General features: G+C 32.3%; 102 protein-coding genes (1 of these 102 running past the window's edge). 86 read left to right on the forward strand and 16 right to left on the reverse strand.

Going from position 1 to position 115,343, the window contains the following annotated elements; genetic code table 11:
- The first annotated feature begins 357 nt into the window (after nt 1-357).
- The 17 genes from CN601_RS24000 (at nt 358) to CN601_RS24080 (ending at nt 18,069) form a co-directional block, all read left to right on the forward strand.
- Nucleotides 358-906 (forward strand): helix-turn-helix domain-containing protein, encoded by a 549-nt coding sequence (locus CN601_RS24000; protein WP_098172552.1) that lies wholly within the window; start codon nt 358-360, stop codon nt 904-906.
- 69 nt (nt 907-975) lie between these two features.
- A complete protein-coding gene (locus tag CN601_RS24005) occupies nt 976-3,018 on the forward strand; it encodes a hydantoinase/oxoprolinase family protein (RefSeq protein WP_098172553.1) in 2,043 nt (680 codons plus the stop codon).
- Nucleotides 3,019-3,021: 3 nt separating this feature from the next.
- The gene (locus CN601_RS24010; protein ID WP_098172554.1) at nt 3,022-4,767 is read left to right on the forward strand and encodes a hydantoinase B/oxoprolinase family protein; all 1,746 of its coding nucleotides are present in this window, start codon (nt 3,022-3,024) and stop codon (nt 4,765-4,767) included.
- 12 nt (nt 4,768-4,779) lie between these two features.
- The gene (locus tag CN601_RS24015; RefSeq protein WP_098118210.1) at nt 4,780-5,115 is read left to right on the forward strand and encodes a cupin domain-containing protein; all 336 of its coding nucleotides are present in this window, start codon (nt 4,780-4,782) and stop codon (nt 5,113-5,115) included.
- 287 nt (nt 5,116-5,402) lie between these two features.
- A complete protein-coding gene (locus CN601_RS24020) occupies nt 5,403-5,663 on the forward strand; it encodes a metal-sensitive transcriptional regulator (protein ID WP_098118211.1) in 261 nt (86 codons plus the stop codon).
- Nucleotides 5,664-5,721: 58 nt separating this feature from the next.
- On the forward strand, nt 5,722-6,081 hold the full coding sequence (locus CN601_RS24025; protein ID WP_098172555.1) for a rhodanese-like domain-containing protein: 360 nt from the start codon (nt 5,722-5,724) through the stop codon (nt 6,079-6,081).
- Between the two features lie 16 nt (nt 6,082-6,097).
- The gene (locus CN601_RS24030) at nt 6,098-6,394 is read left to right on the forward strand and encodes a rhodanese-like domain-containing protein (protein ID WP_098172556.1); all 297 of its coding nucleotides are present in this window, start codon (nt 6,098-6,100) and stop codon (nt 6,392-6,394) included.
- A 261-nt stretch (nt 6,395-6,655) separates the two neighbouring features.
- Nucleotides 6,656-7,606 carry a heme-dependent oxidative N-demethylase family protein gene (locus CN601_RS24035; RefSeq protein WP_098172557.1) on the forward strand — a complete coding sequence of 317 codons (951 nt, stop codon included), beginning with the start codon at nt 6,656-6,658 and terminating at the stop codon, nt 7,604-7,606.
- Nucleotides 7,607-7,612: 6 nt separating this feature from the next.
- A complete protein-coding gene (locus tag CN601_RS24040; RefSeq protein ID WP_098172558.1) occupies nt 7,613-8,101 on the forward strand; it encodes a hypothetical protein in 489 nt (162 codons plus the stop codon).
- A 6-nt stretch (nt 8,102-8,107) separates the two neighbouring features.
- Complete coding sequence (locus tag CN601_RS24045) at nt 8,108-9,076, forward strand: PDR/VanB family oxidoreductase (RefSeq protein WP_257131805.1); 969 nt, start codon at nt 8,108-8,110, stop codon at nt 9,074-9,076.
- A gap of 277 nt (nt 9,077-9,353) precedes the next feature.
- A complete protein-coding gene (locus CN601_RS24050; RefSeq protein ID WP_098172560.1) occupies nt 9,354-11,456 on the forward strand; it encodes a methylmalonyl-CoA mutase family protein in 2,103 nt (700 codons plus the stop codon).
- Entirely contained in the window at nt 11,453-13,618 is a 2,166-nt protein-coding gene (gene scpA / locus CN601_RS24055; RefSeq protein ID WP_098172561.1) for a methylmalonyl-CoA mutase, read from the forward strand. The genes CN601_RS24050 and scpA overlap by 4 nt, the downstream gene beginning before the upstream one ends.
- Nucleotides 13,619-14,638: a methylmalonyl Co-A mutase-associated GTPase MeaB gene (gene meaB / locus CN601_RS24060; RefSeq protein ID WP_098172562.1), complete on the forward strand. Its 1,020-nt coding sequence runs from the start codon at nt 13,619-13,621 to the stop codon at nt 14,636-14,638.
- Nucleotides 14,638-15,078: a methylmalonyl-CoA epimerase gene (mce, locus tag CN601_RS24065; RefSeq protein ID WP_098118221.1), complete on the forward strand. Its 441-nt coding sequence runs from the start codon at nt 14,638-14,640 to the stop codon at nt 15,076-15,078. Before meaB ends, mce begins: the two co-directional genes overlap by 1 nt.
- Nucleotides 15,079-15,082: 4 nt before the next feature.
- Complete coding sequence (locus CN601_RS24070) at nt 15,083-16,633, forward strand: acyl-CoA carboxylase subunit beta (RefSeq protein WP_098172563.1); 1,551 nt, start codon at nt 15,083-15,085, stop codon at nt 16,631-16,633.
- A 214-nt stretch (nt 16,634-16,847) separates the two neighbouring features.
- Entirely contained in the window at nt 16,848-17,594 is a 747-nt protein-coding gene (locus CN601_RS24075; RefSeq protein ID WP_257131806.1) for an MBL fold metallo-hydrolase, read from the forward strand.
- Nucleotides 17,595-17,640: 46 nt separating this feature from the next.
- Nucleotides 17,641-18,069 (forward strand): protein-tyrosine phosphatase family protein, encoded by a 429-nt coding sequence (locus tag CN601_RS24080; protein WP_098172565.1) that lies wholly within the window; start codon nt 17,641-17,643, stop codon nt 18,067-18,069.
- A 50-nt stretch (nt 18,070-18,119) separates the two neighbouring features.
- Here the strand turns inward: CN601_RS24080 and CN601_RS24085 are convergent, their stop codons facing one another.
- Nucleotides 18,120-19,016: a LysR family transcriptional regulator gene (locus CN601_RS24085; RefSeq protein WP_098172566.1), complete on the reverse strand. Its 897-nt coding sequence runs from the start codon at nt 19,014-19,016 to the stop codon at nt 18,120-18,122.
- Between the two features lie 250 nt (nt 19,017-19,266).
- On the opposite strand from CN601_RS24085, the gene CN601_RS24090 reads away from it, so the two are divergent.
- On the forward strand, nt 19,267-19,944 hold the full coding sequence (locus CN601_RS24090; protein ID WP_098172567.1) for a response regulator transcription factor: 678 nt from the start codon (nt 19,267-19,269) through the stop codon (nt 19,942-19,944).
- A gap of 84 nt (nt 19,945-20,028) precedes the next feature.
- Here CN601_RS24090 and CN601_RS24095 read toward each other — a convergent pair whose 3' ends face one another.
- Nucleotides 20,029-20,724, reverse strand: a complete 696-nt coding sequence (locus CN601_RS24095) for a response regulator transcription factor (protein ID WP_098172568.1) — start codon at nt 20,722-20,724, stop codon at nt 20,029-20,031.
- Nucleotides 20,725-20,869: 145 nt separating this feature from the next.
- Here CN601_RS24095 and CN601_RS24100 point away from each other — a divergent pair, with 145 nt between their 5' ends.
- From CN601_RS24100 to CN601_RS24145, 9 genes are all read left to right on the forward strand, one after another.
- A complete protein-coding gene (locus tag CN601_RS24100; RefSeq protein WP_257131807.1) occupies nt 20,870-21,820 on the forward strand; it encodes an alpha/beta hydrolase in 951 nt (316 codons plus the stop codon).
- A gap of 48 nt (nt 21,821-21,868) precedes the next feature.
- Entirely contained in the window at nt 21,869-23,491 is a 1,623-nt protein-coding gene (locus tag CN601_RS24105; RefSeq protein ID WP_098172569.1) for a flavin-containing monooxygenase, read from the forward strand.
- Between the two features lie 935 nt (nt 23,492-24,426).
- A complete protein-coding gene (locus CN601_RS24115) occupies nt 24,427-25,665 on the forward strand; it encodes an MFS transporter (protein ID WP_218923275.1) in 1,239 nt (412 codons plus the stop codon).
- Nucleotides 25,666-25,684: 19 nt separating this feature from the next.
- Nucleotides 25,685-26,074, forward strand: a complete 390-nt coding sequence (locus CN601_RS24120; RefSeq protein ID WP_098172571.1) for an iron chaperone — start codon at nt 25,685-25,687, stop codon at nt 26,072-26,074.
- 247 nt (nt 26,075-26,321) lie between these two features.
- Entirely contained in the window at nt 26,322-28,721 is a 2,400-nt protein-coding gene (nirB, locus tag CN601_RS24125) for a nitrite reductase large subunit NirB (RefSeq protein ID WP_098172572.1), read from the forward strand.
- Nucleotides 28,722-28,746: 25 nt separating this feature from the next.
- Nucleotides 28,747-29,064 (forward strand): nitrite reductase small subunit NirD, encoded by a 318-nt coding sequence (gene nirD / locus CN601_RS24130; RefSeq protein ID WP_098118230.1) that lies wholly within the window; start codon nt 28,747-28,749, stop codon nt 29,062-29,064.
- Between the two features lie 3 nt (nt 29,065-29,067).
- Nucleotides 29,068-30,492 carry a uroporphyrinogen-III C-methyltransferase gene (cobA, locus tag CN601_RS24135; protein ID WP_098172573.1) on the forward strand — a complete coding sequence of 475 codons (1,425 nt, stop codon included), beginning with the start codon at nt 29,068-29,070 and terminating at the stop codon, nt 30,490-30,492.
- 4 nt (nt 30,493-30,496) lie between these two features.
- Complete coding sequence (locus CN601_RS24140; RefSeq protein WP_098172574.1) at nt 30,497-31,225, forward strand: sirohydrochlorin chelatase; 729 nt, start codon at nt 30,497-30,499, stop codon at nt 31,223-31,225.
- The gene (locus CN601_RS24145; protein WP_373605004.1) at nt 31,222-32,046 is read left to right on the forward strand and encodes a formate/nitrite transporter family protein; all 825 of its coding nucleotides are present in this window, start codon (nt 31,222-31,224) and stop codon (nt 32,044-32,046) included. Before CN601_RS24140 ends, CN601_RS24145 begins: the two co-directional genes overlap by 4 nt.
- A 176-nt stretch (nt 32,047-32,222) precedes the next feature.
- Here the strand turns inward: CN601_RS24145 and CN601_RS24150 are convergent, their stop codons facing one another.
- The 3 genes from CN601_RS24150 to CN601_RS27295 are packed head-to-tail and all read right to left on the reverse strand — an operon-like array spanning nt 32,223 to nt 34,500.
- Entirely contained in the window at nt 32,223-33,878 is a 1,656-nt protein-coding gene (locus CN601_RS24150; RefSeq protein WP_098172648.1) for a b(o/a)3-type cytochrome-c oxidase subunit 1, read from the reverse strand.
- Between the two features lie 8 nt (nt 33,879-33,886).
- Nucleotides 33,887-34,357 (reverse strand): cytochrome c oxidase subunit II, encoded by a 471-nt coding sequence (locus tag CN601_RS24155; protein ID WP_098172576.1) that lies wholly within the window; start codon nt 34,355-34,357, stop codon nt 33,887-33,889.
- 14 nt (nt 34,358-34,371) lie between these two features.
- On the reverse strand, nt 34,372-34,500 hold the full coding sequence (locus tag CN601_RS27295) for a cytochrome c oxidase subunit 2A (RefSeq protein WP_257131808.1): 129 nt from the start codon (nt 34,498-34,500) through the stop codon (nt 34,372-34,374).
- Nucleotides 34,501-35,078: 578 nt separating this feature from the next.
- On the opposite strand from CN601_RS27295, the gene CN601_RS24160 reads away from it, so the two are divergent.
- Nucleotides 35,079-35,405: a hypothetical protein gene (locus CN601_RS24160; RefSeq protein ID WP_098118235.1), complete on the forward strand. Its 327-nt coding sequence runs from the start codon at nt 35,079-35,081 to the stop codon at nt 35,403-35,405.
- A 136-nt stretch (nt 35,406-35,541) separates the two neighbouring features.
- Here CN601_RS24160 and CN601_RS24165 read toward each other — a convergent pair whose 3' ends face one another.
- Nucleotides 35,542-35,778, reverse strand: a complete 237-nt coding sequence (locus CN601_RS24165) for a hypothetical protein (RefSeq protein WP_098118236.1) — start codon at nt 35,776-35,778, stop codon at nt 35,542-35,544.
- Nucleotides 35,779-36,141: 363 nt separating this feature from the next.
- Between CN601_RS24165 and CN601_RS24170 the strand changes: the two genes are divergently transcribed.
- The gene (locus CN601_RS24170) at nt 36,142-36,825 is read left to right on the forward strand and encodes a Dph6-related ATP pyrophosphatase (protein WP_098172577.1); all 684 of its coding nucleotides are present in this window, start codon (nt 36,142-36,144) and stop codon (nt 36,823-36,825) included.
- 28 nt (nt 36,826-36,853) lie between these two features.
- Here CN601_RS24170 and CN601_RS24175 read toward each other — a convergent pair whose 3' ends face one another.
- The gene (locus CN601_RS24175; RefSeq protein WP_098172578.1) at nt 36,854-37,426 is read right to left on the reverse strand and encodes a hypothetical protein; all 573 of its coding nucleotides are present in this window, start codon (nt 37,424-37,426) and stop codon (nt 36,854-36,856) included.
- A gap of 230 nt (nt 37,427-37,656) precedes the next feature.
- Here CN601_RS24175 and CN601_RS24180 point away from each other — a divergent pair, with 230 nt between their 5' ends.
- The 12 genes from CN601_RS24180 (at nt 37,657) to CN601_RS24235 (ending at nt 54,356) form a co-directional block, all read left to right on the forward strand.
- Nucleotides 37,657-39,615, forward strand: coding sequence for a cation:proton antiporter (locus CN601_RS24180; protein ID WP_098172579.1), 1,959 nt, complete (start codon nt 37,657-37,659; stop codon nt 39,613-39,615).
- 218 nt (nt 39,616-39,833) lie between these two features.
- On the forward strand, nt 39,834-40,499 hold the full coding sequence (locus CN601_RS24185) for a FadR/GntR family transcriptional regulator (protein ID WP_098118240.1): 666 nt from the start codon (nt 39,834-39,836) through the stop codon (nt 40,497-40,499).
- A gap of 57 nt (nt 40,500-40,556) precedes the next feature.
- Nucleotides 40,557-41,735 (forward strand): MFS transporter, encoded by a 1,179-nt coding sequence (locus CN601_RS24190; protein ID WP_373605005.1) that lies wholly within the window; start codon nt 40,557-40,559, stop codon nt 41,733-41,735.
- A 636-nt stretch (nt 41,736-42,371) separates the two neighbouring features.
- The gene (locus CN601_RS24195; RefSeq protein WP_098172581.1) at nt 42,372-46,547 is read left to right on the forward strand and encodes a S8 family serine peptidase; all 4,176 of its coding nucleotides are present in this window, start codon (nt 42,372-42,374) and stop codon (nt 46,545-46,547) included.
- 239 nt (nt 46,548-46,786) lie between these two features.
- A complete protein-coding gene (locus CN601_RS24200) occupies nt 46,787-47,260 on the forward strand; it encodes an arsenate reductase/protein-tyrosine-phosphatase family protein (protein ID WP_098172582.1) in 474 nt (157 codons plus the stop codon).
- Nucleotides 47,261-47,530: 270 nt separating this feature from the next.
- Nucleotides 47,531-48,649, forward strand: a complete 1,119-nt coding sequence (locus CN601_RS24205; protein ID WP_098172583.1) for an RtcB family protein — start codon at nt 47,531-47,533, stop codon at nt 48,647-48,649.
- A gap of 246 nt (nt 48,650-48,895) precedes the next feature.
- Nucleotides 48,896-49,639: a YqjF family protein gene (locus tag CN601_RS24210; RefSeq protein WP_257131809.1), complete on the forward strand. Its 744-nt coding sequence runs from the start codon at nt 48,896-48,898 to the stop codon at nt 49,637-49,639.
- 318 nt (nt 49,640-49,957) lie between these two features.
- Nucleotides 49,958-50,368 (forward strand): hypothetical protein, encoded by a 411-nt coding sequence (locus CN601_RS24215; protein ID WP_098118246.1) that lies wholly within the window; start codon nt 49,958-49,960, stop codon nt 50,366-50,368.
- 193 nt (nt 50,369-50,561) lie between these two features.
- A complete protein-coding gene (locus tag CN601_RS24220; protein WP_098118247.1) occupies nt 50,562-51,347 on the forward strand; it encodes a DeoR/GlpR family DNA-binding transcription regulator in 786 nt (261 codons plus the stop codon).
- On the forward strand, nt 51,334-52,374 hold the full coding sequence (locus CN601_RS24225; RefSeq protein ID WP_098172584.1) for an oxidoreductase: 1,041 nt from the start codon (nt 51,334-51,336) through the stop codon (nt 52,372-52,374). The genes CN601_RS24220 and CN601_RS24225 overlap by 14 nt, the downstream gene beginning before the upstream one ends.
- Nucleotides 52,375-52,385: 11 nt before the next feature.
- Complete coding sequence (locus tag CN601_RS24230; RefSeq protein ID WP_098118249.1) at nt 52,386-52,868, forward strand: heme-degrading domain-containing protein; 483 nt, start codon at nt 52,386-52,388, stop codon at nt 52,866-52,868.
- A gap of 639 nt (nt 52,869-53,507) precedes the next feature.
- Nucleotides 53,508-54,356, forward strand: coding sequence for a COG4705 family protein (locus tag CN601_RS24235; protein ID WP_098172585.1), 849 nt, complete (start codon nt 53,508-53,510; stop codon nt 54,354-54,356).
- A 111-nt stretch (nt 54,357-54,467) separates the two neighbouring features.
- Here the strand turns inward: CN601_RS24235 and CN601_RS24240 are convergent, their stop codons facing one another.
- The 4 genes from CN601_RS24240 to CN601_RS24255 all read right to left on the reverse strand — a co-directional run bounded on the left by CN601_RS24240 (nt 54,468) and on the right by CN601_RS24255 (nt 59,128).
- A complete protein-coding gene (locus CN601_RS24240) occupies nt 54,468-55,313 on the reverse strand; it encodes a polysaccharide deacetylase family protein (RefSeq protein WP_098172586.1) in 846 nt (281 codons plus the stop codon).
- Nucleotides 55,306-56,676: a glycosyltransferase family 2 protein gene (locus CN601_RS24245; protein WP_098172587.1), complete on the reverse strand. Its 1,371-nt coding sequence runs from the start codon at nt 56,674-56,676 to the stop codon at nt 55,306-55,308. The genes CN601_RS24240 and CN601_RS24245 overlap by 8 nt, the downstream gene beginning before the upstream one ends.
- A 1,018-nt stretch (nt 56,677-57,694) precedes the next feature.
- Entirely contained in the window at nt 57,695-58,873 is a 1,179-nt protein-coding gene (locus CN601_RS24250) for a NupC/NupG family nucleoside CNT transporter (protein WP_098118253.1), read from the reverse strand.
- Between the two features lie 99 nt (nt 58,874-58,972).
- Nucleotides 58,973-59,128 carry a XapX domain-containing protein gene (locus CN601_RS24255; protein ID WP_098118254.1) on the reverse strand — a complete coding sequence of 52 codons (156 nt, stop codon included), beginning with the start codon at nt 59,126-59,128 and terminating at the stop codon, nt 58,973-58,975.
- A 281-nt stretch (nt 59,129-59,409) separates the two neighbouring features.
- Here CN601_RS24255 and CN601_RS24260 point away from each other — a divergent pair, with 281 nt between their 5' ends.
- From CN601_RS24260 to CN601_RS24315, 12 genes are all read left to right on the forward strand, one after another.
- Complete coding sequence (locus CN601_RS24260) at nt 59,410-60,033, forward strand: serine/threonine-protein kinase (RefSeq protein ID WP_098172588.1); 624 nt, start codon at nt 59,410-59,412, stop codon at nt 60,031-60,033.
- A gap of 227 nt (nt 60,034-60,260) precedes the next feature.
- Nucleotides 60,261-60,782 carry a DUF4362 domain-containing protein gene (locus CN601_RS24265; RefSeq protein WP_098172589.1) on the forward strand — a complete coding sequence of 174 codons (522 nt, stop codon included), beginning with the start codon at nt 60,261-60,263 and terminating at the stop codon, nt 60,780-60,782.
- A gap of 311 nt (nt 60,783-61,093) precedes the next feature.
- Nucleotides 61,094-61,828, forward strand: coding sequence for a hypothetical protein (locus CN601_RS24270; protein ID WP_098172590.1), 735 nt, complete (start codon nt 61,094-61,096; stop codon nt 61,826-61,828).
- A gap of 302 nt (nt 61,829-62,130) precedes the next feature.
- The gene (locus CN601_RS24275; protein WP_098172591.1) at nt 62,131-63,171 is read left to right on the forward strand and encodes an XdhC family protein; all 1,041 of its coding nucleotides are present in this window, start codon (nt 62,131-62,133) and stop codon (nt 63,169-63,171) included.
- Complete coding sequence (locus CN601_RS24280; RefSeq protein ID WP_098172592.1) at nt 63,164-63,808, forward strand: NTP transferase domain-containing protein; 645 nt, start codon at nt 63,164-63,166, stop codon at nt 63,806-63,808. The genes CN601_RS24275 and CN601_RS24280 overlap by 8 nt, the downstream gene beginning before the upstream one ends.
- Nucleotides 63,805-64,689, forward strand: a complete 885-nt coding sequence (locus tag CN601_RS24285) for an FAD binding domain-containing protein (RefSeq protein ID WP_098172593.1) — start codon at nt 63,805-63,807, stop codon at nt 64,687-64,689. Before CN601_RS24280 ends, CN601_RS24285 begins: the two co-directional genes overlap by 4 nt.
- 11 nt (nt 64,690-64,700) lie before the next feature.
- Entirely contained in the window at nt 64,701-66,974 is a 2,274-nt protein-coding gene (gene pucD / locus CN601_RS24290; protein WP_257131810.1) for a xanthine dehydrogenase subunit D, read from the forward strand.
- Nucleotides 66,975-66,978: 4 nt separating this feature from the next.
- Nucleotides 66,979-67,491: a (2Fe-2S)-binding protein gene (locus CN601_RS24295; RefSeq protein WP_098172594.1), complete on the forward strand. Its 513-nt coding sequence runs from the start codon at nt 66,979-66,981 to the stop codon at nt 67,489-67,491.
- Between the two features lie 93 nt (nt 67,492-67,584).
- Nucleotides 67,585-67,776, forward strand: a complete 192-nt coding sequence (locus tag CN601_RS24300; protein ID WP_098118262.1) for a hypothetical protein — start codon at nt 67,585-67,587, stop codon at nt 67,774-67,776.
- Nucleotides 67,777-68,431: 655 nt separating this feature from the next.
- Nucleotides 68,432-69,349, forward strand: coding sequence for an alpha/beta hydrolase (locus CN601_RS24305; RefSeq protein WP_179865678.1), 918 nt, complete (start codon nt 68,432-68,434; stop codon nt 69,347-69,349).
- 181 nt (nt 69,350-69,530) lie between these two features.
- Nucleotides 69,531-72,050: a transglycosylase domain-containing protein gene (locus CN601_RS24310; RefSeq protein WP_098172595.1), complete on the forward strand. Its 2,520-nt coding sequence runs from the start codon at nt 69,531-69,533 to the stop codon at nt 72,048-72,050.
- Nucleotides 72,051-72,136: 86 nt separating this feature from the next.
- Nucleotides 72,137-72,622 (forward strand): hypothetical protein, encoded by a 486-nt coding sequence (locus CN601_RS24315; RefSeq protein WP_098118265.1) that lies wholly within the window; start codon nt 72,137-72,139, stop codon nt 72,620-72,622.
- Between the two features lie 19 nt (nt 72,623-72,641).
- Here the strand turns inward: CN601_RS24315 and CN601_RS24320 are convergent, their stop codons facing one another.
- Nucleotides 72,642-74,939: a hypothetical protein gene (locus CN601_RS24320; RefSeq protein WP_098172596.1), complete on the reverse strand. Its 2,298-nt coding sequence runs from the start codon at nt 74,937-74,939 to the stop codon at nt 72,642-72,644.
- A 262-nt stretch (nt 74,940-75,201) separates the two neighbouring features.
- Between CN601_RS24320 and CN601_RS24325 the strand changes: the two genes are divergently transcribed.
- From CN601_RS24325 to CN601_RS24385, 13 genes are all read left to right on the forward strand, one after another.
- Complete coding sequence (locus CN601_RS24325; RefSeq protein ID WP_098172597.1) at nt 75,202-75,663, forward strand: hypothetical protein; 462 nt, start codon at nt 75,202-75,204, stop codon at nt 75,661-75,663.
- Between the two features lie 336 nt (nt 75,664-75,999).
- Complete coding sequence (locus tag CN601_RS24330; RefSeq protein ID WP_098172598.1) at nt 76,000-77,280, forward strand: GGDEF domain-containing response regulator; 1,281 nt, start codon at nt 76,000-76,002, stop codon at nt 77,278-77,280.
- A complete protein-coding gene (locus CN601_RS24335; protein ID WP_098172599.1) occupies nt 77,277-78,350 on the forward strand; it encodes a HEAT repeat domain-containing protein in 1,074 nt (357 codons plus the stop codon). Before CN601_RS24330 ends, CN601_RS24335 begins: the two co-directional genes overlap by 4 nt.
- Nucleotides 78,343-79,764, forward strand: coding sequence for a glycosyltransferase family 2 protein (locus tag CN601_RS24340; RefSeq protein WP_098172600.1), 1,422 nt, complete (start codon nt 78,343-78,345; stop codon nt 79,762-79,764). Before CN601_RS24335 ends, CN601_RS24340 begins: the two co-directional genes overlap by 8 nt.
- Nucleotides 79,765-80,069: 305 nt before the next feature.
- Entirely contained in the window at nt 80,070-80,465 is a 396-nt protein-coding gene (gene spxA / locus CN601_RS24345; protein ID WP_098118271.1) for a transcriptional regulator SpxA, read from the forward strand.
- A 108-nt stretch (nt 80,466-80,573) separates the two neighbouring features.
- Nucleotides 80,574-80,987: an RrF2 family transcriptional regulator gene (locus CN601_RS24350; RefSeq protein WP_098118272.1), complete on the forward strand. Its 414-nt coding sequence runs from the start codon at nt 80,574-80,576 to the stop codon at nt 80,985-80,987.
- A 130-nt stretch (nt 80,988-81,117) separates the two neighbouring features.
- Nucleotides 81,118-81,453: an IDEAL domain-containing protein gene (locus tag CN601_RS24355; protein ID WP_098118273.1), complete on the forward strand. Its 336-nt coding sequence runs from the start codon at nt 81,118-81,120 to the stop codon at nt 81,451-81,453.
- A gap of 396 nt (nt 81,454-81,849) precedes the next feature.
- Nucleotides 81,850-82,584, forward strand: a complete 735-nt coding sequence (locus CN601_RS24360; RefSeq protein WP_098172601.1) for a hypothetical protein — start codon at nt 81,850-81,852, stop codon at nt 82,582-82,584.
- Between the two features lie 17 nt (nt 82,585-82,601).
- Nucleotides 82,602-84,281, forward strand: a complete 1,680-nt coding sequence (locus tag CN601_RS24365; protein WP_098172602.1) for a vWA domain-containing protein — start codon at nt 82,602-82,604, stop codon at nt 84,279-84,281.
- Between the two features lie 18 nt (nt 84,282-84,299).
- Nucleotides 84,300-85,448, forward strand: a complete 1,149-nt coding sequence (locus CN601_RS24370; protein ID WP_098172603.1) for a toxic anion resistance protein — start codon at nt 84,300-84,302, stop codon at nt 85,446-85,448.
- Between the two features lie 114 nt (nt 85,449-85,562).
- Nucleotides 85,563-87,929: a xanthine dehydrogenase family protein molybdopterin-binding subunit gene (locus tag CN601_RS24375; RefSeq protein ID WP_098172604.1), complete on the forward strand. Its 2,367-nt coding sequence runs from the start codon at nt 85,563-85,565 to the stop codon at nt 87,927-87,929.
- A complete protein-coding gene (locus tag CN601_RS24380) occupies nt 87,929-88,768 on the forward strand; it encodes an FAD binding domain-containing protein (protein WP_098172605.1) in 840 nt (279 codons plus the stop codon). Before CN601_RS24375 ends, CN601_RS24380 begins: the two co-directional genes overlap by 1 nt.
- Nucleotides 88,765-89,241, forward strand: coding sequence for a (2Fe-2S)-binding protein (locus CN601_RS24385; RefSeq protein ID WP_098118279.1), 477 nt, complete (start codon nt 88,765-88,767; stop codon nt 89,239-89,241). The genes CN601_RS24380 and CN601_RS24385 overlap by 4 nt, the downstream gene beginning before the upstream one ends.
- Nucleotides 89,242-89,410: 169 nt before the next feature.
- Here CN601_RS24385 and CN601_RS24390 read toward each other — a convergent pair whose 3' ends face one another.
- Nucleotides 89,411-89,641 (reverse strand): hypothetical protein, encoded by a 231-nt coding sequence (locus CN601_RS24390; protein WP_098118280.1) that lies wholly within the window; start codon nt 89,639-89,641, stop codon nt 89,411-89,413.
- Between the two features lie 191 nt (nt 89,642-89,832).
- On the reverse strand, nt 89,833-90,729 hold the full coding sequence (locus tag CN601_RS24395; protein ID WP_098172606.1) for an AraC family transcriptional regulator: 897 nt from the start codon (nt 90,727-90,729) through the stop codon (nt 89,833-89,835).
- A 226-nt stretch (nt 90,730-90,955) separates the two neighbouring features.
- On the opposite strand from CN601_RS24395, the gene CN601_RS24400 reads away from it, so the two are divergent.
- The 3 genes from CN601_RS24400 (at nt 90,956) to CN601_RS24410 (ending at nt 94,220) form a co-directional block, all read left to right on the forward strand.
- Nucleotides 90,956-91,825, forward strand: coding sequence for a Cof-type HAD-IIB family hydrolase (locus tag CN601_RS24400; RefSeq protein WP_098172607.1), 870 nt, complete (start codon nt 90,956-90,958; stop codon nt 91,823-91,825).
- 140 nt (nt 91,826-91,965) lie between these two features.
- Complete coding sequence (locus tag CN601_RS24405; RefSeq protein ID WP_098118283.1) at nt 91,966-93,186, forward strand: sugar efflux transporter; 1,221 nt, start codon at nt 91,966-91,968, stop codon at nt 93,184-93,186.
- 833 nt (nt 93,187-94,019) lie between these two features.
- A complete protein-coding gene (locus CN601_RS24410; protein ID WP_088044491.1) occupies nt 94,020-94,220 on the forward strand; it encodes a cold-shock protein in 201 nt (66 codons plus the stop codon).
- A gap of 237 nt (nt 94,221-94,457) precedes the next feature.
- Here CN601_RS24410 and CN601_RS24415 read toward each other — a convergent pair whose 3' ends face one another.
- Nucleotides 94,458-94,670, reverse strand: a complete 213-nt coding sequence (locus CN601_RS24415; RefSeq protein WP_098118288.1) for a hypothetical protein — start codon at nt 94,668-94,670, stop codon at nt 94,458-94,460.
- Between the two features lie 196 nt (nt 94,671-94,866).
- Here CN601_RS24415 and CN601_RS24420 point away from each other — a divergent pair, with 196 nt between their 5' ends.
- The 5 genes from CN601_RS24420 (at nt 94,867) to CN601_RS24440 (ending at nt 99,048) form a co-directional block, all read left to right on the forward strand.
- On the forward strand, nt 94,867-95,559 hold the full coding sequence (locus tag CN601_RS24420) for a response regulator transcription factor (protein WP_098118289.1): 693 nt from the start codon (nt 94,867-94,869) through the stop codon (nt 95,557-95,559).
- 146 nt (nt 95,560-95,705) lie between these two features.
- Nucleotides 95,706-96,629 (forward strand): ATP-binding cassette domain-containing protein, encoded by a 924-nt coding sequence (locus tag CN601_RS24425; protein WP_098118290.1) that lies wholly within the window; start codon nt 95,706-95,708, stop codon nt 96,627-96,629.
- Nucleotides 96,622-97,368, forward strand: a complete 747-nt coding sequence (locus CN601_RS24430; protein ID WP_098172608.1) for an ABC transporter permease — start codon at nt 96,622-96,624, stop codon at nt 97,366-97,368. Before CN601_RS24425 ends, CN601_RS24430 begins: the two co-directional genes overlap by 8 nt.
- A gap of 18 nt (nt 97,369-97,386) precedes the next feature.
- Nucleotides 97,387-98,289, forward strand: coding sequence for a sensor histidine kinase (locus tag CN601_RS24435; protein ID WP_306659843.1), 903 nt, complete (start codon nt 97,387-97,389; stop codon nt 98,287-98,289).
- Between the two features lie 243 nt (nt 98,290-98,532).
- Nucleotides 98,533-99,048, forward strand: coding sequence for a GNAT family N-acetyltransferase (locus CN601_RS24440; protein ID WP_098172609.1), 516 nt, complete (start codon nt 98,533-98,535; stop codon nt 99,046-99,048).
- A 95-nt stretch (nt 99,049-99,143) separates the two neighbouring features.
- Here CN601_RS24440 and CN601_RS24445 read toward each other — a convergent pair whose 3' ends face one another.
- Entirely contained in the window at nt 99,144-100,544 is a 1,401-nt protein-coding gene (locus tag CN601_RS24445) for an aminotransferase-like domain-containing protein (RefSeq protein WP_098172610.1), read from the reverse strand.
- 181 nt (nt 100,545-100,725) lie between these two features.
- On the opposite strand from CN601_RS24445, the gene azlC reads away from it, so the two are divergent.
- The 12 genes from azlC to CN601_RS24505 all read left to right on the forward strand — a co-directional run.
- Complete coding sequence (azlC, locus tag CN601_RS24450; RefSeq protein ID WP_257131811.1) at nt 100,726-101,481, forward strand: azaleucine resistance protein AzlC; 756 nt, start codon at nt 100,726-100,728, stop codon at nt 101,479-101,481.
- Nucleotides 101,478-101,810 carry a branched-chain amino acid transporter permease gene (locus tag CN601_RS24455; RefSeq protein ID WP_098118295.1) on the forward strand — a complete coding sequence of 111 codons (333 nt, stop codon included), beginning with the start codon at nt 101,478-101,480 and terminating at the stop codon, nt 101,808-101,810. Before azlC ends, CN601_RS24455 begins: the two co-directional genes overlap by 4 nt.
- 18 nt (nt 101,811-101,828) lie before the next feature.
- Nucleotides 101,829-103,586, forward strand: a complete 1,758-nt coding sequence (locus CN601_RS24460) for an adenine deaminase C-terminal domain-containing protein (protein WP_098172612.1) — start codon at nt 101,829-101,831, stop codon at nt 103,584-103,586.
- Nucleotides 103,587-103,903: 317 nt separating this feature from the next.
- Nucleotides 103,904-105,343: a spore germination protein gene (locus tag CN601_RS24465; protein WP_098172613.1), complete on the forward strand. Its 1,440-nt coding sequence runs from the start codon at nt 103,904-103,906 to the stop codon at nt 105,341-105,343.
- 42 nt (nt 105,344-105,385) lie between these two features.
- Complete coding sequence (locus CN601_RS24470) at nt 105,386-106,483, forward strand: GerAB/ArcD/ProY family transporter (protein WP_098172614.1); 1,098 nt, start codon at nt 105,386-105,388, stop codon at nt 106,481-106,483.
- Nucleotides 106,480-107,598, forward strand: a complete 1,119-nt coding sequence (locus tag CN601_RS24475) for a Ger(x)C family spore germination protein (protein WP_098172615.1) — start codon at nt 106,480-106,482, stop codon at nt 107,596-107,598. The genes CN601_RS24470 and CN601_RS24475 overlap by 4 nt, the downstream gene beginning before the upstream one ends.
- A gap of 335 nt (nt 107,599-107,933) precedes the next feature.
- Complete coding sequence (locus CN601_RS24480; protein WP_098172616.1) at nt 107,934-110,039, forward strand: HelD family protein; 2,106 nt, start codon at nt 107,934-107,936, stop codon at nt 110,037-110,039.
- 722 nt (nt 110,040-110,761) lie between these two features.
- The gene (locus CN601_RS24485; RefSeq protein WP_257131812.1) at nt 110,762-111,559 is read left to right on the forward strand and encodes an ABC transporter ATP-binding protein; all 798 of its coding nucleotides are present in this window, start codon (nt 110,762-110,764) and stop codon (nt 111,557-111,559) included.
- A gap of 3 nt (nt 111,560-111,562) precedes the next feature.
- The gene (locus tag CN601_RS24490) at nt 111,563-113,197 is read left to right on the forward strand and encodes a hypothetical protein (protein ID WP_098172617.1); all 1,635 of its coding nucleotides are present in this window, start codon (nt 111,563-111,565) and stop codon (nt 113,195-113,197) included.
- 202 nt (nt 113,198-113,399) lie between these two features.
- A complete protein-coding gene (locus tag CN601_RS24495) occupies nt 113,400-114,422 on the forward strand; it encodes an NADH:flavin oxidoreductase/NADH oxidase (RefSeq protein ID WP_098172618.1) in 1,023 nt (340 codons plus the stop codon).
- Nucleotides 114,423-114,615: 193 nt separating this feature from the next.
- On the forward strand, nt 114,616-115,089 hold the full coding sequence (locus CN601_RS24500) for a MarR family transcriptional regulator (protein WP_098172619.1): 474 nt from the start codon (nt 114,616-114,618) through the stop codon (nt 115,087-115,089).
- A gap of 156 nt (nt 115,090-115,245) precedes the next feature.
- Nucleotides 115,246-115,343, forward strand: partial view of an MFS transporter gene (locus CN601_RS24505; RefSeq protein WP_098172620.1) — the beginning only. 1,138 nt of this gene lie beyond the right edge of the window; the window shows 98 of its 1,236 coding nt (coding positions 1-98); its start codon is at nt 115,246-115,248; the stop codon falls past the right edge of the window.

The following is a 115,343-nucleotide window of genomic DNA, read 5'->3' on the forward strand; positions in this document are numbered from 1 at the left end:
TTTCTTGACCGAAGTCCAAAATCCATCGTTTTATGAGCAAAAGTCCCCCATTTATGCACAAATCCAACTGCTTTAACCGTCTCTTTTAAAAGATATAGATGAAGCAGACGAACTGTTCAGTAGCCCTTTCTGGTTTAGTCTGTTACAAAGTCTATCAGCCGCAGAGCAAACCATCCATTATCACGGGTGGCTAGTTTTCTTACTAAACACCTTCTCACTATCCTCGAATTTTCAACATCAAAATTTTCATATTACTAAATTTTTTTTAGTACTACAAAAAAACAGGTAGACAATTTTAGTTATACTGTATTATATTTTATATAAGTAAAAAATTCAGAATATTAAACGAGGTCCAATATGGAAAACATATATGAAAAAATACGTTTACTTCGAATTCAACAAGATCTTACATTAAAGGAGCTAAGTGATAAAACTAGTTTGTCGGTTAGCTTTTTATCACAAGTAGAGCGGGGAAATAGTTCTTTAGCAATCACTTCCTTACAAAAAATTGCAGAAGGTCTTGGAGTTTCGATCTCTTATTTTTTTCAGGAGTCAATTGAAACTAAATATTATACTCCTGCTAAAGATCGAAAATCGTTTCAAATTGAACGCTCTAATGCAGTATATGCAAGGCTAGGTGGTGAATTTGAGGGGAGAGCACTCGAGCCAATCTATATTACTTTGGCACCATACCAAAAACAAGAAGTTGCATTCAATCACCCTGGAGAAGAGTTCTATTATGTATTAGCAGGGGAGGTCGTAATGAATGTTGATGAACAGGAGTACCACATGAAGGCTGGAGATTCAATCCATTTCCCTTCAACTGTCGATCATGCTTGGTACAACCCAACAAATGAATCAGTTCATATTATTAGTGTTCTTACACCTTCAATATTTAAAAATTAATGGTTTGTCGCTAATTGCGACAAATCATTTATTATAAAAATTACATCATTTTAGTAGGAGGTTTTTAGCGTGAGAGTAGCAACTGATATAGGAGGAACTTTTACCGATTTAGTTTTTTTAGACGAGAATGGTCGAATTGGCGTCGCGAAAAGTGATACGACTCCACCTAATTTTGAGCAAGGTGTTATCGATGTTATGACTAAAAGTGGAATACAAGGTGATGCAATTCAAGCATTTATTCACGGTACTACAGTGATTATTAATGCATTAACTGAACGAAAAGGTGTTAAAACAGGTTTAATCACAACAAAGGGTTTTAGAGATGTTATTGAAATAGCACGTGGGAATCGACCAGATTTATTTAATGTACGATATCAAAAACCAACTCCATTTGTCCCACGACATTTAAGATTTGAAGTAAGTGAACGATTAAATTATAAAGGTGATATATTACAAGGCATTAATTTAGATGAAGTTAAAGTCGCGGTAGAGCAACTGAAAAAAGAAGGCGTTGATGCGATCGCTGTTTCATTCCTCCATGCATATGCTAATCCAATTCATGAAAAAGCAGTTACTGAAATGATTCAACAATTATGGCCAGAAGTATATGTAACAGCTTCTAGTGATATTACAAAAGAATGGCGTGAATACGAGCGAACAAATACAGCGGTATTAAATTCATACGTTAAACCGATTGCGGTATCATACATAGATCGATTAGAGAAAAAATTACAAGATGTAGGAGTTTCGGGCAATAAATACATCATGCAATCGAATTCTGGAACGACAACTTTTAATCAATCGAAAGAATCACCAATTAATATGGTTGAGTCAGGCCCGGTAGCAGGAATATTTGGAGCAGCGATTCTAGGTAAATTACTAGGTGAGGAAAATATAATTGCTTTTGATATAGGTGGAACGACAGCTAAATGCTCTTTAATTAATAAGGGTGAGGTAAAGGTAACTACTGATTATCGAATTGAGCGAGATGAACGAAACGCTGGATATCCAATTAAAGTTCCTGTCGTTGACATAGTAGAAATTGGTAATGGTGGAGGATCAATTGCTTGGATCGACGGTGCGGGCTCTTTAAAAGTCGGGCCACAGTCAGCTGGGGCACTTCCAGGTCCAGTGGCTTATGGACAAGGAGGCGAAGATCCAACTACAACCGATGCAAATTTAGTGACTGGTAGACTTTCTCCAAAAAATTTCAAGAACCCAGTAGATTTAGAATCAGTTCGGGGAGCAATTCAAAATAAAATATCGGAACATTTCGAAATATCCGTTGAAGATGCAGCACTTGGTATTATTCGTATTGCTAACTCTAATATGTTAAATGCATTAAAGCTAATTTCAGTTCGAAAAGGGTATGATCCAAGAGAATTTTCACTTGTAGCCTTTGGTGGTGGTGGTCCGATGCATGCCATGTCCCTTGCAAAAGAGCTAGGAGTGCGTAAAGTAATCATTCCAATTGCTTCTTCAGTATTTTCGGCTTGGGGTATGCTAATGACGGATTTACGCCAAGACTATATTCAAACTTATATTCGAAGAGTTAATACGATTGATTTTAATGAGATAAATTCAGAATGGGCAAAAATTGAAGAAAATGCGATTGAACAATATAAGGTTCAAGATATTTCTGAAAAAGATGTTGTATTCATACGTTATGCTGATATGAGATATCTTGGCCAAGAGCATACAGTAAAAGTTCCAATTCCAAATGGACTATTAAATTCAGAAACTATGAAAGTTATTGTTGAGCGTTTTCACCAAATACATGAACAACAATTTACTTTTAAATTAGAAGGGGCACCTACTGAAATTGTAAATCTACATTTAACGGCATTAGGAAACGTTCAAAAACCTAATATAGCAAAATTAAAAAATATTGGAGATAACGCAGAAAGCTCAATTAAAGAGGTTAGAAATGTGCTATTTGAAGACTATGGATGGATCAAGACAAATATTTACGAGCGAGATTTATTAAATGCTGATAGCAAGATAGATGGCCCAGCTATTGTAGAAGAACAAACATCTTCTACGGTACTCTATCCAAATCAATCATTAACAGTAGATCCTTATGGAAATTTAATTATTGAGACTGGGGTGTAATAAATGAATAGTCATCAAGTACAGGAAAAGGTAGATCAGTTTACTTTAGAAATTGTAAAAGATTCTTTAATTGCAATTGGAGAAGAAATGTTTCATACACTTGCACGTACTTCTATGAGCCCTATCATTTATGAGGTTTTAGATTTCGCAAGTGGACTTACTGATGATAAAGGACAGCTGCTTACTCAAGGAAATGGCGTAACTGGATTCATCGGGATGCTGACCTTTATGGTTAAGCAAACTTTAAAGAAATTTGGTCAAAAAGGTGATTTAAAGCCTGGAGACATCATTATTATTAATGACCCTTATGGTGGCGGTGGTTCGCATCTTTCTGATGTTGGGCTTGTAATGCCAATCTTTTACGAAGGTGAAATTGTTGCATTTTCTGCAAATAAAGCACACTGGACTGAAGTAGGTGGAAAAGATCCAGGCTCTTGGACAACCGATTCTACTGAAATTTTTCAAGAAGGTTTACAGTTTCCATGCGTCAAACTATTCGACGAAGGTAAGATCAACCAACCACTTGTAGAAATTATTGCAGCAAATGTTCGTTTCCCGGATTTATCTTTAGGAGATATGTGGGCACAAGTAGCGGCCTTGAAAACTGGCGAAAGACGTTTTGTGGAATTGTGTAGCAAATATAGTAAGTATATTGTAAAAGAAACAATTGAACATTTACTTCATCATGGAGAACAAATTTCCCGTAAAGAGCTATCAAAGTTACCAAAAGGGGTTTTTGAAGCTGTAGATTATATCGACGATGATGGAATTGGGAATGATCCATTTAAAGTACAAGTAAAAGTTACGATTACTGATGAGGAATTTGTTTGTGACTTTTCTGGAAGCCACCCACAAGTACTCGGACCAGTCAATTGCTCATATACAGCCCTAGTTTCAGCAGTTAGAGCAATATTTTTAGCAGCAACTAATCCTTCTCAGGATGTAAATGATGGTGTATTTAGACCACTAAAAGTGATTGCCGAGGCACGATCTATCTTTTCAGCAGAAAGACCAGCTGCAGTTTCCACCTATTGGGAAACTATGCTCTATGGTTCTGACTTAGTTTGGAAAGCTTTAGCGCCAATCTTACCTGATCGATTAACAGCTGGGCATTTGCTATCAGTTTGTGGAGTTGTATTATCTGGAATACATCAAGATACAAATGAATCATTCTTAATTGTAGAACCATCAGTAGGAGGATGGGGTGCAGGAGACGGAATAGACGGTGCTGTAGGCCAATTTTGTATTGGTGATGGTGAGACTTATAATGTACCAGTTGAAGTAGCTGAAGCTCGTTATGGCATTATGGTAGAAGAATATAGTCTACATACAGACGGAGCTGGTGCTGGTGAATATCGTGGTGGCTCTGGAACTGTTAGATCTTATACTGCAATGACCGATGGACAGACTGTAACTGCAACTTTTGGTAGGAACAAGTACTTACCATGGGGGATTAACGAAGGAAAAGATGGTTCTCGCAACGAATTTGAAATTGTTAAGGCAAATGGTGAAGTACGTGGTCCTTATGGCAAATTTGCTCGTTTTCCACTCCAAAAAGGTGACACTGTACGTTTAATAACTGCTACAGGTGGTGGATTTGGTAATCCATTAGATCGTCCGATTGAAAAAGTAATAACTGACGTTAAAAATGGTTATATCAGCTTAGAACAAGCAAGTGAAATTTATGGTGTGAAATTAAATCCTGATACTTTACATGTTGAGAATATAGTAAATGGAAGATTAAATTGAGGTGAGAGACTAATGTTACTCGTTAATACAGACAAATTGACTACAGATAATGTGCCGTTTGTATCTTTAAAAACAATTTTTAATGAAAACAGTATTGAAGGAGGAAAAACACAGTTTGGTACTGTTTTAGTTCCACCAAAAGCTAGAATTCCAATTAGCGGATTCGGTTCTCATAATCAAGATGAATATTCAATTGTTATTAAGGGGTCGATCTACACAGAATCTGCAGGTGAAAGTTTTCATCTAACAGCTGGTGACGCTACCTTAATTCCAGCAGGGGAAGAACATTGGGCGATCAATGATAGTGATGAAGATTGTGAGATTGTTTGGGTATTAGTTGAGAGATGAGAATAAAACACACATAATTTAAGTCATTACTCTTTATCTAACAGATTATTTTTCCTGACTTTATGATCGTCAAAGACAAGGATTCTAAAAATAGATCAAAATAATTTAACAATTTAAATGTTTAGTTTACTAATGAACGACAGCCACTTTCTTTAAAAATAGAGAGTGGCTATTGTTTTTCTATTCAACCAAGTAAATTCAATATAGATTAGTTGACTTCATACCCATCAGGGTATATAGTTCATTTTAACTATTATAAAGTTGTTCCATAGAAAGGGTGTATTTTAATGTCTTATGATGATCAAATAAAAAATAGAGTGAGAAGAATTGAAGGCCAACTTAGAGGCATTTTAAAAATGATGGATGAAGATAAAGGATGTAAGGAAGTTATCACTCAGTTATCTGCAGTAAGAGCGGCTATGGATCGCACAATTGGAGTAATTGTTAGTACTAATCTTATAGAGTGTGTCAGACTAGCTGATGAAAATGGCGAGGATGCAGAAGAAATTGTAAAAGAAGCTGTTAGTTTATTAGTTAAGAGTAGATAAAGTAAAAATCACTTTTAGGATGCACATTTCAAGAACATAATGTGAAAGTAGGAAATAAATGGATATATTAAATGGTATAATCATTGTGTTAATAGCTTATTTTCTAATGCAAACTTTTCTACCTGTCAAGGGAGTAAAGCAAATATCAACAGATGAGTTAAAAAATGAATTGAAAAATAAAGAGAAACAATTCATAGATGTTAGAACTTCTGGAGAATTTAAGGGAAGAAATATTAAAGAATTTAAAAATATCCCACTACATATTTTAAAGAATAATGTTAATGACTTATCTAAAGAGCAAGAAACAATTATTATTTGTCAAAGTGGCGTAAGAAGTAAAAAAGCTTGTAAAGTTCTTAAAAAGATGGGTTATACGAATATTACGAATGTTAAAGGCGGAATGGGTGCCTGGTCTTAGAAAAGGAGAAAATAACATGAAAGAAATCACTGCAGAGAAGTTAGAAAGCTTATTAAAGGAAGAGAAAGACGTTAATATTATTGATGTTCGTGAAGTAGATGAAGTAGCCAATGGAATGATCCCTGGTGCAACTCATATTCCACTTGGTTTAATTGAATTCCGTATGTCAGAATTAGATAAAAATAATGAATATATTGTTGTATGTCACGCAGGTGGTAGAAGTAGTCGAGCAGTACAATTTCTAGAAAGTCATGGATTTAATGTTGTGAATATGACTGGTGGAATGCTAGCTTGGACAGGAGAAATTGAGTAATTTCAATATGTCTCGCCCTTTGATCCATAAAACTATGTTTAAAAATTGCTTATAAATAATGATAAGCAATTTTTTTTATGTAATTTTCGTAAATTAACGATTAAATTTTATGATCAAAAAGACTTTCTATTGACATAAAAAACAGAATATTCTTATAATTAACTAAATATAATGATTCTCTAACTTCAAAGTAAATAAAGTCGCTTTTTCTTTTCCAAGTTGAAAATTATTGACCTATTTCTATTTTAAAGGATGTTTTAGATGAATCAAAACAGTATATTAAACCATTTTCCATATCCATTTAAAGAAGATTCTTATCGTTACTCCAATAATTCTATTCTATTAAAACCACCAGCAAGCATCGAAATTACTCCTAATTATGAGAACGAAATAAACTTAAAAAGGAGACTTTTAAAAACAGTGCCCACCCATTGTTACCAAGCATTACCTACTAGTATAGAAGGTCAATGGGAAATAGTAGAATTAGTTATTGATCATTTAACAAAGTATTATCCTACACATTTTGAAGTTTATAAGAAAAATGCAAATTGGACGCTATATAATAAGTTGCTAAATGAAGAACAACAATTTATTTTTGGTGATTTATCCTCAACTTTTGGTGAACCATTAAATATGATTGGCAAACATATTCAAGAGGATTTAATTTATATGAGTCAACGTGACGACGATTTATTTCTAGATGCTGGCCATCTTTGTTTTCCTTCAAATTGGTCACTTGCATTTAAATTAGGAATGAAATTTAAAGAGATTCACCAACCAATCCCAATGTTTAATGAAAACTCATTAGATGACAGAATACTGCGCTTCTTAAAAAATATTGAACAAGGAACACCTTGGAGCCGGAAAAATTGGTCTTTAATGGCAGGAAATCGACTGGACACTTCCTTAGAAACTTTCGATCTATGGGGGAAGGACAGAAAAAATGTTACTAGTGAAAATGCTGGGAAATTTGTTCATTTACGTGTTGAAGTTCAAAAGCTATTTAGGTTATCAGTTAGTAATGGACTTCTTTTTACCATACATACTCACATAATATCATTAGAGCAATTTTCTTTAAATAAAGTATGGCTTAAACAGTTTTATACAATATTAAGTGAATTACCAGATTTCATTTTAGATTATAAAGGAATATCTTTATATAAAACAGAAGTACTAACATACTTAAAAAATAAACTTGATGAAGTAGGGTAGGATGAGATGAATAATTTAATAGTTGAAAAAGCTAGTTTTATAGATGGTAAAAGAAAATATTTAATCTGTTCAAATCATCGGGGAATGGAGCTAATTCAACCGATATTTGAAAAACTGCTTGAGAAAAACTATTCATTCGATTTTGTATTTATTGGATTTGATACAAGTCCTAATCAATATAAAACGAATATAAAGACTTGGTTGGAAAATCAGAAGATGGGCAGCTATTTATATATCGCACTAAGTAAGGAAGAACTTAAAAATGTTAGACCAATCATTGAAGATGTTGGCTTTTTTGAAGATGAAGTCCAATATGTGGGCTATGGAGAGATGAATTCGAAGGTCTTTTGTTGTCGTTGTCATAGTTTAACAGAATTAGTTAATCTACAATTTGGTTGTGAAATTAAATGCCAAAACTGTCAGTTGTTACTTTCGGTCTCTAATCACTATTCAACGTTGTATGATGCATACTTAGGAAATATAGCTAAATTATAGATGGGGGTGTATGTATTGAATGAGAATACGATACTAGTACGTGTTTGCAAAATAAAGCAAATAACACAACAGGTTAAAGAATATAGTTTTGTTCCAGTTGATCAATTTAATCTCCCTGCTTTTAGTGGTGGTTCTCATATTAATACATATGTTAATGCAGGAAATGAAATGATTTGCAGACCTTATTCAATAATTGAGCATTCGCTTTTTGATAACACTTATAAAATTGCTATTCATCTAAGTACGGAGTCAAAAGGAGGATCGGAATATTGGCATATACACGTTGAAGAAGGTGATCAACTACAAATAAGCTACCCAAAAAATCACTTTCCATTAAGTAAAAGAGCTAAGCATCATGTGTTTTATGCAGCAGGGATTGGGATCACTCCATTTATTTCGATGATGAAGGATTTAAAAAGTCAAAATAAATCGTTTGAGCTTCATTATACTTCATCAACAAATAAAGGCTGTGCATATTATGATTTCTTAATAGAAGAATATGGGGATAAAACATCATTTTATTTTACAAAAGAGATTAATCCTAAAAGACTTAATGTCGAAACGCTTTTAGATCATTCTATTGGTACACATGTCTATTTTTGTGGCCCTAATCGTTTTATCTCGCAATTTAATGAAGCTGCTTATGCATTTGGCTACCCTAAGTCAAGTGTACATATGGAGATTTTTACGCCTCGATTAGTTCCTGACACAAAAGCATTTGAGGTAAAGCTATCGAATGGAACGACCAAACAAGTTCCAATTGATAAAACTCTATTAGATGTTTTGCTTGATGAAGGAATAAACATACCATATTCTTGCAGAGTTGGTAGGTGTGGCTCTTGTGAAGTGAATGTCATTGATGGACAAGTTGATCACCAAGATTTTTTATTAGATGACGAACAAAGAAAAAGTAATAAGATGATTTTAACTTGTGTATCAAGAGCAAAGTCACATCAAATAGTCCTTGAACTATAAATTTAATGCGATTTTAAAACGAATAAAACAGCTATTTTACATGGTAAAATAGCTGTTTTATTTTTAGCCATCGACCCTAAAAATAAAATTCTAAATATAGTTAATTATAAAATCATTTAAAAAATGCATAATTTTCATAATTTTAGAGGATTTTCTAAATAGTTTGTCGAATTTTTAATTATTCTTTGCATTTCTATTCTTAATGAAAAGAATAATCGACTTTATAATCTAATTATTTTGATTAAATGAAGAGATCAAGAAAGGAGTGGCTTTAAACATGTCAGAAAATACAAAAACTTCGAACCATAACTTGGAAGAAAATTTATTTACTGAATTTCCAAAGCCAACTGCACAAGAGTGGAGAGATGTTGTAGAAAAATCCTTAAAAGGAGCCACTATTGAGGAAAAGCTTGTTACAAAAACATATGAAGAAATCGCTCTGAAACCAATGTATGGTGATGAGGATCTCGCTAACTATCCTTATTTAAAATCACAACCGGGAGAATTTCCATATGTTAGAGGGACAAACGAGCAAGGGTATTTGGATCAAGCATGGGAAATTTGTCAGGAGATAGATTGTGCTTCAGCAGAGGAATTTAACCGAGTTGCAAGACATGATTTAGACAAAGGACAAACGATGTTAAAAATCCGACTAAATGATTCAGTAGAAACTAATAATGGAAATCCGAAAAAAGGGTTAATCTTAAAATCAGTTTCTGATTTTAGAACAGCCTTCCAAAATATTAATTTAGAGGAAGTTCCTTTATATATAGAAACAGTTAATGGCGGCCAAGCATTTTTTGGTACGTTTATCGCATACTTACAACAACAAAATTACGATTTAACGAAAATTAAAGGCTGTCTTGGAATGGATCCTTTAAGTAATTTAGTAAAAGATGGGACCCTTCCATATAAAATTGAAAATGCTTACAAAATGATGGGCGAGATAACAAAATGGTCAGTTAAAAACACACCAAATCTAAGAAATATTTTAGTTCAATCTCATCCATACCACGATGCTGGCGGAAATGCAGTGCATGAATTAGCATTTGCTATATCGTCTGGCCTAGAGTATTTACGTGAAATGGATCAACAAAAAGTTTCGCTTGATGATGCTGCTTCAAAAATGCTTTTCTCATTTTCAATTGGATCAAACTTCTTTATGGAAATCGCTAAATTGAGAGCGGCTAGAATGATATGGGCAAGAATTATAAAAGAACTAGGTGGAAATGACGCTTCACAAAAAATGAAAATTCATTCTCGAACTTCTGCTTGGACGAAAACAATATATGATCCTTATGTGAATATACTCCGTGGAACTGTTGAAGCATTTGCTGGAGTGATTGGTGGAACAGATACTCTTCATATCTCGCCGTTTGATGAATCAATTAAACCTTCAGAAGAGTTTTCAAGACGAATTGCCAGAAATACACATTTAATACTTGATAAAGAATCAAATTTATCAAAAGTGACAGATCCAGCTGGTGGTTCATGGTATATCGAATCACTTACTTATACTTTAGCCGAGAAAGTATGGGAACTTTTCCAACTGATTGAAGAAAAAGGCGGAATGCTTAAAGCAATCCAATTTGGTTTACCTCAGGACTTAGTTAGTAAAGTAGCTAATGAAAAAATAAACAATATAAAAACTAGAAAAGATAAGTTTATAGGAACAAATATTTTTCCAAATTTGAATGAAATTCCTTTAGAAACTAAAGGTGCAAAAAATTCGAATGAAGTGAACTTAGAAACTAGTAAAAATGAAAGTTTAGAATTTTTAACTGAAGTAATTTCATTAAATGGTAGTTCAGTAGAGGATACAATTGATGCGGCAAATAATGGTGCAGCAATCGTGAATATATTACATGCAATGAATTTAGAAAAATCGGATGGCCTAATTGTTAACCCGTTAACAATCCATCGAGGGGCTCAATCTTATGAGGAATTACGTCAAAATTCTCAAAAGTTTAAGGATACTAATGGTGAATTCCCAACAGTTTTTGTAGCAAATTTTGGTCCAGTTGCAGCTTATAAACCACGAACAGATTTTGTTACTGATTTCTTTGAAGTTGGTGGATTTAAGGTTTTACAAAATAAAGGGTTTACTTCTATTGATGAAATAGTCGATGCATTTAAAAATTCAGAATCTACTATTGTAGTAGTTTGCTCAACCGATGATCAATATTCAGAGAACGTACCGACTATATGTAAGCAGATTAAAGGACAAAATCCAAATACAAAAATACTATTAGCTGGAAAACCATCAATAGAGGAAATGGATTTATTTAAACAATATGGAATTGATGATTTCATCAATATGACTGTTAATAATTTTGAAACATTAGTAAATCTGCAACAGAATGGAGGGTTTATGAAATGAACAAACTAACAGACTTTACAAAAATACCATTTAAAACAGCATTTTCAGAACCAAATATAACTCCTCCTAAATCGTTGGAAATTCATAATGAAGATTGGAAAACGTTAGAACAAATTGATGTAAAGCCTTTATATGATTCAAATGATCTAAATAATATGGAACATTTAGGCTATGTATCTGGTATTGCTCCATTTTTAAGAGGGCCTTATCCAGCGATGTATATAAACAAACCTTGGACAATTCGTCAATATGCTGGCTTTTCTACTGCAGAAGAGAGTAATGCATTTTATCGAAGAAATTTAGCTGCTGGTCAAAAAGGATTATCAATTGCCTTTGATTTAGCTACGCACCGTGGTTATGATTCAGATCACCCGCGAGTAGAAGGTGACGTAGGAAAAGCAGGAGTTGCAATCGATTCGATCTTAGATATGAAAATTTTATTTGATGGAATTCCTTTGGATAAAATGTCAGTTTCAATGACGATGAACGGTGCTGTACTTCCAGTTTTAGCATTTTATATTGTTGCTGCTGAAGAACAAGGTGTACATCAGTCTCAACTTACAGGAACAATTCAAAATGATATTTTGAAAGAATATATGGTTCGTAACACATATATTTATCCACCAGAAGCATCGATGCGTATTATTGCTGATATTTTTTCTTATACTTCAGAACATATGCCTAAGTTTAACAGCATCAGTATATCTGGTTACCATATGCAAGAGGCAGGAGCAACTGCTGATATCGAACTTGGATATACGCTAGCAAATGGATTGGAATATGTACGAACAGGATTAAAAGCGGGAATTGATATTGATTCATTCGCTCCTCGATTATCGTTTTTCTGGGGCATTGGAATGAATTACTTTATGGAAATTGCCAAAATGCGAGCAGGTCGTTTACTTTGGGCAAAATTAATTAAATCATTTAATCCAAAGAAAGAAAAATCGATGGCCTTAAGGACACATTCACAAACTTCTGGATGGAGCTTAACGGAGCAAGATCCATTTAATAATGTAACTCGTACTTGTATTGAAGCGATGGCGGCTGTATTAGGACATACACAATCACTTCATACGAACGCATTAGATGAAGCGATTGCGTTACCTACAGATTTCTCTGCACGAATCGCGCGTAATACGCAGCTATATTTACAAGAGGAAACTGGAATATGTAATGTAGTAGACCCTTGGGGTGGTTCATATTACGTTGAATCATTAACAAATGAATTAGTACGTAAAGCATGGGCGCATATTCAAGAGGTTGAATCATTAGGTGGAATGGCAAAAGCAATTGAGACTGGTTTACCAAAGATGAGAATTGAAGAAGCTGCTGCAAGACGCCAAGCTCACATTGATTCAGGGAAAGAAACGATTATTGGTGTAAATAAATATCGCCTTGAAAAAGAGGATCCATTAGATGTTTTAGAAGTTGATAATACTGCCGTTCGCGAAGCGCAGATTATGCGTTTACGTGAACTACGTGCTTCAAGAGATGAAGTAAAAGTTCAAGCAGCATTAGCCGCAATTACGGAAGCTGCTGAGTCGGGAGAAGGTAATTTGTTAGCGCTTGCAGTTGAAGCAGCTAGAGCTCGTGCAACATTAGGTGAAATTTCGGATGCTTATGAAAACGTAGTAGGTCGTCATAAAGCAGTCATTCGTTCAATCATGGGCGTATATAGTGCTGAATATGGCGAAAAAGACGAAATCGAAGTTGTACGCAAGATGGCGGATGATTTTGAAGAAACAGAAGGTCGTCGTCCAAGAATTATGATTGCAAAATTAGGGCAAGATGGGCATGATCGTGGTGCGAAAGTAATCGCAACTGCATTTGCCGATTTAGGCTTTGATGTGGATATCGGACCATTATTCCAAACACCTGCAGAAACAGCACTTCAAGCAGTTGAAAATGATGTTCATGTTATTGGAATGAGCTCATTAGCAGGCGGTCATAAAACATTGCTGCCACAATTAATGGAAGAGTTGAGAAAGTTAGGTCGTGAGGATATTGTTCTAGTTGCTGGAGGTGTAATACCAGCCGGTGATTATGAATTTTTATTAAATAACGGAGCTGCAGCAATATTTGGACCTGGTACTGTTATCCCAGTAGCGGCACAAAAAGTAATCCAAGAAATCAATCGTCGACTTGAGGATTCAATTTAAATGGATTATGAAAATAAACGAAAGAAAAAGCTTTCAGAAGACGACTATGTAAATGGCGTACTTGAGGGGAATCGCACGATTTTAGCCCAAACAATTACGCTGATTGAAAGTAATTCGTCAACACATGTGATTACCGCCCAAAATGTGTTGACTAGATTGCTACCTCACTCAGGTCGCTCCATCCGGATTGGAATTACTGGGGTTCCAGGAGCCGGTAAAAGTAGTTTAATAGAAAGCTTCGGAACATATTTGTGTGAACTAGGACATAAAGTTGCTGTTTTAACAATTGATCCAAGTAGCACAATTACTAAAGGTAGTATTTTAGGAGATAAAACTAGAATGGATTCACTTTCAAAGAATCCAAACGCATTTATTAGACCATCTGCTTCAGGAGGATCCCTTGGTGGAATCGCACGTAAAACGAGGGAATCAATGTTAGTCTGTGAGGCAGCTGGCTACGATGTAATCTTGATTGAAACCGTAGGTGTTGGACAAAGTGAAGTACAAGTTCGTTCGATGGTCGATTTTTTCCTTTTAGTAATGCTAACTGGTGCAGGTGATGAGCTGCAAGGTATAAAAAAAGGAATTATGGAGCTTGCAGATTCGATCGTGATCAACAAAGCTGATGGCCAAAACATAATTAAGGCCAAAGCTGCGAGAGCTGAATTTAATCGAATCTTACATTTGTTACAACCTTCAACGCCAGGATGGATTAGTAAAGCATATACAGTTTCCGCGTTGCTCGGTGAAGGCATTGCTGAGATTTGGACTGAAATTAAGTTGTTTAAAGAGATGACGTCTGAATCAGGCTACTTTTCTGAGCGCCGTCAAAGACAAATGATTGATTGGATGTACAACATGGTTTTTGAACAATTGAAACATAGCTTTATAAATCACGAAGGTGTTAATCAAAATTTAAAAACGATCGAAAGTTCAATTATAAATGGGGAGTTAACTGCGACGTTAGCTGCGAAATATTTATTATCAATTTTTGAAGGCAATAGAAAGGAGTTATTGTAATGATCGAGACAAAGCCTAAAAAAATAAATCATATCGGCATTGCTGTTAGAGATTTAGAGACTTCTATTCAATTATATACGAATATACTCGGCTTAAAACTGATTGGAATCGAAACGGTTGAAAGTGAAAAAGTGCGTGTAGCATTTATCGAAATTGGAGAAGTGAAAATTGAACTTTTAGAAGCTACGAGCAATGAAAGTCCGATTGCCAAGTTTATCGAGAAAAAGGGCGAAGGAATTCACCATATCGCTTTAGAAACAGAAGATTGTGAGAAACAATTAGAAATCATCAAGGAACAAGGAATTAAACTGATTAACGAAATTCCAAAAGAAGGTGCACATGGGAGTCTAGTTGCGTTCCTTCATCCTAATTCAACAAATAAAGTTTTAATTGAGCTATGCCAACCATCATCAAGTGTTACTAGAAAGGAAGTTGAATAAAGTTATGACTACTGCATATGAGAAAATTAATGAACTAATGGATCGTAAAAGAACGATTGAACTTGGCGGTGGAGATGACCGAATAGATTCGCAGCATAATAGAGGAAAATTAACTGCAAGAGAGCGTATCAACCTTCTTTTAGATGAAGATACATTTGTTGAATTAAATCCTTTTATCAAACATCGAGCAACAAATTTTGGAATGGATAAAATGGAAAGTCCCGGTGAAGGTGTTGTTACTGGGTACGGTAAAGTGCACGGCCGTTTAATTTATGTTTTTGCACAAGACTTTACTGTTTTTGGTGGCGCACTTGGTGAAATGCACGCTATTAAAATAGCAAAAGTCATGGACTTAGCAGCAAAAGTTGGTGCTCCAATCATTGGCCTAAATGATTCAGGTGGTGCAAGAATACAAGAAGGTGTTGTTTCATTAGACGGTTACGGTCATGTTTTTTATCGCAATTCGATCTATTCTGGTGTGATTCCGCAAATTTCAGTTATTATGGGACCATGTGCAGGCGGTGCTGTCTATTCACCTGCTATTACTGATTTTGTGTTTATGGTTGAAAAAACGAGCCAAATGTTTATTACTGGACCAAAAGTAATTGAGACAATAACTGGTGAAAAAATCTCATCTGAAAATTTAGGTGGGGCAAAAGTTCACTCTTCGATTAGCGGTGTGGCACATTTCACTGAAGAAAATGAACCAGAAATTTTAGAGCAGGTTCGTAGACTAATAAGCTTTTTACCTCAAAATAATAATGAAAAACCAGAAGGTGTACCTTTCTTTGAAAAAGATGATTGGCGTGAAGACTTAATTGATCTAGTACCAATTGAATCAACAAAAGTTTATGATGTAAGAAAAGTGATCGAACAAATACTTGATAGTGGCGATTTTATGGAGGCACAACCAAACTTTGCTAAAAATATCGTCATCGGTTTTGGTCGTATTGATGGAAATACAGTAGGAATAATTGCAAATCAGCCAAAAGTTATGGCAGGTGGCCTTGATATTAATTCTTCTGATAAACTATCAAGATTTATCCGATTCTGTGATTCTTTCAATATTCCATTAATCACATTTGAGGATGTTACTGGTTTCTTCCCAGGGGTAAATCAAGAGCATGGGGGAATTATCCGCCACGGTGCTAAAATTTTATATGCTTATTCAGAAGCTACTGTACCAAAAATAACTGTAATCCTGCGAAAAGCGTACGGAGGTGCGTATGTAGCGATGAATTCCAAAGCGATTGGCGCAGATGTTGTCTACGCTTGGCCAAATGCAGAAATCGCAGTTATGGGACCAGAGGGAGCAGCCAATATTATTTTTGCAAAAGAAATCAATCAGAGCATCGATCCAGTTGCAACACGAGCTGAAAAAATTTCAGAATATAGAGAAATGTTTGCGAACCCTTATGTTGCCGCTTCTCACGGGATGGTTGATGATGTCATCGATCCAAGAGAAACACGTAAAGTATTAAAACAGTCATTAGAAATGTTAAGAACAAAAAATGAGACAAGACCAAATAAAAAACATGGAAATATTCCTCTTTAAGAGCAACATAAAGGAAATTTCTTTTTGAAAACGCGACTAGATATATTGAAATTTAGTATGTCTAGTTTTTTGTATTATTGCTAAAAATTTCATGTTCATTTATTATTGACAAATAAAAATTTTTATGTTATAATTAATTTTTTTGCTGTTGACTTGATTCCTGTTTGTCGTTACGATATACATTGAAATGATTAATTGTACAGGAGTGATTTTTTTGATCGGTAAAAATAATATCCAAATGTTAAGTATTACAATGAATACGAATGGAATGATCAATACGATTCATCCAACTTTAATTTGGAATGAAGAAGATGTTGTATTAATTGATACAGGTTATCCCGGGCAATTGAATGAATTTCGAAATTGTTTTGAACAAGTAGGAGTTCCTTTTGAAAAACTTAACAAAATCCTTATTACCCATCAAGATATCGATCATATTGGGAGTCTTTCTTCTATTGTAGAAGAGTCTACTAATCAGATTGAAGTTTTTGCAAGTGAAATTGAAAAACCTTATATACAAGGTGATAAATTGCTAATTAAAATTACACCTGAATCGATTGAAAGAGCTATAGCTTCACTACCAGCCGAAGCATCAGACGAATTTAAAAATGCATTCAAAAACAGACTCCAGAGCCCACCAAAAGGAAAGGTTAATCATGTGTTAATACCTGGAACTGAATTACCAATTTGTGGCGGAATTACTGTAATTGATACAGCTGGTCATACACCAGGACATATAAGTTTTTATCATAAAGAATCAAAAACTTTAATTGCTGGGGATGCTTTAATGATTGAAAATGGTCAACTGAATCCTTCAAATCCACAATATACATTTGATATTGATCAATCAATTAAATCAGTTGAAGCATTAGTAGATTTGGATATTGAAAAAATTATTTGTTATCACGGAGGATTATTTGAAGGGAATATAAAGGAAAGATTAGGTGAAATTATTAAATAAATTTTTCCGCATTATTCTTATATACATTGTTTATGGAGGAAATAAAATGAGCAATAAAAATTACCAAGAACTAATAAAAGATCGAATTTATTTCGGTGGTGCTGATGATGTAAAAGAAATGATGGACCATGAAAATGCAGATATAGTTTTTGATCTGCGAGTAAAAAATTATGAAGCTGACACTGAAATTAATCGAGTACATAGTCCGATTGTAGATGATTCGGAAGAACAAGCAAATACACTTAAAACGGCAATTGAAAACGTAGTTGAAGCATATAACAGTGATCAAAAAGTATATTTCCATTGTGGTGGGGGAAATACTCGTGCAGGTATCGTGGCCATTGGTACTTTACTTGCCTTAAACAAAGCTGAAACAATTGATGAAGCAGAAGAAATGGCTCTCAAAATTCGTCCAACAATTAAATCGAATCCAAATATGAAGGAAGCTTTAAAAAAAATCTATCCTAAAGCTTAAATAAAAAAACGCTAATTTTACAATTTTAGATTGTATAATTAGCGTTTTTTTTATGAACTACCTTCCAAGTGATTCTTTACACAATTAATAAAGTCACTTTTAGTAAATGTATTTTCTTTTGTGCTAGGAAATACTACCCAAAAATCTTGGGAAATAAAATCTGTTTCTATAATTGGAATTACTTTTAATTCTCCACTTAAAACTTCGGGGAAATTTTTTAAAGTTGTATTATGCACATAAGTAAAAACTCTTCCTTCTTTAATGATTTCGATAAGAGTCATTGTACGATTCGACTTTAAAACAATTTCATTTTTAAATTTTTTGGCTAATTGAAGAAAGCCTTTATTGGAAAAATTATACATAACAACCTTATGATTAATTAAATCATTCGCTGTTACATGATCTAATTTATACAAAGGTGAACCTTTCCCTACAACAATGCAAACATTCCCTTTACTTAAAAATTCAAAATTTAAATTATGTTCTTTCTCTAACTCTGCTTTTGTAGCTACTACTAGCGCTAGGTCATAATCTTCTTTCGTCAAATTGTTAATGATTTGATTTGTCCCTTGTTCAATTAATTCAATCGTAACATTAGCGTTTATGTTAGAGTACTTTTTCAAGACATCATGAATTGTATAAGTAAAAGTAGGTGCAACTGCGATTTTGATATGCTTACCTCTCGTTTCCTTAAAATCTGAAAGCTGTTCTTTTAAATCTTTTAAATTATTTAAAATTTCAAGTGATCTAGATAAAACTAACTCTCCTTGAAGGGTTAAGGTAATTCCGCCTCTAGATCGATTAAAAATATTAATTTCTAATTCTCTTTCAAGTTGGGTAATGGCTTGACTAACCCCAGAAGTAGAAATATGCAGTTTTTTCGCAGCCTTTGAAATCGACTTTTCTTTAGCAATACTTACAACATATTCTAGTTGTTCAAAGTTCATTTTTACCCCCCCATAAAAAAATACTACTTTTGCGAGTAGTTCCTATTAATATATATTACTATATTCTATTAAATTCGTTTGTTAAGTATTGCTTAAATATAGGTTAACATATGTTAAATGTATTTTCTAAGAAAATCATGTAAAATGATAATAATATAATAATAATTCCTTTTAATTTTATAGGATTAATTAGGATTAATCAATTGGATATAGGTAATTGGATATAATTAGCGTTAAAGGTGGTAATAAAATGTTTACTTATAATGAAATCAATCACCAAGAAAATAAAACATTTATTTTTGTTGAAAATACACTTTTCGTTTCTGGGATTTGTACCATATTAGAGCATCATAAATTAAATGTAAGAAAAATAGATTTCCATCATATCAATACAGGGGAATTATATGAAACTTATTTTATTTGTCATGTAAAAAATGAAGAAATGGTAAATAAATCGCAATTATTAAAGTTGCGTGATAAGAAAATCAAGATCATCATCATAAAAAATAATATAGATTACAGAGAAATTGTGGACTTGATGAGTATCGGAGTTAATGGAATATGCTTAACAGATATAGATGAACAATACTTAATTCAAATAGTTAAACAAGTTCAAAACGGTCAATTCTTTCTAGATTCACGATTAACAAATAAAATTGTACAAGAAAACAATCGACTGATCGAGAGCGGTAGAAAAAGAAAAGAATTAGACTATAAAGCAATGAATAACCTTTTAACGAAAAGAGAAATTGAAATATTAGATTTACTAGGTAAAGGTTATTCGAACGTACAAATCGGTGATGAATTGTATATCTCAAGTAAAACTGTAAAAAATCACGTTTCAAATATAATCCATAAATTACAAGTTTCAGATCGATTAAACGCAGTCATTTTTGCGATAAAAAATAATTGGATTTCCCTTGATTAATATGGATGAAAAAATACAACTAATCTTTAATCTTTATGAGGTGAAAGGATTATTGTATTTTTTTATGGATTTAAAGCGCTTTCATTAAGAGATAACCCCTTTACGGACTAATTCTCCAACTGCGTGAGAGCGATTATTAGCTCCTAGCTTTTTGATCGCGGATTTTACATATTGTTTTACTGTAAGCTCGCTAATATTCATTGAATCTGCCATTTCTTTCGTACTTTCCCCCCAAGCAATTCTCTTCATTACTTCTAATTCTCTTTTACTTAATTCAATTGAATGGTGAGCTCCAGTTGTATTTTCTAAAAATTTACCAATTAACTTACCATAATATGTAAAAGACGATAATAATTTTTCATCCATTTTTAATTCATTTTTAAATTCTGTTGAACAAATATAGCCAACAACTACTGTCCCAAAGCAAATAGGCACTGCAATCATGGAACTGACACTAGAAGGGAAGATATATTTACTACTTGTTTGTTTTAAGTATTCAATACCAGAACAAAATTTTGCTTTTCTCTCACAAATTGCTGAGTAAATAATTGGTAGTGAACGAATATCATCTCTAATTTCACGAATATGAGATAATCCATCCGTAGTAATTAATATGATACCTTCTCCTAAAAATCCAAAAGGAGAATATCTAAATAAATATGCATTTTCTACCGGAAAAAGATTCATATACAGATCAAGAATGTTGTACAAATGTTCTTCATGACTTGTACTAACTTCAATTTTTCTAATTTGTTCTTGTATGGTATAGTCAGAAACCACTTTATCATCTCCTTTTTAGGGATATTATATATGCAAAATTAGGAATATTCTAATTATACTAAAAATTATATCCTTTAGATAGGCTTTTTGAGATATAGGATCTCGTAAAGTAAAACAAAATTCGAATATGAAAGGGAGATGTATAGTGGCTAATTTAGATCCAAAAGCAAGAGCATATGTGGAGATGTTTAATCAAATGCCAGCGATTCACAAAATGGAACCAAATGCAGTAAGAGAAATGTTTGCAAGTGTACCACCTGTAGAAGTTGAACTAGCTCCGTTAGCGAAAGTTGAAGATCTAAAAGTTCCAGTTGGACAAGATGACCAAATTAAGATTAGAGTATACACTCCAGAGGGGGAAGGCCCATTTCCAGTATTTGTCTATTACCATGGGGGCGGTTGGGTAATAGGTGATTTAGAAACATCAGATGCAAGTTGCAGAATGCTAGCTAATCGTACGAATAGAATAGTTGTTTCTGTTGATTATCGACTTGCTCCAGAATACAAATTTCCGATTCCAGTTGAAGATTCCTATACAGCATTAAATTGGGTGAGTGAGCATGCTAATGAATTTAATGGAAACGCTTCCAATTTAGTTGTTGGTGGAGATAGTGCAGGAGGAAATCTTGCTGCAGTTGTATCGCAAATTTCAAAAGATCAAAACGGACCTAATATTTTAGGACAAGTACTTGTATATCCTGTTACGGCTTTAACTTATGATACTAAATCGTATTTTGATTTCCAAGAAGGGTATGGACTAGATCGCGATTTAATGATCTGGTTTGGAAACCATTATATCAACTCTGAAGATGACGCTAGAAATAAATACGTTTCTCCACTTTCATCTGAAGATTTAAGTAACCTACCTTCTGCGCTTATTATTACTGCGGAAAATGATGTACTCCGAGATGAAGGAAATAAATATGGTCAGCGTTTAAGAGATGCAGGTGTAAATGTAGAGATGTATTGTGAGGAAGGACTTGTTCACGGATATTTTACAAATATGGCGGTGTTTCCTGAGCGAATAGAAGAGTCGATCAATCGAATTGAGGAGTTTTTAAATAAATTGAATCAAACGGTTTTAAATAAAGGATAAGATTGATTCCATTCTAAAAAATATTTATTTAAACAAGGAGGATTTGAAATGAAAGCTAACATTCAACATTATGACGCAATTGTTATTGGTGCAGGCTTTTCGGGGTTATACATGCTCCACCGCTTAAGAGAGGATGGACTCACGGCTCGTGTATTTGAAGCTGGTGAGGGCGTTGGCGGGACATGGTTTTGGAATCGTTATCCAGGAGCAAGATGTGATTCAGAAAGCATTTACTATAATTATACATTTTCTGAAGAATTATATAAAGAATGGACATGGACTTCTAGGTATCCTGAGCAACCTGAAATTTTAAGCTATTTGAATTTTGTAGCCGATAAATTTAATTTGCGTAAAGATATTCAATTTAATACAAGAGTTCAATCTGCACACTATGATCCTGAAAATAATATATGGAATATTAAACTTGAAAACAACACGAACGTAACAGCAAAATACTTTATTACAGGTGTTGGATGTTTATCAGCAGCAAATGTACCTGACTTCAAAGGAATCGAATCATTCAAAGGAGAATGGTATCATACAGGTCACTGGCCAAGAGATAAAGAAGTGGATTTAAAAGGTAAACGCGTTGGAATCATTGGAACTGGATCGAGCGGTGTACAAGCTATTCCAGTGATTGCACAGCAAGCCGGTCACTTAACTGTATTTCAACGAACGCCTCAATATAGTGCACCTGCGAGAAATCATCCTTATGACCCAGCATATATTCGAAATACTAAAGCAAATTTTAAAGAAATTAAAAAACAAATGCGAGAATCTACTGGCGGCCAACCTACTGAAGTACCAACTCAATCTGCACTAGAGGTTAATCAGTTGGAAAGAACTCAAAAATACGAAGAAATTTGGAAAAATGGTGGACTTGGACTTTTTGGAGCGTTTACTGACCTTACACTGAATGAAAAAGCAAATGAAACAGTTGCTGGGTTTATCCGCTCGAAAATTAGTGAAATTGTACTTGATTCTGAAGTTGCCAAAAAACTAATGCCATATTATTACTATGGTACAAAACGTCCAATTATTGATACGAATTATTATGAAACATATAATCGTGAAAACGTTACATTAATTGATGTCAAGAATGATCCAATCGAATCAATTACACCTGCTGGTTTGAAAACTAAAGATAATGTTTACGAATTAGATGTTATTATTTTTGCTACTGGTTATGATGGGATGACCGGTCCGTTAATGAAGATCGATATAAAAGGAAAAGATGGAGTTACTTTAAAAGAAAAATGGGCTGGAGGAGCTCAAACGAGAACCTATCTAGGAATTGCTAACGCAGGATTTCCTAATATGTTTATGATTACTGGCCCTGAAAGTCCTTCAGTTTTAAGCAATATGCCAGTTTCAATCGAACAACATGTAGAATGGATTGCGGATTGTATTCAGTTCTTACGTCAAAAGGACATCGATGTGATTGAAGCTAATATTGAAGCAGAAAATGCATGGAGTCAACATTGTCGAGAAATTGCTGAGGCGACACTTTTTACTAAAACCGAATCATGGTACACCGGGGCAAATATTAAAGGAAAACCAAGAGGATTTCAAATTTATTTAGGCGGTGTTGGAGCATACCGTAAAAAATGCGATGAAATTGCTTCGAGTGGTTATGAAGGTTTTGTTTTAACATCAACTGCAGTTCACTAATTGGTATTGTAACATTTTAAGAGGATGTCCCGAAAGTATAACTTTAGGGGCATCCTTAGTTCTTTTTATAGGTAATTAGAAACTATACTAATGCTTAAGTAAAAATAAGCGAGTGAGTGTACGAAAAATGGATCAGAAATTGCATTAGTGGCTAAGTGCAAATAAGTGTGTGAAACTTGCAAATTAGAAATCAGAAATTGCATTGATGACGAAGTGCAAATAAGCTTGTGAAACGTGTAAATAAGAAATCAGAAATTGCATTAATGGCGAAGTGCAAATAAGTGTGTGAAGGGTGCAAATAAGAAATCAGAAACTGCAATTAAATAGAAAAGTGCAAATAAAAATCGTGATTCTGCAAATAAAAATAGTAAAACTGCAATTAAAATTAACAAAACTGCAAATAAATTTTAGGAAACTGCAATTAAATTTCCTAGAATCCCAAAATTCTATGATAATACCTATACCAGTTGGGGTATTTTGGCTTCGTTTTGCCTCAATATGGACGGTCTAATATAGAAAATTAATTAATTTGCTCTAATTCATTCAAAATAACCTTAGTTTGATAAAAAAATCTACTATATACATAAAAATCAGTATCATAAAATTACCTTTAATTAAAAAACGCCACTAAAATACCCCCATATTTGCCTCGAGACAGTCAGCATTATTCATTTATTCATAAATTTAAAAATGGAAGCCCCCTTACCAGTTAAGTTGAATTCTAAATCGGCACTTTTAAAGGATTTAGATTTTATAAAGAGTAGTTTATTTAGTAATCTTTTCTTCCCACCTAATTATTAAAATTCATTAACGTTAAGGTGAATTAATCCACTAATCCAGAGTAAAAATAGTATAATGATTTGTATTTAAATTTTATCTCTAGTATAAATATTCACTTTGCTAGATGTAAGAGATAAAAAGGGGAGAGTTTTATTTTGTCTGCATCAAAAAAATCTATTTTTAAAGGGACTTCATTTACGAACTTCTGGATCTCGCGAATGATGACTTCCACGTCATTTCAGATGTTATCCGTTGCAATTGGATGGCAAATGTATGATTTGACACATGACGCATTTAGTCTTGGTTTAGTAGGACTAGCGCAGTTTATTCCGATGGTATTACTTACACTTGTAGTAGGTCAAGTCGCTGACAGAGTTGATCGTCGAAAAATTGTTTTCATATGCCAAATGATTGAAGCGCTTATTGCAGGACTTCTTTTATATGGAAATTATGCAAATTGGCTTAGTCGTGAGGAAATATTAGTAGCTGCATTTATACTCGGTGCTTGCCGATCTTTTGAGGGGCCAGCTTCATCAGCTTTATTGCCACAAGTAGTTCCAAAATCTATTTTACAACAAGCTATTTCTTGGAGTACTTCTGCAGGTCAAACAGCACAAATATTAGGGCCATCTCTTGGAGGAGTATTATTTTCAGTTGGGCCGGCTTATGTTTATGCTACTTCAGCAATTGCCTTATTACTTTCATCAATCCTTACATTCTTCATTAAATTAGATAGTCAATTTATTCGAAAATCAGAGCCAGTTACTTTACGAACAATGCTAATGGGTTTAGAATTTGTATATAAACATCCAATTATTTTAGGAACAATTTCGCTTGATTTATTCGCGGTACTACTAGGTGGAGCTACAGCCCTTTTACCAATTTATGCGCAAGATATATTACATACGGGTGCATGGGGATTAGGTTTAATGCGAACTGCACCTGCTGTGGGAGCATTAATCATGTCACTAATATTAGCGTATTCCCCACTAAAAAAATCATATGGTCGGATATTATTTAGTGCATTAATTGTGTTTGGATTGGCTACAGTGCTATTTGCAGTTTCAACAAATATAGTCATTTCATTAATTGCTTTATTTATCATCGGAGCTTCTGATGTAGTCAGTGTTGTAATCCGTTCTTCACTAGTACAGCTACAAACTCCAGACGATATGAGAGGTCGAGTCAATGCCGTAAATTCGCTATTTATTGGAACCTCAAATCAACTTGGAGAATTTGAATCTGGTACGATGGCTGGATTAATTGGTACTGTTCCAGCAGCAGTAGTTGGAGGTCTTGGGACGATTGTAGTTGCTGGACTTTGGATGTATTTATTCCCTTCGCTTAGAAGAATTAATTCACTTTCTGGAGAGAAAACAGAAAAAGTAGGATAATTTAATTAAAGGAGAATTTATGGAAAATACAAAAAACACATTTGATACGATTGATGAATATATTTCACAATTTCAACCAGAAATTCAAGAAAAATTACAAGCTTTAAGAAAGACAATTAAAGAAATTGTACCGAATGCAGTTGAAAAAATTAGTTATCAAATGCCTACATTTGCGCTTAATAAAAACTTAGTACATTTTGCAGCATATAAAAATCATATTGGATTTTATCCTGGCGCAAGCGGAATTGCAGCATTTAAGGAAGAATTATCAGTTTATAAAGGCGCAAAAGGGTCTGTTCAATTTCCAATAAATGAACCACTACCGTTTGATTTAGTAAAAAAGATTGTTAAATATAGAGAAATTGAAGATATAAAAAAAGCAGAAGAAAAAAAACAAAAAAAGAAATAAACTAGAAAAACATCAGTCAAATATGTAGTAAAAACCTCTAAGTCTATTTAGCCTTAGAGGTATTTACTTTTAAAAGGGAAATACCTGATGACATTTTGTTCATAATTTTGTCAAAGAATTTGCTTTGAAAACGTTAAATATCAGTTATACTAAACTTGTATTCAACTGGTAAAACGATTTGTAAAAAGATTTTTTTTAGAAGTTTATGTGAATAATTTCACAATTCCTATTTTGGGGGACATTGCAAATGAAAAGAAAATTATTAATGATTGGTAATGGAATGGCAGGAGTTCGTTGTATAGAGGAGATTTTAAAAAGAAATAAAAATTTATTTGAAATTACAATCATTGGAGATGAGCCACATCCGAACTATAACCGAATTATGTTATCAAATGTACTTCAAGGTAAAACCACAATTGATGAAATAAATATTAATGATTGGAAATGGTATGAAGAGAATCAAATTACATTACTAACAAACGAAAGAGTTACGGAAATTTCAACTATAGATAAAATAGTAGAAACAGAAAAAGGAAAAACGATTTCTTATGATGAACTTATTATAGCTACTGGTTCGAGTGCATTTATACTGCCGATTCAAGGAAATCAACTTGATGGAGTAGTCGGTTTTCGTACAATTCAAGATACTGAACTAATGATAAATTACGCACAAAAATATAAAAAAGCAGTCGTAATTGGAGGAGGCCTATTAGGTTTAGAGGCTGCAAGAGGTTTAATTGATCGAGGAATGGAAGTACATGTAGTCCATCTACTACCTACTTTAATGGAACAGCAACTAGATGAACCTGCAGCAAAAATGCTCAAAAAAGATTTAGAAGCCCAAGGTATGAATTTCTTAATGGAAAAACAAACGGTTTCGATTAATGGTACAAATCGTGTAGAAAGCATTAATTTCTCAGATGGTACTAGTTTAGAATGTGATCTAGTTGTAATGGCAGTTGGGATACGACCTAACATATCATTAGCAAAAAATGCAGGAATTGATGTAAACCGTGCAATTCTTGTAAACGATTTTATGCAATCATCAGATTCATCAATTTATGCAGTAGGTGAATGTGCCGAACATAATGGAACTACTTATGGATTAGTAGCGCCGTTGTATGAACAAGGGATTGTACTTGCAGATCATATAACAGGTTTCCCAACCAACGGATATAAAGGAAGCATATTATCAACTCAGTTAAAGGTTTCAGGATGTGATCTTTTTTCTGGAGGACTAATCCACGAGGAAGATGATACACAAGCAATCGTTATAAATGACCAATTTGCAGGTCTTTATAAAAAAGTAATCGTAAGGGATGAAAAAGTTGTTGGTGTAGTTTTATATGGAGATGCATCAGATGGTAACCGACTGTTCAATATGCTGAAAAATGAAACAAATATTAAAGAATTTACAAGTGCTTCGATTCTCCATAAATCAGGAGAGGATTCAGCAGAAGACTTTGTTCTCTCAATGAGTGCAAACGATACTGTATGTGGGTGTAATGGAGTAACGAAAGGCACAATCGTACAATCAATTTTAGAGCAAGAGCTTACTACGTTTGAAGATGTGAAAAGTTGCACAAAGGCTGGAGCATCTTGTGGAAAATGTAAAGGAATGGTTGAAAGTATCTTAGCAGCAACACTTGGTGATACATTTGATCCAAATGCTGCAAAACCAGGTATGTGTGGATGTACACACTTATCTCGTGACGAAGTTATGAATGAAATAAAAGAAAAAGGGTTACAAACTCCTAGGGAAGTTCGAATGGTACTAGGTTTTGAAAATGAAGAAGGATGTTCAAAATGTAGACCAGCTTTAAACTATTATTTAAGAATGATGTATCCAAATGATTATCATGATGATAAGTCATCTCGATTCGTAAATGAGAGAATGGAAGGAAATATTCAAAAAGATGGTTCATTCTCTATTGTACCTCGAATGTATGGTGGGGTAACGACCGGTGATGAATTGATTAAAATTGGTGAAGTTGCAAATAAATTTAACGTACCGTTAGTAAAAGTTACTGGTGCAAGCCGCGTTGGTTTATATGGTGTTAAAAAAGAAGACGTACCAAAGGTTTGGCAAGAATTAGGGATGCGTTCTGGCTATGCATATTCTAAGTCCTTAAGAAACGTTAAATCATGTGTCGGCAATAGATTCTGCCGATTTGGAACACAAGATTCATTAGGATTAGGAATCGAACTAGAAAAAGCGATCGAAATGGTAGATACTCCGCACAAAATGAAGATGGGTGTAACAGGTTGTCCAAGAAACTGTGCTGAAGTACTGACAAAAGACTTTGGAGTAATATGCGTAGAAAATGGCTACCAGCTTTATATAGGAGGGAATGGTGGAACAGAGGTTAGAGAATGTGATCAACTAACGACTGTTACGACTGAAGAAGAAGTAATTCATATGGCAAAAGCATACGTTCAATTCTATCGAGAAACTGGCGTATACGGTGAGCGAACTGCTCCTTGGGTAGAAAGACTTGGAGCAGATAAAGTTAAAGAAGTGTTATTAAATAAAGAACAAGAAAATGCATTAGTAGAGAAATTCGATCAAGCAAAAGCAACATATGAAGAAGCTTGGGGTCAAGCGTTAACGAATCAATTAGATCTTTATGAAGTTATTAGAAAATAATAGCGAAATCGAGAGGAGCCATAAGATGATCACAACACCAGAAAAAATTAATGTTATTGATGTAGAATCATTACCAATACAAATTGGAAAAGAGATCGTTATTAAAGGGGAATCAATTGCTTTATTTAGATTATCAAACGGAGAAGTATATGCAATTGAAAGTACTTGTCCATATACTAATGGGCCACTTGCAGAAGGTATTGTTTCGGGTGAATATGTATTTTGTCCGCTTCGTGACTGGAAAATTTCATTAAGAACTGGTGAAGTACAAAAACCAGATGATGGAATTGTAAAAACATATGAAACAGAAATAATCGACGGTTTTGTATATATTATGGTGTAACTTATGACAAAAAAAAATGGATTTATCTCATTTGTAGGTGCTGGTCCTGGCGATTTAGGTTTAATAACTGAAAAAGGAATGAATTGTATTCGAGAAGCAGAAGTAATCTTATACGATCGACTTGCAAATCCAAGATTACTAAGAGAAGCGGCTGGAAACTGTGAATTCATATACTGTGGAAAGCTACCTGATCGACATACAATGCGACAAGAAATGATTAATCAAACGTTAGTCAATTATGCAAAAGAAGGTAAATATGTCGTTAGATTAAAAGGTGGAGACCCATCAGTTTTCGGTAGAGTAGGGGAAGAAGCAGAGGAAGCTTCTAAGCATAATATACCTTATGAAATTGTACCGGGCATTACATCTAGCATCGCTGCAGCTGCATATGCTGGTATTCCAGTTACACATCGTGAATATAGTACAAGTTTTACATTAAGAACAGGGCATAAATGTTTGGAAAATGAAGATTTAAAGGAATCAAATTGTTCTGACCAGTTAGGAGATACACTTGCATATTATATGGGAGTAAATAATCTCCCTAAAATTTGTAAGCATTTAATCCAAAATGGTAAATCAAAAGATACTCCGGTAGCTGTAATACAGTGGGGAACAATTGGTAAACAAATAGTTGTAGAAGGAACGATTGAAACAATTGTATCAAATATAGAGAAAGAAAAAATTACAAATCCTGCGATGACTATTATTGGAGATGTAGTTAAACTTCGCTCAAAGCTTGCTTGGTTTGATAAGAAAAAATATTTTGGACGAAAAATTTTATTGGCAAAAGCTACTGCAACAGTAGAAAAAAATGGACTAGAAGCTTATCTATCTGAAAACGGTGCTGAGGTTTATTCTTTTCCAACACTAAAATTGGTTGAACTTCCAATTGAAAATAATCAGTTAGTTGATGCATTTTGTCATGAAAGATTAGTTTTTTGTACACCAGAAAGTGTGGAATTATTTATTTCTAATATGCACAGATCAAATCACGATGTTCGTAAACTTCCAATGAGAATTGAGTCAATTTCTTCGAAGACAAATAAGGTACTTGCGAAGTATGGAATTATTGCAGAGAAGTTCACTGATGAAGAAGTCTCAACAGTATTTGTTGGATCTCAAGACAAGGAAGACCCAAAGCCACCTAAATCTAAATTTTTGGCAACACATAAAAATATTGCAGATTCTCGCTTTGATGTAATAAATCAAAGAATGTTAGATGAAACCAATTGGGAGTCAATTATTTTTCCAAATAAGTCGTCGGTAGATTGGTTTTTAAAAGAATTAAATGAAACAGATCAACATGCTTTAAAAAATTTACCTTTTGCATATATCGGTGAATCAGTTAAGGAATATGCATTTAAGTGTGGCTTTACGAAAGTTGATGAAGAACTACAAGATCAACTATTGCTTGGAGATTGGAAGTGAAATCATGTTTGATGCCGTCGTTTATATTGGACACGGAAGTCGTAGGCAGGAAGGTAATGAACAATTTATTCACTTTATTCAGTCCGTCATCAAAAACGTTGCGGTACAAAAACAAGAGTATGCATTTTTAGAATTAGTTGAGCCAACCATTCAGCAAACATTAGAAAAAGTAATATTAGAAGGTGCGCAAAAAATATTAGTCGTACCAGTATTATTATTTGCAGCCGGTCATTTTAAACGCGATATACCAGACGAATTAAATCTTATATTAGATCGATTTCCACAAGTGAACATTACAATAACTGAACCGTTTGGTGTACATGAGAAAATGATTCAATTAGTTCAAAAACGAGTAATGTTCGCAAAAGAAACTAGTCATTCTGCAATATTATTAGTCGGACGAGGTAGTAGTGATACTGAGCCAATTGAAATGCTTGAACAAATAGGAAATGCTGTAGAGGATCGTATGGGAGTACCTGTTCGGACAGCTTTTTTAACAGCTGGAAAACCAAAGTTAGAAGATATGATTAATAAGATGAGTAAAGAATTTCAAAGTATTTATGTTATGCCCTATTTATTATTTACAGGTCTACTGCTTGAAAAAATTAAGAGACGCATTGCACTAGAAAATGAAAAGTTTCACCTGTGTGGGAATTTACAATTTGATGAATTAATGAGTGAAGCACTTATAGAACGTATTCAAGAAAAGGTAAAAAGTCTGAATAAAGGGTGATCATTTTGAAAGAAATTATAGATACAATTGGAAATGCAGCTTTAGCTAGGACAAACCAAGTAAATACAAGTAAAACAAAATATATGGTTCCGACAATGATGGCAGGCTTTTTTGTAGGATTAGGTATTATATTAATCTTCACGATTGGTGGATTACTAGCTCCCACTGCCTTTGCTGGAACAAAAATTATTATGGGTGTTTCATTTGGAATTGCATTAAGTTTAGTTATTATGGCTGGAGCAGATTTATTTACGGGAAATAACATGATTATGTCAATTGGCATGTTAGAAAAAAAGGTGAGTTGGACTGATACTTTGAAAGTATGGTGCTATAGCTATCTTGGAAATTTATTGGGTTCAGTACTCGTAGCTGTATTGTTTGTATACTCTGGATTAGCTAATGGTGGTGTAGCAGATTTTATTAATAATGCAGCATCAGCAAAAATGAATGCTCCATTTGTTGAGCTACTAATACGTGGCATTCTTTGTAATATTCTTGTTTGTTTAGCTCTATGGTGTTCATTTAAAATGAAATCTGAATCTGGTAAATTAATTATGGTATTCTGGTGCTTGTTTGCTTTTATTACTTCAGGGTTTGAACATAGCATTGCAAATATGACATTATTATCAATCTCTTTATTAATCAAACATCCTGAAACAGTTACATTCGCAGGAATGGTTTCAAATTTAATACCAGTTACAATTGGCAATATTATAGGTGGAAGTCTTTTTGTAGGAGCGGCTTACTGGGTTTCTAGCTCTGGGACTACAAATAAAAAATTATCGTCTACTAAAAACAGCCATAGTAAGAAAGTAAGTTAAAAAAATATGCATAAAAGGAAACAACCTTATTCAAAAACTTAAATAAGGTTGTTTTTTTACGCTTGAAAGTGAAAACAGTACTATTCTTCTTTTGTTGTTAAATCAACAAAAATAATGATACTGATTACAGCTACTAGGATTAATGAAAATGTTAAAATGAACAATTTAATTCACTCCTACCATGTTTTGAAGCCCTCAGATCCTGTCGGATGATGTTGATGCATCATATGTGATAATGGAATTGTATAAGCAATTAAAATTAATACAATCGATACCCCAATCCATAACCACCAATTTTCTAAAATACGAGGCGTGTTTTCAGTATTACTTTCAGCAACTGGGAATTCTACTAATTCTTCCTTAGATTGAGCAGTCGGTAAAGCGAAAATAGATTGAGCGACAATAAAAATTAATAACAAAGCAGATAAAAATAAGATTGATCCACCAACTGCAACTGTAAAATGGTTTGTGAAAACGCCAGTAAACCATTTGGCTGCTGCCGGATGTCCCATATAATCGGTATATGAAGTACGTCTTGGCGCACCGTAGAGCCCAAGTATGTGCATTGTAGTTGACATTAAAAACATACCAATAGCCCATGTGAAAATTTGGATAAACGCTAATCTTTGAATTTCTTTAGTAAGTTTTTTCCCTGTTAAATAAGGAATTAACCAAAAAGTTAACCCGAAAAATGTCATAGCGACAGGTGTACCAACTGTAATATGGAAATGTCCTACAATCCAAAGTGTATTATGAACGATCTCGTCTAGTTGATAACTTGCATTTATTATCCCACCTGCACCACCAGGAGCAAAAAATAACATCGCTATGAAAAGTGATGTAAAACGAACATCTTTCCAAGGTAATTTAAAGAACCAACCGAATAGCCCTCTTGCACCTTTTTTCCTTCCTGAAATTTCAAATACCGCAAACATAGAGAAGGCTGTCATTAATGAAGGGATAATGACCATAAATGTTAACACCGTTTGGAGGAATTTCCAGAAACTTGAAATCCCAGGTTCTTGAAGTTGATGGTGAAACCCAACCGGAATTGAGAATAACAGGAATAAGATAAATGCTAATCGTGCAAGTGAATCACTAAATACTTCTCCGCCAACAATCTTTGGCATAATTGCATACCAACCAATATAAGCAGGGAGCAGCCAAAAATAAACAAGCGGATGACCAAAAAACCAAAAAAGCGAACGACTTAATTCTACATTAATTGTATCAACCCAACCGAAAGCCCACGGTATAAATTGAAATAGTACTGTCGCAGCAACACCAAGGCTTGCGATTACCCATAAAGCAATCGTTGCAACTGTCATAAAGGCAATTAGAGGACTTATCATTCCTTTATTTTTTTTCTTCCAAGCAACATATTGTCCAACTAGCGCAAATCCAGTTATCCAAGTGCCAACGACAAAAAGTGCTAAAGCAACATAAAACCAAGCACTAGCCTGAAGTGGGGCATAAAAAGTATATAATACAGATGCTTGACCAGAAAGAATCATGATGACAGCAAGGATCGTACCAATTGTCATGACAATAAAACCAATCCAACTAAAAGACTTTACTTTTGGACCGAAGTCACCTAGCGTTTTACTCATTCCTGTAATCAAGAAACCAAAAATAAAGTATGTAGTAAAGACAATAGCAAGCAAAATACCATGTGCAGTTAAAACTTGATAGTAATCAAGCCACTTTGGTAGTTCTAGTGCTTTGTTTCGAACAAATACCTGCAATAAACCAGCAAAAGTACCTAGTAAAAACGCAATATATGCCACTATAATGTGAGTTAATGCAAGTTTACGATCTGATTTTCCAATCATTTCATTCATTATTTCACCGCCTCAATTGTTGTTTGCATAAACGAATGACCTGTTCCGCAATACTCATTACATAAAATTAAATAATTTCCAGGTTTTTTAAACGAATATTCCTTCGTATTAATTTGACCAGGAACAGCCATCATATTTACATTTGTATGAATGATCGAAAAACTATGATTTACATCTGTACTCGTTAAAACGAACCGAATCTTCTTTCCAACAGGTACTTTTAGTTTAGTTGGTTCATAAGCAAATGTTTTTGCTAGTATAACAACATCATAAGTACCGTCATCCTTTGCATACACACCTGGATGATTGAAAGGTGCAGTATTTTCAACAGTTTGCGGATTAACTGTGTCCATACCACCCGCTGGTTGAAGATGGGAACGAAAAGCTGTTATACCGATAATGACTAGAAATAGAATTAAAGAAATTCCTCCAAATGTTAGCCAAATTTTTTCGTATTTATGTAGATGCATATAAATTCTCCTAGTTAACGACTTAAATAAAATGCATAGAAGCTAAACCATAAAATAACAATGAAAACTCCTAGTACGAGTACACTAATAAAAGTTCCATTTAAATTATGATCATGCTCACTCCCAGTTTTCTTTGAACTCAATTTAATCCCTCCATATGCTAAATTCAAAAAAATAAATTCTAAAAGATAGTATTATTTTTTCCAAGTATTTCTATTCAAGGAAATGTTATGTAAGTTACTATTCTTTAAGAAAAAATTCAAGCTAAAAGTAGATTTCTGAAAAAATGAAGTGATTTAATGAAATTTTAATAAAAAAGGGGGAAATAGAAAGGGAAATATAGAAGAGTTAAATTGAGACTATTCATTGTCAATATGCTCTCAATCATGATGATCATTAAGAAAGATTAATTATTAGAGGAGTAAAATTTCAATAGTGTAATTTGGGGCCAGTAGTTTGTTTAACGAAATTACCAATCTATTAAAAAAGCTGTTAAAAGGTGAGATTTGAGTAAGCTCGTAGACGTTTAAAGCCTTATTAAAGATGAAAATAGAGATGAATTTTACCTATTTAAATATCTTTTTATACATAAGCATTTAAATGAAAATTGACAGTTGATGAAGCGGAGTCTATGAAACGAAAGTTATGATACTCTATTGAACTAATTAGAAGGTTCTTTAATGAATCTATACTTATTAATACATGGTAAGGAGTGGGTGATTTGTCTAAAACTGTGCATTGTGATCGATGCTCTCAGGAAATAAGGATAAGAGGAGATCTTGTAACTGCAACAATGTTTTTTCAAGTAGTTCCATATCACGAAGATTGTTATGCGAAAGATTTAAAGGGAGCAAAGACACTTATTTTAAATAATCAACCAATTAATGGATTCTCTGGGAACTTTCTTACTTTTATAGCGATCGTTGTCTTCATCTTATCATTTTTTATAAATGATGAAACGATGATTTATTTGTCAATTTTATCGGCAATTCCGATAATTTATCGACTTTATTCATTTATTATTTATGAGCGACATTTAGAAAAATAGGGAACAAATTTATAAAAGTAATTATTAATAATTTTATTCTGGCTCCAATATTTTGAAAGGATTGGGTGAATAGAATTGTAGTTATTTTTACAAAACAGAAATAAAAAAAACTCTGATTGACAGAGTTTTTTTCGTTTTATTGACCGAAATTGCCAGCAAATTGCATGACAACTGCTTTAACTTCTTCTAATTTATCAGGTTTTAATAGAGTAATCATTTTTGGAACAAATTGTTGAACTTCTTCTAAAGAAAAAGTACCTTCATCTTGTTTCTTGAAGTTTTCTAAAAGAATCTCTTTTGCTTCATTTTCTTTGCCTTCTTGTACTCTTTGTAAAATAAAATTTAAGAACATTTCTTGAGCTTGCTTGTCCATCCCTTTGTTGCCTCCTAAAAAATAAAATTATACAACCATTTGGTGTTATTTATTATTATAACACCGTATGGTTGTATGTCAATTTTATTTTTCTCTATTGATTGATTCGCTATGTATTAGTTTGACGATATTTTTGTAATTCCGATTTATTATGTGAGTAGGAAGAAGTTAAATTAAGTGCGAGTAATATACTTGTATTTTATCAATTAAAAGATATGAATTATGTAAATTTAATTAACGTTTTGTTGGATATTTAGTGAAGTCATTAATTTTAAGATTAATGCAAACCTCTACTAAAAGTGGCCAAACTGCGTTTATAATGTTTAAGTAGCAAGGTTTCTAAAAAAGGGAGGCAATCAAGATTTGAAGAAAAAAATAGCTGTATCTTTTAGTGGAAAAGATTCAACATTGGCTTTACATGATTTAATGCATTCAAATGAATTCGAAGTCGTATTGTTAATAGCATCTGTAACGGAAGGATTTAACCGTACTAGTATTCATGGGGTTAGGGTCGAATTACTAGAGTCTCAAGCAAAATCGATCGGACTTCCATTAAGGAAAATTTGGATTCCAGAAAATTGTTCGAATGAGTTATACCAAGAGATCATGACAAAGGTTAATTTAGAATTAATAGAGCAAGGAATTAAATATGTTGCATTTGGAGATCTTTTTCTTGAAGATGTCCGAAAGTACCGAGAGGAAATGCTAAAACCATTAGGAATAACTCCAATTTTTCCTCTTTGGGGTGAAAGTACATCAAATGTGATTAGACGTTTTCTATCTTTAGGGTATAAAACGATTATTACTTGTGTAGATTTAACTAGATTATCTGAGGAATCTTCAGGCAAAGTGATCGATAAACAGTTTATAGACGAACTTCCAAAAGAAGTTGACCCTTGTGGTGAAAACGGTGAATATCACTCATTTGTGTTTGATGGACCGATTTTTAATACACCAATACATTTTGAGATTGGTGAAAAGAAACGATCTGCAGATATTTATACGGGTGAAATTAGATTTTGTTTTACGGATATTGTTCCTAACTGAATCGAAATCAACAAGTAAGAACATAAATCTAGTTCTTAATATTTGGACCCCATGGTGGAGTTGTTCCTTCATACATAGTAATATTTTGTTTCGATAATCCAACTTGTTCAGCATATTGATTTAACATCTCAAATACTGTTAACCGATGAAATGAGCCGTTATTAAATTGTGGTTCATTTCTTTTTTTTTGATCCACTTTCCAAAGTGATACGGAGACTTTTGCAGTATGGTCATTAAATTCATTGATTGGAACACTGAAGTTGATGTTTTCATTATAATCATTTGCAACTGTAATAAGCGTAACTTCACCCATTTCCTTTTTTGGAAAACGAAAATCCCTTATTACGGTTACTTGTAGTTTTGCAATTCCATTCGAATCCGTCAATTCTGTTCCAATCACTTTACCTAATGAATTGATAACAATAATTCTTGCTCCTTTTATTGGTGTAACCTCATCTATCGAATCAGTGGAATTAGAAGAGGGGCTTACTTTAACTGTAAGTGTGGCCGAAACATTATTCGACATATCTGCAAATGTTAATGGTGTAAAACTAAAGAATAATAACGCACTTAAAATAGTTGTCAAATATATTTTTTTCATCATTTCGCACCTTGTGATTTTTTTAATGACTTAGTTTAAGTTTAATTATTCAATTATATACTTTTAAATAGTAATCAATCTTTCTCTAAATAAAGAAGGTATTTGGGAACGTTTCAACCACATAATTTCTAGACTAGATAAATCCTAGGTTAGAATATAAATTTTAATTTTACTTAATACTATTTAGCAAAAATAATCTTTTACGTACTAAATACAAGAGGCAAGCTAATATGGAAATCTTTGAATTCATTTTATTAATGTTAAGTGGCGTTTTTATTTCTAATGTAGTAAGTAGATTAATACCTAGTATTTCAGTACCACTTATTCAAGTTGGTTTAGGAATTTGTTTAGCTATTCCATTATCCGGCCATTCGATCGAATTAAATCCGGAACTTTTCCTTCTTCTCTTTATGGCACCTCTTTTATTTAATGATGGGGCAAATGTTAATAAAAAAGCTTTATGGGCAGTTAGAAAGCCAATTTTATTACTTTCTGTCGGATTAGTATTTTTAACTGTAGCTATTTTAGGCTATTTCATTCATTGGATGATTCCGATTATTCCTTTTCCAGCATGTTTTGCCCTCGCAGCTGCCTTAGCGCCAACAGATGCAATCGCAGTTAGTGCCATGGCAAATAAAATTAAAATTTCACATAAAATTTTGAATATCTTAGAAGGTGAATCACTCATAAATGATGCTTCAGGATTGGTATCTTTTCAATTCGCTGTAGCCGCATTGATTACCAGTTCCTTTTCAATCTTTCAAGCGAGTACAAGCTTTTTATTTCTTTCTCTTGGTGGTGTTGTTTTAGGGGCATTTTTAAGTTTTCTTAAAATCTTGCTGATGCGTTGGTTTAGACAACTTGGGATCGAAAATACAATTTCATTTATTTTAATGGAACTTTTATTACCATTTTTAATTTTTGTAGTCGCAGAACATTTTGGCGTAAGTGGAATACTGGCAGTTGTTAGTGGGGGAATTGTTCATTCGTTTAGCTATAAACATATGAATCCAGAAATTGTCCAATTAAATCTATTATCAAAAAACACTTGGTCAGTATTAACATTTAGTTTGAATGGATTAGTATTTATTCTATTAGGTACTCAAATACCAATTATTTTACAAACAGTTCGCCAAAAAAATTATATAAGTAGTGACACCCTCTTAATTTACATACTAAGTATCACACTAGTACTACTGGCTTTACGTTTTATTTGGGTTTATTTCTTTAATAATTTTGAATCAGATTCAGCGAATAGCTTTAAAAGCAAACTTAAAACAACCTCTTTATATACAATTTCAGGTGTCCGAGGAACAATTACGCTAGTCAGTGCACTATCGTTACCGATCGAATTAAGTGTTGGAAAGTATTTTTTAGAAAGAGATCTATTAATTATTATCTCAGCCGGCGTAATCCTAACTACATTACTTCTTGCAAACTTTACTTTATCATTATTTGCACCTAAAAAAGAAAGAATAACTGGTCAAAAGGATTACACCAAGGAAATTGAGATATTAAGAGAGGTCATAGAAAAAATAAAGAGTTATCAAACTGAGGAAAATGATGTAGAGATTGCTGAAATCATTCATATTTATAATAATCGTATCCTTTCGTTAACAAGTTCAACTGATCTAAATAGTAATGTGAAGCTATTAAACCGTTTCATTCTAGAAATGCAAATAGAAGATACAAAAAATTTACTTAAAAATAGACAGATTTCTCTCCAAATAGCATTTCCAACTTTAAAGCGGTCGAATAAAAGGCTTTATTTTCTAACAAAGGATAAACGATATAAAGCTGATACATTTTACATGGAATTATTAAATAACAATCTGCACGTAGGTAATTTTATTCCACGATCATTTGAAGAAAATCGAAGACAATTAATCAAACTAAAAAACAGTAATAATCAGTTTGTTTTAGAAAAATTGAAGGAATTAAAATCATCAACAGTTCCACAAGAAATCACTGATGTTTTTATTAAAAAATACACTCAACAAATAGAAAAGACTAGTGAACGACTTAGCATTACGAATGAATACTTTCAGGAATGGCTTGATTTTGCTTCTCAAATTGAACGAGAGGTGATTCAACATAATTACGAAAAAGGCGAAATTAATCGAAATGAATTAAAAGAATTTAGACAACATTTATTAATGCTTGAAAATGTAATCCAATTTATAGAGTGATTAGACAAGGTTTTGATTTTTTCAATTTGAAAAATGGAGTATGACCATAATTGGATCATACTCTATTTTACGTAATTAGAAAAAAGGATCAAATTACATTTAATTTTTGTGAAGTGAGATTCTAATAATACATTGAAATTTTAGGGGGATTTATTTTCTTGTTTTATATAGTTGGGATGTTTATAATGAAATTATTAAACAGGAGATGAGCAGACGATATGACGAATTTTTCAAAGGTGCCGCGTCGTAAATTAGCAGACGAGGTATTGGAACAATTACAAAGAAAAATTTTTTCTGGTGAATATAAAGTTGGTGACAAATTACCTTCAGAACCACAGTTAATGGAAGAATTAGGTGTTGGTCGTTCAACACTAAGAGAAGTAATTAAAATTTTAGCTCACGCAGGTATTTTAGAAGTTAGACAAGGTCATGGCACACATATCATTTCTAATAGTCCTGTTCAAAATTCGTTGGAAAAAAACTTGAAGGATGCAAATAAAGCACATCTTCTTGAAGCTAGAGCGATGATCGATAAAGAGGTAACATCATTAGCTGTAAAGCGCCGAAATGATGATGACCTTTTACAAATGAAAACGTATCTAGATAAACGAAAAAATGCACTGAAAGAAGGGCAGTATGCTGAATACTTAGAAGCAGATATTTCCTTTCATTTGTCAATTGCAAAAGCAAGTAAAAACCCAATACTGATTGATTTATATCAGTCATTTATTCCTGTTCTACGTCAAGATTTAAGTAAATTAATCATGAATACTTCCAATTATCAAGACAATTCGGATATACATGAGAAGTTGTACTTAGCAATTTTAAATCAAAATGAAGAAGATGCAATAAAATATGCGATGAAAAATATGGAGCCACTATAAGCTCCTATTGTTATGATTTAAACATCTGATGATATGACGAATTATTAATATAAAGGAATGATCAAAATGAAATTAAAACCTATTTTTTATGTTTTAGCACTATTTTTAGTATCAATAAATTTACGGATTGGAATTACTTCAATTTCCCCAGTTTTAGAAATCATTCGACATGACTTAAATATGAGCAACTTTGTAGTTAGTTTTTTAACTTCTATTCCAGTTTTATGTATGGGTATATTTGCTTTATTTACTGGACAATTAAGTAATAAATGGGGTAGTGAAAAAACAATTGCTGCTTGTATTATATTAATCGGAGTCGCAACAGGTTTAAGAGCGGTAGCTACAACTTCTGCAACTTTATTATTTACCGCATTGTTGGTTGGAATTGGAATTGCAATTATTGGTCCTTTACTTTCTGGATTTATAAAAAAAATGTTCCCTAATAAGTTGGGAATGATGATTGGAATCTATTCAGTAGGGATGGGACTTGGTGCTTCTTTAAGCTCGGGACTCACGATCCCACTACAAAAAACGTTTGGAGGGTCATGGAATAAGGCACTTGCAATATGGGGTGTATTAGCTATTATAGCTTTTATTGCTTGGTACCCAATGATTAAAAAAAGTGTACGTAATATAGAAAATAAAAAGAGTGGATTACCTTATAAAAATAAGAAAGCATGGATGTTTACATTAATTTTTGGTTTACAATCAGGTTTATTTTATTGTATCAGTACATGGCTTGCACCATTAGCAGGAAAATTTGGAATCTCTAGTACAAATGCAGGAACAGTGATTACTTTATTTACATTGGTTCAGATGGTGTGTAGCTTTATCATACCGACTCTAGCTGATCGATTTAAAAATCAAAAACTTTATTTAATAGGAAGTACAATTTTCGTCATGGCTGGCCTGCTATTTATTATTTTTGAAATTAACTTGTGGGTTGCTGTTATTTTTATTGGGATCGCTTTAGGCGGCTTATTCCCATTAGCGTTAGTTTTACCTTTAAATGCGACTAATACCGCTGAAGAAGCTAGAGCATGGACTGCTTTAATGCAATCAGTTGGATATATTATAAGTGGCTTTATTCCGATTATAGCTGGTCTTATACTCGATGCTACAGGAAGTATTATGAATATTTTTATTTTATTAGTAGTATTAAGCATTATATTATTATGTCTAATTTTAGGAATCCCTCTAAAAGAGACACAAAAAGTAAGCAGTAAAGCTAGCTAGTAACACAATAGGAATACTTATAATAAAGATCAGGGGACCGTTCTAAAAGTCAGCTTAACTGACGCATAGTCGGCCCCTATTTATATATGAAAATATTATTGTTTATGGTCTAGAAGTAAAATAGGGACATAATTTAGAGGCGTTTTTCATTTAAAGTATTTTCTGTTTCCGAGTATTAATATCTGTCTATTCTTCGCTATTTTTTGTAGATATCGGAAAAGCCTATTAAGTATTTCTTAGTTAAACTTCAATATTCCCCCTAATAATTAATCGACGAGTTTCTTTTTATTTCTACAATTTATTGAATTTCTTCCTAATGTTCTCTTGATTAATTAAACGAAAAACGACATGATTTTTTAATATTATGTATGTCTCATGTTAAAAAAAACGATTATTAAATGATAAAATTTCCCCAATTTACTGGATTGTAATAGAGGATTATAATCTAAATAGTTTGATATTTCTGAAAAGTTTTAGTGCTTAAATTCTTATTTATCGGGCTAATTTAGTTAAGTGTTTTTCCAGATAAGAGATCCGTGTATTAAATGTAAAGTTTATATACAAAAATGGAACTTTACATTATTACAAATAAAGGAATTAATTACATTGGTTAGAAATGGGGAGGACAAAAAGAAGATGGACAAGAACATCCAAAAAAATAAGCTGAAAAAAGCAACTACTTTAGTGCTTGGAGCGGGATTGGTAACGAGTAGCTTATCAGCTTTCAATTTACCAACACATTCAACAGCACATGCTTCAACAAAAGCAACAGCAGTTCAGATTTTATCTAAACTTACAATTGCGCAAAGACAAGCATTAGAAAAGCTATCCTCAATTGAAAAGTCAGGACTTTTTTTGGACAAAAAAGTTAATTTGAAAAGTGCTGAAGCCGTTTCAGTAATTGTTCAATTTAAAAATAAGCCAGAGCATACGGCAGTGCTAGAGGCTGCTTTGGATGGGAAAAATTTAACTAGTAAACAAGCAAAACAAAATGTAAATGATGACCATACGACGTTTAATAATGATTTGAATTCTGTTTTTACGAAGGAATCTGATGGTTCATTTAAAGTGATTCGAGAATACAAAAATGCGTTTAACGGGGTTGCTTTAGAGGTACCGTCTAATAAAATTGAAAAGCTAATGAAGTCAAATGCTGTACAAGCGATATTCAGCAATACGACGATTAAGGCGGACCCTCCGAGTGAATTAGAAGCTATGCCATCATCAACTTCAGATGGTCAAGGAATGGCTGCGGAACTATCTTATCTTAATATTAATAAGTTACATAGTGAAGGGTATACCGGAAAAGGGGTAAAGGTAGCAGTAATTGATACTGGAGTTGACTATAATCACCCAGACATCAAAGCTGCTTTTAAAGGTGGATACGATTTCGTTGATAATGATAATGATCCAATGGAAACGACGTATCAAGACTATTTAAACTTTAAAAAAGCCAATCCTAGGACTACATTAAAAGCATCAGATTATGAAACTGAACATGGAACTCATGTATCAGGAACAATTGTAGGTCAAGGTAAAAATAATAGTCCATATTCTACGAACGGCATAGCCCCAGATGCGAATTTATATGTATACAGGGTATTAGGTCCTGGGGGATCTGGTTCTGATGAATCTGTAATGGCGGGTATTGACCAAGCTGTTGCTGACGGAATGAATGTAATGAACTTATCATTGGGTGCAGATTATAATGACCCTCTTTATCCGACAAGCATCGCGATTAATAATGCAGTTTTAAGTGGAGTCACAGCAGTAGTGGCAGCAGGAAATTCAGGAGACGGAATGTATACATTAGGTTCTCCTGGTAGCGCTTCATTAGCATTGACGGTCGGAGCAAGCGATGTGCCACAAGATATTCCAACAATGAAGGGGCATTTAGACACTTTGAATGTTGATATGAGGGGACTTGCAAAAGGCTGGACAGAAGATTTCTCTCTACTTCCGGGAAAAGAATTGACGATTGTGAAAGTTCCTAATTATGGAGCTGCAAATGACTATAAGAATATTAATCTACCGGCAAAAAGTTGGATTGCACTTGTTCAACGCGGTAACAATCAAACGATTAACGACAAGATTCTTCAGGCGAAGCTAAAAGGTGCAGCAGCAATACTCATTTTTGATAATGATCCGAAAGAAGGATATATGCCTTTTTATCTTGGTGAAGGAGTAGACTTTATTCCGTCATTCAATTTAACGAATGCAGATGGTCTTGCATTACAGCAAAAAATTGCAACTGGTAATACTAAATTCTCTTTTTCTGACTTGAGTAGTTTTACAATGCCAGGTGATACATTAGCGTCATTTAGTTCACGAGGTCCTTCACGAGTAACTTATGATATTAAACCTGAAATTACAGCTCCTGGTGTGAATGTATTATCAACTATCCCAGGATTTGTGCATAGCCCTGATAATCCATCAGACTATAGCACAGCTTATGAACGAATGAGTGGAACCTCAATGGCGACACCAAATGTAACTGGGATTTCAGCATTACTTTTACAAGCAAATCGAGATTTACAACCAGAGGATATAAAATCAATTTTAATGAATACAGCGGATCCTTTAAGTAATTCATACAGTGTATTTGAACAAGGTGCTGGAAGAGTAGACCCTTATAAGGCGATTCACTCTACAATTGAAATTAAAGTGAAAGAATCAACACCAATGATTAAAAATGGAAAAGAAAAGCAGATTAATATCGAAACAGGGGCGTTAAGTTTTGGTAACGCAATTTATACAGGATTAGACCTATCAAATACTCGTTCAATAACATTAATGAATAGAGGAGAAAAGTCCAAAACATTTAATGTACAAGTTAATTACCAGACAAATTTACGTGGTTCAAAAGATGCTAAAGCTAACGGAGTAACAGTACAAACTCCTTCTTCAGTAACTGTAAAAGGAATTAATCAAAAGAAAATCGATATTTCATTAAATATTCCAAAAACAGCTGAAAAAGGGATTTATGAAGGCTATGTTGTGTTTACAAATAATGAAAACCCTTCAGAAACTTATCGCGTACCATTTGGCGTGCATTATGTAGAGCAAGGTTTTCAAAGTTACTTTTATGACGTGAATACAACAACTACAGTTGCTAATCATTTAACTAGTTTAATATTTAATCCAGCAGTACCGGGACATTTCACTTTAAAGTCACATATGAGTTATCTATATGAAATGATCATGGATTCAAATGGCAATGAACTTGGGATCACAAATTATGGAGATGGAATTGGGATCGATGAAGGAGTTCAGTACGATACAACTTTTGACGGGACATATTATCCTTTTACAGGAGATGAAAACAATCCAATTGATTTCCATCCAGTAAAGGCACAAGAAGGTAATTACAAATTGGAAATGATCGGGTTTGATGACAAAGGAGTGCCATTTATTTCTCCTAGCTTCGATATGAATATAGACAACACAATACCAGATGCATTCGATATTCACTTACAAGGTGAACAAGAAGATAATCCATTTGTGGAGTATGAACCTGGTACGAAGAGCATCCCGTTTACGGCATTGCTTCACGATAAGGGTACTTCTGGGCAAGCGATTGACCAGTCAAAAAATTATTTGTTTTATTTCTATAACTCATACTCACCACTAGGGAGGGTTTCTCTTGATGGTGAAGGGAAAGCTCAAAGTGCATTCAATACTGATCCAAGTGGTAATTTAGTAGACTTAGAGTTTGAAGGAGTCGACCAAGCGAGTAATACATTTGGACGTAAATACTACTATTTGGTTCCAAACAATTATACTTACGTATACGCTAAGCCGAATGTTAAGCTTCGTCAAAGCACTGTATACACTCATATTGGCGATACAGTAACTTTCACTTTGACAGCAAATCATGTTAATAAGCTGAAACAGGCTGCTTACCGTTTTAATACAAATAATGCAAACACGATCGTGAAGAACATTAGTTTAAATCCAGCAGCGGCACAATTAGGTGGCACACTTTCAGTTACGTCTACTCCAACTGCAACTCAAGTTTCAAACAATGTAAAAGTGAACTTTAACGATCAAACAGGAGTAAATGGTAATATTCCAATGGTAGATGTGACAATTCAAATCCCGAACTTAACAGATTATGCCGATTCATCAAGTTTTACAAATGCAGTTTCATCTACTTTTACAAATGTAGACGGAACTGTTACAAGACCATTTAGTTGGACTCCTCCAATCGGTATCCTACCGAATTTCTCGCAAACTAATGGTTTAGTCTACCCAGAAGCATTTGCTGCAGATGCGAAAGGAAATCTTATTTCCTTAGACTATACAAAAATAGGTGCAAAAGTTACAGTAGTTGACAGCAAAGGGAACAAATATGATGGGGTTATGAACAAATACGGAGCATTTGCTGTAAGAGGATTACCAGTCACGCATGATCGCTTTACCGTTATCCAAGATATTCCTGGACATTTTACAACGTATAATCATGTCGACAATCTTTATAGGACTTTAGATGGCGTAGACTACGGAGAATATAAGACTTTAAGCTATCCAAATGATATCGATGAAGCAGCAGCCGGTGATGTCAATAAAGACAATGTAATTGACGTTTTAGATGCTCTAGTAATCCAAACGTACTTTGGAACAAAATTAGCTGATCAAGGATACAATAGAGATGCAGATATTAATGCAGACGGTGTAGTAGATTCAAAAGATTTTGCTTATGTTGAGAAAAATTATATGATGCAAAATCCGACCATTAAAAACGCACCGAAGCCTTTGAAGAAATTTAAAGGTAACACGATTGAAGATGTTAAGAAAGAATTAGGACTATAAGAACGAAAGCCGACAGCGATTTTTTATTACGCTGTCGGTATTTCTATTTCTACTTGAAATAGTAGTCTAGAAAACGAACAAGGAAATAATAAAGAAATGTCGAATTTTATAGGAAATATAATAATAGATATAAAGTAAGTAAGGACACACACGTTCTATCTATACTTCTGATGAAATAGTAAGTCTATGAGCAGACTATTGAATCGATGATCTAGTACATTTCTTGGAGGAAACAATAATTGAACATTCTATTTTTATGCACAGACAATTTTACCCGTAGTGTAATCGCTGAATACTGTATGACAGAATACTTAAAAAAAACGAATAATTGTTTAGTTAATGTAGCGTCTGCAGGAATTAGAGCAGACAGTGATATAAGTAAATATTCTTCATATCATTTTAAACTTTTGAATCAAATGGGCATTGATACTTCCACATTCAAACGAACACAATTTGATGAAAATTGTTTGAAAAAATTTGATATGGTTATTGGAATGAGTGAATTACATAAAGATTATGTGAAGGAACAATTTAACTTCGATATTCTATTATTTAACGAAGCATACAATGGTGAGCCGACACCCGTAAATATTGGAGAACCTAATAATGAAAACTTTTTAGAGGAAATGAATCAATTAGTTAACTATATTAATAATGCTGTTCCAACCTTATTAAATAACTTAAGTTTATCTAAACTGCAGATTTTAGGTTAAATGAAAGTTTTAATAAGAATATAATTAAAAATTAAATAATATAGTTTAACTATTTATACTCTTGAAAAAAGATTAAAATTTTATACTAAAAAAGTATCTATTAAAAAGGAATTTCACTTTGAAATTTCTTTTTTATTATATCCATTATAAAAAACGACAGGTTACTAGAATGCGAGATGATATAATATGGTTAAGCATGGGCATTAACATTCGGAGACATTTAAAAGTAAAATCTTTTTTGATATAGAAAAATAAAAGTGAGGAACATAAATGATAGAATTTAACGGAAAATACAATAATGGAAAAATCCTACTTGATTATGTGGATACAAATGTTATTACACAATTAAAAACGATATTAGATACGGAATGTTTTTCAAATTCAAACATCGTTGTTATGCCAGATTGCCATATATCTAGTGGCGGTGTAATGGTTGGTTTTACAATGACGTTGAATGATTATATTATTCCTTCAATCGTAGGAGTTGATATCGGGTGTGGTGTGAGTGCATATTATCTAGGTCGAATGAAAACAGTAAAGTCTGAAAAACTTGATAAGTTTATCCGAAAAAATATCCCAATTGGATCAAATATCCACGATGAACCAGTAATTGAACCTGAAGAGTTTGCTGAGGCAATTGAGAGACTTGGTTTAAATTATAATTACATAATGAGCAGTATTGCAACCCTTGGTGGTGGAAATCATTTTATCGAAATTGATAAAGATGAAAATAATCATTTTTGGCTCGTGATCCATACGGGTTCAAGACATTTTGGATTTGAAATTGCAAAACATCATATGAATATCGCAAAAGAAAATATGAAACAATTATTCGGAGAAAGCTATAAAGGTTTTGAATACTTATCTAAAAGAGAAGACAAAGATGCTTATTTAAAAGATCTTTCGATTGCGCAACACTTTGCTTCATTAAATCGTGAACAAATTGCGAAAATTATTATAGAAAAGTATTTTAAATTAGATTTTGACGGAATTAGGAAAATCGAATCAATACATAATTATATCGATCTTAAAAACAATATCTTAAGAAAAGGCGCAATTTCAGCTACTGAAGGCGAAGAAGTGATCATTCCTTTTAATATGGCATTTGGTTGTGCAGTTGGAAAAGGTAAAAGTTCAGGTGACTATAATTTTTCAGCACCACATGGGGCAGGGCGTATTATGAGCAGAACAGATGCAGCATATAAAGTAGACTTAGATATTTACCAAAAAGCGATGAAAGGTGTCTTTACAACATCGATCTACAAACATACAATTGATGAATCTCCAATGGTGTATAAAAAACCAAAATTAATACTTGAAAATATTACTGAACAGATTGATATCGAATTTTTTATGAAGCCGATTTACAATTTAAAAGCAGACAAATAACCTCACAATTATGTGAGTTTATTTGTCTTTTTTTTCTGTTAATCTTTAAAACTTATTAAATGTTTATTTTGACTTAATACTGGATTTGGATATTATTCATTTCTACTTTTGGTGTTGAGTATAATTTATATTAAGGCAATAGATCGATTTTGCCTTTAAATTTATTTGGTTATAGAAAATCTAAGTTATTTATATCTTGAATAATATTAAATAAATCATAACTCCTTAACAAATGGAGGAATATGTATGAATATGTTCAAGAATATAGTTCCACCAAAACCAGGCATTTCTCAACAGGGTGGTTGGATTATGAGTCAATCTTGGGAAAATGTATTATTCATGCATTGGCCAATTTCTGCTAAGTTATTACAAACTCATATTCCAAAAGAATTAACAATTGACACGTATGATGGAACGGCTTGGCTTGGCATTGTACTTTTTTCTACAAATGGGGTGTATCTACGTGGAATGCCCTCAATTTCTTTACTTCCTATATGCCCCGAAATAAATGTTAGAACGTACGTGAAATATAATGGGAAACCGGGTGTTTATTTTTTGTCGCTTGATGTTTCAAACTGGGTTTTATATACGATTGCAAAACATTGGTTTCACTTGTCTTATTTCCCTGCAAATATATCTTCTCAAAAAATAAAAAATATATTTCATTTTGAAAGTAAACGAATTAAATCTAAGAAAGAAATTATTCAATTTGATTGCAAATTTGAGACGAATTCAAATGACTATCTCGCTAAAGAAGATACTTTAGAGCATTGGCTTACAGAAAAATATTGTTTCTTTAGTAATGATCAAAAAGGAAATATTTATCGCTGTGACATTGATCATACTCAATGGACCCTACAAAATGTAGATCTAACTATTTCTATTAATACAATGTGTACACCTCTTAATTTTCGTCTACCTAACACAAGCCCAATTACTCATTTTTCTCCTGGAGTAGAAACGATTTTATGGAATATCAAAAAAATATAAGATTCTCATGACAAAAAGAAAGATTGTTACAGTTAATATCGATAATTTAATCTGACAGACATTCGATAGAGGGTATTTTACAATTTTCATAAGAATATTGTTCTCTTAATTTCTTTATCGCCATGGAGTTATTGGCACTTTTTTAGGTATTTAAGGGCTAGTTTACAATAGAAGTTTGATAGTTTTGAAATTAATCGAGATTTTGTCGATTTTTTTTATTGTGATTAATTTGAAGTAGGTCAATATGATTATTAGTAAAGGCATAAATTAAATGAAGTGGAATTTATAGGATAGTGCTTATTATTAGGAGGTGCGAAGTTGAAGATTGCTTTTTTTAGAAATCTAAACAAAGTAGAAACTTATGCTACAAATAAAAAACAAGTAAAATTGAATCTGCCGAATAAAGAAGATGCTAGTGTTTTATTTGGGCTAAGAAGAAAGTTTGAATTTGATACTCAGTGTTCGCGACCACCTCAAATTAGCGGCACCGTTGTAGCTTCAGTTACTTGTAACAGAGAGAAGGATATATCAATCTATTTTTATCCAATTTCTCAAAACATTTATCCTGAAAAAGCTAAATCACAATTTCATAATGATGTATTACCGGAACTAAAAAAATGGATTGAGAAGCAGTCATCAAAACCAGATACTGCGGTTTTAGGTGTTGAGGAATATATAATTGAATGGAATGGGAAAAACCATTTATTCCACCAAATTAAATTTTTATAAAATAAATCTAATTTTAAAGACGATAGGAGGGAGTTCTCTTATCGTTTTTATTTTTGGTTGCTTTTCGTCAAAAACTTAAAAAACTTAATTATTTTAAGTTTTTTAAGTTTTTATGTAGATATCTTTAAATTAATCTTATATACTATTTATAGACTTCTCATTTACATAGGGAATTGATAAAGGAGTTTCGGTAATGTATCAAGAACAAAGGCTAACTTTAATACTGAAGTATTTGGATTCAAATAAAGAGATTTTGTTAGAAGAAATATGTGAAATGCTGAGTGTTTCAAAAGATACAGCGAGAAGAGATCTCGTTAAGCTTGAAGAGCGTGGAGAGATTATGAGGATAAAAGGGGGAGCAACTCTTCCAACTAGTAATCGAGAATTAATTGATTATAAAGAAAGAGATCTAACTGAAGGAAAAGAAAAAATTGCAAAGAGGGCCTCATCGCTAATTCGCGAAAATAGTGATTTACTGATGGATACTTCATCAACCTGTGCACTAATGTCAAAATTTATGTTTGATAAGCAAGTGAATGTGATTACGAACTCAATTGATATAGTTGATTTATTAGGTGAATTTGATGAAATTAATACGTTCATGCTTCCAGGTAAATTTAATCGTAAAAATAGGAATTTAGTAGGCCCGAGGACATTGGAAACATTAAATGACTATAGAGTTGATCAACTTTTCCTTGGTGCATGCGGCATTAATGCTGAAGGATTAACATCCCCTGATGAAGAAGAAGCGTTTTTAAAGAAAAAAATGATAAGCTGTGCAAGACAAGTAGTTCTACTCGCGGATCATTCAAAGTTTGAAAAAATCTTTTTGCATAAAGTTTGTAATATAAAGGATATTGATGTAATTATTACCGACAAAGATCCCGATGAAGAATTTAAAAGAAACATAATTGAAAATAATATACATTTAATCGTAGTAGAGGAAGAAATGGAGCTGTTTTTAGATGAAAAAAATTAAGGTTGGTCTAGTTGGATATGGATTTTCAGGTGCTACATTTCATGCACCATTTATTAAAGCATTAGAGGAATTTGAATTGTCAAAAGTTGTTAGCTCAAAAAAAGAGGAAGTTCAAAAAGATTTAGGAGCAGTCGAAGTAGTAAGTGCTTTAGAGGATGTACTTGCAGATGAATTGATTGATTTAGTTGTCATAACCACTCCAAGTGGAATGCATTTTGAAATGGCTAAACAAAGTTTATTAGCTGGAAAGCACGTGATTTTAGAAAAGCCAATGGTAATACAGACATGGGAAGCAGAAGAACTAAACAAAATTGCTGAAGAAAAGAATTTACTTTTAAGCGTGTATCATAATAGAAGATGGGATAATGACTTTTTAACCGTTAAAAAGTTAATAAATGATGGTGTATTAGGAGAAATCAATACATACCAAGTTCATTTTGATCGATTTAGACCAGAAGTTAGAAATCGTTGGAGAGAACAACAAGGTCCTGGATCTGGTATGCTATATGATTTAGGTTCGCATTTAATTGATCAAGCTTTAAACCTTTTTGGACTGCCTCAATTCATTTCAGCAGATGTTTTTGCACAAAGAGCAAATGCCGAAACAGATGATTACTTCCATATCATATTAGGTTATGACAAGCTACGTGTAATTTTACATTCCGGTTCGATCATTCCTAGTAACGGACCACGTTTTCAAGTTCATGGTAATAAAGGTAGCTTTATAAAGTACGGAATCGATGGACAAGAAGCTGCACTAAAAGAAGGTGAAAATCCTACTGAACAAGGATGGGGAGATGATGTACCACAATTTTACGGTAAACTCTTCACTGTAGAAGGGGAAAAGGAAATGGAAGAAACGATTGTCACATTACCAGGCTCTTATACAACTTATTATAAGAAAATCGCTGAAAGCATTTTGGAAGGTAAAAAAGCCCCAGTTACAGGTGAAGAAGGCTTAAAAGTTATTAAAATTATTGAAGCAGCACTTAAAAGTAGTGAAGAAAAGAAAGTTATTTATCTATAATAGGGGGAAGTATGGACAAAAATATCCAAACAAAGCTTGAAGAAGTAAGAAAACAGGAAGAAAATCTAATCTTTAAAAATTTTTCTAATAAAGATGCATTAGAAATTGGATTGTCAATTATTGAATCAGCTAAAAGTCTTGAAAAACCAATTGCTATAAATATAGTGAAAAACGGTCAAACGGTATTCCATTATGCAATGGATTATACTGCTCCAGACCAAGATATATGGATTAAACGAAAATCAAATGTTGTTTTACGTCATCATTGTAGCTCTTATTATATGAGGCTTTACAATGAAATGAAAAATCGCTCATATTATGATTTTTATTCAGCTAGTCCATTTGAATTTGCAACGCATGGTGGAGCATTTCCAATTAAAATTGAAGGTTCAGGAGTAATTGGTGTGATTACTGTCTCGGGCTTAGCTCAGGAAGATGATCATAATCTGATCGTTGAGGCATTAACTAATTTCCTTAATAAATCGATTGTATAATAGAATATAAATCCCTTACAAAGGAGTCGAAATTTCGGCTCCTTTATTATTGCTTAGTAAAAATTTGCTTTAATTTAATAACAAATCGTGTCGAATTTTATAATGGGATTCTAAAGTTATTGATAGAATAAGCTTAAAATAACCCGATTGACGCTTACTATTAAAGTAATAGATAATTTTATTAAACTTTTAATCAAGTAAAAATTTATTACTTAAAGGTAGGTTGTTATGAAAAAATTAGACATGATACTTTTAATTATTATTTGCATTTTTTCAGTGATCATATACACCTCAATGAATGGGAAAATTAGCAATGTATTAATTTGTCTAATACTTTTTATTTTTGGCTGTAGTGTTGGAATGATAAATAGATTAATATCTAAGGATCGAAAGAAATAACATAAGCTTTTTTTATGAATTGTATTCGAGCGGACATATTTATTGACCGGAATGCAAATTTTCCATGAAGAGTTCAATTCTATATAAATAGCATTCATAAAAAAAGTGCTTTGTAGGGATCGTAATCCAAAAAAAAGCGAGAGAATAATTGTTAAAACTTACCATTTTCATTTTCCTTTCATAATTCTATGGGATTATTAATTGTATTTAAATTAAATATGAAAGGGAATGATATGTAGAATGACAACTGCAAAAGAAATTGTAAAATCGTCTGTTAGCAAAATTCCTCAATTGACACTATTGTTTTGGATTATGAAGATTGCTGCAACAACACTAGGAGAAACAGGTAGTGATTTGGTTACTGTACCTGGAGCGGAAGATAATTATTTAACCCCTTTTCTGTTTTTCGTGGGGATATTTGCTGTCTTTTTAATTATTCAATTGATTGTTAAGAAATATGTTCCATCAGTCTATTGGACTGTAATTCTATCTACTAGTCTTGCTGGTACAGCATTTTCTGATTATATGGATCGTTCATTAGGTTTAGGTTATATGAAGGGTTCACTTATACTAATAAGCTTATTAGCTATCATTTTTATATTTTGGTATTTTACTGAACCAACATTAAATGTTAAAAATATTGCAACGAAGAGGGTAGAGGTTCTATATTGGATAGCTATTCTTGTGTCTAATACTTTAGGCACAGCCGCAGGTGATTTTTTATCACACAAATCTGAAGGAGTAGGTACACTAGCAGGTGGAGGAAGTTACCTAGAACATGGATTAGGACTAACTATTGCTCAAGGGGCTATGCTTACTGGTGGATTAATATTAATAATCCTTTTAGCGTATTGGTTTACAAACTTAAATAGAGTGTTTTTATTTTGGGTAGCATTCGTTTTGACAAGACCGTTCGGAGCAACTTTCGGAGATTTCTTAATTAAACCTCAAGAAAAAGGTGGATTAGGCTTAGCAAATGGAACACAAATTGCCTCTGCTATACTATTGGTTATTCTTTTAGTCTGTATTATCATCCAAGTTATTACGAATAAATCAAAAGTACATAAAGCTAATATTCAAGTAAATTAGTACGAATTACACCAGTTTTTTAAAATAAGAGATGGGAAGAACGTAAGAAAGTGACTTCCCATCTCTTATTTTATTTGTGGAGTAGATAAAAAAAAGAGCTGCCAAAGCAACTCATTTTATCTCTTTTAAATCCAACCATTCAGAATATGTTAAAATGTTGAGCTCTTCTTTTTTGCTTACTACATAATTAACAATCGTTTTAAACTTTTCAGGATCAAAATTCATTTGTGCTTTATCAGCTTTTTTATCAAACCGATGATTCGTAAATACAATTGTTTGTTTCGATTGAATTGCTAAATCAATCTGATTCTTAACCCATGAAATATCAGTACTAGGAAGTAAATTGATTGTACGCACTTCATATTTTTTGATATCGTTTGTTTGAATTCCATCCTTAATGGTTCGAGCACTTCGGTAATGTTCTTCCTGTAGGAGTTTCAGAGTTTCTTGATTAAAAGAACCGTATGGATAAACTGCAATATTACTTGCTCTTTTAAAACAATGTCCATTTAACCATTTACGTGCATCATTTAATTCTTTTTTTTGTTTTTGCTTATTTAAATTTGCTAAATGTCGATGTGAATTTGTATGGTTCATCAAGTCCCAACCTGATGAATATAAGGTATTTAATTGACTTAATGACATATATCCTTCAGTACCAACTTTTGTTGGTATGACAGCTATACTTCCTTTTATCCCTTTATCTTTTAAAATTTGAAACCCTTTAGTAAATTGAGTTTCCCACCCATCATCCATTGTAAAAATAATATTAGCTTTATTTTGTTGTTTTTGAATATTTTGTGGTGTTTGTTTCAAAGGTTTACACTTATAAGTTTGAAGTAAGTTATTTTGTTGTATTGGTTCTGACAAATAAGATGCACTACTCTTCATAAATGGGTATGCAATCATGAATGATGAAATAAGAATTGCATATACAATAACAAGTTTTTTATCCAACCTTCACCATTCCTTTATCCTTTTCTAAATCATAAACCCTCCCGGATCTTGAAACCTTGTTCCAATCGTTCCGGTTAATAAAATATGAAACTGTACCAATTAGTACGAAAAATAGCGTTACAAAACGGTAGACAAATAAGTCTAAAATAATTGTGATCGCTAAACGTATCATTTCTTTCCCTTTAAATTCAACCCCGTAATAGCGTGCTAAATACAAAGCAAATAGACTGTAAATTAAATTTAGAGATACGACTCCAAGCAAATAGATTAGTAGGAGACTTTGAGCATGTTTTAAATTTGTGAAGAACATATAACCTAAATTGAAAATCGTAAAATAAATTGCAACTGTACCTAAAATAAACGAATCAATTAGCATAAAGAAAGAAACAGTACGGAACAAAAATGTCTTTATAAGCATCGGAAAATAATAAACGATACAGTCAATAAAAGCCTTTTGCCAACGAATCCTTTGTTTAAATAAATCCTTCCAGGTTTCCGGACATTCGGTATAACAAACTGCATTTGGCACAAATACCAAACGCAAGCCAGGATTTTTTAAAATGTATTGTTGAAATTTTAAAGTAATGTCGATATCTTCGCCTAAAGTCTTTCTGTATCCACCAACTTTGAGCAAAATTTCTCTATTAAAAACCCCGAATGCACCAGAAATAACTGAGAGTGCATCGAATTTAGCAAGTGAAACTCTATTAATATAGAATCCTTTTATGAATTCAAAAACTTGAAATCGAATGACATGATTTACGGATAAAGTGCGTTCGACTTTCTTTTCCTTAAATCGAACTCCTTGAAGTGGGTGCACCATTCCACCTGCTGCAATTACATTATCATCTTGAAATACTTCATTTAACACTTGTAATGCATTTTCAGCAAGAATACTATCTGCATCTAAAGTTACTACTAATTCATTTTTTGAATACATTATTCCAGCGTTTAATGCGTCATGTTTACCACCATTGAGTTTGTCAATTACGTAAACGTTAGGGAAAACAGTAGACTTATAGAAGTTTTTGATTTCATTACTTTTTAACTGATTGGATATTTTTCGATCTTCCGGTACAAGACGTAGTAGTTCATGTAAGATTTTCATTGTATTATCTTGGGATCCATCGTTTATATAAATAACTTCTTTTGCTGAGTAATCTAATATCTTCATACCTTTTATAGCTGTTTCGATTATACTTTCTTCGTTATAACATGGAATGAGAATGCTAATCCTTTTATTTTTTCGTACTTGATTATGTATTATTTTCTTACGTTTTAAAAAAATGGGAAGAGCATTAATCATATGTAAGAGAGGAAAAAAGGTACATAAGAATAATATGAGTATTGTAACAAATTGCATAATAAAATCTCCTTAAAACTAGTATCTTAGTTTCGTATTCATGCTAGTTATATTTAATTAAATTACCAAGATTGAATGATAACGATCAATCGTTCGTAAAAAAAATAATTTCAATTACTAAAATAAACATAAGATATATCTTAACGGGATTTTATAATTATTCATATGAATTTTTTAGAACAATTTATTTCAATATGAAGTCTATTAATACAAATATTAAAATGTCTATTAAATTATATTTAGAAAAAATAGCGTGAAATTGTAAAACGTTACCTATTGAATAAATTAGAAAAAAATGAGGCAAGTTTATTTTTTGTAATGTGTATTTTTAAATAAAATAAATAGTTTAAGAAAAAAAGTAATTTCACGTACCGTAATTTATTTGAATACTTTAAAATAATAAAATCGATAATATTGTGTACTTATGTTTCAAGTCCTTTAAGATTTCATTTAAAGAAAATGGAACATAAAAAACTTCAACGCTATAATTAACAATCGCTTTACAGTAAATATTTTTGTTGTTTTTAATTAAACAAAGAAAAACGATATGTAATTCCGGTTACTTTTGAATCAAAGCACTCTTTTGAATAGATAAAAGCAAATAGATTTACTGGAGTGAGTTTATAGATATGCATTGTCAAGATACAAGTGGATGCAGCCAACACGCTGATTTTCTTTACTTTTCTTATATGGAGCAAACAGAATAAATTTTGTAGTGTCTTTTATTTGATAGGATCCCAAATCTGATATTCACATAAATACAATAAATTACTGTTAAAGAAATACACTAGCAAGCTTACTCAGCTCCGAAGAATTTCGTGAATTCAATCATTAGAGGTTCAAGTCAACCATTGAGTAGGGATTACTTTGAGTATTAGAATTGAAGATAGTGTTTTAAAAATTAATTGAAACTTCGTAAAGATTCATGGTTCTTTTAAAATAAACCAGCCGAGAACTTAATAAAAAGCCTCGGCGGTTTTTTTTAAAATAATAGGTTTTAAAAATGAGCTGTTAAGTATTATCTAACAAATAATCCTACGATTGTTCCAGTTAAAACTGAACCTAATGTAGCAACTAATAAAACTTTTAAACCAATTTTAGCAAAAAGCTCTGATTGTTTTTTATCAATCGCAGCAATCGCACCGTATATAATACCAATTGAAGAAAAATTTGCGAATGATACTAAGAATGCTGACACAATCGCAACGGTTTTCGTCGATAATTTAGGGATGAGTTTTTGGAAGTCAAGCATCGCTACAAACTCATTTGCAGCAACTTTTGTTCCCATTATTGATCCTGAACGTACTAGTTCATGAGTTGGGATTCCCATTATGTACGCAACTGGAGCGAATACATATCCTAATATCTCAGTAAATGTCATTCCGAAAATTGAATTGAAAACGAAATTAATCATAGCTAGTAAACCAATATAAGTTATTAGCATTGCACCAACAATTAGTGCAACTTTACCACCATCAAGAGCACCGTTACCTATTGCCTCAAATAATGATTTTTCTTTAATCATGTCTTTAACATTAATTTCTTCATCTTGTTCTGATGTAACAGGACTTACCATTGATGATAGTATTAAACCTGAGAACACATTAATCGGTAGTGCAACTAGTACATATTCTGGAGGAATCATTTGCATATAAGCACCTAAAATTGAACATGAAACTGCTACTAATGAAGACGTTACAACTACGAATAAACGGTTAGGTGTCAGTTTGTGTAATTCGGATTTTACTGAAAGAATGGCAGTTGTATCACCGAAAACCATACTATTTACCGCAACAAAAGATTCAATCTTTGGTAATCCAGTTACTTTAGCAACTGCACCACCAATGTATCTAATTGCTAATGGAAGTATTCGTGTATAAGTTAAAATTGATAATAATGAAGATACGAAGACAATCATCATTAATACGTTAATCCAGAAATAACCTTTTGTTGATAAATCACCGAATACGAAAGCAATACCTTCATTACCAAATGATAAAACTTTATTAAAGAATGCAACAATCTTTTTAAGAACCGTTTGTCCAATGGATGTATTGAGCATAAACCAAGCTAAAATTAATTGGACAACTAACATAATGATTACGGCTTTATAATTAATATTCTTTTTATCATTCGACATTGACCAGGAAATAGCAAGTAAGAGAATGATGCCGATAATTGCAATTATATATGTCATTAATTTTCCTCCAAACTACAAAATGTAGAATAAATTTCTAATTAGCAATATTATTATTTCCAATCAAATTAAAAATATCATTAATCAGTATTAAGTTATTTAAATAAATAATTGCACTAATTTCATGCCTCCCCATACGCCAATAATTCCACATATCGCAGAAAATACTGGAGGAGCAGGGATTGGTAATTTAATAAGAGTAAAAACAACTCCAACAATTAACCCTGCCAACAAGCTCATAATTATTTCATGCATTATAGATTCACTCCTAAATTATTTTTCAAAAAAAGAGCATTTTAAGTACATTAAAAATGAAATTGCTGATTTAGCTTTAATTTAATAGAAGTAGTTTCCCCAAAATATATTTAAAACCTCATAATTTAAAATTTGAACACAAAAGAAAACGCTAAAATAGAAAAGAAATTATGCAGTTAGATAGGTAAAATGAGAATTCTTAGGGAATATATTGTAAAAAGTAATTTCTTAATTTAATTGCTTAATTTGTAGAAGATGTGCAATTTGAAAGGGGATTAAAAATGAAACAATCGCTGTTAGAGGAAATTAACAATTTTTCTTTATATGGTGAACATGCGGATCACTTTGATTACTTAGCAAGTGGAAAAGATGGAGATGTATACTCAAGAGATGATTACGTTATTAAAGTATTTAAAGCAGATGGAAAAAGTCGAGATGATGGGATAAAACTACATCTACTTGAGAAAAGCATTTATTATCCTAAAGTCCATACCTTTACAAATGATTATATGGTAAGTGAAAGGGTAATTGGAGAGACTTTGTACGACTTAGTTGGGCATGACAAAAATATACAGAAACAGTTTGAAAAAGAGATTAATCAAGCTGTGATTGATGCTCAAAAAGCAGGATTATATGCATTTGATTTACATAATCACAATTTAATGTTAACAAATGATGGTGAAATTCGAATTGTTGATGTAGGGCGATTTTCGTTTGAGATTGATACACTTCAATTAGGTTTTTTTAGGTCCATATTTGGCTCTAGTTCTAACCGACGTCACCGTAAGCATAAAAAACGACATCATCACTCTTCATCAAAAAATTATCATAAACATTCTTCATCTTCTAGACGAAATCATCGTAGACATTCACATTCGAGTTCAAATAGTTCATACTCTTCATAAAATAGTCCAAATGTAGGTAAAGTAGTCTTTTTAATTTCTAAAAATAAAGGTTTAAAAACTCTACTCAAATAGCAGTAGATCAACAATACTTCTCGAAATAAATAGAGGCCACTTATTAGTCAAATACACTGACTTTTAAGGTGACCTCTTAATCATGTTCAGCTTTGTATATTAAGTATTTTAATGGAAAAACTAACCAGTATTATTATAAATATTGGAGGTTTCAAATGTTTAAATTTTTTATTACGTTAATTGTATTCACATTTATTAGCTTACCCTTCAATCATATTTTGGACGCAGAGGCAAGTGTTTTGTCAAAAGAGATGTTAAAGAAAGAAATTGAAAATTATGGTGAGAAGGAAACGAACAAGATTCCAGCTGCTTATAGTAAAAAAGATGCACTAAAAAATGGGGATGTAATTGTTAAAGGAAGAAATACAAATCAAAATGCACAGATTAAACGATTTGTTAACAATGTAAAGAATAAAAAGCCAGACTTTATACGGTTTGTCGAATTTACAACGAAAGGTGATCCCGTAATTACCGAATATCAATTTAATGGAAAATTAATTTATTATCGATTTGATAGTTCTAGAGTGCAATCTGATAAGTATAGAAAAGGTACGTTTGCAATGGGTAAATTTGTTGCAGCTACTAAAGTTTTAGAAGATTATTGCCAAAAAATTGTCGTAAATTCAAATGATTCTTATTTAACGAATTGTTATCATTTCGATAAAGTTGAATTTTAATCTTTAAAACGTCGGTTAAAAAATCGACGTTTTTTATTTTGAGAAAATTTCATATACCGTAATGATGATAAAAAATAAAAAAAATAGTACAAACAAAAGGGGAATTTCAAGTACCGTATTAATAACAAAAAATAAAAAAGAATATAAATAATAGAAATTTCATGTACCGTAATATACTGAACAAAAAAATACTTTTACCAATAAGATGGACAAAAAGCTCAAAACTACTCTATAATTTCTTCATAAAACGATTAAAGCAACAACAAAAAATTGGAAATAAAGTAAAAGAAATACTAAAAGGAGCTTTTAAAATGAAAGATAATATAATTGAAAAAGAAAAAAGTGAATTAGTTAAATACATACCTCCAAAAGGGGAATATACAACATTTTTATCAGATGAGGATTACTTAGAAAAAGGACGAACTTGGGGATTATTTAATAAAAATCCAAAATATGATTTTTTATTTAAAGGTCAAGATTTTCAAATGAATGTAAAACTGGTAGGTTATGAAACATACGGAGTTACAGATGAGTATCATACAATTATTATTGAATTTGCAGATGGCAATTTATCTTGTATACATCCAGCCTATTTGAAGGAAATGCAATCGCCTAGCTTTAAGAAAGTTTATACAGTGGGTGAGAGTGATTCAAAACCAGTAGAAGAAAAGAAAACGGAAACTAAAGCAAAAGAAGCTACTTCTAAAGCGACTCCAAAGAAAAAAGCTGAAAAGAAAGAAGAAATAACAATTACTTTACCAACAGAAAAATCACATTTCAATGGTACAGTAAAAGAATTTAGTACAAAGTATAACCATTTTAATGACAGTGAAGAAGAAATTGTTATTTGGGAAAATATAATCATTAAGGCAGATCCAGAATTACAAATTGGTAATGCCTGGTGCTCTTTAAGCAAATCATTAAAAGCAGCGGAATTAGAAGTCGGTAAAACATATCAATTTGATGGTAAAGTAGTTGATAAGAAATTAAACAAAGAGGTTAAATATAAATTAAACAATCCATCAAAAGTTGTTGAGATTTCATAAATAAAGTCGGTAAAAAGCTAACCAATATGGCTAGCTTTTTTTAGTTTTTTTAAAATATTAAATAGGTAATAGAATTTTATAGTTTCAATGAACTCAATTAATTGCTTAGAACTTTTTCATAAGTTAAAAATATTTGATGCTAATTTTTTGAAAAACAAGTTCTTATATGAACGATTGTTAATTCTTATATTAATTAATTTTGAATCGAGACATAACAAGATAATCATAGAACTATATATTAATATTTACTAAAAATACTTTGTTATATTTGGAATGACTAGTTTATATCAAGGAGGGGCTTAATGGAATGTATCCATGAGATACTAAAAGAAATTTCTTCACCTTTTGAAGATGATGTTTTAGCTACAATTATTCATGTAGAAGGCTCTGCTTATCGAAAAGAAGGAACATCAATGTTGTTTAAAGGGAATGGTAAATGGGTTGGTTTATTGAGCGCTGGCTGTCTTGAAACAGATCTTTCTTATCGTATTCAAGAAACTAGGGTAAAAAACACACCTCAGACTGTTATTTATGATATGAGTGCAGAAGACGATTTATCGTGGGGAAATGGGGCAGGTTGTAATGGTATCGTTACTGTGCTTTTAGAGCCAGTTGATGAAAGTTTGTTTAATTTGCTAGCTAGATTAAAATTATTTCTTTTGAATGGCAATCAGGTAACGATGATGAAAGTTTTATCAAATGATCATGATGAAGTTGAGACTATGTTCATGGTCGATGATAAGACTTTTTTTGGTAATTGCAATGAGCGAAAATTAGAGCAGGTTAAGAGTGTTTTAAATGAATTACATATTACAAATATGAAGAGTGGGCTTAGAACTATAGAACAGGTCGGAACGAATATATATTTACATTCTTTCAATCCGAAACCTCGCTTAATTGTGTTTGGCGCTGGTAAGGATGCGATTCCTTTAGTAAAACTTGCATCTTTAGCGGGTTTTTTTGTAACGATAACAGATTGGCGAGAAGAATTTTGTTCGAAAGAGATCTTTCCAAACGCAGATGAAATACTTGTTGGTTTTCCAATTGAGATCATTCCAAACCTTCAATTGTCTAATTTAGATTCAGTTATTGTCATTACGCATCAATTTCAAAAGGACAAGGAAATATTGAATCATATTTCAAATGTGAATCTTAAGTATTTAGGGGTACTCGGTGGGAAATTACGATTACAACGACTTTTGGATGGGACTACAATAAATTCAGAAATAAGCAGTCCAGCTGGGCTTCCTATTGGTGCTGAGGGTCCAGAAGAAATTGCAATCAGCATTGTTGCGGAATTAATTCAAAAACAGAGACCAAAAAGGAAGCCAAAAGATGGATAAAAATAGTGTCATCGCTATATTACTTGCAGCAGGAAGTAGTAAAAGAATGGGACAGAATAAGATCGCTCTTCCATTAGGTTCATCTACAATTGGAAGCTATGGCCTACGTCAATTTATCAAATCAAATATTGAACATATTTTTGTTGTTACGAAAGAACATGATTCCCTAGATTGGATTGATAGAGATCTTTTTCAATTACCTAATCGTGATTATTGGACTCATGTACAATGTAGCAACGCTAACCAAGGACAATCATTTTCTTTAAAATGTGGTTTAACTGCTGCTCTTAAAATGAATCCTTTAGGTATTATGATTCTCCTCGCAGACCAGCCTTTTTTATCTATAAAAACGATTAATGAAATACATCAAAATTATATAAAACGTACATGTGAAAACCCTTCTATTCCTTTTTTGGCTGCAAGCTTTCAAGGGATTCCTAGACCACCAATTATTTTTTCTACGAATACATTACCGGAATTATTCATGCTAAGTGGAGATGAAGGAGCAAGAACTCTTATTCGAAAACAAACTAAGTTAGAAGGATTATTAGTAGAGTTTGAGAATAAGTGGGACTTTTTTGATATTGATACAAAAGAGGCATATGATGTTGCGAAGGGAGTTGAATTTAATTTTTGATTCGAAAAGGAGATGCAAGCTTATATTATCCTAGTGTTTGGTTTCCAGATTCACTTGAAAAAGCATACATTCTAAAACAGCAATTTTATAATAATTCTTGCTATATTGCAGGGGGAACTCTTTTACAAACTCATTGGGAAAAGGGGATCCAGTGTCCTGAAAATTTAATAAGTATAGAAAACATTAAAGACATGAAGGAATATAAGTTAATTCGGAAAAATGATCAAACCTTTATCCAAATTGGAGCATTAACCACTTTAGACTGCTGTAGGAATAATCCAATATTTTTAGAAAAAGTCCCTTTATTAGTAGAAGCTGTTCGAAATATTGCATCTCCAGCTGTTCGTCATAGAGCAACAATTGGGGGAAATATAGCAAATCGCCACGGTGATGTCATCCCTGCTTTAATTGTATTGGATGCACATCTAACTTTGTATGATGGAAACGAATTGTTAGTAAAACAACTTTCAGAGTGTATAAAAGATAGCGACTTTTTATCAAACTCCATTCTTGTGAGCATTAGTATACCAGTGAAAAAAAAGAAGTCCAATGATTATTTTTTTTATAAAAAGATAGGATTACGCGAGGTTTTCTGCCAAAGCATTGTGACAATATCTGGTTATTTTAAGATGAATGAAAAAAAAGTAATGGAACAAGTTCGTTTAGTAGTTTGTGGTAACTCATTTTTGCCTCAAAGATTAGTTAATACTGAAGAGTATATTAAAGGCTTATTCGTTCCATCTGTTCAATTAAAAGAAATTGCAAATTTAATCAATAAGGAATTTAAACCTCCTTCTGATCACTTTTCTTCTTCGAACTATAAACAAGCGATTACAACTAATATTATAGTTTCCGAGATTGCTAAACTACCTAGTAAATAAGAGGTGGACGAATGAGTAAAGACATGATTCCTTCAAATAAAGAAAGAAGAATACGTCCTGATGGTCTAGGTAAGGTGACCGGTAATATGAAATATCTTACTGACCTTTCTTTTCCCAACATGTTATATGGGAAAGTGTTAAGAAGTACTGAACCACATGCTGAAATTTTATCAATTTCAATTGAAGAAGCTAAAAAAATTGCGGGCGTAAGGGCTGTTGTTACTTATGAGGATATTCCTGGTTTAAATGGTTTCGGGCTAATTTTTCCTGACCAACCGGTTTTATGTAAAGATCGGGTAAGATATCTTGGTGATGCAATTGTAGCAATTGCCGCTGATACAGAAGAAATCGCTGAACAGGCATTACAATTGATTAAAGTTGAATATAGGAAGCTACCTGTTATAGATAGCCCTGAGTATGCGCTTCGCCATGATGCTCCTTTATTACACGAAAAAGGAAATATTTTACATCATGCCAGATATCAAACTGGAGATGTGGAACTTGGCTTCCAAGATGCTTGTGTGATTGTAGAAGAAACTTATGAATTACCTAGGCAAATGCATGCATATATGGAAACTGAAGGTGGAGTAATTGTCCCTGAAACAAATGGTAATCTATCAGTTTATGTTGGAACCCAGCATGGTTTTAAAGATCGGTTTCAGTTGTCAAGGATCCTAAATATACCAGAAGAAAATATTCGAATTATCTCTAGCCCAATGGGTGGTTCATTTGGAGGTAAAGATGAATTAAATATTCAGCCATATGGTGCCTTGTTAGCTTTAAAAACAAAATGTCCAATAAAAGTTCACCAAAGTAGAAGTGAATCCGTTAAATCAGGTTTAAAGCGTCATCCTATGAAAATTACAATGAAAACGGGTGTAAAAGAAGATGGGAAAATTATTTCACATAAAGTAAAAATTATTGCTGATACTGGTGCATATGCAACATTAGGTCCAGCAGTTTTAGATTTTGCAATAGAGCATGCACCGGGACCATATATAATACCTAATATTGAAATTGAAGGATATTCAGTTTTTACGAATAATGGGGTAGCTGGTGAATTTCGAGGGTTTGGTGGCAATCAAATTACATTTGCTCTTGAAGGGCAAATAGATCGACTTGCTGAAAAACTAAAAATGGATGCTACCCAATTCCGTTTTAAAAATTTAAGAAAAACTAATGATTTAGGGCCATTAGGTCAAAAAATTGTACCTACAAACGGTGCTTTTGATGTATTAAATAATATATCAAAAACCCATTTACTAAAAAATTCTGATGAAAATGATAGTAGTCAAAATTGGAAGGTCTATGGAAAGGGTATTGCATTAACAATGCATGGCGGTGGGCTTGGAGTAGATAGAATAGATCCCGCTGGAGGTCGTTTATCTTTTACACGAAAAGGTAAAATTGAAGCAGCATTTGGATTTGAAGAATGTGGTCAAGGTTTACTTGCAGTAATCGAAACATTATTAATTGATGAATTTAATTGTTCGGTTCAAGATATTAATATCATCGTTGGTGACACTGATTTAGTACCGATTAGCGGTTCTTCTACAGCATCGAGAGCTACTAGCATGGTTTGGCATTCTTTAAAAAGAATGGAAGCTTCATTTAAAAATCAGATTCTTGAACTAGCCCAACAAGTTACTAGAATACCTATTAAAAATCTTTATATGGGTCCAAATGGGATTTGGTTACAGGTTAACGGAAGAGAAGGTAAATTAATTATCACTTATGAAGAGCTTGCTCGGAATGCGCCACGAGAACAAGCAATATTCGTTCAAACTTCATTTGATTTTCCTATAAGTCCTGATGCTAAAGTTGGAGGTAGTCACTTTCTTTATTCCTTCGCATCCGTTTTGGCACAGGTTGAGGTTGATCTCATTACTGGTAAAGTCAAGGTAACAGATCTAGAACAAGTTGTTGCTGCTGGTCCAGTTGTCAATTCACTTGGTTATAAGGGACAAATAGAAGGTGGAGGTGTGATGGCATTAGGCTACTCATTGATGGAAAATTCATTAATAGAAAACGGTGAATATGTATCTGATAATTTTGATACTTATCTAATACCAACAATTTGTGATATTCCATATAAATTAAATGTATTACCAATAGAAAATCTTGAAGAAGGAGATTCATTCGGACCTAGAGGAGTTGGAGAAATCGGTACAGTTGCTGTTGCTCCAGCAATTGCTAGAGCAATCTTTGATGCAACAGGCTGTTGGATAAATAAATTACCAATATCACCAGAATATTTATTGCAATTAATTAATTCAAGGAGATGAGCTAATGGGGACGAATAAAAATAATCAAGATCAACCTATTCATTTGCTTGAACTTAATTTAATATTAAATAATATTGAAAAAAAATTACATGTTTCACCTACCACACGATTACTTGACATTTTACGAGAAGAGTTAAATATGACGGGAACAAAAATCTCTTGTGAAATTGGTCGATGTGGTGCATGTGCTGTTCATATGGATAATAAACTGGTTAATTCATGTTTGATGATGGCTTATCAAGTAAACAATACTTCAATATGTACAATTGAAGGCTTAGCAGATGTAGATCTCCATCCCATTCAGAAAGCATTCCTAGAAGAGGGTGGGTATCAATGTGGATATTGTACCCCAGGTATGATTATGGCTGTTAAAGCACTCATTGACACAAATTCAAATCCAACAGAAGAAGAAATCAAAGAAGCACTATCAGGTAATCTTTGTAGATGTACTGGTTATATAGGAATTATACGTTCTGTACAAAAAGCAATTGGAATGATGAATAAGAATAATGATTAAATTGTAAATAATGTAGCAATAATTTCTATAGCAATAACTTTGTCCTTCTATATTTCTCCTATGGCTCATAGGATAAATATGAGGGGGTTTTTTGTGTATAGAGATATTTTACATTTTGTATATGGTGTATTTGCAGGTTTTTGTATTTTGAAAATCATGAGCAATCTAGTAGTAAAGAACAATGATCATATTTTGTTCTATTTATTTTGTTTACTTCTAATAATTGTAAAAGAACGCCAAAAAGGTGGATTTTTACATGGATTTAGTTTTAAAAAAAAGAAGTAAGGTCATTTTCCTCTAGTGTTTAAAAGTAATTTTAAAATAAACATAGAAATTTTTTTATATTTGAATGAAATTGAAGTTTTGAGTTGTTTCTGAAAATTCAGATATACATATAATATACTTAATATAGAAAATACTGGAACATCATAGAATTTAGTCATCAAATATGGAAGGAGTTTGATGACTTTGCATTCAAATTGTAATTTACCATTAAATGAAGATGATAAATTAATTAATTATGTTGACTTACATGAAGTATTTAATAAAATGGCTCAAGGTTGTTATTATTTAAATTGAAAAATGGAATTTGTATTTATTAATACGGCTGCAGAAGCAATGATTGAAAAGCCACAAGAAGAGTTTATCTAGTGGTAATCACAGTATTAGTCGTATAAACATGTAAACAGGGACCACAAGACAGTATAATGGAAGATGTATCGAAATTAACACGACTATAAATTGTATATTGACCTAATAAAACATATAATTATAGGGTGTCTAAAAATCAGCTTTAATGATTTTTAGACACCCTTTTAATTGTGTAGAAGATACTCAAAAAGTCACAATTTATGCATATTTAACTAACAAAGTCTAAGTTATATCATAACTTAAATAGAAGAACTTCTATTTGCCTAGTATGACAAACGGAGTGTGGATCATGGAGCGATTAAAAATTAAAAAATATTTTATTTGGATGTTAATTTTGTCACCATTTATTTTCTTTCTTCTTCCGATTTTAGTCGGGTTAATATTGACACATCCATTTAGGCGAAAAACGAATGAAACACCTTCTGATTACAATTTGCATTTTGAAGAAGTAGAATTTCAAAGTAAGCTAGATCAAGTTGTCCTTAGAGGATGGTGGATACCAGCGGAAAATCCAACATCTAAAACTGTTGTTACTGCACATGGATACACGGATGAGCGAAGTCAAAAAAAGATAAATGGACTTAGAATTGTAAAATCTTTGCAGGAAAAAGGATACAATGTTCTAATGTTTGATTTTCGAAATAGCGGTAAATCTGGTGGTCGACGTACAGGAATTGGATTTTATGAACAACATGATTTATCTTCTGCCGTAGATTATGTTATTCAAGAAAAAAAACAGGAAGAAATTGTTTTACTTGGATGGAGTATGGGAGGAGCAACATGTTTACTAGTTGGAAGTGTCCATCAGCAAATTAAAGGGGTTATTGCAGATAGTCCATTCCATGACTTGCAAACTTATTTAGAAGACAATTTAAACGTATGGTCTAAGTTACCTAAAAAACCTTTTACCTCAATAATTCTTCGTTCAATGAAGCATTTATTAAAGATTGATCCTAAAGAAGTTTCTCCAGTTATGTCTGTTCAAAAAGGAAAATCTACTAATTATTTGTTAATTCATGGAAAGAATGATACAAAAGTACCATTTAGTAGTAGCGAGATGATCTTTGAACAAATTCCTAAAGAAAATGAAAAGACCTTATGGCTTACAGAACATGGGCATATTACTACTTTTGTTGAGGAGCCTGAGTCGTATACGAGTAAAATAATTGAATTTATTGATAAAACCTTCACTTCGAATGAAAAATAAATTAGATTTACTTTAAACAGATGAACCAGAAATGGTTTATCTTTTTTTTAATTGATAAAGGAGTTCTTCGGTACATGAAAGTAGAGTCAGTAGAAAATACTACTATTTATAAATTAGTAATAAATAGTATGATATGTTGCTCCAAACAGCTCTATTTTACTGAAAAGGCAGGAGAACTAAGATGGCAAATGAATACCGTTCGCGAGAGGAACGTAAACGGCTGGAAAAGCCCTCAAAAATACCTTCCACAAAGTCTGAAGGCTTATGGAAAAAAATTACTGTAACATTATTATCAATTGTAATTGTTTTCATACTTGTAGGAGTGGGAATTTTTGCTTACTTAGTAAGCGGAGCTCCCGCATTAGATGAATCGAAGCTAAAAGTACCCCTTTCTTCTACAATAGTAGATAAAGATGGTAATGTAGTGGCGGAATTAGGTAGAGAACAAAGAACAAAGGTATCTTATAATGAAATTCCAAAGGTAGTTGAAGACGCATTCATTGCGACTGAGGATGTTCGTTTTTATAAGCATAAAGGAGTCGATATTCGTCGGGTATTCGGAGCGGTTTTAGCGAATATTACTGGGGGATTTGGTTCACAAGGTGGAAGTACAATCACACAGCAAGTAGTAAAGAACTCGTTTTTATCATCTCAAAAAACGATTAAGCGTAAAGTGCAAGAATGGTATTTAGCATTTAAATTAGAACAACGTTATTCTAAACATCAAATATTAGAAATGTATTTAAATAAAGTATACTTTTCAAATGGACTTAAAGGGCGCGGTGTTTATGGTGTAGCAAAAGCGTGTGAAACTTATTTTAGTAAAGATTTATCTAAAATTACATTACCTGAAGCCGCAACTTTGGCAGGTATGGTGAAGGCTCCAAATAGTTATAATCCAGCAAAACATCCAGTTGAGTCACAAAATAGAAGAGACACTGTTTTAAGTCAAATGAAAAAATACGGTTATATTACTGATTCACAATACAATACTGCAAAAGCTATCCCAATGAAATCATTAGTAAAAGTACATGAATCAGGTGGTACAAAATTTCAGTCATTTATTGATGTTGTAGTTAATGAAGTTGATAAAAATAGCGACGCCAATGTTTATACTGATGGGCTAACAATTGAAACAACTTTAGATCCAAAAGCCCAAGAAAAAGCAGATGAGATTCTAGCAAGAGGTAAAGGTTTTTATCCAAGTGATGAATTTCAAACGGGCTTTGTATTATTAGATACAAAAACTGGTGAAGTTCGCGCAGTAGGAGCGGGCAGAAACACAAGTTCTGGTGGATTAAATTTTGCTACAGATATTAAAAGACAACCAGGGTCTTCTATTAAACCTATACTTGATTACGGTCCTGCCATTCAATATTTAAAATGGTCGACATTTCATCAAATTCTTGATGAACCCTATTCATACTCGAATGGAACGCCAATTCGAAATTGGGACAGAGGATATAAAGGTAATATTTCAATTCGATTAGCACTCGTTGATTCTAGAAATATCCCTGCATTAAAAACTTTTCAGGCAGTAGGGAGCGAGAAATCACGAGAATTTGGTAATGGGTTAGGTTTTAATTTTCCGAAAAATACATTTTATGAATCATATGCGATTGGTGGATTCACTGGCGTCTCAGCTATGGAAATGGCAGGAGCATATGCGGCGTTTGGTAATGGTGGAACATATAATAAGCCCCATTCCGTTAAAAAAATCATTTATCCAGATAAAACAGAAAAAGTATTTGCAACTCAGCCAAAACAAGCAATGAGTGATTATACTGCTTATATGGTTACAGATATGCTACGTGATGTTGTAAAAACGGCACTTGGTACTGGTAAAAGAGCAAATGTGCCTGGACTTGATATGGCGGGTAAAACAGGTACTACGAATTATGATGATCAAGTAAAACAAAAATATGGATTCCCTGATAACGCAACACGAGATAGTTGGTTCATCGGTTATTCATCTGATGTTACGATGGCAGTTTGGACAGGATATGAAAAAAATAAGAAAAATAATTTCCTTGGAAAAAGTTCAACCAGTATTGCTAAATTTATCGCCAGGGATATGTTAGCAGCTAATGGAAATCGAAACGCTGTTTTTATAAAACCTTCGTCAGTCGAAGAAATACGTCATGAATTATATATTCGTGGAGAAAAAGTAGATGATATACCTAAAGATATTGTTATTCAATCTGTAAAAAATGTGAAAGCAAATTATGATCCTGTAACAAGCAATATTTCAATAAATTGGACGTACCCAGCAGACTTACTACCAAAAACAACTTTTGAAGTAAATTATACTGTAAATGGTGTAAGTGGCCAAACTCAGAAAATTCAAGGTATGGCTACAAGTATTAATGGAATCGTCCCAGGCAACGTTGTAAAAATAACAATTATAGCTATAAATGTTGAAGGTAAGAGTTCTCCTGTTACCGTTACAGTAGATTTAACATCGACTGAGCAGCCTACAACACCTCCAACAAATGAAGGAGGTCAAGGCAACGGAAACGGCACTGGTGAAGGTGGTTCAAATCAAGGAGGAGACGAAACGAATTCAGGAACTGGAACCGGAACTGGAACTGGAACTGGAACCGGAACTGGTACAGGCACAGGCACAGGTACTGGAGGAACTGGTGAAAACAATGGAGATAATACTACAAATCCAGTTGTCCCTAATCCTAATAAACCGTAGAAGACATAAGAGCGAAATGAGGAAACTAAACGCATTGAGTAAGATCAATGCGTTTTTTAATGTATCTTCTTGAAAGGAGAATGAAAATGAATGATGAATTTAGGATTAGTATTTATTTAAATGAAAGTGATAACGTATTTGCAAGCTATTACAATACTGACGATTTACATTTAAATTCAGAGTTAGAAGATTTTATTATTTCAAAGCTACAAAATGCAAAACAAAAAAATATAAAGATTACATATTATGGACAAGAAAATATTGATGAAGATTCATTAAAATCGGCAACATTTAACTCTTTTTCGAAACTTATGAAAGAAGACGAGCTCGTTTATACTAGAAATATTAAAAAGACAATTATCTTATTTGTTATAGGGATTATAATTGGTGTGTTTTATTTGAAGCTTTCAAGTAAACATGAATATATCGGAGGAATATTGAGTATTGTTTGTTGGGTATTTATTTGGTCAGGAACGGAAGTATATTTCTTTGATAATTTACAAATTAAGCAGAAGATCAGAAAATGTAGGGAATTGCTTAGTGCAAATGTATACAAAAAAACCTCCGAATAAACGGAGGTTTTTTTGAATTTTACTTATTTATCTCTGCTTTATGAAAAGTATCTTTCAAGATGTAGTAAGATTGTTTAAGTCGCTCATGGTAAACAGGTAAATCCCATTTTTTCCACGTATAAGAAAAAAAATCACCTTTTTTAAGATTTCCATTTTTTTGTCTTACAGTTGAGTAGGATAAGTCTTTATTTGACCCATTAGGGCGATACGTAAGAATAGCTACGTGAATTTTTTTCACATATTTTTGGCTTTTTAGCCCACCTTTCCATAAATCTCCCATGATTTCACGAGTACTTGGATCTCTCACATTTAATAATTGCCAAGGAATCCGAATTTCTAATACATGATCTTTTTCGTTGAGGGAGACATCAGTTAAAGAATTAAAATTTTTATGATTTGGATTACCATCACCGAATTTTAGTTTGCCTGTTTCATAAAACTCTAAAGGCAAGTTAAGCGATTTCCCATTGTAATTTGGAATAACAAGTGGTCGATTTAATCCAAGCATGACTTTATGATATAGACCGTTATCTTTTTTATTAACATTCGGTTCAATTGGTGCGTAATGTAATAGATTAGCGTACTCATAATAAAATGGATCATAATAGCTATCCACTAGTACGTGAGAATTATTTGGTCCATTTAATTCAATAACAAAATCAATCCCATTTTTAGATTTAACAGAATTGTCATTTGGTAGTTGATGTTGTCCTTGTCCTGGAATCGTATCAAGTAAAATCATTACTCCTGTTTTAGCCCAGTCAAAAGGTTGTTTAGTTTTTTCAAAATTTAAAAGAAAATAAATTGATCGCGCGTCGCTAGTTATTGACCAATTCTTTAATTTTCGTTCGGTGTCATTTTGATCAAGCGGTTTTATAAAATTAGCGTTTTTCATATTTGCTGATTTAATTTTATTTTTTTTCCAATCGCTTGAATCACCATCAACAGAGATGGCCTTTTTTGAACTGTTTGGATCAAAAGATAATAAACCAAATTGCTGCTCACTAGTTTGAACGTTAGACCAAAATGGACGTCGATCAGGATCATCTAATTCCATATTATTCCATGTTCGTTTAAACCATTCATCTTGCCATGAAAAAACAATTCCTCCTGCCATTCCCTCCGTTTGAATGTCTTCAAACAGATGAGTAACGATTTTCCCTTGTTGTGTTTCATTATGAAATCCTTGATTCCATCCATAGCGATTTCGATGAGTCATTCCACGAGAAGATGGTACTCCAAATTCTGAAATTAAAACTGGCATATTATGTACGTTTCTTAAATTATGTAAATATCCAGCATAACTATTCTTCTTTCCCCGGGAATCAATATAGTTCGTATATGCTAGTTCATAATTCAAAAATTCAGGGTAATATGGGTATACATGATAGGAAGCAAAATAACCGGGATACAATGATGATTTTGCGCTTACATGATTTGGATCTAATGAAACTAAATCTTCATTTTCCATAGGTTCATTAGGATGATGAATCGGATCGGTAGTCACCCAATTCGCAAAACTAATTGGTCGTTGCCAAGAATACTTTTCTGATTCATATTTCACAGTATTATCTAAAATACTTGCGAGCCAATTCTCAAAAGGCGTTGCATTGTTTGTTTGAAAGTATTGACCATTAAAAACAACATTTCCTTTATGCTTATCATTTGTTGATTTCATCATATTTGGGTCCCACTCGATCCCTAAAATCCATCCAATCACGTATTTTGAAATATTTGAGTGATATTTACCCGAAGCATGACCAGGTTTTTGAAGAATGTTTGCTTTGCCATGAATAATATCTACAGTTTGGTAAATTTCATCTTGAAACTCTTTAGTAAGACTCTTATTGTAAATATCTCCAAGTGAATTTAACATTTCCTCATTAATCCAAACTCCATGAATTAGATAGAGAGGGCGTTTTGCTTTTTGATTATATTCAGATAATGCATCATAGAAAGCAGGAGGATGGATGGTATACACTCGAATAACATTTGCATTCATCTTTCCAATTTCTTTAAACCACCTCAAGTATTCGACCTTTGTTATTGCTGTTTCACCAGGAAAATGTCCTGGATTCGCAATTCCAAGATTTACACCTTTGAGTAGGAGGTCATATGGCATCTTTTTCTCATCAAAAACTTGGAAATATTCTTTACCAATTTGAGCGGGAATTGTAATGTTGTTAATTTGATTCGTGTAGGTATTAGTATTTTTGTTTAATGTCCGATTTTTTGATTGATTGAATAGTATGTACACTACGCCAATCATTAAACAAAACAGTATTAAAGTGAATGTTTTTTTATTTCTAAGCTTCATTTTATTCCTCCGAAAGCATTTCAAACTTATTCAATTATTATGCTTTAAGCTAAGTTCTGATATGCGAAAGATGAAGTAAATCACATAGAAGTAAGTAAATCATCATTTAAAATACATAGGTAGAGACATAAAAAAAGTTAAGTATGGTCAAATTAAGATTATCACTAAAAAAAGCATCAATATGTAATCGGTGAATTTGTAAGTTCGGTAAAGTTAAATATAGTTTAATTAACGTTTAGTTTTAATACTGAGAGGTAATCGAATGATTAAAAATGATGGTATAAAACCTTCACGAAAATATGCTACCGGAACAATTCATGAGACTGCAAGCGGTAAGTTTAAAGTGTTAGATCGTTACTTACAAGATGGAGTTATCATGATAAAACTTCAATGGTTAGAAAGCGATATTATAGAAGAAAACAAAGAAGTGAATGTTTCTGCTTCAATTTATAAATTTCAAAAAAACAATGGTGTTAATGAAAATACGGCTCTATCTCAGCCACTAGAAGTTCAATTATTACATGATATTAAATCAAGTTTGGATCAATTATTTGAAGTGTTAGATTTAAGAACTGAGCTATTGAACCATGCATTAGAGAAAATTGATGAAAATAGAAGTAAAATTGATGAGAATAGAGAAACATTAAAATCGCAACAAAAAATGATAGAGGAACAAAATAGAAGAATTAACACAATCGTAGATAAATTGATTGAAAAGATGTAAAGTGTAAAAATTGCTAAAATTTCTGTTCCCTTTAATAAATCGAAAACCGTAGTTGGAAAAAGCTCGAATTACGGTTTTTTGTTTTGTGAATTGTCATCTAAACATTATTCATTTATTGGTAATTGTGTCTTAAATTCCCACTCAAAATAACGTTGAATGATTGTTAGTTCGGAGTTAAAATTAACTTATTCTTCGTATGCTTTTAACTTTAAGTGGTTAATTATAACGTTAAAAGTGAGTTTAATTCACGAAATGTATTAATAAAATCATAATGCGAATGTTCACCAATTTCTTGAAAAATAATACTAACTAGATTAAAGTGAGCAGGTGGTAATAGTGAATGATATTCTAGCTGAAAATCCTATTGTAATGTTTATAGGAAATGAAGAGAAATTTAATTTTCAAAACTTTTGTGATGTAAATAAATATAACTATAAATTGGTTCAGCCTGTTCAAAATATAGTAACTCTCTTTGAAAAAATAGATTTTGTTAATCCAGATGTACTAATCATATTGATTGAAGAATTAGTAGAAACATTTAATATAGATAAATTTAATCAATTAAGAGACTTTTGTGAAAGTCGGTATATTTCAACCATTTGTATTTGTAATATAACTGATCATATGACAGTAAATGCACTGATGCCTGATGCAGTTATTAGTGAATCAATCGCTGAAGTAGAACTTCAATATTATATTAATAAATTTGCTCAACGAAGATATCGAATAAAAGAACAAGTTCTTATTGATCCAATAACTGGAGTATACAATTATAGTCATTTAAAAAATGAAGTGACTAAACAACTTGAGGATTTAAAACGTTGCTACGAATCATTTTCGATAGTATATGTAAACATTGATGAAAAACAAGACTATAGTTTAGATAATTTAATCGTAAAAAGTTTTTTACAATTTATAAAATGTAAATTAAGACCTACCGACTTGTTAGCACATTACCAAAACAAAGGGTTTGTACTATTACTTCCAAAAACAGTTAAAGCAGATGGAATAAAATTAATGAACCGATTGTCACTTTCATTTTCGGAAGTTCCGATCACTTATGAAAATCAGATTCACTACGCTTCTTTTAATTATAAAGTACTTGAAATTCCAGATTCCAATATTACAACTGAAAAATGCTTAACTTTACTAACATCTGATTTAACGGATTCAATCGATCGTTTTAACGATAAGGGAAATAATAATGAGATGATGAATCGTAGGCTAAAAATAGCTGTCATTAATGAGGATCGACTGATACGTGAAATGTTAAATCATCAATTATCAGATTTAGGTGGAGAATTATATGATGTTGAAATAAAGGTATATACAGATGGTGAAGAATTTTTAAATGATCCTTGGCACAAACAAAATGAAAGATATCTAATCATACTCGATCGTATTTTACCTAAAATGGGTGGATTTGAAATAATACGTAAAATGCGCACTAACTATGACCGAAGAAAATATTTATGTTTAATGATTGGTAGTAAAAGCTCTGAGAATGATAAAGCAATCGCATTACAAAGTGGGGCAAATGATTATTTGGAAAAACCATTTAGTTTGAAGGAACTACGTCTCCGTTTAAATCGAATGTTAGGAATTACAGCCAAATGAACATATTTATTATCCTATATATAACAGGATTTTTATTTCTATTATTATGTTCAATCTATATTTATTTAGTTTTTAATAAAATCATTAAACAGCATAAAAATAAGCAAAAAGAAGAATGGTTAAATAGAAATATCGTATTTATTGAAAGTTATTTGATAAAAGGTGAATTATCAGCTTCGTTTATTCCAAAAAAGGAAATCGAGTTTGAAGCATTAGAAAATATATTTAGCAGTTTTATGAGTATTATCAAATTTGAAGAAGGATTTGATCCAATTAGACCAATTGTAAATTTATATTTTATTCCTAGATATAAATATAAACTTAAGCATGGTAATTGGAGTGAACGGATGAATTCTTTGTTATTTATAAAGCAATTTAATATAAAAATGATGCAAGCTGACTTAATTCAACATTTATCAAATAAAAAATGCTCACTTGAAGAAAAATTTGATATTTTCCTTATTTTGGCTAGTTTTAAATATGATAAATTAATGGAATTATTAGTTAGCCAGAAAAAAATCCCCTCATTTTTATTAACGGAAATTTTGGATCTACATGTTAATGAGGAGAATATTCACGAATTGCTAAAAGAATTTGATCATTTACCTGAAAGTTATAAAAATTCTATTTTAGACTTAATTAGAATTAAACATTTTCGTTCTGAGCAAATCTATTTTTTTCTTGAAAAATTAATCACTTCAGAAAATAGTGAATTAAGAATACGTTCCTTAAAAACAATCGCATCGTTAGGATATATTTCTTCCCCGAACTTGATTACACAACTAGTAGAATCTTATAAAAATGAAGGACAACCAGATACGCAATTAAGTAACGAAGAAAAGCTAATGATTGCACGATTAATGGGAAATATTCGATATGATTTATTTTTATCTTATTTAACTGAGTTAATATCGGACAAAGCTTATATTGTTAGATCTGAAGCTGCTAAATCGATTAAAAAGTATAAGAACGGAAGAGTAGTTCTTAATCAAATTATTGAACAGCATCCAGATGCATATGCGAGAAATATATCAAAAGAATGGTTGGAGAGGACTCCGGAGTATGATTAATTTATTCTTTTTAATAATCAATAAAGTTATTATCATTTACGTGTTGCTCCTTTGTTCAACTTATTTAATCTTATTTATATTAGCATTTATGCGATTAAAGAGAGAAAAAGGTTTACATCAAATTGAGCAATATAAAAGATTAAAGGAATCTGCCTTTACTGCACCTATTTCAATACTTGTACCTGCTTATAATGAGGAAGTAGGCGTAGTTAATACGATTCTTTCTTTGGTGACAGGCACCGGAAGGTTAGATTATCCAGAATTTGAAGTAATCGTCATTAATGACGGATCAAAAGATTCTACTCTCCAAAAAACGATTGACCGATTCGATATGACCGTGTTAAAAAACAAAGTATTTCATAAAAGCTTTGGAATTGAAACAAAACCAATTAAAAATGTGTATCAATCAGCAATTTATCCTTTTCTATTTTTAATTGATAAAGAAAACGGTGGGAAAGCTGATGCCTTAAATGCTGGCATTAATTTTAGTAAATATCCTTATTTTGCTTCGATCGATGGCGATACAATCCTTGATTCTGACTCATTTCTCAAAATTATGAAACCAATTATTGAAAATACAGATGACGAAATACTAGCTACTGGTGGAAATGTATTAATTGCCAATGGAAGCAAGACCTCGCTTGGTAAAGTAAATGAAATGCTTCTCTCAAAAAATCCACTTGTAGTCATGCAGGTTATAGAGTATATGCGCGCATTTTTAATCGGACGAATTGGACTAAGCAATAAGAATTTATTACTAATCATATCTGGGGCATTTGGCGTGTTTAAAAAGTCAAGAGTAGTTCAAGTAGGAGGATATTTAACAAATACAATTGGTGAGGATATGGAGCTAGTCGTTCGACTTCACCGTAAAAATATAGAAGAAAATTGGGGGGCAAAAATTGAGTATGTAGCCGATCCAGTTTGTTATACCGAGGCACCAGATTCTTTTAAAATTTTAAAAACACAAAGAGTAAGATGGCATCGAGGACTATTTGAGAGCTTGTGGGCACATCGTAAAATGATTTTTAATAAAAATTACCGTTCAATCGGTTTTATTGCAATGCCATATTTTTTCTTTGTTGAATTTTTAGGCCCAATCATTGAGTTTTTTGGTTATGTGTCGTTAATAATAAACATAACTTTACACAATATAAATATTCTGTATTCCATTGCATTTTTAATACTCATGATCATCTACGGCTCATTTTTCTCAGTTAGTGCAGTGCTGCTTGAAGAATGGCGGTTAGAAAAATATAAAAAAATTAGTGAGTTAAATCGTTTATTTTTCTATTCATTAACAGAAGCAATCTGGTATCGTCCAATTTTGACATATTGGCGTGTTATAGCGACATTCAGTATATTTTTAGGTCAAAAAAAAGGTTGGGGAGAAATGAAGAGAAAAGGAGTTTAGACTTATATTGTATTATTCAAAAGACTGCTTAGTGGTCTTTTTTTTTATGCGCTTTTAATTTAGATTGTTTATTTTCTAGTGCTACTAAATTTCATTATTTTGAAATTTACAAGCTGAAATCAAACCCCATATTTTAACTATAAAAAATATAGTTGACACTTTTAACTGTAAAGAATAAAATTACAGTATACTCATTTTAATTGAGCAAGGAGATTAACTTAATTTGTTTTAACAGATTATAAATCATTTTTATCTTAACTGTAATTTTTTTTATTACATTTTAAAAATAAGGAGCGTGTAAAAGAATGGTGAATCTATATGTAACACCAAGTTGTACATCATGTCGTAAAGCAAAAGCATGGTTAGATGAACATAATATTGAATATAGTGTTAAAAATATTATGAATGAATCAATTACACTTGAGGAGATTAAATCTATTCTTCGCATGACAGAAACTGGAACGGACGAAATCATATCGAATAAATCAAAAACATTCCAGGAATTAAATATAAATATTGAATCGCTTCCACTTAATGAATTATATCAATTAATCATAAACAATCCAAAAATGTTGCGCATGCCAATAATCCAAGACGAAAAAAGATTACAGATTGGTTATAACGAAGAAGAAATTCGTAGTTTTCTTCCTCGTAAGCTACGAACAGTCTCATTCAATAAGTTACAACAAGTAGCTAATTAATAATCGTTATAAAAGGTCAGTTTTCTTGACAAGATAATCTGTAACAAATAAAATTACAGTACTATTTAATATCATCGAAGTTTAAATAATGATTATAGGAGGCAGGCCATGAATAGTGATTTCACTCTTGCCATTCATAGTTTAACGTATCTCGCGCTACAGCAAGATCGGATGTCCACAAGTGATGCAATATCAGAGAGTGCCTGTGTTCATGCTGTACGTATTCGAAAAGTGCTTAGTTTGTTAAAAAAGCATGGATTTATAAAATCGAAAGAAGGAACTGGTGGTGGATTTATATTTGCCACAGATTTAAATGAAGTGAATCTTTGGGATATTTATTTGATCACTTCTGAGGGTGCATTGCAGCCAAAGTGCCCCGAATCAAATGAAAAGTGTGTTGTTGGGGCAAACATGCAAAATGTTCTTTTTAATATTTTCATAGGTGCAGAAGAACATCTTGGGGGATATCTAAAGCAATACACTATTAAAGACATTGTCGATCATATCAAATATGAGAAATGAGCAGTTAAAAAACAGTGAGGGCTTAGCCTTCTTTTAATCGAAATGTAATAAAAAAAATTACAGTTTGTTCTAAGTGCATTTTTGATCACAAATTTTTTAACTAATAACTCTAAAAAAGAAGGTGCAAAAAATGAATTTAAATAACGATACAATTTTAAAAACAGGAGACTGGGTTAAAGGTATATCAATGGGTGGAGAATTAGTACTAGGTTTTATCGAATCCTTTACGATTCAAGATGAAATAGTAAAGGTAAATGTAATAACTTCAGATAATGAAAAGACTGTTGGGAAAACAATTAACATGCTAAATAAAAACGTAAAGAAATTGCCTGATTCGAAAGTGACAAACAAAGAACAAATTTCCTTTCTAATTGACTTAGCCCTTTCAACTGGGGATGAGGATTGGTTTGAGGAGCTATCATCTCAGTTAAACTCCATGAGACAACTTGTTAGTGGATTAAAATAGCGCTAGCCTATTTTTCTTAGAAATGTAAATCATTTAAACTATATAGGTATGGTTTTAAATATGATATTTAAAGGCTAGATTTAGTTGAATAAAGGTTACCTAAAAGTTGTCTAATTAGACAACTTTTTTTTATTTCATAATTAAACACTGAATTTTTTTGAGCCATTAAAAAAATTAGTTAATAATTTAAATAATTACTCTATCGATACTTTAAAAAAGGAAATTTAACAATCTTAATATAACTATTTTTGTCATTTCAATGTTTGTAAAAATAAAATGTTTTTGTAAATAATTACATCTCATATGATTTTCAATAATTTTATTAAACTAAAAAGTCAAAATGATAAATATATATGATTAATAGAGCATAAAAAGAGTATAGCGGAGGAGTGAAGAATGACTAAAGGGTTAAAATTAGTGGGGCTAATCGCTTTCATAAGTATTTTGAATGTGATTGTATTTTCTCCTGGATTAATCGGAATCCAATTAACTAAGTCAAGTGCGTTTCAAACTGCTTTTGGTGTTTCGTTCATAATAGCGAATATATTCGTACTAATTTTTAGCATGTTCCATCTATACTTTAAATCTGTAGAAGAAAAACCAATCAGGAAGCTAAAAACGAATGAAGACTATGTGGAGGCTCTTAGTCGCTTTAAAAATAGTAAAGTTTTAAAAGATGATATTATTACCTCAATCGAGCAAATACAGCGAATGAAAAAGAAAAAAGGATTGTTTAATAGTTTACTCTCTAATCGTTTTTCACCAACAGAAATTACATACAGCAAGTTTGCAGCTGTTGTGGACGAGGTTGAAACTTTATTTTATTTAACGATTAGAAACATCTTAAATAAAATCAGTACTTTTGATGAATCTGAATACAGAAAGATCAAAGGTAAAGATGGCTTTCGATATTCAAAGTCTTTACTCCAAGAAAAGATTAATCTGTATAATGAGTATTTCGAATTTATTCAAAGAGCAGTTGAAATGAATGAGGAGATTCTAGTCAATATTGATAAATTAATTTTAGAAATTTCTAGGCTTGATGAAATCGGAATTGATGAAATTGAAAATATGGAATGTATGAAAGAAATTGATTCTTTAATTCAACAAACAAAACATTATAGACAATGAATGAAAGGATGAAATAAATGAAAAAAAGTAAATTTTTTTTCGCATCTATTATCGTTATCGTTATTGTTTTTCTTCTTGTCTATATCGGAGTAAATTTAACCTCAGATAAAAAAGTAGTAAAAATTACAGATAAAAATAAAAGTCAGCAATTAGAAAAAATGATATCTAAAATAGATATTTCCAAGGCAAAGCCAATTAAAGGGCAGATTGACTTAAATACAGCAGATGTAGCAAGTGAACTTCCTGATATTTCAAAATTTCCTGTATCAGTTGAAAATACAACTGAAAACTATGTTGAAATATTTTCGTCAACAGAAAAATCAAGTGATGGGAAAAATGGTTGGTTAAATGAAGTTGCAAATGAATTTAATAATGCAAAATTCAATTTAAATGGTCATCAAGTATCTGTAAAAATTCGAAACATAGCATCTGGAACGGCAACGGATTTTATTAAATCAGGTAAATACGTCCCGGATGCATTTACACCTTCAAATGAACTTTGGGGTCAAATGATTACTGCAAGTGGCGTTAAATCAGAAACAATTTCGAGCAGATTAGTCGGCAATGTACCTGGAATTGTCATTTCAAAGACAAAATATGATGAATTGATGAAAAAATACGGTAAAGTCGATACGAAAACTGTTATTGATGCGATGACGAAAAATGAATTATCCATGGGTTATACGGATCCATTTACTAGTTCAACAGGTTTGAATTTTTTAGTTACTGCTTTAAATTCCTTTGATTCAAAAGATGTTTTAAGTGAAACTGCTGTAAAAGGTTTTGAAAGTTTCCAAGCAAATGTACCTTTCATTGCTTCAACAACACTTCAAATGAGTGATGCTGCGGAATCGGGTGTTTTGGATGCATTTGTATTAGAATATCAATCATTTGTTAATTTACCAGATTTAAAAAATAGATACGAGTTTATCCCGTTTGGGGTACGTCATGACAGCCCACTTTATGCATTAGGGGATTTACCGAAAGATAAAATTGATATTTTGAATAAATTTGCAGAATTTACAGGTCAAAGTAATCTTCAAGAACTTGCAAAAAAAGATGGGTTTAACGGGTTGAATAACTATACTTCAGAGCTAAAAGCAATCGATGGTAATACATTAACTGCTGCACAGAAACTTTGGAAAGGAAAGAAAAATACTTCAAATCCAATTGCAGCCGTATTTGTAGCAGATGTTTCAGGAAGTATGGATGGAAAGCCATTAAATGAGTTGAAAGAATCATTACTAAAAGGTCAAAAGTATTTAGGAAGGGATAATAGTATTGGTTTAATCTCTTATTCTGCCGATGTAACAATCAATCTACCGATTGCAAAATACGATGCGAATCAACAATCAAAATTCGTTGGAGCAGTATCTAGCCTTGATGCCGGCGGAGATACTGCAACAAATGACGCAATACTAGTTGCCATTAATATGCTCAAAGTAGAAATGAAAAAGAATCCAAATGTAAGGCCACTCATATTTGTATTAACAGATGGTGAGACGAATCATGGTCATTCATTGAAAAATGTAAAAGGAATTATTAAAGCATATAAAATTCCAATTTATACAATAGGATATAACGCTAATATTAAAGCTCTTGAAAGTATCTCAAATATTAATGAAGCTGCAAATATTAATGCGGACTCAGATGACGTAATCTATAAAATTCGAAATCTATTTAATGTTCAACTCTAATTGGTAGGAGGACTCTAGATGTCATTTTCGATGCAAGTTGTAAATGAAGAAGAAATCAAGGCAGTAATAGAAGAGCAAGTTAAGCCTGTGCCTAAGGAATTAGTTAAATTAAAAGAAGCAGCAGAAGCAAATGTTGCGATGATTATGGAATTAAATACCGTTTCAAAGGAAACATTTGATCAACGTAAAGAAATCCTACAATCGATAGAAGCATTCGGGCTTCAAACTATGAAATCTTCTGCGAATAAAAATTCGCTACTCAAGGTTTCTCTCGGTCAACTAGCTAAAAGTGGTGATGAAGGTGGGCAAGTTGCAAAAGGATTAGCGGATTTACAGCTTCAATTAAAAGATTTAGACCCAGGAGCAATTGATTTCGCAAAAACCGGCTTTTTAGGAAAGTTATTTAATCCAATCCGTTCATATTTTCAAAGATTTGAAAAAGCAGATATCGCAATTGCTGATATTGTGAAATCGCTTGATAAAGGGAAAAAAGTACTTGAAAATGACAACACAACATTAGAGCATGAACAACTTTCACTCCGCATGCTGTCTAAAACGTTAGAAAAAGAAATTCAATTAGGAACATTAATGGATGAGTCGATTGAAACTCAAATTGAAAAAGCAAAAGTCGAAGGAGAAGATCAAGAAAAAGTAAAGTTCATTACTGAAGAAGTTCTCTATCCACTACGACAACGAGTAATGGATTTACAGCAAATGTTAGTAGTCAATCATCAAGGAGATATGTCATATGAGGTGGTAATTCGAAACAACAGGGAGCTAATACGTGGTGTTGAACGTGCAAAAACAGTGACCATTTCCGCATTAAACACAGCAGTAACAGTTGCTAGTGCATTATATAATCAAAAAATTGTATTGCAAAAAATAACTGCTTTAAATCGAACTACAAATACAATCATTGAAGGAACATCCAGATTATTAAAAGAACAAGGAGTTGCCATACAAAAACAAGCGATGGAATCGGCGGTTTCTGTTGAGACGCTTAAAACTTCTTTTACAAACGTTATATCTGCGTTTGAATCGATTAGTACATTTAAACAAGAGGCATTGCCAAAAATGCGTCAAACAATCTTGGAATTTCAAGAATTAGCTGAAGTCGGATCTCAACAAATTCAACGGCTTGAAAAAGGGGACCGACTTGGCTTATAAAAATGCTAGAAAAAGACATGTAAAATGAAACATGTCTTTTTTCAATTTAGGCCATAGTTCTAAATATGTACAAAGATTAATAGGATACTATAGTGGGAAAAAGGAGGGGGAATTGTGAAGCAGTATAGGGTTATTGGAAAAAGTGTGCTTAAAAAAGAAAGCTGGGATAAGGTAACCGGGAGAGTAAAATATATTGATGATGTTCAAGAAGTTGGTACTCTTCATGCCAAACTGTTAACAAGTACGCATGCACATGCAATTATTGGTGAAATAGATACAAAAGAAGCATGGAAAGTTAAAGGTGTACGAATGATCATCACTGGAAAGGACTATCCGCTTTTATTAGGTACAACGATTAAAGATCGGCCATTGCTTGCATTTGATAAAGTACGATATTACGGAGAACCAATCGCTATGGTTATTGCAGATACGGAAGCTATTGCAATAAAAGCATCTACTTTAATCTGTGTTAAATACGAACCCCTACTTGTTGTAAATTCACCCGAAGCGGCATATCAAAAGGACGCTCCCCTCGTACATGAAGATGTCGAACAATATTTAATTGACGAGTCATCTGGATTAACAGGTACGTCTGGTGGGATACAGCCTATACCTGGTACAAATATAGCAAACATACAAGGAATTCGAAAAGGAAATATCGATCGAGGATTTGCAAAATGTGACGTAATTATAGAAGAAGAATTTTCTTTTAACCAAGCTGATCATACAGCAATCGAAACAAGATGTGCGGATGTAGAAATTAAATCGACGGGTGAAGTTATTATTCACTCAGCATCTCAAGAACCATTTGAAATGAAAGAATTAATTAGTGAAACATTTAATATAGAAGAAGGAAAGGTCACTGTTAATATACCGTTAGTAGGTGGATCGTTTGGTGCAAAAACGAGTGTCCAATTAGAACCGTTGGCATATGTAGCTTCTAAGTCTGTTGGTGGTAAAAGAGTTAGGCTTCGTAATAGTCGTGAGGAAGATATCGTTACATCTCCAGTCCATATTGGATTACATGCTACTGTTAAAATGGGGTGTACAAAAGAAGGGAAAATACAAGCTCTAAAACTCTTTTTTTTATTTGACGGTGGCGCTTATGCTGAAAGATCAGTTCCTATTACGAAGGCAGCTGCATTTGACAGTACAGGGCCGTATAAAATCGATAATGTATGGTGTGATTCATTATGTATGTATACAAATCATCCGTTTGTAACCGATTTTCGAGGATTTGGTCGTACTGAAGCAGCATTTGGCGTAGAAAGAACGATGGATATAATGGCTAAAAAACTTGGGATGGATCCTTTAGAATTTCGTCTGAAAAATGCGATCCAACCAGGTGATACTTCTCCTACACAAGTACTTTTGAATAAAAGTAATCTAGGAGATATAAAGGAATGCTTGTTTCAGCTAAAGGAATTGATGGATTGGGATAAAGGACAACGAATAGAAATTTCAGATCGGTTTGTCCGTACAAAAGGGATTAGTTGCGCATGGAAGAACGGGGACCCACCTCCGGGTGTAAGTTCAGGTGCAATCATAACATTTAACAAAAATGGAAGTATTAATGTCATCAGCGCTGCTGTAGAAATTGGGCAAGGAACGAAAACCGTATTAACCCAAATGGTTGCTGAAAAAATGAATATGGACGAAGATGAAGTGTTTATTCAAATGGAAGTAAAAACCCAGGATTCTCCTGATAACTGGGAAACAGCTGCCAGTCGAACAACTTTCATGTCCGGCAACGCTGTACTTAAAGCATGTGATGATGCCATTAGGCAATTAAAAAGAACTGCATCAGTCGTACTGAAAGTTCCAAAAGATGAGCTAGAAGTGGCTAATAAAAAAGTATTTATGAGAACGGACCCTAGTATTTCAATCGATTTTTCTGAGATTGTTTTAGGATATATATACCCTAATGGGAAAGTTGCTGGAAATCAAGTAGTTGGAAGAGGGACATATATGATTCCTGGACTTACGGAAATGAATCCAGTTACCGGAAAAGGTGTTCAAGGACCTGAGTGGGGTGTTGTAGCACAAGGAGTAGAAGTAGAATTTGACAAAAGAGACAACACATTTAAGTTATTAAGAGCTGTAACTGTTGCAGATGCAGGTCAAATTTTGAATTATAAAGGCGCGGAGACACAAATTACTGGTGCAATGAATATGGGACTTAGCTTTGCGACGAGAGAAGGATTTATCTTTGACGACGAAGGAAAAGTTTTAACGACACAATTTCGTTCCTATAAAGTGATGCATTTTGGAGAACAGCCAGAGTATATCGTTCGATTTGTTGAAAACCCGGTTAAGGGAGCCCCATTTGGATCTCGAGGTCTTGGTGAGCACGGTATAATGGGGATGCCATCAGCGGTAGCAAATTGTTTATCTATTGCAGCAAATGTATCACTAAAACGGTTACCTCTTACTCCAGAGTTCATTTGGAAATCAAGGCTAGAAGCTGGGGAGGTGCACTAATGCTCCACTTCAATTTTGACTATTATAGACCTTCTACAATTAAAGAAGCAGTAGATTTATTTGTTAAGCTCGATAAAAGAGGAAAGAAACCAATCTATTTTAGCGGTGGAACGGAGGTTACTACTTTAGGGAGATTAAATTTAATTCATACTAAAGCCGTAATCGATGTAAAAGGAATTCCTGAATGCAATGCCTTGGAAATTAAGGAGAATAACGTTGTTGTTGGAGCAGCCCATACTTTAACTAAAGTATTTGAATCAAAAATTTTCCCACTACTCGGCGAAGCGTGTGTACGCATTGCAGATCGCACTTCAAGAAATCAAATTACCTTTGGTGGTAATCTCGCTAGCGATATCATATATCGTGAAGCTATTCTTCCGTTGCTACTTTCAAATAGTACATTAGTAATTGCAGGGATTGATGGTGTAAAAGAGTATCCAGTTGAGGAAATTTTTAATGAAAAACTGCGCTTAAAGCGAGGAGAATTTTTAGTACAAACAAAATCTGATGGAAAGTATAGAAAACAACCTTTTTTCATTGATAAAAAAAGAAAAAGTGAAAAGGTTGATTATCCTCTTATTACTCTTGAATTATTAAAGGTTAATCGCTCTTATCGGTTAGCAATTAGTGGATTATGTGCATACCCATTTCGTTCGTATGAGATGGAGCAAGCATTAAATAACACTAATTTATCAGTTGAGGAGCGGATTAATCAAGCAATTCTTGCAATTCCAGCACCAGTCATCAGTGATATACGTGGCTCGAGGGATTATCGTATTTTTGTCTTAAGAAATCTACTTCTAGATGGATTAGCTTATTTAGGAGGAGTGAGAGCATGATACAAAAATTGAATCTTGATATTAATGGAGAACAGCGAACGGCGACTATCAGAATGGCCGATACACTTTTAGATGTATTAAGGGAAAAACTCGACCTAACAGGAGCAAAACGTGGCTGCGAAAACGGTGATTGCGGATCCTGCACGGTTATAGCGGATGGATTACCAGTAAAGACCTGTATGATGTTAGCAGTTGATGCTGTTGGAAAAAAGCTTACCACAATTGAAGGATTACATGACGATCCAATGCAGCATGCATTTGTGGAGAAATGGGCTTTTCAATGTGGGTATTGTACATCTGGCTTTATTTTAAACGCTCATGCACTAGTGACAGAGCATCCTGACGCAACGGAAGAGGTTATAGAAGAATGGCTTAGCTCAAATATATGTCGATGTACTAGTTACCAGGAAATAAAAGAAGCCGTATTATCGGTTTTAAATGATCAACGAGGTAGACCAAGAAATAGACGTTAGTAATCACTTGATTTATTGCACCAGCGATTTGGACATTTTACACAGTTGCACCAATGTTCTTAACTATGTAAAAAAAGCCTACGTTTAGATAAACGCAGGCTTTTATATTTTTTTAGATTTACAGTTTAAAAGAACGAAACTATAAGAGAGTTGCATGAAAGTTGGATTTTTAACACTTTTTAAAATAAATTGGAATCGTTCCAATCGGCGTAATCTGGTATGGAATAGGATTTAATACAACTGGAACTGGTGGAAGACTGGAAATTACATTTTTCCGATTTTTTTGACGTGAACCTCGAACACTAACCTTTGCACGGTCAATTGTGGATTCGTTTTTATAAATGTCTCTATCACTATTTCGACCAAATAAAAAATCATCAAAATTTCTATTTGAAACCATATTAACACTCCTAAATTCAAATTTTCATATGTATAACTAATATATACAAATTTGGGATTATTGAATGGGCATTATAGGAGTTCTTCTTCATGTCATCAATGTATTAATATATTGTAAAATATTAGGTTCTCAGATTCTAATAAACTGTTCTTATCGTTTCAAAAAAAATGTGAATAACGATTTTAACATTGTTATTTTGCTTTCAGTCGTTTTATATCTTCTTTTGGTGGGAAACCAAATAAACGAGAATATTCTCTACTAAATTGTGATGGACTTTCATACCCAACTCGGAAAGCAATTTCTGCTGCATCAGAAGATTCAGACATTAATAATAGCCGTGCTTCCTGTAATCTTAAATGTTTCTGAAATTGAAGAGGACTCATTGCCGTTACCTCTTTAAAATGTCTATGAAGAGACGAGACACTCATATTTGCTATATCAGCAAGCTCTTCAATACGTAAAGACTTGTAAAAATTCATTTTTATTTGATCAATAACTCCACTTATACGATTTGTTGTGCTACCTTCGATTGCAATTTGTTGCAATATTCCCCCGTGTTGCCCTCGTAAAACTCTGTATAGAATTTCTTTTTTAAAGATCGGAGCGAGAATTGGGATATCTTCAGGTGAATCTAATAATCGGACTAGTCTAATCACTCCATCTAAAATCGATTCCTCTAATTGACTTACAAAGATCGCTCTTTTCGCATTTTCCTTTGAATTAGTAGAAATTTTAGTTTCAGTTAAAATTTCTACAATCTGATTTGGACTAAATTCAAGTCTAAAAGCCAGATACGGAGAGTTTGGTGTAGATTCAATAACTTGTCCTGTAACTGGTAAATCAACAGAAGCGACTAAATAATTTCCGGGGCCATATTTATAACTTTCATTTGCTAGTAATAATTCCTTTACACCTGAAACTACAATACAAAGTGAAGGTTTATATACCCTATATTTAGGTTCAGTAATGTTTGATTCTCGGATGAAAAATAATGAGTCAATTACCGTCTCGTTAACTCCTTCATGGCTCGTATGGCGCTCAATTAGTTCGGTTAATTCATTTTGTTTAGAATAATTTATTTCAGACATAAAGCCCTCCTTGTTTTCTTATATTAAAAAGTCACATGTATTTTCTTTGGATATGTAAATGTAAGAGGAATAGGCAATCATTTGAGAGGATTAAGTTAACGGTCAATTGTTATTTTAATGCATAATTAAGTATAACAAACATATCTTCAAATCTATAATATTATCATTTGACAAGATCCTCATCTCTTATGAATCAAATTATAAACATATTTAGGGAGAGATTCTTATGAAACTTATCGCTTTAGACTTGGACGGAACTACTTTAAGATCTAATAAAATAATAAGTAAAGAAAATTTAAGTTCAATCAAAAAGGCTCAAGAGCAGGGGCATATCGTTATGATTTTATCGGGTCGTTCACCAAACTCTATTCATGATGAAATGACAAAATACGAATTAAATTGTCCTATTGGAGGTCATAATGGATCCGCATTATATGTAGATGGAAAATTAATTGAACTAAATACTTTAGGAAGAAATCAAATACAAAAGCTTGCGTTAGAAGTTGAAAAAGAAGCCTTACCTTACAATATTTCTACTAATAAGGGTATTTTTGCACCTCGGAATTGGAATGAACGTTTCGAACAAGTTATTTCATCGGGGCGAGTTCCGGAAGAATACTTCGAAAATAAACACTTCAAAATGTTTACTACTCCTCCAAATGTATATGGGCATTCGCTTTTTAATAATGTTCAAGAAGTTATTAATAATGATGATTTTAGTATTCTAAAGTTTCTTATTTTAGCGCTAGATCCACAGCAAAGAGAGAGTCTTCAAAAGAATTTAAGACTAATAGATGGGACTTTTCTAACTAGCTCATCACCATTTAATCTAGAGGTCACACATCAAAATGGAAATAAGGGATATGGGTTAAAAGCAATGGCTACATATTTTAATATTCCTTTAGAAAATACAATTGCAATTGGTGATGAGAAAAATGATATACCAATGTTTAATATAGCGGGCTTATCAATAGCTATGGGAAACGCAGAAGAAGAGGTTAAGCTTTCAAGTGATCTTGTTACATTAAGCAATGATGAAAATGGTGTAGCTTATGCAATTGAAAAATATATTTTTAAAGAGTCAAATGTACTATAATAATAAAGGAATCTAAATACAACTAAAGCATTAATATTTTCCTTGGTTAAATTGGTGAGATAATTTAATTTTTCCAGGGATGTTTTTGTGTTCTATTTTAATCAGTCGATTAAAATATTGAAAGGTTAGGGGGCTTTATATTGGTTAGACGGATAAAAGATCTATTTGCAATTAAGGGGTATAGTTTATTTGTCATATGTTTGTTGTTTGTAGGGATCGGGCTTTCTATTACAACTCCTTATTTATCGCTGTATTGTACAAAATACCTTGGCATGAGTACAGGAGCATTTGGAATCTTTATGGCAGTGATTTCATTAAGTGGAGTCTTAGTTAATTCAATTATTGCTGAACGTTCTGATCGAGGTTTAGACAGAAAATGGATTATTTTATTTGCGATGATTTCATCTGCAATTGGATATGCTTCCTATTTAATATTTCATAACTACTTTATATTATTGGTTTTTGTAGGGGTGTTTAATGGATTAGGTGCAGCGGCCATGCCTCAAATTTTTGCATCTGCACAAGAATCCGCTAACGCAAGCCAATCAAAAGATAAGACATTAGCATTATCAACTTTACGATCACTAGTATCTTTAGGTTTTTTAATTGGACCTTTAATTGGTACTTTAATTTTAAGCGCAAAGGGCTATGACGGACTTTTCCTTGGAACATCTAGCATTTATGTTGTGATTGCATTTCTAGTATTTTTCTTTTTAGAAAAAAGAAAGCAATCCCAAAATAATGTGAAGAAGAAAAATAAGACAGCAGTCTCACAAGCAAAACGAAAACAGTTAAGATTACCATTTATTGCTTTTATCCTATTATTTGCAGTTAGTTCAATTAATTGGATTAACACACCACTTTTTATTGTAAATGAACTACATGGTACCAATAGAGATGTCGGATTTGTCGTTAGTTTATGTGCAGGCTTGGAAATTCCGATCATGCTGATATTGGGGGTTCTTTCAAAAAAAATCTCTAATCATATGTTGATGATCTACGGCTGCTTTATTGGTTTAGCCTATTATTTAATCTTAAGTGTATCAACACACACATGGGAATTAATCGTCGCACAACTATTACAGGCAACATATATCGCAATTGTGATGGGGAATGGTATAAGCTACTTCAACGACCTACTTCCTAATTCACCAGGCTTTTCTGCGTCAATTTATGCAAATTGCTCCACAATCGGAAGCTTAGTTGGTAATTTAGGTGGAGGAATGTTTGCTCAACTTGCAGGTTTTCGAAACGTTTATTTCCTTTGTCTATTTTTTGTAGTTTGCTCACTCTTTATCTTATGGAAATCAAAAAACAATGTGGAAATGGAAATATCGACAAGTCACAGTCAGTCGGTATAGTGAAACGAGCTACTTAGTAGCTCGTTTTTTCATGTTGAAATAAAACCAAGTCAAGATTGAAAAAATGAATTGAAGATAAACATGACAGATACACGTGATCGTAAAATACTGTAGAGGGTTCATGAGTAAGTAAAAAGGCAGAAATCAGAAAAAATGTTACTTATAGAAGGTTCATGAGTAAGTAAAAAGGCAGAAATGTGAAAGAATGTTACTCATAAAGGAATCATGAGTAAGTAAAACAGGCGAAATCTGAAATAGTGTTACTCATAAAGGAATCATGAGTAAGTAAAACAGGCGAGATCTGAAATAGTGTTACTCATAGAGTGTTCATGAGTAAATAAAACAGACGAAATCTTAAAAAGTGTTACTCATAAAGTGTTCATAAGTAAGTAAAACAGGCGAAATTAGAAAAAATGTTACTCATAGAGTGTTCATGAGTAAGTAAAACAGGAAAAATCAGAAAAAGTGTTACTCATAAAGGGTTCATGAGTAGTAAAAAGGCAGAAATCAGAAAAAGTGTTACTCATAGAGTGTTCATGAGTAACTGAAACAGGAGGAATCAGAAAAATAGTTACTCATAGAGTGTTCATGAGAAAGTAAAAAAGCAGAAATTAGAAAAAGTGTTACTCATAAAGTGTTCATGAATAAGAAAACAGGCAGAAATCAGAAAAAATGTTACTCATAGAGTGTTCATGGGTAAGAAAAACAGGCGAAATTAGAAAAAATGTTACTCATAAAGCCAGATATTTTTTTAGTGGATTTGATTATTGAAACATTTATTGTTAATATAGATATATTAAAATGTGTGTAACTCACACAAGGAGGAAACATTAATGGAACATGGTAAAGTAAAATGGTTTAATGCAGAAAAAGGATTTGGATTCATCGAGCGTGAAAACGGTGATGATGTATTCGTTCACTTTTCAGCAATTCAATCTGAAGGATTTAAATCTTTAGATGAAGGCCAAGCAGTTACTTTTGAAGTAGAACAAGGGCAACGCGGAGCTCAAGCAACTAATGTTAAAAAAGCATAATTAACTAAAAGAAATCGGATTCTATCAAGTAGAATCTGATTTTTTTTATATCTTATAAAATAAAAACCCTTATTCAAAAGTTGAATAAGGGTAAAATTGAACGTGAATCTCGGTAAAGAGAATGGTTTAAAGTATTATAGCCCATATAAAACTAATATACAAATGTCTTCAAATAATAGAAAAATCATTTATACCTATTTATATTTCAGTCTGTTCAACGACGAAAAAGCATCCAAATTAATTGGATGCATATTTTAGAATTCCACTTAAAAAGAGTGAATCTTCTTGCTGTGTGCACTCTTTTAATTTGATTAATCCATCTTGCTCTAATTCCTTAGCGAGTTTTTTAATCAAATCGGTATCATTTTCTAAGGAATTTTTTATATTGATTAAAAAGAAATTTCCTCTTGTAGCAAGTCTCAAGCTCTTTAATAGATTCTCTTTACTCATTTTCCAAACTCCCTTCTAATTTAAGATAATTCGACACAATGGAGGTCTTCTCCTGTATATTCAGATTAAATAGTAATTTTTTGCAAATACTTTTTTCACTTTAGTGCTATACTTTGGCAAATAGCACGAAGATGATATATTACTTTTATATTCCAATTTTAATAAAAAAAAGTTTACATATGTGTGGGGAAGAAAAATGAATGATTCTGTGAATATTTTAGTTGTTGAAGATGATGAGGATATTAATCGATTACTATGTGATATTATCGTTAAAAATGGCTTTATTCCAAAGGCTGCCTATTCAGGCACTGAAGCTCTAATCCATTTAGAGATTCAAAATTGGGATTTGGTTTTACTAGATTTGATGCTACCAGGATTATCTGGTGAAGAATTATTAAAAAAGATTACCGAGGAAACTAACATCCCAGTTATGATCATATCAGCAAAACTTGAAATGAAAACAAAAATAGACATTTTAAGAAGCGGAGCAGATGACTATATTACGAAGCCTTTTGATATTGAAGAGGTTTCTGCTCGTATTGAGTCATGTCTAAGAAGATATCGACGCATAGCAAAAATTACAGTAAATAACCAAATACGGCACAAGGATCTTTTGATCGATTTGGATTTAAAAAAAGTGTCAGTTAACGAAATTGAGTTAAAACTAACAGCAATTGAATACCAGATATTATGTTTACTATTATCATCACCTAATAAAGTCTTCACAAAAGCTAATTTATTTGAAAGTGTTTGGCATGAAGAGTTTTATGGAGACGATAACACGATAAATGTACATATGAGTAATATTAGAAGTAAACTGACGAAAGCAAATCCGACTGAAGAATATATAGAAACAATTTGGGGTATGGGCTACCGACTAAAAACTTAAGGTTTTCTTAAGATTTACCTTAAGGCATTCTTATGTTTTCCATCTTATAGTTAAAAGTGTTCACAATTAAAAATTGGTTCCAAATGTTCATTTAGATAATAAAGCATTTGGACAAGCGATAAAAATTTGTGTTAGGAGGAAAACTTATGAATGAATTTATACTTAAAACTAATCAATTATCTAAGAAGTATCAAAATAAAATGGCCCTTAATAAAGTAAATTTATCGATAAAAAAAGGAGCTATTTACGGTTTTATTGGGCAGAATGGTGCAGGGAAATCAACATTAATACGATTAATTACGGGACTAGGGTATCCGACAACTGGTTCCTTTGAATTGTTTGGAGAAAATAGTGAACGAGGGTTGATTGAAGCAAGAAAAAGAGTTGGGACAATCATTGAAGGTCCTGCTTTATACCCTCATTTGACGGCAGCTGAGAACTTAGAAGCACATAGGCTTTTAAAAGGAATTCCTGGGAAAGAATGTATCAAAAAAACACTTAAGCTAGTTGGGTTAGAAGATACAGGTAAAAAGAAGGCCAAAAATTTCTCTTTAGGGATGAAGCAGCGACTTGGGCTTGCAATCGCATTATTGGGAGATCCCGAATTTTTAATATTAGATGAACCAATTAACGGGCTTGATCCGATGGGTGTTGTAGAAATACGAGAATTACTAAAGAAACTAAATAAAGAGTTTGGTATAACTATTTTAATTTCGAGTCATATTTTAAGTGAACTTCATTTATTAGCAACGCATTACGGAATTATCCATGAAGGTGTGTTACTAGAAGAATTATCACTTAAGGAATTAGATGAAAAATGTAAACACTTTTTGCATATTAAAGTTGATAATCCAAACAAAGCTGCTACTGTAATTGAAAGATTTTTTAATACGCAGAATTTTGAAGTATTGCCTGACGGTTCGATTAAATTATTTGAATATGTTGATAGAGCAAGAGAAGTTTCAAAATCTCTAACAAGTGAAGGCTTAATTATTGATGAATTTATGCCTATGGGTGAAGATTTGGAAGCCTATTTTACATCTCGAATCGGAGGTGTAAATCGTGGGTAATTTATTGAAAACAGAACTATATAAATTAAAAAAAGATCGTTCATTTCGAACTTTAGTTTTAATATTAATTCTTTTTTCTGTTTTATATCCTTTTACGACTAAAGCAAGTTCAGCGGCTAAACTTACTTTAGATGAATATTATATCTATAACATTTTAAGCATTAACAATGATATTATTAAGCTTTTACCATGTATATTTGCAGGCTTCTTTATAACAAGTGAATATTCGACCGGAACAATGAAAAGTATTGCTTCCTCAGGAAATAGTAGATTACGAATTTACTTTTCAAAGTTAACGATGTTTTCGATTGGTTCAATCATCATCTTATTAATCCTTCCAGTCTTTATGACGACAACTGCAGGAATTTATTTTGATTTTAATGGTACAACTGATTGGATGTATATCCTTAAGACATTTGGTCTAATAGCAATCTATGGAGCTGCGTTTGCTTCAGTTATGACGATTGTTGCCACTGTTTTTACTGACAACGGAAAAACAATAGGATTTCTACTAATGTTTTTTGCTTTAATTAATTCCCTTTTAGATTTTATAGCTTCAAAATTAACTTTTCTTAAAACAATTATTCAAAATTCAGTATTTATGCTATATCCAGGTATATATAAATTCAATCAACTCGATGATCGCGAATTGTTTACACTTATAATTGTTCCAATTTTGACATTTATTGTACTTGGCGTTCTAGGAAGTTTTATATTTAGAAAAAAAGAAATTAAGTAAGATAGAAGGTGGGTGAGTTTGATAAACTATGTAACTATAATCGTTAGTATACTTTTATTGTTTTTTCTCACCCGGTATTTTCTATTAAAAAAAGAAATTAAAAGAACTCACCGACAGTTGCATGAGCTAAACAAACATGCAATGGATAAGAAAATAGATTTGAAGTATTTTGATAAGGATATTGAAAATCTTGCCGTGGAAATAAATAATCAAGTTGATTTAACAAGGAAGTCAAAAGCAGAAAAGCGCTTAAGTGAAAATGAATTAAAACAGGCGATCTCATATATTTCGCATGATATCCGAACACCTATGACCTCAATTTTAGGATATATTCAATTTTTAGAGTCCGAAGAAATAACGACAGAAATGAGAAAAGAATATACGAATATCATAAAAAATAGTGCCCAAAGATTGAAGGTACTGCTTGAAGACTTTTTTGAACTCTCAATTATAGATCAAATTGATTATCCAATGAAGCTTGAAAAAATAAAATTGAATCAATTGATACTAGAAGTTCTTTTAGGATTTTATGAGGAATTCAATAAACGGAACCTAGAACCTACGATTGAGATTCCTAATACAGAAATCATGATAATGGCTGATTCATCTGCAGTAAAACGAGTAATTGAAAATTTAATCATAAATGCCATTAAACATTCATACGGAAATATAAATATTTGTCTTGAAAAAACAAAGGCTTCAACTCAATTGACGATTAGTAATTCTGTTAATGAATTAGGTGAATCAGATTTACAACGAATGTTTGATCGTTTTTATAAAGCGGATCAGACGAGGACTCGGAAAGGTACAGGTCTTGGTTTACCAATTGCTAAAAGTTTAATGGAAAAGATGAATGGTAATATTAGTGCTGAATATAAAGAGAATAAATTATTTATGAAATGTGAATGGTTTAAAGTGTAGTCATTAAAGGTAAGTTTATTAAAGGTTAAGTTCCTTAGTGAGTGGGACTTAATCTTTTTTTATTATTAAATTGTGAACTTATTATTTAATACTTTAATATGTCCTTCTATTTATCCTACGCTAAAATATTATTGCTGTCTTTAATAAAATTACAGACCGTTAAAGATATCCTTTTTTGGTAAAATGATCAAAAAAGGATATCTTTAGTAAAGAATCGAATACTTTAAACGGGACTTTAAGCTTATGAAAAAACAATTAATTTGTAAAGGATGGTCTAATTTGACTCTTAATTTAACACAAATGAATAAACAAGATTTTCAAAGATTTCTAGATTTAGCAACTGTTAATTTTGCTAAGGATAAAGTGAAAAATGGGAGCTGGAAGGAGGAGACAGCTTTAGATCAATCTAAGGCGGCTTTTCAATCATTATTGCCCGAAGGAGAAAAAACTGAAAATAATTATTTGAAAAATATAGTTTTGAATGAGCAATTCATTGGCTATATTTGGTACTCAATTAATCTAAAACAAGAGCCAAACTATGCGTATTTATTTGAGATTCTCATTTATCCGGAATATAGAGGGCAAGGGTACGGCAATGAAGCGATGAGTGCGTGTATTAAAGAAATTAATGAATTAGGAATAGAAGACGTATGTCTACACGTTTTTGGTCATAATCAAGGCGCATTAAAACTTTACCAAAAGCTGGGTTTTGAAATTACAGATTATAACTTAAAGGTTAGTTCAGCACGATTTAAGTAAAATAAGAGAAATATATTTCTAATCTCCACTATTAATACAAAAAAGGAGCTGTTACACATACAGCTCCTTTCTTCATGCATGCAATATAAGAACGTTTAACATTTCATCTGATTATCGAGATATTGTGATAATACTTTTAATCCTGTATCTAGCTCATCTAAGGAATGTGTAGAAGAAAGTGCAATACGTACATACTTTTCAGAGGAATCATGCCCACTTAGAAAACGATCAGAATGAAATACACGTATTCCTAGCTTATTTAAATTCGCTTCAAAACTTATTCCATTACTATGTCCATGTATTGGAAGCCAACGATAAAAACAAAGTGGATGGCCACTCGTATTTAAGGGAAAATAGGTTGAATAAAGATCGTTTACGGTTTCAGCGAGCTGTTTTTTTTGATGAACGATCTCATGTGCTTTTCCAGATAAGATCAGTTCAGTGATCACTTCAACATCAAGTGAAGATGTCTTGACATTAATATTAAAAATACCATGCGAAATTTTCTCTCGTAGTGCCTCACCAAAAACCATATAAGCAACTCTCAACCCAGAACATATAGACTTTGATGTACCACAAATATATACGCTTTGTTCTGGAACTAGGTTATACATAGGTTGTTGATAATCAGCTATTATTCCAGCAGTTAAGAATGCATGAATATCATCTTCAATTAAAATTAACCGATACTTTCGTATGATTGAAGCTAATTCATGTTTTCGAATGTCAGAAATCATTACTGTGGTTGGGTTAGAACATGAAGGCATTAGGAATATTCCATGTATATTTAACTGGCTACATTGCTTTTCAAGTTCATCAGGCATCATCCCATACTGATCTCCAGGAATTGGGATTAATTGAATGTGAAGCATCTTTGCTAACTCGATAAAATTTGAAAATGTATAAAAATCGGTTGCAATTCGATTGCCTGGCTCAAATAAACTTGCCAAAGCAAGCGTCAATGCATTTTGAGTACCAGACACAATTGCTACATGTTCTTGAGCAGCTTTTATACCGAAGGCTTCCATCCAGTTAAGTGCCGCCGCCTTCTGATGTGGGATACCGGTTGGATCATTGTAATTTAATAATTGGTCTAAATAGTTTTTATTGACTACTTTCTGGATAGCTTCTGTCACAACATTATTGGTTTGTTCAAAAGATGCCACAAATCCAAGGTCAATATAGTTTGCTGTTTTATCTGTTGAAATCGTGATCGAACGGGCTGCATTTGGGGCCACAAATGTTCCGCTTCCTGTTATAGCGTAAATTAAACCTTTTACCTCACATATTTTATAGGCTCGGGTAATCGTTGTAAAATTTATGTCAAGATAATCCGCTAATTCTCGTTGCGGTGGTAGCTTTGTACCAGGTGCCAAAAAGCCATTTATAATATCTTGTTCAAGAAGGAGTGCAATTGAATGATAGTAAGGCCGTTTTAATGACTGTTTATCAGGTTTCCAAGACATCGGATAATTTTCAAATGAATTTACTGGCATAAATTTTCCACCCTTATATATTAATTCCATACAATTATATCATTTTTGTATGGAATTCTAAAAATAAGATTCATTTCCAGTTTGAGTAAGAATCTATGTAAATAAACCATACACTTTACTTGATTTAATTTTTAGAAAATTGTAATCCATACAATTAATTCGTTTTTTGTATGGATTTTGTATGTTAAATTATAATAAATTTAACGATACAGGAAGTGAGTCTATGAAAAAAGGAAACAAAATATGGATGGCATTTCGCATAGCTTTTCCACACACAGTACCAATATTAGCAGGATTTTTATTTTTAGGAATTGCCTATGGCATTTTCATGAACTCATTAGGATTTAGTGCGATTTACCCGATATTGATGAGTTTAACCATCTTTGCTGGATCTATGGAGTTTCTTGCAGCAAACCTTTTACTCATGAGCTTTAATCCGATTAACGCCCTACTTCTAACCTTAATGGTGAATGCACGACATTTGTTTTATGGTATTTCAATGCTAGATAAATATAAAGATAGCGGAAAGAAAAAGTTTTATTTAATTTTCGGACTATGCGATGAGTCTTTTTCGATCAACTATACTGCTGATATACCAAATAATGTGGATAAGAGCTGGTTTATGTTTTTTGTTACATTTCTTAATCATGTGTATTGGGTTATCGGAGCATCAATTGGAGGGATTTTTGGTTCACTTGTAAAATTCAATACTAAAGGACTTGTATTCGTAATGACTGCTCTTTTTGTTGTCATTTTCATTGAGCAGTGGAAGAAGGAGACTAAACATATGAGTGCAATAGTTGGAGTTGGACTTTCAACTATTTGTTTAATAATTTTTGGAGGAAATAATTTTATTATTCCTGCGATGCTTACAATTCTTGTGACTCTCAGTGTACTTAGAAAACCACCTGAGAAAGTTGAGGAGGTTTCAGTATGACGATGAATGTAACACAGCAAATTATTACCATATCAATGGTTGTTTTAGGTACAATACTTACAAGATATCTTCCATTTATCATTTTTCCAGCAGGTAAGCCTACACCAAAGTATGTTCAGTATTTAGGTAAAGCCCTTCCACCTGCTGTAATTGGGCTTTTAGTTGTATATTGCTTTAAAAATGTAAATGTATTTTCTGGTAGTCATGGTATTCCCGAGTTTATTGCTGTATTAGTTGTTGCCTTTCTCCATCTTTGGAAGAAAATGATGCTACTTTCTATAGCGGGAGGCACGATTATTTACATGATTTTAGTGCAATTTTTATTTTAAAAATTAAGGGGTGAAAAGGTGGAAAATTATAGATGGAGTAATAAACAAATAAGAGACCAAGTAAATGTTCTTGATGAAGTAATAAATCCTCACATCATTTTAAAAAATGCAACCTACTTAAATACATACTTGAATCAATGGATGCATGGAAATATTTGGATTTATCAAGATCGGATTATATACGTTGGAGAAAATCTTCCGGAGAACTTAGAAGGTATTGAAGTAGTAAATTGTGAAGGTCAATTTTTAGTTCCGGGTTATATAGAACCTCATTCACATCCATATCAGCTTTATAATCCACTAACTTTAGCAAAACATGCAGGTCAATTTGGTACAACAACTTTAATAAATGATAATCTAAAATTTTTCTTAGAATTGCCTACTAATGCTGCATTTGAACTATTAAATGATTTTAAAAACATACCATCAAGCATGTATTGGTGGTGCCGATTCGACGGACAAACAGAATTTCCGAATAATAATGAGATTTTTAATTCGAAAGATGTAATTTCTTGGCTCGAAAATGAATTAGTTTTACAAGGTGGAGAGCTAACTGCGTGGCCGAAGCTATTAAACGGTGATGATCAAATGCTTACCTGGATACAAGAAACAAAAAGACTAAATAAGAAAATCGAAGGACATTTCCCTGGTGCATCAGAACGTACATTAGCGAAACTAATGTTATTAGGTGCAGATTGTGACCATGAAGCAATGACAGGAGAAGAAGCAGTAATGCGTTTAATGCAGGGCTATACTGTATCACTTAGACACTCGTCAATTCGACCTGATTTAGAAGTTCTTTTAAAAGAAATTAAGGAATTAGGGATCCAAAAGTTTGATCGATTTTTCTTCACTACCGATGGTTCACATCCTTATTTTTATGAAAATGGAATGACTGATGAACTAATAAAAATAGCAATTCGTCATGAAATACCTTTAATTGAAGCTTATAACATGGCAAGCTACAATGTTGCTCGTTATTATAATTTAGAGCATTTACACGGTTCAATTGCTACAGGGAGAATTGCTAATATTAATGTATTAGAAAGTAAAGAAAACCCAACACCTATAAGTGTTTTAGCAAAGGGTCAATGGATTAAAAAAGACGGAAAAGTGTTTGATCATTATTTGCCGATCGACTGGGAAAAACATCAGTTCTCTAAACTAGATTTAAATTGGTCTCTACATAAAGAAGATTTATCTATTACAAACTCAAATGGTATTAATTTAGTAAACAATGTGATTACAAAACCTTATGTAAGCAAACTAGAATTAGATTCTGATGAGTTATCCTTCGAACATGATGAATGCTTCCTTTTAATGGTTGCTAGAAACGGCACTTGGAGATTAAATACGTTAGTTAAAGGATTTGCTCATCATATTGGAGGGTTTGCAAGTTCTTATTCAGGTACAGGGGATATTTTAATTTTAGGTAAAAGAAAGTCAGATATGTTGAAAGCATTTGAACGAATGAAAGAAATCGGTGGTGGAATGGTATTAGTTGAAGAAAATGAAGTTCTTCACGAAGTATCTCTACCATTAAGAGGAAGCATGTCTGAATTAGAATTGGAAAAATTAATTAAAATTGAGAAAAAAATGATTAAATTATTAAAAGAAAAAGGATATCTATATGACGATCCTGCTTTCACATTATTATTCTTTTCTGCAACCCATTTACCTTTTATTCGCTTAACTCCTAGAGGTTTATATGACGTGAAAAACAATAAGATTTTAGTTTCTCCAATAAAAAGGGAAGTTCCTCAGAAAATAATTTAAGGAAAAAATAAAGATTGGAGAACTAATTGTTAATGTTTAACAAATAAAAAAATAGATAGGCTTTCGTTTTAGGCATGAATCTGGAAATGTATCAGATTCATGCCTTTTTATTTATATGAGATTGAAAAACTAACCTATCTAAAGCTAAGCACAATCGATTAGATTAAATTTCTTTACACTTATTATTTATTTAAACTCACAATTATGAAAAATAACAAATAAGAGTATACTAATTGAGATAATTTATTGATTAGAGGATGATAGGGTGATATTTCTTAAATAGTTCTAAAGTTTTTAGCGAAAGGATGAAATGATTAGTGGATCGTTCAAATGGAAGAAACGAAAAAAATAAGAAAAATAATATCCATAATTTCACAATAAATCCTGATGGAAATATTAATGAAAACTTAGAAATCATAGAATCAATTTTCCCTACTTCTGACCTTGTAAAAAAAATTCTAATTATTGATGGAAAGCCTGCACTTTTAATTTATTTATCTGGTCTTGTAAATGAACAAAAAATTGAATCATTTATTAATAATATCATTTCGCAAAAGGAAGATTTTGAGATATTCGTAAATAATAATACGGAAAGTACGATTCGAATTGGTAAAATCGAAAAATCTGTATTAGATGGTAAAAGTATTTTATTTTTAGATGGGGTCTCATCTGCTTTTATTTATTCTACTGAGAATCCACCTCATCGGCAATTCATGCCACCAAATATCGATAATTCGCTGAAAGGTTCAAGAATTTCTTTTGTTGAAACGTATCAAGCTAACATTGCCTTGCTCCGCAGATTTATTCAAAATAGAGATTTTCTAACAAAACAAACTGAAATTGGAAGTGAGAATAGAAGCATCGTGTCAATCGCTTATTTAGATGGTGTAGTTGACGAGAAAATCCTATTATCTGTAGAAAATAGAATTTCAGAAATAAAAATAGATTCAGTACTAAATGCAAATCAATTAGCTCAATTAATGGAAAGAAATCAATACTCACCATTCCCACAAATATTAACGACTGAAAGACCAGATGAAGCAGCTTCAGCTATATTAAAAGGAAAAGTCGTTCTAATTTTAGATCGTTCATCTGAAGTCATTATTTTACCTTCGGAGTTCATCTCTTTTTTTACAAGTATTGATGATTATTCTTCTAGAACTTTAGTAGCTTCCTTTAATCGTCTACTTAGAATTGTTGCATTCCTTATAACACTCTATTTACCAGGAATATATATTGCAATTGTTTCATTCAACTATGAAGTTGTACCATTAAAATTACTTTTTTCAATAGGTGAATCACGTGCACAGGTGCCTTTTGACCCTTTATTTGAAGCAATTATTATGGAAATTACTTTAGAAATGCTAAGAGAAGCTGGTATTAGATTACCTGCACCAATTAGTACAACAGTAGGAGTTGTTGGAGGAATTGTAATTGGTCAAGCTGCAGTTCAAGCAGGAATTGTAAGTAATATTATGGTTATAGTAGTTGCATTGACTGCTATTTCATCTTTTATCATCCCTAAATATGAAATGGCATCAAGTTTACGTATTTTAAGATTTCCTATAATGGTGATGGCATCATTCTTTGGCATATTCGGACTTGTTATAAGCACGATGATCTTAATCGTACACGGATTATCATTAAAGAGCTTCAATTCCTCGTATTCTTCACCATTATCACCAATTATTTTTAATCAATTAAAGGATACTTTTATTCGAATGCCATTAAACTATCTTTGGAAAAAGTCAAAATAAATCCATAAAAAAGGATAAGAGAATATTGGATGTGATTATCAAATGAATATCACCAAATTGAACATTTCATACTACCAATTTGTTCTTACAATTTTTGGAGTACAAATAGGAATTGGAATGGTATCTCTACCTCATGAATTAGCTGGAAAATCAGGTACTAGCGGTTGGATTTCAATATTAATTGGAGGTTTAATCTCTACATTACTTAGTATTTTATATATAAAAATAAGCCAAAAAGTTCCACATGAAAATTTTTCGTCTCTAATGACTATTTATTTAGGTAAAATAATTGGGAAAGCATGTTTATTATTACTGTCAATCTATTTCTTATATGCTGGTTATTTAGTGTTAATGTTATCTGTATTATTTGTTCAAGGATATTTACTTCAACATACTGGTGCTTATGTTATATTGTTCTTATTTCTAATCCCGACTTATCAATTAATAACAGGTGGTATTCATTTAATTGCGAAATATATTGAAACGATCTTTCCAATCGTTATTCTTTTCATACTTATGTTATTTTTAACATTAAAAGAGCCAAACTTTAAAAATCTATTTCCTATCATTAAAGAAGGCTGGATGCCTATTTTAAAATCTGTTCCTTCAACGACAATGTCATTTTTAGGACTTGAAATAATATTCGTAATCTATCCATATTTAGATAAAAAAGAAAAAGCAGTGAATGGCGTAATTATTGCTAATATGATGAGTTCGTTTACATATTTATTTGTAACAATAGTTAGTTTTGTGAATTATGGTCCTTATGAAATATTATCTGTTTTTTCACCTGTTATTGATATGTTAAGTATTATCGAATTTCAATTTATAGAGCGAATGGATGTAATTCTATTATCATTACTATTTATGGTAATTTCAAAAACATGGGTTACTTATTTTTGGGCAGGATTGGACGGTTTTTTTGTGTTATATAAAATAAAAAGATTTCCACTTTTTGTTATAACTTTTTTTAGCATAATCTTCATTTGTACGTATCTATTCATTCCGTCCTTTAAATTAATTCATTTTCAATTAAAAATCCTTTCTTATACGGGACTTATCGTTATTTTAGGATTACCTCTACTTTTATGGATAGGTGGAATAGTAAAAAAAGATAAGTTTAGGGTGACAACAAAATGAAAAAGATTGCTATATATTTGTTAATTGTTATGTTATTAATTGGTTTAACTGGCTGTAAAGATAAAATTAATATTGAAGACATTACAATGGCACTTTTATATGGAATCGATATAGACGAGCAAGGTGAAGTTAATGTTTATATGGCAAGCCCTGTTTTTAGTAAAGAAGCGAATGAAAAAAATGAACAATTTAAAGTGAAAAGTTTGTCAATAAAAGAGGCTAGTGATTTTATAGATTCAAGAGCAACAGGAATTACAGCAGGGGGAAAAGTACAAACTGTATTAATTGGTAGAAAAATAATTAATTATAAAGACTGGTTTTCTATTTTAGATGTATTTTACCGTGATCCAAAGATGCGTCTTAATGCTGATATCGTATTTGTTAATGGTCCTGTTTCAGACGTAATTGAATTTAGTCCGAAGAATAAACCAAGATTATCAATATTTATTCCGCAATTAATTAAAACTGCTAATTTTAGAAATGTCTCCGTGCGAACATCATTGCGAAATTATTACAGTATGAATTCGGAAAAAGGTATCACACCATTTGCACCTGAATTAACTTTAAAAGATGATGTTTTGGAAATCAGTGGAACAACATTATTAAACAAACAAAACCAATATCGTAGGACTCTATCATTAAAGGAAACACTACTATTAAAAATCTTACGAGCTAATACAGAAGGACAAATATCTATGTGGTTAAAAGCGAAACAACACAAAAAAAATGAAAATACTATATCTAAAGAAAAAATAAGTTTTTATATAATGGATATTAAAAGAAATGTAAAAAAGAAATATAAAGATGGTAAATATGAATTTAATATAAACCTTAAATTACCCGTAGCAATAACTGAATCTCCAATTAAGTTAAATGACAATTCGCAAGGAAAGTTAAAAAAAGAAATTGAAAAAGAATTAGAAAAAGAACTAAATACTTTTGTTAAATCCCTTCAAAATGATAAGTTGGATCCAATTGGCCTCGGGCTTTTTGCAAGATCATTTAAATACTCAGAGTGGAAAAAAGTTGAAGATAATTGGGTTGGTGCATTTCAACAATCAAAAATTAAGGTTAAAGTTAAGGTTATTGTGGTTGATAAAGGGATATCAATGTAAGTATTCAATGAAAATATTCTTTGTGAAGAAGTTGAAATTAGAACTATGTAAAAGAGGAGCTTTTATCTGCTTACAAATTCCCTTTGGAGAAGATATTAAGTTAACGTTTAGTCTTATAAAGAAGATGATTTCTGTATTCTACAGGTTTCATCTTTTTTATATTAAACTGATTAGAAATAAAACCTTTGCTCTTATGTTTAGATAAATTAATTTACTCAGTTTCTATCTCAATTATTTTATTTTCAAAAAACTCTTTACATTCTAATGGAATTTTTGATACAATATTTTTCCGTCTGAAAATTCGGCTATTTAATTACATATAAGGAGGTTTGAAAATGTCTACACAACAATTCGACGAAGAACTTCAATACCTAAACACAATTTTAGATGAAATGGAGCGGCAGTTAACAAAACTTGAAGGGATTTCAGTTTATACTGGTAGTGACGTAACTGAGCAAGTACTTGAAGGAATTCGAGAAAACAATCGAAGAAATCTTCGTTTAGCTAAAAATGAACCATATTTTGGTAGAATGGATTTTGAAGAAGAGCAAAAGGAAACATTACCGGTTTATATTGGAAAAGTAGGAGTATCGGACCAAGCAACAGAAAATCCAATGGTAATCGATTGGCGTGCTCCTATTGCAAGTATGTTTTATTCGTTTACAGGAGGAGATGACCCAGCTTATTATGAATCTCCTGAAGGTATTATCGAAGGCATAATCTATTTAAAACGAAACATCGTAATCCGCAAAAAAAATCTCCAACGCGTTGTAGATACATATGTTAAAGGAAATCAAGATTTATCAGTTACTGATGATTTTCTACTTTATCGTTTAAGCGAAAACAAAGACAATCGTTTAAAGGATATTGTTTCTACTATTCAATCTGAACAAAATGATATTATTCGTTCACCCAAAAATACACCTTTAGTTATACAAGGGGTTGCAGGAAGTGGAAAAACTACTGTCGCTCTTCATCGACTTGCTTTTCTGATTTATCAATACCGCGAAACATTAACGGCCGATAAAATGATTATTTTTGCACCCAACAATATGTTTCTAGATTATATTTCAAACGTACTGCCAGAGTTAGGTGTAGGAGGGATCCAACAAACAACCTTCTCAGATTGGGCATTAACTATTCTCGACTATGAAGTAAAACTTAAGGATTCATCTGAAAATCAAAAAAAGTGGTTCGCAATTGGTGCTGATCGCCTTGAAATCAATGATACTACTCCAGGGAAATGGAAAGGCTCAACCCATTTTATGAATTTTATTGATCGTTGCATGGATGATTACGAAGCCTCAGCTGTTCCTGAAAATGATTTTAAACCATGGAAAAATAAATTGATTGATAAAGAAACACTAAAAAATTGGTTTAACATAGAATACAAGCATTATCCACTTGCTAAACGAAGAGAGCGCATTATAGCAAGGCTTAAGCAATGGATTGATAATGAATTAAAGTATATTGAAGAGACGAACATAAAAAAAGAGAAAAAGAAAAAAGCAACTCAATATTTAAATACTTATATGAAGCAATGGCCAAAGCATACTGCACTTTCTTTCTATAAAACACTATTCACAAACACATCACAAGCAGATGAAATACCAAAAGATATTATTAAAACGACTTCTTTGAGTTGTAAAAAGAAAGAAATGGACCAAGAAGATTTAGCACCACTTGTCTATATACATAACCGTCTTTTAGGAATTGAGTCAAAGCAAAAATTTCATCATGTAATTGTAGACGAAGCACAAGATTTTTCAGCTTTTCAAATAGCCTTATTAAGGCAATTAACAATCGGAAATTCATTTACCATTTTGGGGGATTTATCTCAAGCCATCCACGAATATCAAGGCATCAATACATGGGATGAATTTTTAGATGTTTTTGAAGAGAAAGAAGTAAAATATTACGAATTAAATCGAAGCTACCGCTCTACAATGGAAATCATTCACTTTGCTAACGAAATTATTAAAAAGGCCAATATACCTGTTAGCCTAGCTAATCCAGTATTTCGTAGTGGTGAAAAAGTAAAAATAATAGAAGTGAATCAAACAAATCGCATTCATAAAATAATCAAATCAATTGAACATATGAAAAAAGATAATATGGATACGATTGCAATTATCGGGCGTACAGAGGATGAGTGTGCAATATTGCATAAAGCCTTATCAGACGCAGGGCAAGAATCAACCTTTATTCATGCTAAACAGAGAAAATACGAAGGTGGTATTTCTGTAGTACCAGTTTATCTCTCAAAAGGACTAGAATTTGATGCCGTTCTCCTTGTCGACGTAGATGATCAGCATTACGAAGAGACTAAACAGAACGCTAAACTGCTTTATGTAGGTTGTACCCGTGCACTCCACAATTTATTAGTATTCTACTCAGGAAATAAGTCTCCGCTTCTTGAGAATATTAGTGCATCAGAATAATAACACGAAGTTTTTCGTTATTGGAAAATATTTACTTTAGAACAGTTTGCAATTGTTTATATAATGAGGGTCCCCTTAAGCATTAGGGGGCTTTTTTTTTGTAAAGAAAATGGAGATTCGCAAATAAAAATGGAGAATCGCAAATAAAAATAGAGAATCGCAAATAAAAAAGGGTAATCGCAAATAAAAACGAAGAATCGCAATTAAAAATGGAGATTCGCAATTAAAAACGAAGAATCGCAATAAAAATCTAAAATCACCAAACCCGGCAAGTTATATCAGTCTAAATGGATACTATTTTATTTCATTTCATATGGAAAAAATCAAATTTGCTTTTATTCTATTTGATTCGAACCAAAAATGAGAAAAATCAGCTACTTTTCAATAAAATAAACGATATTTTCAATTGCAAAAAAGAATAGTAATATTCGAATACCTCGGATGTATATAAAGAATGGATAATAAATAGGTTTGTATATCAGCGGATATGTTTATGGATATAAAAGTGGAGGATCTTATTTGGTTCCATATAATGTTCAGTTAATGCTATCCAAATTAATTAATCGAAAATCGATAAAACCTTAGATTTATACTTTTTAAAATTAAACTCCGGTTCATAGTCCTTACATAATTTTCCATATAAAACCTAAAATATGGTATTTCTTACTCATTTCAACTTGAATATTAGTCTATTAATATTAAGGTAATAACTAAAAAAGTGGGTGACGATCATCGAAGCAAATGAAGAAGTTGTATTATGTTTAAGGGATTTGAGAAAGGATTATGGAGCAAAATCAGTTTTAAAAGGGATTGATTTAACCGTAAATCGTGGACAAATTATCGGCTATATAGGACCGAATGGAGCTGGTAAGAGTACGACTATTAAAATATTATTGGGGCTAGAAGGGGACTATTCTGGTAGAGTAGAAATTTTTGGCGAAGAGGTCACTGTTCAAAGTGTGGAATATAAAAAGAAGATTGGCTATGTACCTGAAATTGCCGAGCTATATGATAATCTTACGGCTAGAGAGTATTTAACTTTTATTGGTGAGTTGTATGGAATGGAATTTAATGAGGCGGATGAAAAGGCTGCAAAACTAATGAAGGTCTTTGGGTTGGAGGAAGTTTATTTATCACGAATTGCTTCTTTTTCAAAAGGAATGAGGCAAAAAGTCCTGATTATTTCTAGTTTAATCCATAATCCAGACCTATTGTTTTTAGATGAGCCACTCAGTGGACTTGATGCAAATAGCGTAATGGTATTTAAAGAAATACTAGATATTCTAGCAGCTAATGGAAAAACTATTTTTTACTCTTCACATATAATGGATGTTGTTGAGAAGATTAGTAACCGAATTATACTAATCAATGACGGTAAAATTGTAGCAGATGGTAGTTTTAAAGAATTAAAGGAACAAAATGTAGAAGGATCGTTGGAACAAATTTTTAATCAGCTCACAGGATTCAATGAGCACCAAGCATTAGCTGAGGAATTTGTTTCCATCGTAAAAGGGGGGTAAAAAGTGAAAGACTTCCCAATGTTAAAAATCTTAGATTTATTCCGGCCTATATTTGAATTATTTGGTATCGAGTTTCCAATCATGCGGAAAATTTTAGTTGTTAAATTAACAATGGATAGCCGTAGGACACCGACAATTTTTAATCAAAACAACAAGAAAAAACATAAGGATGAAGATAATGGCATAATAAAATCCTTAGGAATGTATGTGTTACTAAGTCTTATGCTCATTCCTTTAGTGATTTTTGGAAAAAGTTACATCTTTAGTATGAGTGCTTTTTTCGGAGTCGTTATGTTTCTCGTGATGACATCGATGATTTCCGACTTTTCGAATGTTTTACTAGATATTAAAGATAAAGGGATTCTTCATACGAAACCGATTGCAAAAAAGACAGTTACCGCCGCAAAAACTGTACATATATCAATCTATCTGTTATTAATAACCGCATCCCTAACTGCTTTGCCAATAGTTGTTGGTACATTTAAGCATGGATTTTTGTTTTTAATAATGGCAATTTTTGAACTTATTCTTCTCAATTTATTTATTGTCGTCTTAACCTCGATTATTTATTATTTTATATTACGATTTTTTGATGGTGAAAAACTAAAGGATATAATTAATTACGTTCAAATTGGCCTATCAATCTCAATATTAGTTGGGTATCAGCTCGTTGGTCGAGCTTTTAGCTTAGTTAATTTAGATATAAAATTTTCTCCAAGTTGGTGGCAATTTCTAATCCCACCTATTTGGTTTGGGGCTCCCTTTGAGCTAATTTTAAATCGTCACTCGAGTATCTATCTTACATGTTTTTCCTTTTTGGCAATCATAATTCCTATTATTGCAATCGGAGTGTATAACGCAATGATGCCTTCGTTTGAAAAAAATCTTCAAAAATTAACAAATAATAGTGGGATCGTCAAAAAAAAGGAAAGCAAATGGAAAAATTGGCTATCTAGCGTAATTTGTAGTAGTAGTGAAGAGAAGGTGTTCTTTAGATTTGCAGATCTAATGATGCGAAATGAAAGGGAATTCCGTTTAAAAGTTTATCCATCCTTAGGATTATCAATTGTTCTACCGTTCGTTTTTTTATTTAATCAATTACAATTGTCTTCATATCATCATCTGGCATCAGGTAAAAGTTATTTAACAATCTATATGTCTTGTTTAATTATTCCTAATGCAATCGCAATGTTAAAGTATTCTGGTAAATATAAAGGAGCATGGATTTATAAAACTGCACCAGTATCAAATCTTGCACCATTATATAGCGCAACGTTAAAAGCATTTATTGCGAATCTATATTTCCCTGTATATATTGTTTTAAGTTTAATATTTATTGGTATTTTTGGCATTAAAATCATTCCGCATATTTTGGTTGTATTTGTCAGTTCAATATTATATACAGTGATCTGTTCAAATTATCTTAAAGGAACATTGCCATTTTCTGAATCGTTTGATGATGCACAAGCAAATTCTGGAATTAAAATCTTTATTGCAATGATAATTGGTGGGATTTTAGCTCTAATTCATTATGGCGTAACGTTTATTCCATTTGGTGTATTTATATACTTACTAGTATTAATTATTGTAACTTTCATTTCATGGAAGCAAGCATATAAAACGATTTGGAAGTATTGAAATAAAAAAATGTGGGATAATTACTTCATAATAAAAAGTAGAAGGCAAATGCTTTCTACTTTTTTTATTTATGGGCTTATTGAGGGATTAAACTGGAAATTTTACTAGCGATCACTACTAAGCAATTAATTAGTACTTTATGCAAGAGTGGGATATTATGGGAGAGTATACTTTTTAGAATGTTTATGAAGGGAAGTTGACTATGTCAAATTTATTCAAACCGTTTAAATACAAAGGATTAGAATTAAAAAATAGAGTTGTAATGCCGCCTATGTGTCAATATTCAGTTCACTTGAAGGATGGAATTCCAACTGATTGGCATTTTGTTCATTATACTAGCCGTGCAATTGGTGGTACGGGTTTAATTATTATTGAAATGACAAATGTTGAAGACCGAGGTCGTATTACAGATTATTGCTTAGGCATTTGGAGCGATGAGCATACTTCTGCCTTTAAGCGAATTATTGATGAGTGTCATAAATATGGTGCAAAAGTAGCGATTCAGATTGCTCATGCGGGCCGTAAAGCTGAGGATGCGCCAAATCCAGTATCATCATCACCAATCGCTTTTAATGAGAATTCAAAAACTCCACATGAGTTAACGACTAATGAAGTTAAAGAAATGGTCGAAAAGTTCAAAAAAGGTGTAGAGCGTGCAGTACTTGCTGGTGTGGATACAATTGAACTTCACGGAGCACATGGCTATTTAATTCACCAATTTGCTTCTGCATATACAAACCATAGATCAGATGAATACGGTCAAGATAAGTTTTTATTTGGGAAAGAAGTCATCAAAGCTGCTAAAAGCGTAATGCCAGAAGATATGCCACTGATTATGCGAATATCTGCAGTAGAATATGTAGATGGAGGCTATGATCTCGATTATTCAACTGAAATGGCTAAGGCATTCCGTGATGCTGGTGTGGATATTTTCCATATTTCTTCTGGTGGTGAAGGTCCAATTGGTTCTGGAGGAAGACCTGGTTCGCATCCTGGTTACCAAGTTAAATTAGCTGAACATATAAAACAAGAAGTTAATGTTCCTGTCATTGCAGTCGGAAAATTAGATGATGTTAACGTTGCAGAAACTGTTCTTGGTAATCAAGAAGCTGATTTAATTGCTGTAGGTCGTGGAATGTTAAGTAATCCTTATTGGGCAAACAATGCTTCAATAGTACTTGACGGAAAACCTCTTACTCCTAAGCCATATGAAAGAGCTTATTAATTAAAAAGTAGATAATTTTTTTTTACACGGGGCAAGTATATTCATACTTGCCCTGCTTGTCGTTTTTTTGTTGTTTGGAAAAAATAGCGTTCATTTGTATAATAATTCACTTCTAAACAAATAGATTTTTGAAATCTATACAATATTTACTATAATATAGGTAAAGAACAGACGGGTGGTGAGCGGACTGGCTATGAACAAAGAAGAGCAGGTTTTAATGGGTTTCAGGGAACTATATAACAAAATGTCTTGGCTTAATAAGGTTAAGATGGAAGTCGGTCTGAATGGTCATAAATCTTCAGAAGTACATTGCATCGAATCAATTGGTAGAATTGTTGATCCTAATGTAACAAAACTTGCGGAGTCTTTATATATGACAAGAGGAGCCATAACAAAAATTACTAAAAAACTGATGCAAAAAGGACTAATTGAAAGCTACCAAAAGCCGGATAATAAAAAAGAAATCTATTTTAGGCTTACAGAGCAAGGTAAAGAAATTGACAAAGTCCATGCTGAACTACATCAAGAATTTCGTGAACGAGATAAAGTTGTATTTGAACAAGTAACCGAGGAACAATATGATAGCATGCTTCATTTTATAGAAAAATATAATGTACATTTGGATACGGAAATAAAGAAACAAGGTATAGAACTTAAGTCAGAATAAAGTAAAGTAGCAATAAAATAATGGAAACAAAGGCAGCCAGCTTAATTGAAAAGGCTGTTTTTTTATTTCGATTTTTTGTTGACGAGGAAACAAAATGGCGATATGATAAATATGTTTCCAAGGAAACTAAAATGCGATTCTTGAAGGGAGAACTTGATGTTCAAATCTAAATCACTCGATGAAATGAAAATAAAACAATCAATAGATAAAAAAGCGCTACTATTCGGACTCATGTCAGTATTTCTATGCGGATT

It is taken from the genome of Bacillus sp. AFS017336 (genome assembly GCF_002555445.1).
GTDB lineage: Bacteria > Bacillota > Bacilli > Bacillales > Bacillaceae_G > Gottfriedia.

Bases quoted from the DNA above. Each gene is read 5' to 3' on its own strand.
- CN601_RS24320 (WP_098172596.1), bottom strand. From the start codon at position 74,939: ATGAAGCTTAGAAATAAAAAAACATTCACTTTAATACTGTTTTGTTTA.
- CN601_RS24470 (WP_098172614.1), top strand. From the start codon at position 105,386: ATGAATATCACCAAATTGAACATTTCATACTACCAATTTGTTCTTACA.
- CN601_RS24480 (WP_098172616.1), top strand. From the start codon at position 107,934: ATGTCTACACAACAATTCGACGAAGAACTTCAATACCTAAACACAATT.
- nirD (WP_098118230.1), top strand. From the start codon at position 28,747: ATGATCACAACACCAGAAAAAATTAATGTTATTGATGTAGAATCATTA.
- CN601_RS24350 (WP_098118272.1), top strand. From the start codon at position 80,574: ATGAATAGTGATTTCACTCTTGCCATTCATAGTTTAACGTATCTCGCG.
- CN601_RS24445 (WP_098172610.1), bottom strand. From the start codon at position 100,544: ATGCCAGTAAATTCATTTGAAAATTATCCGATGTCTTGGAAACCTGAT.
- CN601_RS24230 (WP_098118249.1), top strand. From the start codon at position 52,386: ATGGACAAAAATATCCAAACAAAGCTTGAAGAAGTAAGAAAACAGGAA.
- CN601_RS24250 (WP_098118253.1), bottom strand. From the start codon at position 58,873: ATGACATATATAATTGCAATTATCGGCATCATTCTCTTACTTGCTATT.
- CN601_RS24195 (WP_098172581.1), top strand. From the start codon at position 42,372: ATGGACAAGAACATCCAAAAAAATAAGCTGAAAAAAGCAACTACTTTA.
- CN601_RS24475 (WP_098172615.1), top strand. From the start codon at position 106,480: ATGAAAAAGATTGCTATATATTTGTTAATTGTTATGTTATTAATTGGT.
- CN601_RS24225 (WP_098172584.1), top strand. From the start codon at position 51,334: ATGAAAAAAATTAAGGTTGGTCTAGTTGGATATGGATTTTCAGGTGCT.
- CN601_RS24390 (WP_098118280.1), bottom strand. From the start codon at position 89,641: ATGGTTTCAAATAGAAATTTTGATGATTTTTTATTTGGTCGAAATAGT.
- CN601_RS24025 (WP_098172555.1), top strand. From the start codon at position 5,722: ATGGATATATTAAATGGTATAATCATTGTGTTAATAGCTTATTTTCTA.
- CN601_RS24205 (WP_098172583.1), top strand. From the start codon at position 47,531: ATGATAGAATTTAACGGAAAATACAATAATGGAAAAATCCTACTTGAT.
- CN601_RS24420 (WP_098118289.1), top strand. From the start codon at position 94,867: ATGAATGATTCTGTGAATATTTTAGTTGTTGAAGATGATGAGGATATT.
- CN601_RS24455 (WP_098118295.1), top strand. From the start codon at position 101,478: ATGACGATGAATGTAACACAGCAAATTATTACCATATCAATGGTTGTT.
- azlC (WP_257131811.1), top strand. From the start codon at position 100,726: ATGTTAAATTATAATAAATTTAACGATACAGGAAGTGAGTCTATGAAA.
- CN601_RS24295 (WP_098172594.1), top strand. From the start codon at position 66,979: ATGGGGACGAATAAAAATAATCAAGATCAACCTATTCATTTGCTTGAA.
- spxA (WP_098118271.1), top strand. From the start codon at position 80,070: ATGGTGAATCTATATGTAACACCAAGTTGTACATCATGTCGTAAAGCA.
- meaB (WP_098172562.1), top strand. From the start codon at position 13,619: ATGGATTATGAAAATAAACGAAAGAAAAAGCTTTCAGAAGACGACTAT.
- scpA (WP_098172561.1), top strand. From the start codon at position 11,453: ATGAACAAACTAACAGACTTTACAAAAATACCATTTAAAACAGCATTT.
- CN601_RS24275 (WP_098172591.1), top strand. From the start codon at position 62,131: ATGGAATGTATCCATGAGATACTAAAAGAAATTTCTTCACCTTTTGAA.
- CN601_RS24365 (WP_098172602.1), top strand. From the start codon at position 82,602: ATGAAAAAAAGTAAATTTTTTTTCGCATCTATTATCGTTATCGTTATT.
- CN601_RS24425 (WP_098118290.1), top strand. From the start codon at position 95,706: ATGAATGAATTTATACTTAAAACTAATCAATTATCTAAGAAGTATCAA.
- pucD (WP_257131810.1), top strand. From the start codon at position 64,701: ATGAGTAAAGACATGATTCCTTCAAATAAAGAAAGAAGAATACGTCCT.
- CN601_RS24090 (WP_098172567.1), top strand. From the start codon at position 19,267: ATGTTTACTTATAATGAAATCAATCACCAAGAAAATAAAACATTTATT.
- CN601_RS24150 (WP_098172648.1), bottom strand. From the start codon at position 33,878: ATGATTGGAAAATCAGATCGTAAACTTGCATTAACTCACATTATAGTG.
- CN601_RS24380 (WP_098172605.1), top strand. From the start codon at position 87,929: ATGCTCCACTTCAATTTTGACTATTATAGACCTTCTACAATTAAAGAA.
- CN601_RS24280 (WP_098172592.1), top strand. From the start codon at position 63,164: ATGGATAAAAATAGTGTCATCGCTATATTACTTGCAGCAGGAAGTAGT.
- CN601_RS24070 (WP_098172563.1), top strand. From the start codon at position 15,083: ATGACTACTGCATATGAGAAAATTAATGAACTAATGGATCGTAAAAGA.
- CN601_RS24080 (WP_098172565.1), top strand. From the start codon at position 17,641: ATGAGCAATAAAAATTACCAAGAACTAATAAAAGATCGAATTTATTTC.
- CN601_RS24010 (WP_098172554.1), top strand. From the start codon at position 3,022: ATGAATAGTCATCAAGTACAGGAAAAGGTAGATCAGTTTACTTTAGAA.
- CN601_RS24500 (WP_098172619.1), top strand. From the start codon at position 114,616: ATGAACAAAGAAGAGCAGGTTTTAATGGGTTTCAGGGAACTATATAAC.
- mce (WP_098118221.1), top strand. From the start codon at position 14,638: ATGATCGAGACAAAGCCTAAAAAAATAAATCATATCGGCATTGCTGTT.
- CN601_RS24325 (WP_098172597.1), top strand. From the start codon at position 75,202: ATGATTAAAAATGATGGTATAAAACCTTCACGAAAATATGCTACCGGA.
- CN601_RS24355 (WP_098118273.1), top strand. From the start codon at position 81,118: ATGAATTTAAATAACGATACAATTTTAAAAACAGGAGACTGGGTTAAA.
- CN601_RS24000 (WP_098172552.1), top strand. From the start codon at position 358: ATGGAAAACATATATGAAAAAATACGTTTACTTCGAATTCAACAAGAT.
- CN601_RS24035 (WP_098172557.1), top strand. From the start codon at position 6,656: ATGAATCAAAACAGTATATTAAACCATTTTCCATATCCATTTAAAGAA.
- CN601_RS24360 (WP_098172601.1), top strand. From the start codon at position 81,850: ATGACTAAAGGGTTAAAATTAGTGGGGCTAATCGCTTTCATAAGTATT.
- CN601_RS24050 (WP_098172560.1), top strand. From the start codon at position 9,354: ATGTCAGAAAATACAAAAACTTCGAACCATAACTTGGAAGAAAATTTA.
- CN601_RS24140 (WP_098172574.1), top strand. From the start codon at position 30,497: ATGTTTGATGCCGTCGTTTATATTGGACACGGAAGTCGTAGGCAGGAA.
- CN601_RS24245 (WP_098172587.1), bottom strand. From the start codon at position 56,676: ATGCAATTTGTTACAATACTCATATTATTCTTATGTACCTTTTTTCCT.
- CN601_RS24165 (WP_098118236.1), bottom strand. From the start codon at position 35,778: ATGGACAAGCAAGCTCAAGAAATGTTCTTAAATTTTATTTTACAAAGA.
- CN601_RS24120 (WP_098172571.1), top strand. From the start codon at position 25,685: ATGGAAAATACAAAAAACACATTTGATACGATTGATGAATATATTTCA.
- CN601_RS24260 (WP_098172588.1), top strand. From the start codon at position 59,410: ATGAAACAATCGCTGTTAGAGGAAATTAACAATTTTTCTTTATATGGT.
- CN601_RS24030 (WP_098172556.1), top strand. From the start codon at position 6,098: ATGAAAGAAATCACTGCAGAGAAGTTAGAAAGCTTATTAAAGGAAGAG.
- CN601_RS24255 (WP_098118254.1), bottom strand. From the start codon at position 59,128: ATGCATGAAATAATTATGAGCTTGTTGGCAGGGTTAATTGTTGGAGTT.
- CN601_RS24395 (WP_098172606.1), bottom strand. From the start codon at position 90,729: ATGTCTGAAATAAATTATTCTAAACAAAATGAATTAACCGAACTAATT.
- CN601_RS24315 (WP_098118265.1), top strand. From the start codon at position 72,137: ATGAATGATGAATTTAGGATTAGTATTTATTTAAATGAAAGTGATAAC.
- CN601_RS24270 (WP_098172590.1), top strand. From the start codon at position 61,094: ATGAAAGATAATATAATTGAAAAAGAAAAAAGTGAATTAGTTAAATAC.
- CN601_RS24235 (WP_098172585.1), top strand. From the start codon at position 53,508: ATGACAACTGCAAAAGAAATTGTAAAATCGTCTGTTAGCAAAATTCCT.
- CN601_RS24020 (WP_098118211.1), top strand. From the start codon at position 5,403: ATGTCTTATGATGATCAAATAAAAAATAGAGTGAGAAGAATTGAAGGC.
- CN601_RS24015 (WP_098118210.1), top strand. From the start codon at position 4,780: ATGTTACTCGTTAATACAGACAAATTGACTACAGATAATGTGCCGTTT.
- CN601_RS24495 (WP_098172618.1), top strand. From the start codon at position 113,400: ATGTCAAATTTATTCAAACCGTTTAAATACAAAGGATTAGAATTAAAA.
- CN601_RS24190 (WP_373605005.1), top strand. From the start codon at position 40,557: ATGATCAAAATGAAATTAAAACCTATTTTTTATGTTTTAGCACTATTT.
- CN601_RS24340 (WP_098172600.1), top strand. From the start codon at position 78,343: ATGATTAATTTATTCTTTTTAATAATCAATAAAGTTATTATCATTTAC.
- CN601_RS24185 (WP_098118240.1), top strand. From the start codon at position 39,834: ATGACGAATTTTTCAAAGGTGCCGCGTCGTAAATTAGCAGACGAGGTA.
- CN601_RS24265 (WP_098172589.1), top strand. From the start codon at position 60,261: ATGTTTAAATTTTTTATTACGTTAATTGTATTCACATTTATTAGCTTA.
- CN601_RS24310 (WP_098172595.1), top strand. From the start codon at position 69,531: ATGGCAAATGAATACCGTTCGCGAGAGGAACGTAAACGGCTGGAAAAG.
- CN601_RS24305 (WP_179865678.1), top strand. From the start codon at position 68,432: ATGGAGCGATTAAAAATTAAAAAATATTTTATTTGGATGTTAATTTTG.
- CN601_RS24410 (WP_088044491.1), top strand. From the start codon at position 94,020: ATGGAACATGGTAAAGTAAAATGGTTTAATGCAGAAAAAGGATTTGGA.
- CN601_RS24085 (WP_098172566.1), bottom strand. From the start codon at position 19,016: ATGAACTTTGAACAACTAGAATATGTTGTAAGTATTGCTAAAGAAAAG.
- CN601_RS24415 (WP_098118288.1), bottom strand. From the start codon at position 94,670: ATGAGTAAAGAGAATCTATTAAAGAGCTTGAGACTTGCTACAAGAGGA.
- cobA (WP_098172573.1), top strand. From the start codon at position 29,068: ATGACAAAAAAAAATGGATTTATCTCATTTGTAGGTGCTGGTCCTGGC.
- CN601_RS24400 (WP_098172607.1), top strand. From the start codon at position 90,956: ATGAAACTTATCGCTTTAGACTTGGACGGAACTACTTTAAGATCTAAT.
- CN601_RS24370 (WP_098172603.1), top strand. From the start codon at position 84,300: ATGTCATTTTCGATGCAAGTTGTAAATGAAGAAGAAATCAAGGCAGTA.
- CN601_RS24180 (WP_098172579.1), top strand. From the start codon at position 37,657: ATGGAAATCTTTGAATTCATTTTATTAATGTTAAGTGGCGTTTTTATT.
- CN601_RS24040 (WP_098172558.1), top strand. From the start codon at position 7,613: ATGAATAATTTAATAGTTGAAAAAGCTAGTTTTATAGATGGTAAAAGA.
- nirB (WP_098172572.1), top strand. From the start codon at position 26,322: ATGAAAAGAAAATTATTAATGATTGGTAATGGAATGGCAGGAGTTCGT.
- CN601_RS24155 (WP_098172576.1), bottom strand. From the start codon at position 34,357: ATGCATCTACATAAATACGAAAAAATTTGGCTAACATTTGGAGGAATT.
- CN601_RS24385 (WP_098118279.1), top strand. From the start codon at position 88,765: ATGATACAAAAATTGAATCTTGATATTAATGGAGAACAGCGAACGGCG.
- CN601_RS24175 (WP_098172578.1), bottom strand. From the start codon at position 37,426: ATGAAAAAAATATATTTGACAACTATTTTAAGTGCGTTATTATTCTTT.
- CN601_RS24105 (WP_098172569.1), top strand. From the start codon at position 21,869: ATGAAAGCTAACATTCAACATTATGACGCAATTGTTATTGGTGCAGGC.
- CN601_RS24440 (WP_098172609.1), top strand. From the start codon at position 98,533: ATGAAAAAACAATTAATTTGTAAAGGATGGTCTAATTTGACTCTTAAT.
- CN601_RS24335 (WP_098172599.1), top strand. From the start codon at position 77,277: ATGAACATATTTATTATCCTATATATAACAGGATTTTTATTTCTATTA.
- CN601_RS24220 (WP_098118247.1), top strand. From the start codon at position 50,562: ATGTATCAAGAACAAAGGCTAACTTTAATACTGAAGTATTTGGATTCA.
- CN601_RS24210 (WP_257131809.1), top strand. From the start codon at position 48,896: ATGAATATGTTCAAGAATATAGTTCCACCAAAACCAGGCATTTCTCAA.